At 59.7% G+C, this 113060-nt stretch carries 117 protein-coding genes, 1 other RNA gene, 4 pseudogenes and 1 CRISPR repeat array (2 of these 123 only partly in view); of the genes and pseudogenes, 52 read left to right on the forward strand and 70 right to left on the reverse strand.

Annotation, left to right across the window (positions count from 1 at the left end):
* The 21 genes from BN2154_RS08160 to BN2154_RS08260 all read left to right on the forward strand — a co-directional run.
* Positions 1-483: the end of a CdaR family protein gene (locus BN2154_RS08160; RefSeq protein ID WP_050618345.1), read on the forward strand. It extends 774 nt beyond the left edge of the window; 483 of the gene's 1257 nt are visible here — the last part of the coding sequence; the start codon falls outside the window, past its left edge; its stop codon occupies positions 481-483.
* An 8-nt stretch (positions 484-491) separates the two neighbouring features.
* Positions 492-914, forward strand: coding sequence for a SoxR reducing system RseC family protein (locus BN2154_RS08165; RefSeq protein ID WP_050618346.1), 423 nt, complete (start codon positions 492-494; stop codon positions 912-914).
* On the forward strand, positions 914-1792 hold the full coding sequence (locus BN2154_RS08170; protein WP_050618347.1) for a DUF5685 family protein: 879 nt from the start codon (positions 914-916) through the stop codon (positions 1790-1792). Before BN2154_RS08165 ends, BN2154_RS08170 begins: the two co-directional genes overlap by 1 nt.
* Positions 1789-2391 (forward strand): J domain-containing protein, encoded by a 603-nt coding sequence (locus tag BN2154_RS08175; protein ID WP_050618348.1) that lies wholly within the window; start codon positions 1789-1791, stop codon positions 2389-2391. The genes BN2154_RS08170 and BN2154_RS08175 overlap by 4 nt, the downstream gene beginning before the upstream one ends.
* A gap of 1 nt (position 2392) precedes the next feature.
* Positions 2393-2923 (forward strand): hypothetical protein, encoded by a 531-nt coding sequence (locus BN2154_RS08180; protein WP_050618349.1) that lies wholly within the window; start codon positions 2393-2395, stop codon positions 2921-2923.
* 35 nt (positions 2924-2958) lie between these two features.
* A complete protein-coding gene (locus tag BN2154_RS08185; RefSeq protein ID WP_050618350.1) occupies positions 2959-3837 on the forward strand; it encodes a YicC/YloC family endoribonuclease in 879 nt (292 codons plus the stop codon).
* Between the two features lie 15 nt (positions 3838-3852).
* Positions 3853-4125, forward strand: a complete 273-nt coding sequence (remA, locus tag BN2154_RS08190; protein ID WP_050618351.1) for an extracellular matrix/biofilm regulator RemA — start codon at positions 3853-3855, stop codon at positions 4123-4125.
* On the forward strand, positions 4125-4736 hold the full coding sequence (gene gmk / locus BN2154_RS08195; RefSeq protein WP_050618352.1) for a guanylate kinase: 612 nt from the start codon (positions 4125-4127) through the stop codon (positions 4734-4736). The genes remA and gmk overlap by 1 nt, the downstream gene beginning before the upstream one ends.
* A 6-nt stretch (positions 4737-4742) precedes the next feature.
* Positions 4743-4949, forward strand: coding sequence for a DNA-directed RNA polymerase subunit omega (gene rpoZ / locus BN2154_RS08200; protein ID WP_050618353.1), 207 nt, complete (start codon positions 4743-4745; stop codon positions 4947-4949).
* A gap of 62 nt (positions 4950-5011) precedes the next feature.
* On the forward strand, positions 5012-7492 hold the full coding sequence (priA, locus tag BN2154_RS08205) for a replication restart helicase PriA (protein ID WP_242853719.1): 2481 nt from the start codon (positions 5012-5014) through the stop codon (positions 7490-7492).
* Positions 7493-7506: 14 nt separating this feature from the next.
* A complete protein-coding gene (gene def / locus BN2154_RS08210; protein WP_050618354.1) occupies positions 7507-8001 on the forward strand; it encodes a peptide deformylase in 495 nt (164 codons plus the stop codon).
* A complete protein-coding gene (fmt, locus tag BN2154_RS08215; RefSeq protein ID WP_050618355.1) occupies positions 7998-8912 on the forward strand; it encodes a methionyl-tRNA formyltransferase in 915 nt (304 codons plus the stop codon). The genes def and fmt overlap by 4 nt, the downstream gene beginning before the upstream one ends.
* Before the next feature lie 16 nt (positions 8913-8928).
* Positions 8929-9630 carry a zinc metallopeptidase gene (locus BN2154_RS08220; RefSeq protein ID WP_094762421.1) on the forward strand — a complete coding sequence of 234 codons (702 nt, stop codon included), beginning with the start codon at positions 8929-8931 and terminating at the stop codon, positions 9628-9630.
* A 10-nt stretch (positions 9631-9640) separates the two neighbouring features.
* Positions 9641-10972, forward strand: a complete 1332-nt coding sequence (rsmB, locus tag BN2154_RS08225) for a 16S rRNA (cytosine(967)-C(5))-methyltransferase RsmB (protein ID WP_094762558.1) — start codon at positions 9641-9643, stop codon at positions 10970-10972.
* Positions 10969-11991 carry a dual-specificity RNA methyltransferase RlmN gene (rlmN, locus tag BN2154_RS08230; protein ID WP_050618357.1) on the forward strand — a complete coding sequence of 341 codons (1023 nt, stop codon included), beginning with the start codon at positions 10969-10971 and terminating at the stop codon, positions 11989-11991. Before rsmB ends, rlmN begins: the two co-directional genes overlap by 4 nt.
* Positions 11992-12051: 60 nt before the next feature.
* The gene (locus BN2154_RS08235; RefSeq protein ID WP_050618358.1) at positions 12052-12780 is read left to right on the forward strand and encodes a Stp1/IreP family PP2C-type Ser/Thr phosphatase; all 729 of its coding nucleotides are present in this window, start codon (positions 12052-12054) and stop codon (positions 12778-12780) included.
* Positions 12781-12800: 20 nt separating this feature from the next.
* Positions 12801-14921 (forward strand): Stk1 family PASTA domain-containing Ser/Thr kinase, encoded by a 2121-nt coding sequence (gene pknB / locus BN2154_RS08240; RefSeq protein WP_050619582.1) that lies wholly within the window; start codon positions 12801-12803, stop codon positions 14919-14921.
* A 17-nt stretch (positions 14922-14938) separates the two neighbouring features.
* Positions 14939-15817: a ribosome small subunit-dependent GTPase A gene (rsgA, locus tag BN2154_RS08245; RefSeq protein WP_242853720.1), complete on the forward strand. Its 879-nt coding sequence runs from the start codon at positions 14939-14941 to the stop codon at positions 15815-15817.
* A 293-nt stretch (positions 15818-16110) separates the two neighbouring features.
* A complete protein-coding gene (locus BN2154_RS08250) occupies positions 16111-17643 on the forward strand; it encodes a DUF3794 and LysM peptidoglycan-binding domain-containing protein (RefSeq protein ID WP_050618360.1) in 1533 nt (510 codons plus the stop codon).
* A 15-nt stretch (positions 17644-17658) separates the two neighbouring features.
* Positions 17659-19137, forward strand: coding sequence for a stage IV sporulation protein A (gene spoIVA / locus BN2154_RS08255; RefSeq protein WP_050618361.1), 1479 nt, complete (start codon positions 17659-17661; stop codon positions 19135-19137).
* A 192-nt stretch (positions 19138-19329) separates the two neighbouring features.
* Complete coding sequence (locus tag BN2154_RS08260; protein WP_050619583.1) at positions 19330-20475, forward strand: acyl-CoA dehydrogenase family protein; 1146 nt, start codon at positions 19330-19332, stop codon at positions 20473-20475.
* 51 nt (positions 20476-20526) lie between these two features.
* Here BN2154_RS08260 and BN2154_RS08265 read toward each other — a convergent pair whose 3' ends face one another.
* The gene (locus BN2154_RS08265; RefSeq protein ID WP_050618362.1) at positions 20527-20961 is read right to left on the reverse strand and encodes a GNAT family N-acetyltransferase; all 435 of its coding nucleotides are present in this window, start codon (positions 20959-20961) and stop codon (positions 20527-20529) included.
* Positions 20962-21231: 270 nt separating this feature from the next.
* Between BN2154_RS08265 and BN2154_RS08270 the strand changes: the two genes are divergently transcribed.
* Together BN2154_RS08270 and BN2154_RS08275 are read left to right on the forward strand one after the other, a co-directional pair.
* Entirely contained in the window at positions 21232-22056 is an 825-nt protein-coding gene (locus BN2154_RS08270) for a formate/nitrite transporter family protein (RefSeq protein WP_050618363.1), read from the forward strand.
* Positions 22053-22634 (forward strand): HD domain-containing protein, encoded by a 582-nt coding sequence (locus BN2154_RS08275; RefSeq protein ID WP_050618364.1) that lies wholly within the window; start codon positions 22053-22055, stop codon positions 22632-22634. Before BN2154_RS08270 ends, BN2154_RS08275 begins: the two co-directional genes overlap by 4 nt.
* A gap of 4 nt (positions 22635-22638) precedes the next feature.
* On the opposite strand, the gene BN2154_RS08280 is transcribed toward BN2154_RS08275, so the two are convergent.
* Entirely contained in the window at positions 22639-23259 is a 621-nt protein-coding gene (locus tag BN2154_RS08280; RefSeq protein WP_050618365.1) for a Crp/Fnr family transcriptional regulator, read from the reverse strand.
* A gap of 109 nt (positions 23260-23368) precedes the next feature.
* Here BN2154_RS08280 and leuC point away from each other — a divergent pair, with 109 nt between their 5' ends.
* The 7 genes from leuC (at position 23369) to pfkA (ending at position 31039) form a co-directional block, all read left to right on the forward strand.
* A complete protein-coding gene (leuC, locus tag BN2154_RS08285) occupies positions 23369-24628 on the forward strand; it encodes a 3-isopropylmalate dehydratase large subunit (protein WP_050618366.1) in 1260 nt (419 codons plus the stop codon).
* Between the two features lie 15 nt (positions 24629-24643).
* Positions 24644-25129 carry a 3-isopropylmalate dehydratase small subunit gene (locus BN2154_RS08290; protein WP_050618367.1) on the forward strand — a complete coding sequence of 162 codons (486 nt, stop codon included), beginning with the start codon at positions 24644-24646 and terminating at the stop codon, positions 25127-25129.
* Positions 25126-26202: a 3-isopropylmalate dehydrogenase gene (gene leuB, locus BN2154_RS08295; protein ID WP_050618368.1), complete on the forward strand. Its 1077-nt coding sequence runs from the start codon at positions 25126-25128 to the stop codon at positions 26200-26202. The genes BN2154_RS08290 and leuB overlap by 4 nt, the downstream gene beginning before the upstream one ends.
* 127 nt (positions 26203-26329) lie before the next feature.
* A complete protein-coding gene (locus BN2154_RS08300) occupies positions 26330-27124 on the forward strand; it encodes a type III pantothenate kinase (RefSeq protein ID WP_242853721.1) in 795 nt (264 codons plus the stop codon).
* A 190-nt stretch (positions 27125-27314) separates the two neighbouring features.
* A complete protein-coding gene (locus BN2154_RS08305; protein WP_050618370.1) occupies positions 27315-28505 on the forward strand; it encodes a pyridoxal phosphate-dependent aminotransferase in 1191 nt (396 codons plus the stop codon).
* 85 nt (positions 28506-28590) lie between these two features.
* Complete coding sequence (purB, locus tag BN2154_RS08310) at positions 28591-30030, forward strand: adenylosuccinate lyase (RefSeq protein ID WP_050618371.1); 1440 nt, start codon at positions 28591-28593, stop codon at positions 30028-30030.
* Between the two features lie 22 nt (positions 30031-30052).
* Complete coding sequence (gene pfkA, locus BN2154_RS08315; protein WP_050618372.1) at positions 30053-31039, forward strand: 6-phosphofructokinase; 987 nt, start codon at positions 30053-30055, stop codon at positions 31037-31039.
* Positions 31040-31142: 103 nt separating this feature from the next.
* Here pfkA and BN2154_RS08320 read toward each other — a convergent pair whose 3' ends face one another.
* Positions 31143-32387, reverse strand: coding sequence for a 6-phosphofructokinase (locus BN2154_RS08320; RefSeq protein ID WP_050618373.1), 1245 nt, complete (start codon positions 32385-32387; stop codon positions 31143-31145).
* 158 nt (positions 32388-32545) lie between these two features.
* On the opposite strand from BN2154_RS08320, the gene fba reads away from it, so the two are divergent.
* Complete coding sequence (fba, locus tag BN2154_RS08325) at positions 32546-33484, forward strand: class II fructose-1,6-bisphosphate aldolase (RefSeq protein WP_050618374.1); 939 nt, start codon at positions 32546-32548, stop codon at positions 33482-33484.
* A gap of 222 nt (positions 33485-33706) precedes the next feature.
* Here the strand turns inward: fba and BN2154_RS08330 are convergent, their stop codons facing one another.
* The gene (locus BN2154_RS08330; RefSeq protein WP_050618375.1) at positions 33707-34357 is read right to left on the reverse strand and encodes an HAD family hydrolase; all 651 of its coding nucleotides are present in this window, start codon (positions 34355-34357) and stop codon (positions 33707-33709) included.
* 86 nt (positions 34358-34443) lie between these two features.
* Here BN2154_RS08330 and BN2154_RS08335 point away from each other — a divergent pair, with 86 nt between their 5' ends.
* Positions 34444-34995 (forward strand): amidase domain-containing protein, encoded by a 552-nt coding sequence (locus BN2154_RS08335; protein ID WP_050619584.1) that lies wholly within the window; start codon positions 34444-34446, stop codon positions 34993-34995.
* Positions 34996-35017: 22 nt separating this feature from the next.
* Here BN2154_RS08335 and BN2154_RS08340 read toward each other — a convergent pair whose 3' ends face one another.
* The 3 genes from BN2154_RS08340 to BN2154_RS08350 form a co-directional block, all read right to left on the reverse strand.
* The gene (locus tag BN2154_RS08340) at positions 35018-36034 is read right to left on the reverse strand and encodes a tyrosine-type recombinase/integrase (RefSeq protein ID WP_050618376.1); all 1017 of its coding nucleotides are present in this window, start codon (positions 36032-36034) and stop codon (positions 35018-35020) included.
* A gap of 247 nt (positions 36035-36281) precedes the next feature.
* Positions 36282-37655 (reverse strand): DNA repair protein RadA, encoded by a 1374-nt coding sequence (gene radA, locus BN2154_RS08345; RefSeq protein ID WP_050618377.1) that lies wholly within the window; start codon positions 37653-37655, stop codon positions 36282-36284.
* A gap of 25 nt (positions 37656-37680) precedes the next feature.
* Complete coding sequence (locus BN2154_RS08350) at positions 37681-38391, reverse strand: N-acetylmuramoyl-L-alanine amidase (protein WP_242853722.1); 711 nt, start codon at positions 38389-38391, stop codon at positions 37681-37683.
* 225 nt (positions 38392-38616) lie between these two features.
* Here BN2154_RS08350 and BN2154_RS08355 point away from each other — a divergent pair, with 225 nt between their 5' ends.
* Complete coding sequence (locus BN2154_RS08355) at positions 38617-39072, forward strand: spore coat protein CotJB (protein WP_238073343.1); 456 nt, start codon at positions 38617-38619, stop codon at positions 39070-39072.
* A pseudogene (locus BN2154_RS15250) lies at positions 39073-39267 on the forward strand (manganese catalase family protein); the annotation flags it as partial.
* On the opposite strand, the gene BN2154_RS15255 reads toward BN2154_RS15250, so the two are convergent.
* Both BN2154_RS15255 and BN2154_RS08365 read right to left on the reverse strand, forming a co-directional pair.
* The gene (locus tag BN2154_RS15255) at positions 39222-40859 is read right to left on the reverse strand and encodes a recombinase family protein (protein WP_094762424.1); all 1638 of its coding nucleotides are present in this window, start codon (positions 40857-40859) and stop codon (positions 39222-39224) included. The pseudogene BN2154_RS15250 and the gene BN2154_RS15255 overlap by 46 nt on opposite strands.
* A 74-nt stretch (positions 40860-40933) precedes the next feature.
* Positions 40934-41128: a hypothetical protein gene (locus tag BN2154_RS08365; RefSeq protein ID WP_050618379.1), complete on the reverse strand. Its 195-nt coding sequence runs from the start codon at positions 41126-41128 to the stop codon at positions 40934-40936.
* A gap of 323 nt (positions 41129-41451) precedes the next feature.
* Between BN2154_RS08365 and BN2154_RS08370 the strand changes: the two genes are divergently transcribed.
* Together BN2154_RS08370 and BN2154_RS08375 are read left to right on the forward strand one after the other, a co-directional pair.
* Complete coding sequence (locus BN2154_RS08370) at positions 41452-42405, forward strand: DUF6076 domain-containing protein (protein WP_050618380.1); 954 nt, start codon at positions 41452-41454, stop codon at positions 42403-42405.
* A gap of 89 nt (positions 42406-42494) precedes the next feature.
* The gene (locus BN2154_RS08375) at positions 42495-43631 is read left to right on the forward strand and encodes a protein kinase (protein ID WP_050618381.1); all 1137 of its coding nucleotides are present in this window, start codon (positions 42495-42497) and stop codon (positions 43629-43631) included.
* 159 nt (positions 43632-43790) lie between these two features.
* A CRISPR array of direct repeats spans positions 43791-46308; the repeat unit is 33 nt; unit sequence ATTTCAATCCACGCGCCCCTTGCGGGGCGCGAC.
* Positions 46309-46478: 170 nt separating this feature from the next.
* Here the strand turns inward: BN2154_RS08375 and cas2 are convergent.
* The 8 genes from cas2 to fic all read right to left on the reverse strand — a co-directional run bounded on the left by cas2 (position 46479) and on the right by fic (position 55036).
* Entirely contained in the window at positions 46479-46769 is a 291-nt protein-coding gene (cas2, locus tag BN2154_RS08380; protein WP_050618382.1) for a CRISPR-associated endonuclease Cas2, read from the reverse strand.
* Between the two features lie 7 nt (positions 46770-46776).
* Positions 46777-47808 (reverse strand): type I-C CRISPR-associated endonuclease Cas1c, encoded by a 1032-nt coding sequence (gene cas1c / locus BN2154_RS08385; protein ID WP_050618383.1) that lies wholly within the window; start codon positions 47806-47808, stop codon positions 46777-46779.
* On the reverse strand, positions 47805-48467 hold the full coding sequence (cas4, locus tag BN2154_RS08390; protein ID WP_050618384.1) for a CRISPR-associated protein Cas4: 663 nt from the start codon (positions 48465-48467) through the stop codon (positions 47805-47807). The genes cas1c and cas4 overlap by 4 nt, the downstream gene beginning before the upstream one ends.
* Positions 48457-49302, reverse strand: coding sequence for a type I-C CRISPR-associated protein Cas7/Csd2 (gene cas7c / locus BN2154_RS08395; protein WP_050618385.1), 846 nt, complete (start codon positions 49300-49302; stop codon positions 48457-48459). The genes cas4 and cas7c overlap by 11 nt, the downstream gene beginning before the upstream one ends.
* The gene (gene cas8c, locus BN2154_RS08400; protein ID WP_050618386.1) at positions 49299-51092 is read right to left on the reverse strand and encodes a type I-C CRISPR-associated protein Cas8c/Csd1; all 1794 of its coding nucleotides are present in this window, start codon (positions 51090-51092) and stop codon (positions 49299-49301) included. Before cas8c ends, cas7c begins: the two co-directional genes overlap by 4 nt.
* Positions 51093-51827 (reverse strand): type I-C CRISPR-associated protein Cas5c, encoded by a 735-nt coding sequence (cas5c, locus tag BN2154_RS08405; protein ID WP_050618387.1) that lies wholly within the window; start codon positions 51825-51827, stop codon positions 51093-51095. It lies immediately after the preceding gene.
* A gap of 2 nt (positions 51828-51829) precedes the next feature.
* Positions 51830-54259, reverse strand: coding sequence for a CRISPR-associated helicase Cas3' (cas3, locus tag BN2154_RS08410; protein WP_195892327.1), 2430 nt, complete (start codon positions 54257-54259; stop codon positions 51830-51832).
* Positions 54260-54430: 171 nt separating this feature from the next.
* Positions 54431-55036 carry a protein adenylyltransferase Fic gene (gene fic, locus BN2154_RS08415; RefSeq protein WP_050618389.1) on the reverse strand — a complete coding sequence of 202 codons (606 nt, stop codon included), beginning with the start codon at positions 55034-55036 and terminating at the stop codon, positions 54431-54433.
* Positions 55037-55261: 225 nt separating this feature from the next.
* On the opposite strand from fic, the pseudogene BN2154_RS08420 reads away from it, so the two are divergent.
* Positions 55262-55678, forward strand: a pseudogene (locus BN2154_RS08420) (manganese catalase family protein); the annotation flags it as partial.
* A gap of 71 nt (positions 55679-55749) precedes the next feature.
* Here BN2154_RS08420 and BN2154_RS08425 read toward each other — a convergent pair.
* The 8 genes from BN2154_RS08425 to murD form a co-directional block, all read right to left on the reverse strand.
* Positions 55750-57111 carry a radical SAM/SPASM domain-containing protein gene (locus BN2154_RS08425; RefSeq protein ID WP_050618390.1) on the reverse strand — a complete coding sequence of 454 codons (1362 nt, stop codon included), beginning with the start codon at positions 57109-57111 and terminating at the stop codon, positions 55750-55752.
* A gap of 148 nt (positions 57112-57259) precedes the next feature.
* On the reverse strand, positions 57260-59245 hold the full coding sequence (gene ligA, locus BN2154_RS08430; protein ID WP_050618391.1) for an NAD-dependent DNA ligase LigA: 1986 nt from the start codon (positions 59243-59245) through the stop codon (positions 57260-57262).
* A 464-nt stretch (positions 59246-59709) separates the two neighbouring features.
* Positions 59710-60387 (reverse strand): sporulation protein YunB, encoded by a 678-nt coding sequence (gene yunB, locus BN2154_RS08435; RefSeq protein WP_050618392.1) that lies wholly within the window; start codon positions 60385-60387, stop codon positions 59710-59712.
* A gap of 45 nt (positions 60388-60432) precedes the next feature.
* Positions 60433-61686, reverse strand: a complete 1254-nt coding sequence (locus BN2154_RS08440; RefSeq protein WP_050618393.1) for a methionine gamma-lyase family protein — start codon at positions 61684-61686, stop codon at positions 60433-60435.
* A 40-nt stretch (positions 61687-61726) separates the two neighbouring features.
* Entirely contained in the window at positions 61727-62719 is a 993-nt protein-coding gene (locus BN2154_RS08445) for a M42 family metallopeptidase (RefSeq protein ID WP_050618394.1), read from the reverse strand.
* Positions 62720-62730: 11 nt separating this feature from the next.
* Entirely contained in the window at positions 62731-63762 is a 1032-nt protein-coding gene (locus BN2154_RS08450; protein WP_050618395.1) for a M42 family metallopeptidase, read from the reverse strand.
* Entirely contained in the window at positions 63756-64796 is a 1041-nt protein-coding gene (locus BN2154_RS08455; protein WP_242853723.1) for a zinc-binding metallopeptidase family protein, read from the reverse strand. Before BN2154_RS08455 ends, BN2154_RS08450 begins: the two co-directional genes overlap by 7 nt.
* A 75-nt stretch (positions 64797-64871) precedes the next feature.
* Positions 64872-66248, reverse strand: a complete 1377-nt coding sequence (gene murD, locus BN2154_RS08460; RefSeq protein WP_050618396.1) for a UDP-N-acetylmuramoyl-L-alanine--D-glutamate ligase — start codon at positions 66246-66248, stop codon at positions 64872-64874.
* Between the two features lie 147 nt (positions 66249-66395).
* On the opposite strand from murD, the gene rnpB reads away from it, so the two are divergent.
* An RNA gene (gene rnpB / locus BN2154_RS14975) (RNase P RNA component class A) lies at positions 66396-66753 on the forward strand.
* A 119-nt stretch (positions 66754-66872) separates the two neighbouring features.
* Here the strand turns inward: rnpB and BN2154_RS08465 are convergent.
* From BN2154_RS08465 to ruvC, 11 genes are all read right to left on the reverse strand, one after another.
* A complete protein-coding gene (locus BN2154_RS08465; protein ID WP_050618397.1) occupies positions 66873-67604 on the reverse strand; it encodes a YebC/PmpR family DNA-binding transcriptional regulator in 732 nt (243 codons plus the stop codon).
* Between the two features lie 83 nt (positions 67605-67687).
* Positions 67688-68488, reverse strand: coding sequence for a Nif3-like dinuclear metal center hexameric protein (locus BN2154_RS08470; protein WP_050618398.1), 801 nt, complete (start codon positions 68486-68488; stop codon positions 67688-67690).
* Complete coding sequence (locus BN2154_RS08475; protein WP_242853724.1) at positions 68476-69177, reverse strand: tRNA (adenine(22)-N(1))-methyltransferase; 702 nt, start codon at positions 69175-69177, stop codon at positions 68476-68478. Before BN2154_RS08475 ends, BN2154_RS08470 begins: the two co-directional genes overlap by 13 nt.
* A gap of 8 nt (positions 69178-69185) precedes the next feature.
* Positions 69186-69362 carry a hypothetical protein gene (locus tag BN2154_RS15745; protein ID WP_154666659.1) on the reverse strand — a complete coding sequence of 59 codons (177 nt, stop codon included), beginning with the start codon at positions 69360-69362 and terminating at the stop codon, positions 69186-69188.
* A 69-nt stretch (positions 69363-69431) separates the two neighbouring features.
* Positions 69432-69638 (reverse strand): DUF1858 domain-containing protein, encoded by a 207-nt coding sequence (locus BN2154_RS08480; protein ID WP_050618400.1) that lies wholly within the window; start codon positions 69636-69638, stop codon positions 69432-69434.
* 139 nt (positions 69639-69777) lie between these two features.
* A complete protein-coding gene (locus BN2154_RS08485; protein ID WP_050618401.1) occupies positions 69778-70056 on the reverse strand; it encodes a zinc-ribbon domain containing protein in 279 nt (92 codons plus the stop codon).
* A 73-nt stretch (positions 70057-70129) separates the two neighbouring features.
* On the reverse strand, positions 70130-70765 hold the full coding sequence (locus BN2154_RS08490; protein WP_050618402.1) for a sigma-70 family RNA polymerase sigma factor: 636 nt from the start codon (positions 70763-70765) through the stop codon (positions 70130-70132).
* Positions 70766-70848: 83 nt separating this feature from the next.
* Positions 70849-72204: a phosphoglucosamine mutase gene (gene glmM, locus BN2154_RS08495; protein WP_050618403.1), complete on the reverse strand. Its 1356-nt coding sequence runs from the start codon at positions 72202-72204 to the stop codon at positions 70849-70851.
* A gap of 22 nt (positions 72205-72226) precedes the next feature.
* Entirely contained in the window at positions 72227-73276 is a 1050-nt protein-coding gene (gene ruvB, locus BN2154_RS08500; RefSeq protein ID WP_094762428.1) for a Holliday junction branch migration DNA helicase RuvB, read from the reverse strand.
* Positions 73277-73318: 42 nt separating this feature from the next.
* Positions 73319-73921 (reverse strand): Holliday junction branch migration protein RuvA, encoded by a 603-nt coding sequence (ruvA, locus tag BN2154_RS08505; RefSeq protein ID WP_050618404.1) that lies wholly within the window; start codon positions 73919-73921, stop codon positions 73319-73321.
* Between the two features lie 11 nt (positions 73922-73932).
* Entirely contained in the window at positions 73933-74466 is a 534-nt protein-coding gene (gene ruvC, locus BN2154_RS08510; RefSeq protein WP_050618405.1) for a crossover junction endodeoxyribonuclease RuvC, read from the reverse strand.
* A 217-nt stretch (positions 74467-74683) separates the two neighbouring features.
* On the opposite strand from ruvC, the gene BN2154_RS08515 reads away from it, so the two are divergent.
* Entirely contained in the window at positions 74684-75502 is an 819-nt protein-coding gene (locus BN2154_RS08515; RefSeq protein ID WP_050618406.1) for an EFR1 family ferrodoxin, read from the forward strand.
* Positions 75503-75546: 44 nt separating this feature from the next.
* Here the strand turns inward: BN2154_RS08515 and xerD are convergent, their stop codons facing one another.
* The 11 genes from xerD to BN2154_RS08565 form a co-directional block, all read right to left on the reverse strand.
* Complete coding sequence (gene xerD, locus BN2154_RS08520; RefSeq protein WP_050618407.1) at positions 75547-76425, reverse strand: site-specific tyrosine recombinase XerD; 879 nt, start codon at positions 76423-76425, stop codon at positions 75547-75549.
* 25 nt (positions 76426-76450) lie between these two features.
* Positions 76451-77080: a hypothetical protein gene (locus BN2154_RS08525; RefSeq protein WP_050618408.1), complete on the reverse strand. Its 630-nt coding sequence runs from the start codon at positions 77078-77080 to the stop codon at positions 76451-76453.
* 46 nt (positions 77081-77126) lie between these two features.
* Positions 77127-77927, reverse strand: a complete 801-nt coding sequence (gene proC / locus BN2154_RS08530; RefSeq protein WP_050618409.1) for a pyrroline-5-carboxylate reductase — start codon at positions 77925-77927, stop codon at positions 77127-77129.
* 297 nt (positions 77928-78224) lie between these two features.
* A complete protein-coding gene (gene scfB, locus BN2154_RS08535) occupies positions 78225-79583 on the reverse strand; it encodes a thioether cross-link-forming SCIFF peptide maturase (protein WP_050618410.1) in 1359 nt (452 codons plus the stop codon).
* Positions 79584-79648: 65 nt separating this feature from the next.
* Positions 79649-79792, reverse strand: coding sequence for a six-cysteine ranthipeptide SCIFF (scfA, locus tag BN2154_RS15260; RefSeq protein ID WP_094762430.1), 144 nt, complete (start codon positions 79790-79792; stop codon positions 79649-79651).
* A gap of 64 nt (positions 79793-79856) precedes the next feature.
* The gene (locus tag BN2154_RS08540; protein WP_094762431.1) at positions 79857-80273 is read right to left on the reverse strand and encodes a TIGR04086 family membrane protein; all 417 of its coding nucleotides are present in this window, start codon (positions 80271-80273) and stop codon (positions 79857-79859) included.
* 78 nt (positions 80274-80351) lie between these two features.
* Positions 80352-80633, reverse strand: coding sequence for a preprotein translocase subunit YajC (gene yajC, locus BN2154_RS08545; RefSeq protein WP_050618412.1), 282 nt, complete (start codon positions 80631-80633; stop codon positions 80352-80354).
* 127 nt (positions 80634-80760) lie between these two features.
* Positions 80761-81891, reverse strand: a complete 1131-nt coding sequence (tgt, locus tag BN2154_RS08550; protein ID WP_050618413.1) for a tRNA guanosine(34) transglycosylase Tgt — start codon at positions 81889-81891, stop codon at positions 80761-80763.
* A 22-nt stretch (positions 81892-81913) separates the two neighbouring features.
* The gene (locus tag BN2154_RS08555) at positions 81914-82168 is read right to left on the reverse strand and encodes a TfoX/Sxy family protein (protein ID WP_050618414.1); all 255 of its coding nucleotides are present in this window, start codon (positions 82166-82168) and stop codon (positions 81914-81916) included.
* 15 nt (positions 82169-82183) lie between these two features.
* Complete coding sequence (gene queA / locus BN2154_RS08560) at positions 82184-83209, reverse strand: tRNA preQ1(34) S-adenosylmethionine ribosyltransferase-isomerase QueA (RefSeq protein WP_050618415.1); 1026 nt, start codon at positions 83207-83209, stop codon at positions 82184-82186.
* 22 nt (positions 83210-83231) lie between these two features.
* Entirely contained in the window at positions 83232-84881 is a 1650-nt protein-coding gene (locus BN2154_RS08565; protein ID WP_050618416.1) for a SpoIID/LytB domain-containing protein, read from the reverse strand.
* Positions 84882-85107: 226 nt separating this feature from the next.
* Here BN2154_RS08565 and asd point away from each other — a divergent pair, with 226 nt between their 5' ends.
* The 3 genes from asd to dapB all read left to right on the forward strand — a co-directional run bounded on the left by asd (position 85108) and on the right by dapB (position 87941).
* Positions 85108-86193 (forward strand): aspartate-semialdehyde dehydrogenase, encoded by a 1086-nt coding sequence (gene asd, locus BN2154_RS08570; RefSeq protein WP_050618417.1) that lies wholly within the window; start codon positions 85108-85110, stop codon positions 86191-86193.
* 6 nt (positions 86194-86199) lie between these two features.
* Entirely contained in the window at positions 86200-87090 is an 891-nt protein-coding gene (dapA, locus tag BN2154_RS08575) for a 4-hydroxy-tetrahydrodipicolinate synthase (RefSeq protein WP_050618418.1), read from the forward strand.
* Positions 87091-87173: 83 nt separating this feature from the next.
* Positions 87174-87941, forward strand: a complete 768-nt coding sequence (gene dapB, locus BN2154_RS08580; RefSeq protein ID WP_050619588.1) for a 4-hydroxy-tetrahydrodipicolinate reductase — start codon at positions 87174-87176, stop codon at positions 87939-87941.
* A gap of 35 nt (positions 87942-87976) precedes the next feature.
* On the opposite strand, the gene BN2154_RS08585 is transcribed toward dapB, so the two are convergent.
* The 23 genes from BN2154_RS08585 to BN2154_RS08695 all read right to left on the reverse strand — a co-directional run bounded on the left by BN2154_RS08585 (position 87977) and on the right by BN2154_RS08695 (position 106977).
* Positions 87977-89092 carry an AI-2E family transporter gene (locus BN2154_RS08585; protein ID WP_242853725.1) on the reverse strand — a complete coding sequence of 372 codons (1116 nt, stop codon included), beginning with the start codon at positions 89090-89092 and terminating at the stop codon, positions 87977-87979.
* A gap of 201 nt (positions 89093-89293) precedes the next feature.
* Positions 89294-90520 carry a tyrosine--tRNA ligase gene (tyrS, locus tag BN2154_RS08590; RefSeq protein ID WP_050618420.1) on the reverse strand — a complete coding sequence of 409 codons (1227 nt, stop codon included), beginning with the start codon at positions 90518-90520 and terminating at the stop codon, positions 89294-89296.
* Positions 90521-90914: 394 nt separating this feature from the next.
* The gene (locus BN2154_RS08595) at positions 90915-91427 is read right to left on the reverse strand and encodes a YcxB family protein (protein WP_050618421.1); all 513 of its coding nucleotides are present in this window, start codon (positions 91425-91427) and stop codon (positions 90915-90917) included.
* On the reverse strand, positions 91427-93118 hold the full coding sequence (recN, locus tag BN2154_RS08600; RefSeq protein ID WP_050618422.1) for a DNA repair protein RecN: 1692 nt from the start codon (positions 93116-93118) through the stop codon (positions 91427-91429). The genes BN2154_RS08595 and recN overlap by 1 nt, the downstream gene beginning before the upstream one ends.
* Positions 93119-93143: 25 nt before the next feature.
* Positions 93144-93596: an arginine repressor gene (locus BN2154_RS08605; protein ID WP_050618423.1), complete on the reverse strand. Its 453-nt coding sequence runs from the start codon at positions 93594-93596 to the stop codon at positions 93144-93146.
* Between the two features lie 5 nt (positions 93597-93601).
* Entirely contained in the window at positions 93602-94462 is an 861-nt protein-coding gene (locus tag BN2154_RS08610; RefSeq protein WP_242853778.1) for an NAD(+)/NADH kinase, read from the reverse strand.
* 2 nt (positions 94463-94464) lie between these two features.
* Entirely contained in the window at positions 94465-95304 is an 840-nt protein-coding gene (locus BN2154_RS08615; protein WP_050618425.1) for a TlyA family RNA methyltransferase, read from the reverse strand.
* Positions 95270-97117: a 1-deoxy-D-xylulose-5-phosphate synthase gene (gene dxs, locus BN2154_RS08620; protein ID WP_050618426.1), complete on the reverse strand. Its 1848-nt coding sequence runs from the start codon at positions 97115-97117 to the stop codon at positions 95270-95272. Before dxs ends, BN2154_RS08615 begins: the two co-directional genes overlap by 35 nt.
* 103 nt (positions 97118-97220) lie before the next feature.
* Positions 97221-97694 (reverse strand): divergent PAP2 family protein, encoded by a 474-nt coding sequence (locus BN2154_RS08625; protein ID WP_094762433.1) that lies wholly within the window; start codon positions 97692-97694, stop codon positions 97221-97223.
* Between the two features lie 6 nt (positions 97695-97700).
* Positions 97701-98579, reverse strand: a complete 879-nt coding sequence (locus tag BN2154_RS08630) for a polyprenyl synthetase family protein (protein ID WP_050618427.1) — start codon at positions 98577-98579, stop codon at positions 97701-97703.
* Position 98580: 1 nt separating this feature from the next.
* Positions 98581-98817: an exodeoxyribonuclease VII small subunit gene (gene xseB / locus BN2154_RS08635; protein ID WP_050618428.1), complete on the reverse strand. Its 237-nt coding sequence runs from the start codon at positions 98815-98817 to the stop codon at positions 98581-98583.
* Entirely contained in the window at positions 98792-100033 is a 1242-nt protein-coding gene (xseA, locus tag BN2154_RS08640) for an exodeoxyribonuclease VII large subunit (RefSeq protein WP_050618429.1), read from the reverse strand. The genes xseB and xseA overlap by 26 nt, the downstream gene beginning before the upstream one ends.
* The gene (locus BN2154_RS08645) at positions 100030-100965 is read right to left on the reverse strand and encodes a Kae1-like domain-containing protein (RefSeq protein WP_050618430.1); all 936 of its coding nucleotides are present in this window, start codon (positions 100963-100965) and stop codon (positions 100030-100032) included. Before BN2154_RS08645 ends, xseA begins: the two co-directional genes overlap by 4 nt.
* Positions 100966-100968: 3 nt before the next feature.
* Positions 100969-101460, reverse strand: coding sequence for a transcription antitermination factor NusB (gene nusB, locus BN2154_RS08650; RefSeq protein ID WP_050618431.1), 492 nt, complete (start codon positions 101458-101460; stop codon positions 100969-100971).
* A 194-nt stretch (positions 101461-101654) separates the two neighbouring features.
* Positions 101655-102041: an Asp23/Gls24 family envelope stress response protein gene (locus BN2154_RS08655; protein WP_050618432.1), complete on the reverse strand. Its 387-nt coding sequence runs from the start codon at positions 102039-102041 to the stop codon at positions 101655-101657.
* 65 nt (positions 102042-102106) lie between these two features.
* Positions 102107-102709, reverse strand: coding sequence for a SpoIIIAH-like family protein (locus tag BN2154_RS08660; RefSeq protein WP_050618433.1), 603 nt, complete (start codon positions 102707-102709; stop codon positions 102107-102109).
* A gap of 13 nt (positions 102710-102722) precedes the next feature.
* The gene (locus BN2154_RS08665) at positions 102723-103259 is read right to left on the reverse strand and encodes a hypothetical protein (RefSeq protein WP_050618434.1); all 537 of its coding nucleotides are present in this window, start codon (positions 103257-103259) and stop codon (positions 102723-102725) included.
* Positions 103256-103753: a hypothetical protein gene (locus BN2154_RS08670; RefSeq protein ID WP_050618435.1), complete on the reverse strand. Its 498-nt coding sequence runs from the start codon at positions 103751-103753 to the stop codon at positions 103256-103258. Before BN2154_RS08670 ends, BN2154_RS08665 begins: the two co-directional genes overlap by 4 nt.
* Positions 103750-104865 carry a stage III sporulation protein AE gene (locus BN2154_RS08675; RefSeq protein WP_050618436.1) on the reverse strand — a complete coding sequence of 372 codons (1116 nt, stop codon included), beginning with the start codon at positions 104863-104865 and terminating at the stop codon, positions 103750-103752. The genes BN2154_RS08670 and BN2154_RS08675 overlap by 4 nt, the downstream gene beginning before the upstream one ends.
* A 15-nt stretch (positions 104866-104880) precedes the next feature.
* A complete protein-coding gene (locus BN2154_RS08680) occupies positions 104881-105258 on the reverse strand; it encodes a stage III sporulation AC/AD family protein (RefSeq protein ID WP_238074461.1) in 378 nt (125 codons plus the stop codon).
* 15 nt (positions 105259-105273) lie between these two features.
* Complete coding sequence (gene spoIIIAC, locus BN2154_RS08685) at positions 105274-105468, reverse strand: stage III sporulation protein AC (RefSeq protein ID WP_033116648.1); 195 nt, start codon at positions 105466-105468, stop codon at positions 105274-105276.
* 52 nt (positions 105469-105520) lie between these two features.
* Positions 105521-106036 (reverse strand): stage III sporulation protein AB, encoded by a 516-nt coding sequence (locus BN2154_RS08690; protein WP_050618438.1) that lies wholly within the window; start codon positions 106034-106036, stop codon positions 105521-105523.
* Positions 106030-106977, reverse strand: coding sequence for a stage III sporulation protein AB (locus BN2154_RS08695; RefSeq protein WP_050618439.1), 948 nt, complete (start codon positions 106975-106977; stop codon positions 106030-106032). The genes BN2154_RS08690 and BN2154_RS08695 overlap by 7 nt, the downstream gene beginning before the upstream one ends.
* A gap of 264 nt (positions 106978-107241) precedes the next feature.
* On the opposite strand from BN2154_RS08695, the pseudogene BN2154_RS08700 reads away from it, so the two are divergent.
* The 10 genes and pseudogenes from BN2154_RS08700 to BN2154_RS08735 form a co-directional block, all read left to right on the forward strand.
* Positions 107242-107624, forward strand: a pseudogene (locus BN2154_RS08700) (transposase); the annotation flags it as partial.
* A 248-nt stretch (positions 107625-107872) separates the two neighbouring features.
* Positions 107873-108250: pseudogene (locus tag BN2154_RS08705) on the forward strand (VirB4-like conjugal transfer ATPase, CD1110 family); the annotation flags it as partial.
* Positions 108251-108394: 144 nt separating this feature from the next.
* Positions 108395-108541, forward strand: coding sequence for a hypothetical protein (locus BN2154_RS16040; RefSeq protein WP_006573143.1), 147 nt, complete (start codon positions 108395-108397; stop codon positions 108539-108541).
* Positions 108542-108633: 92 nt separating this feature from the next.
* Positions 108634-108957 carry a recombinase family protein gene (locus tag BN2154_RS08710; protein ID WP_050618441.1) on the forward strand — a complete coding sequence of 108 codons (324 nt, stop codon included), beginning with the start codon at positions 108634-108636 and terminating at the stop codon, positions 108955-108957.
* 93 nt (positions 108958-109050) lie between these two features.
* Positions 109051-109359 (forward strand): DUF6050 family protein, encoded by a 309-nt coding sequence (locus BN2154_RS08715; protein WP_050618442.1) that lies wholly within the window; start codon positions 109051-109053, stop codon positions 109357-109359.
* A gap of 126 nt (positions 109360-109485) precedes the next feature.
* On the forward strand, positions 109486-109734 hold the full coding sequence (locus tag BN2154_RS15265) for a hypothetical protein (RefSeq protein WP_040650084.1): 249 nt from the start codon (positions 109486-109488) through the stop codon (positions 109732-109734).
* Entirely contained in the window at positions 109727-110488 is a 762-nt protein-coding gene (locus tag BN2154_RS08720; RefSeq protein ID WP_050618443.1) for a phage antirepressor KilAC domain-containing protein, read from the forward strand. Before BN2154_RS15265 ends, BN2154_RS08720 begins: the two co-directional genes overlap by 8 nt.
* A complete protein-coding gene (locus tag BN2154_RS08725) occupies positions 110485-111390 on the forward strand; it encodes a DUF6017 domain-containing protein (RefSeq protein WP_050618444.1) in 906 nt (301 codons plus the stop codon). The genes BN2154_RS08720 and BN2154_RS08725 overlap by 4 nt, the downstream gene beginning before the upstream one ends.
* Positions 111391-111520: 130 nt before the next feature.
* Complete coding sequence (locus tag BN2154_RS08730; RefSeq protein ID WP_005934796.1) at positions 111521-112012, forward strand: PcfB family protein; 492 nt, start codon at positions 111521-111523, stop codon at positions 112010-112012.
* Positions 112009-113060, forward strand: partial view of a VirD4-like conjugal transfer protein, CD1115 family gene (locus tag BN2154_RS08735; protein ID WP_050618445.1) — the 5' portion only. It continues 718 nt past the right edge of the window; the window shows 1052 of its 1770 coding nt (coding positions 1-1052); its start codon is at positions 112009-112011; the stop codon falls past the right edge of the window. The genes BN2154_RS08730 and BN2154_RS08735 overlap by 4 nt, the downstream gene beginning before the upstream one ends.

Below are 113060 nucleotides of genomic sequence, written 5' to 3' on the forward strand. Positions count from 1 at the left end.
TACGAGCTCTCCCCGGACAGCATTTCCATCTCCGGCGCGGCCGAGGACATCCAGCCCCTGGAGGGCAGCACCAAGATTGTGGGCGAGATTGATCTGTCTGAGTTGAAGGACACCTATGAGTTCAACCTGGTCCTGGACCCGGCGCTGACCAACGACAGCGGTATGACCAAGGTCACCGTCAAGGTGAAGGTCAGCGGACTGGAGACCCGGACGCTGGAGACCAACGACATCGAGATCATCAATAAGCCTGCGGGCGTGGATGTGGAAAAGGTCACCCAGTCCCTACAGGTACAGGTGCGCGGCCCGGCGGAGCTGCTGGATTCGGTGGAGGCCTATCAGCTCCGGGTGGTGGCAGACCTTCAGGACGCCGCACAGATGCCCGGGCAGTTCAATCAAAAAGTCAAGATCTATCTGGACGGCGACGGCAAGTGCGGCGTCGTTGGCGAGTATTCCATCGTCATCAAGGTGACGGCGGCATCGTAGGAGGCACCATGACACAAGTAGCGCAAGTAAAAGAAATTTATTCCAACGGACAGGCCAGGGTGGCGGTGGTTCGGAAAGGGGCTTGCAGCCACGACTGCTCCAAGTGCGGCGGCTGCACCCCCACGGCGGCTCTTCCCACCGTGATGGCCGATGCGGATAACCGGGTGGGCGCCCATGTGGGGGACACCGTACTGGTAGAAAGCGACAGCGCCCCGGTCATTGGCCTGGCGGCGATCATGTACCTGCTGCCCATGGTCCTGCTGGTGCTCGGTTATGTAATGGGGCAGCTCCTGCACCTGTCCGAACTGGGCTCCATCGGCACGGCCGCCCTGGCCTTTGCTCTGAGCGTCGGCATCCTCATTCTGGTGGACCGGCGCCTCAAGCGCAGCCGGTCTATGACCTTCCGCATCATTCAGATCAAAGGGGCCTGATGTTCGGATATGTACGCCCGCGGAAGGATGAGTTGAAGGTCCGCGACTGGGAGGCCTATCAGGCGGTCTACTGCGGCCTGTGCCACACCCTGGGGCGGCGGTACGGGCTCCTTCCCCGGATGTTCCTCAATTATGATTTTGTATTCCTGGTGATGGTGCTGGACGGCGGGAAAGCACCACCGGTCATCCACAGACGACGGTGTATGGCCTGTCCGCTCCGGGGCAAGCCGTCCTGCCAGGGCGGACAGGCGCTGGAACGCGCGGCGGACGAGAGCGTTATCCTGACCTATTGGAAGCTGCGGGACAGCGTGGCGGACCGCTCTTTTTGGAAGGGAATTTTCGCACGGCTCCTGTCGCTGCTGCTCCGCCCGTCCTATCGGAAGGCCGCCGCCCGGGTCCCGGACTTTGACCGACAGGTGGTGGCCTGCTTGGAGGAGCTTCAGGCGCTGGAGCGGGCGGGCTCACCGTCCCTGGACCGGACGGCGGACACCTTTGCACGCATCCTGCAGGGCGCGGCCCCGGCGGCTGGGCCGCCGGACCGGGACCGGGCGGTGGCGCAGATGCTCTACCATGTGGGCCGCTGGATCTACCTGACGGACGCCTGGGACGATCTGCAGGAGGATCGGGAGAGCGGAGCCTACAATCCAGCGGCGGCCCGCTGGCCCGATGGGCCGGAGAACCACGGAGACGAGCTGCGGACCACGCTGCGGCACTCGCTGAATTTGGCTGCCTCGGCATACAGCCTGGCGGACTTTGGATGTTGGAGCGATATATTGGCAAATATCCTGTATCTGGGCCTCCCCATGGTGGAGGAGGCGGTCTTTACCGGACGTTGGAGACGTCTGAAGAATCGATTAGGTGGGAGACACGAGACATGAACGATCCATACAGCGTGTTGGGCGTCAGCTCGAATGCCAGTGACGAAGAGATTAAGCGCGCTTACCGGGAGCTGGCCCGGAAGTACCATCCCGATAACTACCAGAACAATCCCCTGGCTGATCTGGCGGAAGAGAAGATGAAGGAGATCAATGAGGCGTACGACGCCATCACCAAGATGCGCAGCGGCGGCTCGGCCGGAGCATATCAAACTCAGGGCTCCTATCAGGGCGGATACCAGCAGCAGAGCGCCTCCTATTCCGGCGGCAGCGTGTACGCCAGAGTCCGCCAGGCCATCAATCTGGGCAATCTGGGGCAGGCGGAACAGCTCTTGAACACAGTGACCCGCCAAGACGGCGAGTGGCATTTCCTGATGGGGAGCATCGCCTATCGGAAGGGCTGGCTGGACGAGGCCATGCAGCAATTTCAAATCGCCTGCAACATGGAACCGGGCAACCCGGAGTACCGCCAGGCATACAACATGATGCAGCAGGGGGGACAGGCCTACCGGCCCGCCGGCTACGGCATGGGAATGGATAGCTGCGACTGCTGCACCACCATGCTGTGTATGAACTGCCTGTGCGGCGGCTGTGGGCACTGACATGAGGGGGAGCCGTGGCGTATACCGGGTGGCGCTGACCGCCGTTCTGGCCGCTGTGTCCCTGATTCTGCTCTATCTGTCCGCGCTCCTGCCCACGGGACGGATGGGTATTGTGGCTCTGGCAGGACTGACCCCGGCGGCGGCTGTGGTGTCCAGCGGGGTGGGCGCCGGAGTGCTGTGTTATGCGGGCACGGGTATTTTGGCCCTGATCCTGCTGCCGGACAAGGGCGGCGCTTTGCTGTACCTGCTCTTTTTCGGACTCTATCCCATCGTCAAGTATGCCGTTGAGCGCCTGCGTAGACTGCCGCTGGAGCTGCTTTTGAAGCTGGTCTTTTTCAACGGAGTGCTCACCGTTTTTTGGTTTGGCCTGCGGGCCGTCCTGCTCTCAGCGCTGCCGGCGGCGGGTCAGGCCCTGTGGCTGGTTTACGCGGGCGGAAATGTGGTGTTTCTGCTCTATGATTTTGGGTTTTCACAGGTCATCTCCTTCTACGGCCGGCGGATCGACCGGGTCCTGCGGAAGGGACGCTTATAACATACGATGGAAGAAAGAGAAAGGGGGGACCGCATATGGTCAAAAGTATGACCGGTTATGGCAGAGGAGAGGCGGTCCTGCATGAGCGCACCATCACGGTGGAGGTTCGCTCGGTCAATAACCGCTATCTGGACTGCTCCATTAAAATGCCCCGGCTGTATGTCTTTGCCGAGGACGCCATCAAGACCCGGGTCCAGACCAGCATCTCCCGTGGCAAGGTAGACGTATTCGTCAGCATCGACAGCTCCAAGGCGGACAGCGTTTCCGTCTCGGTGAATCGTCCGGTGGCAGACGGCTACTATGCGGCGCTGACGGAGCTGCGCGACGCCTACGGCCTGCGGGACGATCTCTCGGTATCCCTGCTGTCCCGGTTCCAGGACGTGCTCCTGGTGGAAAAGGCGCAGGAGGACGTGGAGACCGTGGCGGCGGATATCTGTCAGGTGCTGGATCTGGCCCTGGCCGACTTCAGCGCCATGCGGGAGCGTGAGGGGCAGAAGCTGCGGGAGGATATCCTCTCCCGGGCAGAGACCATTGGCCGCCTCACCTCCTTCGTGGAGGAGCAGTCGCCCAAAACGGTTTCGGAATACCGGGCCCGCTTGGAGGCTAAAATGAGGGATGTGCTCCAAAATACTCAGATTGACGAAAGCCGCATCCTCACGGAGGCCGCCATTTTTGCCGATAAGGTGGCCGTGGATGAAGAGACGGTGCGTCTGCGCAGCCATCTGTCCCAGCTTCGGGAGATGCTGGAGCTGGACGTACCGGTGGGCCGAAAGCTGGACTTCCTCATTCAGGAATTCAACCGCGAGGCCAACACCATCGGCTCAAAATGCAATGATATTGAGACCTCCAAAAAGGTGATCGACATCAAAGCGGAGATTGAAAAGATCCGTGAGCAGATTCAGAACCTGGAGTAAAGAGGGGCGGAGCACATGAAGCTGATCAATATTGGATTTGGCAACATGGTATCGGCCGGGCGGCTGATTGCCATTGTCAGTCCGGAGTCTGCGCCCATTAAGCGCATGATCCAGGAGGCCCGGGACCGCGGCGTCCTGATCGACGCCACCTATGGGCGGCGGACCCGCGCCGTTCTGGTCATGGACAGTGACCACATCGTCCTCTCGGCCATCCAGCCGGAGACCGTGGCCGGGCGCTTGGGCGCCCGTGAGGCCGCAGAGGCCGCGGAAGAGGAGGGGGAGGACTGATGCCATTTCGGAAAAAGGCGCGGGGACAGTTGATTGTTCTCTCCGGCCCCTCCGGCGTGGGAAAGAGCACCGTCATCTCAGAGCTGTTGGGCCAGCGGCAGGACATCCACTTCTCCGTCTCCTTCACCACCCGACAGCCCCGGGTGGGAGAGGCCAACGGCGTTAACTACAATTTTGTGGATCGGCCGGAGTTTGAGCGGATGATCGCCGACGGCGAGCTGCTGGAGCACGCGGAGTATGTAGGCAATTACTACGGCACTTCTCTGAAGGTCATCGAGGAGAAGCTGGCCGCCGGGATCGACGTATTGCTGGACATTGAGGTGCAGGGCGCCGCCAAGGTCCGCGCCAAGTGTCCGGAGGCAGTTCTCATTTTCATCATTCCGCCCTCCTTTGAGGAGCTCTCCCGCCGTCTCCACGGCCGCCACACCGATGGTGAGGACGTGATCGCCGGGCGGCTCCAGAAGGCGAGGGAGGAATATAAGGAAATTCCCCACTACGATTATCTGGTGGTCAATGACAAGGTATCCGAAGCGGCTGCGGAGATCATCTCCATCCTGGTCGCAGAGGGCTGCCGAACCAGAAACCGCATTCATCTTGTAGAAGGAGTGTAATGACTTATGATGCTCTATCCCGCAATGAACGATCTGCTCAAACAGGTGCCCAGCCGGTATCAGCTGGTGAACGTGGTGGCCCACCGAGCCCGCGAAATTGCCGCCGAGGCCGAGGATGAGGGCTATCCGCTGGAGGACAAGCCGGTATCCATCGCTATCCGTGAAGTGGCCGACGGCAAGGTGACCGGCGAGACGGTGCCGCAGGCGCAATGAAAGGAAAGGCAAGTGCCGGACAGACACGGCGCTTGCCTTTTGTGGAGACAGGGGGGAAGCGCGTGACAGAACCGGCACGCATTGCACGGGTGGCGCTCTCCGCCGTGACCTACGCCATCGACAAGCCCTATGATTATCGGATTCCTCCCGAACTGGAAGAAGGCGCCTGTCCGGGCGTCCGGGTCATCGTACCCTTTGGAGCCGGAAACCGGCGGACGGAGGGGATCATACTGACCACGGGTCAGGCCTCCGCCACGGAGAAGAGGCTCAAGTCCCTGGTGTCGCTGCTGGACGAGGCCCCGGTACTGGACCGGGAGGGAATCCGGCTAGCCCTGTGGATGCGGGAGCGCTTTTTCTGCACGGTCTATGAGGCGGTCCGGGCCATGCTCCCGGCGGGGCTGTGGTTCTCTCTGCACGACAGCTATCGCATTGCGGAAGGGATCGACAGGGAGAAATCCTACCAGGCCGTGGGCCGCTCCGAGCCCGCTCGGCGGCTGTTGGATATGCTCTGGGCCTGCGGGGGTTCCGCCGAGCGCACGGATATCCGTGCGGCCTTTGAGGGCAAGGACCTCAATCCGACTCTACGCCAGCTTGTGGAGCGAGGCATTCTGACGCTGGAGACCAGCGCCGCCCGAGGCGTGGGTGATAAGACCGAGCAGGTGGCCGCGCTGGCCATGCCCGCCGAGGAGGCACTATCGCTGGTAACGCCAAAGCGGAAATCCGCACCTCTCCGCTATGCGGTGGTGGAGCTCCTGTGCGGCATCGGCTGCGCGTCCTCCAAGGAGATCTGTTACTTTACCGGCGCATCCAGCGCGACTCTGCGCTCTCTGGCCAAAAGCGGCATTCTGACGTTGCAAAAGAGAGAGGTCTTCCGCCGCGCGGTGCCGGAAGAGTCCGAGCCCGCCGCTCCCCCGGTCCTCAATGACCAGCAGCAAGCGGCCTTTGCGGCGCTGGACACCCTGGCCCGTAGCAAGCAGGCCGCCGTGGCTCTGCTTTATGGTGTGACGGGCAGCGGCAAGACTCAGGTTTATATCCAGCTCATCCGCGCCGCGCTGAAGCGGGGACAGACCGCCCTGGTGCTGGTGCCGGAGATCGCGCTGACACCACAGCTCCTGCATATTTTTTCCTCCCACTTTGGCCCGGACGTGGCGGTGCTCCACAGCTCCCTGCGGGCGGGGGAGCGGTACGACGAGTGGAAGCGGGTTCGGTCCGGAGCGGCCCGGGTGGTGCTGGGCACCCGTTCTGCGGTGTTTGCGCCGCTGCGGAATCTGGGCCTCATTATTTTGGACGAGGAACAGGAGGCCAGCTACAAATCGGAGAATACCCCCCGATACCACGCCCGGGACGTGGCAAAATACCGCTGTGCCAAGGGCGGGGGCCTACTGGTGCTGGGCTCGGCCACCCCGTCGGTGGAAACGATGTACCTGGCCAAAACCGGGGTCTACCATATGGTGTCTCTGACCCGGCGCTACAACGAACGGGCACTGCCCCGGGTCTATATCACCGATCTGAAGGATGAGCTGCGCCGCGGCAACGGGGGCCCCATCAGCGCCTTGCTCCACCGGGAGCTGATGGCCAACCTGGAGCGGGGGGAACAGAGCATCCTGTTCCTCAACCGGCGGGGGGCCAGCCGGATGGTGTCCTGCGGGGAGTGCGGTGCGGCGCCCACCTGCCCCCGGTGCTCGGCCTACCTCACCTACCACTCCGCCAATGGCCGCCTGATGTGCCACCACTGCGGCCATTCAGAAAAGCTGCCTCCGGCCTGCCCGGCGTGCGGCGGCGGCCTCAACTTCATCGGCATCGGCACCCAGCGGGTCCAGGAGGAGCTCCAGGAGCGGTTCCCCGGCGTGGAAGTCCTCCGCATGGACACCGATACCGTCACCGCCACCCAATCCCACGAGGCCATGCTCTCCCGGTTTGAGCGGGAAAAGATTCCCATCCTGGTGGGGACCCAGATGGTCGCCAAGGGGCTGGATTTTGAGAACGTCACCCTGGTGGGCGTGATCGCAGCAGATCTGGCCCTCTATGTGGACTCCTTCCGGGCGGGGGAGCGGACCTTCTCCCTGCTGACCCAGGTGGTAGGCCGGGCGGGTCGGGGTGAAAAGGCGGGCCGGGCGGTCATCCAGACTTATACCCCCGACAACGAGGTCATCCGGTTTGCCGCCGCCCAGGATTACGACAGCTTCTATGAGCAGGAGATCGGCTTTCGGAAGCTCATGGGGCGCCCACCCTTTCAGGACCTGTTCGTCCTCACCGCTTCCGGGGTGGACGAGGCGGCGGTGCTCCGGACCTGCATGCGTCTGCGCCTGGGGCTGGAGGACTGGCTGCGCCGGCCGGAGCTGGCGGCGCTGGGCCCCAGACTGCTGGGACCGGCCCCGGCATCGGTGGCCAAGGTGAACAACCGCTACCGCTACCGGCTTACCCTGTGCTGCAAAAATACCAGACAGGTGCGCGCGCTGCTGTCCCATCTGCTGTACGCAGCCCACAGCGACAGGGAAAACAAAGGCGTCTCCGTGTTTGCGGACGTCAATCCATACGATTAACGGAGGATAGAAACATGGCTTTGAGAAAGATTTTGACGGATAAGGACCCGGTTCTCCGCAAAAAGTCCCGGCCCGTCACCGGCTTTGACGGACGCCTTCATGACCTGCTGGACGATCTGAAGGAAACTTTGGAGCAGGCGGGCGGCGCGGGATTGGCGGCGCCCCAGGTGGGCATTCTCCGCCGCTGCGTCATCGTAGTGGATGGCAAGGGGGAGATGCTGGAGCTGGTAAACCCGGAGATCATCTCCCGCTCCGAAACGGTCCAGGACGGCCTGGAGGGCTGCCTCAGCGTCCCCGGGATGTGGGGCATGGTGGAGCGGCCCATGCAGGTCCGGGTCCGGGCGCAGGACCGCAGCGGTCAGACCTTTGAGGCGGAGGGAGAGGGCATCGTGGCCCGCTGCTTCTGCCACGAGATCGACCATCTGGACGGGCATCTGTTCACCGAGCTGGCAGACCGGCTCTATACCCAGGAGGAGCTGGATGAGATGCTGGAGGAGGAGGGCCAGTGAAGATCCTCTTTATGGGCACGCCGGAATTTGCGGTGCCCTCTCTGAATGCCCTTCTGGGAGCGGGGCATACTGTCTGTGGCGTCTTTACCCAGCCGGACAAACCCAAGAACAGGGGAATGAAGCTGCTGCCAAGTCCTGTAAAGGTATGTGCCCTTTCCCATGAAATCCCCGTGTTCCAGCCCGCAAAGATGCGGGATGGGGAGGCACTGGGGTATCTCCGGGAGCTGGACCCGGAGCTCATCGTGGTGGCGGCCTACGGTAAGATCCTGCCCTCTGAGATTTTGGACTATCCCGTCAAGGGCTGCATCAACGTCCACTCGTCCCTGCTGCCCAAATACCGGGGGGCCGCCCCCATCAACTGGGCCATTCTCAACGGCGAGGCCGTCACCGGCGTCACCATCATGCATATGGCCCCCGCGCTGGACGCAGGCGACATCATTGCCCAGGCGTCCACTCCCATCGGCGCGGACGAGACGGCCCCGACGCTCACAGCCCGACTGGCGGAGTTGGGTGCAGAGCTGCTGGTCTCCGCCGTGGAGGCAATCGGGGCGGGGACCGCCGCCCGGACGCCCCAGGACGAGGCGGACTCCACCTATGCTCCCATGCTGTCCCGCGAGCTGTCTCCCATGGACTGGAGCAAACCGGCCCGGACGCTCCACGACCAGGTCCGGGGCCTGTTGCCCTGGCCCGCTGCGGTGGCGGAGTTCGGCGGCATCCGCTGTAAAGTCTTTTCCACTGACCTTCCCCTCCAAACCACCGATGCGGCCCCCGGCACCATCCTGGAGGCGGGGAAGCGGGGGATCGACATTGCCTGCGGCGGTGGCACGGTGCTCCACATCGACGAGCTCCAGGCTGATGGCGGAAAACGGATGAAGGCGGCGGATTATCTGCGGGGCCACCCGCTGAACTGACAAGGAGGCGTTTGCCTTGCCCTACTTTTTCTATGGCTACGATCCCTACTACTGGATGATCCTGGTCCCCGCCATGCTGATCGCCCTGTTCGCCCAGCTCAAGGTTTCCTCTACCTTTAACCGCTATGACCGGGTGCGCAGCGCAAGGGGCTATACCGGCGCCCAGGCGGCCGAGGCGGTGCTGCGGCAACACGGCGTCACCGATGTGCGCATTGAGCGGGTCAGAGGAAGGCTGACCGATCACTACGACCCGCGGAGCAATGTGATCCGCTTGTCCGACGCGGTCTACGCCTCCAACAGCGTGGCCGCCATGGGCGTAGCCGCCCATGAGGCGGGCCACGCGGTGCAGTACGCCGTGGGCTACGGACCCATCCGGCTTCGAAACGCCATCATACCCGTATGCAATTTCGGCTCTCAGCTCTCCATCCTCCTCATCCTCATCGGCCTGTTTTTATACTCCCAGCCCCTGTTTGGCCTGGGGGTCATCCTCTTTGGCGTGGCGGTGCTGGGCCAGGTGGTGACCCTCCCTGTGGAGTTCAACGCCTCTAGGCGGGCAGTGGAGAGTCTGGAGGGCGGCTACCTGCTGGACGATGAGGAGCTGCGAGGCGCCAGAAAGGTACTCAGCGCGGCCGCCATGACCTATGTGGCGGCGCTGTTGGTGTCCCTGGCTCAGCTCCTGCGGTTTGTACTGGCATTCAACGGAAGGCGGCGAGACTGATATGGCAGGTGTGCCGAGCGCCCGTGAAGTGGCCCTGGTGACCCTGTCCGCCTGCGAAAAGCAGGGGGCCTGGTCCGACCTGGCCCTGAAAAAGAACATCCGAGAGGCGGGACTGGACAGCCGGGATGCGGCGCTGGCCACCCGGCTCTGTTTCGGCGTGCTTCAGAACAAGCTGCTCTGTGACTTCTATATCGGGAAATTCTCCACGGTAAAGGTGGAACGGCTGGAAAACCGGGTGCTCAACGCGCTGCGCCTGGGCATCTATCAGATGGCCTTTCTGACCAAGATTCCTGCCAGCGCCGCAGTGAACGAGTCGGTGGAGCTGGCCCGGAAATACAGCAAGAATCCCCGCAGCCCAGGTCTGGTCAACGGTATCCTGCGGACGGCGGCCCGTAATCTGGAACGGCTGCCCCTCATCGACCGGGAGGACCAGGCCCAATATCTGTCCATCCGGTACAGCCATCCTCTCTGGCTGGTACGCACATTTCAGTCCATGCTGGGGTCGGAGGAAACCGAGCGTCTTCTGGCGGCGGACAATGGGGAGCCGGCCACGGTGGCTCAGATCAATACGGTTCGGACGACGTCCGAGCAGGTGCTGGAGACCCTGGAAGCCGCAGGGCTGCGGGCCGAGCCCCATCCATGGCTGCCCAACTGCATCACCCTCACCGGAGGCGGGGATCTGGAGCGGTTGGCCGCCTTTCAGGAGGGGCGGTTTTATATCCAGGACGCCGGCGCGCGGCTGGCGGTGCTGGCGGCCGGCCCGGAGCCCGGTACGCGGGTCCTGGACGCCTGTGCGGCGCCGGGCGGCAAGTCCTTTGCTGCCGCCATCGCGATGGAAGACAGGGGCGAGGTCTTCTCCTGCGACATCCACCCGCATAAGAAAAAATTGATTGAGGCGGGGGCGAAACGCCTGGGCCTCACCTGTGTGCAGGCCGGCGTGCTGGATGCCAGGAGCCGGAAGCCGGGCTATGAGAACGCCTTTGATCTGGTGATGGCCGACGTGCCCTGCTCCGGGTTGGGCATCATCCGTAAGAAGCCGGACATCCGCTATAAGGACCCCGCTCCGCTGGAGGGACTGCCGGCTGTACAGCGGGCGATTCTGGACAATGTATCCGCCTATGTCCGGCCGGGCGGCGTCCTCCTGTATTGCACCTGTACGCTGCTGCCCCGGGAAAACGGGGAGGTGGTGGACGCCTTCCTGGACGCCCACCCCGATTTTCAGCCGGAAGCCTTTTCTCTTCCCGCCCCCATTGGGCCGGTAGAGGGAGGGCGGTTGACCCTGTGGCCGCATATCCATGGCACAGACGGCTTTTACATCGCCAAATTACGGAGGCGCCTATGATTGATTTGAAATCCATGACCCTGGAGGAGATGGGCGCCTATCTCAAGACAGGGGGAGAGCCCGCCTTCCGGGCCAAGCAGATCTTCACCTGGCTCCACAGGGGCGCGGGCAGCTTCGATGAGATGACCAACCTCTCCAAGGCCCTGCGGGAGAAGCTGGCGGCCGAATGCCTTATCACCCGGCCTCAAGTCGCCCGGAAGCAGGTCTCCGCCCTGGACGGTACCATCAAATATTTATGGCGTCTGGAGGACGGAAACTGCATTGAAACGGTTTTGATGCGTTATCATCATGGGAATACTGTATGCATATCCTCTCAGGTAGGCTGCCGGATGGGCTGTGCCTTCTGCGCCTCTACGCTTGGCGGCAAGGTAAGAGACTTGACACCGGCTGAAATGCTGGACCAGGTGCTCTTTACCGGACTGGATTCCGGCGTACCCATTTCCAACATCGTGCTGATGGGCATTGGGGAGCCGCTGGACAATCTTGACACGGTACTGCGGTTTCTGGAACTGGTCAACCACCCGGAGGGGCTCAACATCGGCATGCGTCACATCTCGCTGTCTACCTGCGGTCTGGCCGATCAAATTGACAAACTGGCCGATTATAAGCTACAATTGACTTTATCGGTGTCCCTCCACGCACCGGACGATGAGACCCGGTCTCGCATCATGCCGGTAAACCGGGCGGTGGGGGTGGAGCGGCTCTTTGCCGCCTGCCGCCGCTATTTTGAGACGACGGGCCGGCGCATCTCTTATGAGTACGCCATGATCGACGGTGTGAACGACAGCGATTGGCAGGCCGACCTGCTGGCCAGGCATCTGAAGGGCACGCCGGGGCATGTGAATCTGATCCCTCTCAACGAGGTGAAGGAGAGCCCGCTGAAGCCCAGCCGCCGGGTAGCGGCATTTCAGAAACGGCTGGAATGGCACGGCATCACCGTCACCGTCCGGCGGAAGCTGGGCGGCGACATCGACGCCTCCTGCGGACAACTGCGTCGCAAGGCCATGCAGGAGGGCTGACTTCCGACATACGTCCATTCATTGAAAGGCCGGCCGGACCGGCGAAAGGAATGGTTAACCATGAACATATGGGGCGTCACCGATAAGGGTGTGGTCCGACAGCAAAATCAGGATGATTTCCACATAGAGCTTACCCAGCCCGACGTGGCTCTGGGCATCGTGTGCGACGGTATGGGGGGCGCCAGAGCAGGCAATGTAGCCAGCCGCCTGGCGGTGGACACCTTTCTGGACACGGCGCGGGAGCGCAGCGTGGATCAGTGGCGGGCCGACCCCGAGGCTCTGCTCAACTTTGGGGCGGAACAGGCCAACCAGGCAGTCCACTTCCGCGCGGGTATCGACGCGGAGTGCCGGGGAATGGGGACCACCATGGTGGCCGTGCTGGTCATCGGGGAAATGGCCTATCTCCTTAACATCGGAGACAGCCGGGCCTATCTGGTCAACGCGGGGGGGATCCAACGGCTGACCCGGGACCATTCGGTGGTAGAGGACCTGGTGGCCAAGGGCCGGATCACGCCTGAAGAGGCCAGACAGCATCCGCAGAAGAATCTCATTACCCGGGCGCTGGGCTCCGAGTCCCAGCTCCGGGCCGACCTTTACCGGCAGCCCCTCAAAGAGGGGGATTGGCTGCTGCTGTGCTCCGACGGACTGAGTAATGTAGTGACGGAACAGGAAATCCTCTATGAGGTGCTCCACGGCGGCGCGGCCGGGGACTGCTGCCAGCGTCTGCTGGAGATTGCACTCTCCCGGGGGGCGCCGGACAACGTGACTGCGGTCCTGCTTCAAATGTGACCAAGGGGGATACCTGTATCATGGATCAGTACATAGGGAAAATGCTGGACAACCGGTACGAAATATTGGAGGTCATCGGCACCGGCGGCATGGCAGTGGTCTATAAGGCCCGCTGCCACCGCCTCAACCGCCTGGTGGCCATCAAAATTCTCCGGGACGATCTGGCCCAGGACGCCGAATTCCGGCGCCGGTTCCACGACGAATCACAGGCCGTGGCGATGCTCTCCCACCCCAATATCATGGCGGTATATGACGTGAGCAAATCCTCCGATCTGGAATATATCGTCATGGAGCTGCTGGACGGCATCACACTCAAGCAGTATATGCAGAAAAAGGGGGAGCCTCTGAGCTGGAAGGAGGCCCTGCACTTCATCACCCAGATCATGAAGGCGCTGTCCCATGCCCACGGCAGAGGCATCATCCATCGGGACATCAAGCCCCAGAACATTATGGTGCTCCGGGACGGCAGCATCAAGGTGGCGGACTTCGGCATTGCCCGGCTGGCCTCCGCCGCGCAGTCTACCCTGACTCAGGAGGCGCTGGGCTCGGTCCACTATATCTCGCCGGAACAGGCCAGAGGCAGCCGCATCGACGCCCGCAGCGATATCTACTCCGCCGGCGTGGTGCTCTATGAGATGCTGACCGGCCGCCTGCCCTACGAGGGGGACTCGCCGGTCTCCGTGGCCATCCAGCACATCAACTCCATCCCTCTGGCCCCCCGGGAGCTGAATCCCGACATTCCCGAGGCCCTGGAGGCCATCACCATGAAGGCCATGGCCTCCAATGTGGAGCAGCGCTATCTCTCCGCCGACGCCATGCTGGCCGATTTGGAGGAGTTCCGCAAAAACCCCAACATCAATTTTGAATATACCCCCGCCGACCTGTTCACAGGGGACGCCGGAGATGAACCCACCCAGGTCATCGAGACCACAGGCCGCCAGCGTATCTACCACACCCCGCCGCCGGCCCATAGCCGTCCGGTCGGTCCTCGGGAGGACGAGCCAGAGGAGGACGATGACGACTTCCGGGGCCGCAGGCGGGGGCGCAGCCGTGATCACGGCTCTTCACTGGCCGCCCCCATGGCGGTGGCCGCGATTCTGATCTTCATCGTCGGCATCGGCGTCTTCCTCTGGATGACCTTTTTCAGCGACATCTTTAATCCGGCCGTTCAGGAGCACAAAGTGCCCGACCTGCGGGGCAAGACGCTGGAGGAGATTGCAAAGCTGCCCGAGGTGGAGTCCGGAGTCTTTTCCATTGTGGAAGGGGATACCATCCTCAGCGACGAGTATCCGGCGGGCCAGGTGGTCAAGCAGTCTCCGGAGGCGGAAAAAACGGTAAAAGGCAACAGCTTTACCATTACCGTAAATATCAGTGCCGGCGAGGATTCCATCCTTATGCCGGGCGTGGTGAACAAGGAGCTCCGGGAAGCGCTGGCCATACTCAAAAATGAGGGCATAGGCTGGGCGGACCCGGAATATGCGTCCAGCACTGTGACCCGCAACTACGTGATCTCCACGGACCCGGTGGAGGGTATCGAGCTGGCACCCGGCCAGAAGGTCCGCCTGGTGGTGAGCCTGGGCCCCAAGCCTGAGACGGTTACCATGATCCCTCTGATCGGCCAGTATGTGGAGGATGCCGAGACCATGCTGAATGAATTGGGTCTTAAATTGGGGCAGGCCCTGCCGGTCACAAGCGAAGAAGAGGCGGGCAGAATCGTCTGGCAGAGCATTGAATCCTATCAGGATGTGGAGGTGGGCACCACCGTCAACGTCCAGTACAGCAAGGGCACGGTCACCGAACCCACCCAGCCCCCCGCATCCTCCACGCCGCCGGAGGAGTCGCCGACTGCACCGGGAGGGGAGAGTTCGCCCCCCAGCGGCGAGCCGGACGTACCGGCCAATGGGTCTGGCGGCACGGAGCCCACCGTCAGCAGTCAGAGCATACCCATCACACTGCCGGAGGGCGATCCGGACGACACGCTTACCGTGCGGATTGATGTGGGCGGAACCAAGATGTACGAAAACAGTGTCCCCCGCCACATGAGCCCGATCAGCCCCTCAGTGCCGGGCAGCGGCACACAGCGGGTGGACATCTATATCAACGGCTCTCTCTATGAGAGCAGGACGGTGACCTTCTCCTGATGGGTACGGACAGCGGAATGATTCTGAGGGCTCTCAGCGGCTTTTACTACGTCTACACCGGGACGGAGACGGTCACCTGCCGGGCCAGGGGCAAATTTCGCCACCAGCGGGTCACGCCCCTGGTGGGGGACCGGGTGCGGTTCACCGATTTGGGTGACGGTACCGGCGCGCTGGACAAGATCCTGCCCAGGGTCAATCAGTTCCAGCGGCCGGCGGTGGCCAACATCGACCAGCTCGTCATCATTGCCTCCGGGGCCATCCCGGTTACCGATCCCTTCCTCATCGACCGGATGACCGCCATCGCTGACGGGAAAGAGGGCTGCGGCTGCGTCATCTGCATCAACAAGTGCGATCTGGACGCAGGGGATGGTCTTTATGACACCTATACCGCCGCCGGATTCCCCACCCTGCGGGTAAGTGCGGAGACGGGCGAGGGGATGGACCGGCTGGCGGAACTCATCGCCGGAAAGGTATCTGCCTTCACCGGGAACTCGGGAGTGGGCAAGTCCAGTATTCTGAACTGCCTGGAGCCCGGCTTCCGGCTTCAGGTGGGAGCGGTCAGCGATAAGCTGGGCCGTGGGCGGCATACCACCCGCCATGTGGAGCTCTACCAGCTCTCCAGCGGAGCCATCGTGGCCGATACCCCCGGCTTCTCCTCCTTTGACACCGAGCGCATGGAGCTTGTGCGGAAAGAGGACCTGGAGCACGCGTTCCGGGAGTTTCAGCCTTACCTGGGCCAGTGCCGGTTCACCGGCTGCGCCCATGTAAAGGAGAAGGGCTGCGCCGTACGTGCCGCCCTGGCGGAAGGACGAATCCCGGCCAGCCGCCATGAGAGCTATGTCCGGCTGTACGAGCAGGCCAAAGAGCACAAAGCGTGGGAATTGCCCCAGACATAGGTTTTTCGCCGGCGGACCGGCACACACAGCGCCTTCTTTCTGCGTATACTGGTAGCAGCAGACCTGCCAGTTTCCGTGGAAAGGAGGCGTTTTTGTTGAAGATCGTCGTCGTCCGCTCTCCCAAATGCCTGTGCGGCATCCTCAGGGCCCTCTTTGGACTGAAATAACACATCGGAAAAGAATCATAAGCCTGGCCCCTTCTACATATGCTTCTCCTAGAATCAAGTGCAGGCGTGGGACGGGATGCGCCCGGCCCGTCCCGCGACCCGCAGGAGTACAAGGAGAGGAATGCTATGGAGCTGGAATTGAACACAACCCATCTCAACTGTTATGATACCGTGCTGGACACCACCCTCTTCCACGAGGAAACCTTGGAGACTATCGTCCCCGACGCCTGTCCGGACATCCTCCGCATCGTGGATTGTGAGGCCATGGTGTGCCTCAAGGGAAAAGAGGCCCAGGAGGGACGGGCAGAGATTTCCGGCTCTGTCCGTGCCGCTGTGCTCTATCTGCCCGACGGGGCGGAGGGCGTCCGCCGCATGACCGTCACAATCCCCTTTACCTGCTCTGTGGAGGCCCTGGGCATCCATGCCGGCTGTCTGGTGACGGCAATGCCGCGGGTCCACTCGGCAGACGCCCGGAGTCTTAACCCCCGCAAGGTCCTGACCCGGGTGGATCTGGCGGTGGAAGTGTCGGTCTTTGCCCGGCAGACGGAGAGCCTCTGCGACGGCGTGACCTGCCCGGCCGAGGGCGGCATCCAGCAGCTCACAGAGACCCAGAACGCCTATCTGGTCACTGCGGTGGAGGAGAAGCCCTTCTCCTTCTCCGACGATGTATCCATCTCAGGCACCAAACCCCGGGTGGAAGAGCTGCTCAAGAGCCGGGCTGATATCGAATGCAGCGAATCCAAGCTCATCGGCAATAAACTGATCTTTAAAGGGGAGGTCCACCTTCAGTTGCTCTACCGGGACCCTTCCAATACCCTGTGCCCGGCCAGCTTTGATCTGCCGTTCTCCCAGATCATGGAGGTCTCCGGCGTGGAGGAGGAGGCGGACTGTGCCCTCCAGGTCCAATTGACCGGCTGTGAATGTATCCTGAACGACGGGAATGACGGCGACAGCATGATTTCGGTAGCGCTGGCCCTGCTGGCGCAGGCCGTGGTCCGCGAAGTGCGGCCGGTCCAGCTCTTATCCGACGTATACAGCACCGTCTGCGGGCTCCATGCCGAGCGCCGGACTTATACCTTCCACCAGTTGGTGGAAAACGGCGAGCGGCGGGTCATGGTGCGCGAGATTCTGGAAACCATGACTGCGGCCAGAAGCGTGGCCGACATCTACGTCAATGTGGGCGGGGCCGGCCAGACACGGGAGGGCGAGCGAGTCACCCTCACCGCAGATACCACCGTGACGGTGGTATACATAGGAGAAGACGGCGGGCTGAGTACCATCACCCGCCCTCTGCAGGCGGCCTGTCCGGTCGATCTGCCCGGGGATTGCGCGGTGACCTGCCGCTGCCGTCTGGGCGGAGAGCGCTTTGCCACCCCGGCCGGCGGCGGCGTGGAGGTACGCTATTCCATTGACTTCCAATACCTGGCGCTGACTGCCCGCAACACCACTGGGGTCTCAGATATCCAGATGGATGAGGATTCCCCCAGAGATACCGCCAATCAGCCCTCCATTGTACTGCGTATGGTAGGGGAGGGGGAGCGGCTCTGGGATATCGCCAAGGCCTATGGCACTACCACCGGCGATATTGTCCAGGCCAATGCTCTGGAAGAGGAGAGCCTTCCCATGGGTCAGCTGCTGCTCATCCCCAAGAAGCGGTAAAAAGGAGGAATTGACGTGGAAGAGCGGAAGATTTACGAGGATATCGCCAAACGCACGGACGGCGACATCTATGTCGGCGTGGTAGGCCCGGTCCGCACGGGCAAGTCCACCTTTATCAAGCGGTTCATGGAGACCCTGGTCATCCCCAACATTGAAAACGTCTACCGCCGGGAGCGGGCCCGGGATGAGCTGCCCCAGAGCGGCTCCGGCCGGACGGTGATGACCGCTGAGCCCAAGTTCGTCCCAGAGGACGCGGTGGACATCGCCATGGAGGGCGGCGCACACCTGTCCGTCCGGCTCATCGACTGCGTGGGCTATATGGTCCCCGGGGCGGCGGGCCAGTTCGAGGACGATCTGCCCCGGATGGTTACCACCCCCTGGTACGACCACGAAATCCCCATGACGGAGGCGGCGGAGATCGGTACCCGCAAGGTGATCGCCGAGCACTCCACCATCGGCATCGTCATCACCACCGACGGCACCATCACCGACATCCCCCGTGAGGATTATCTGGAGGCGGAAGAGCGGGTCATCACCGAGCTCCAGGAGCTTGGAAAGCCCTTTTTGGTGCTGCTCAACTCGGCCTATCCCAATTCCGACCGGGCCAAGGCCATCCGGGCCGACATCTCCGCCCGGTATGACGTGACCTGCATGGCGGTCAACTGTCTGGAACTGGGGGTGGGAGACGTCACCGACATCATTAAGGCCGTTCTCTATGAGTTTCCGCTCAAGGAGCTGGATCTGAATCTGCCCCCCTGGGTAGACGCGCTGCCCTATGACCACCCCATCAAAAGCGGGCTCTACACCGCCATCCGCGAGGGCTGCACCGACCTGCGGCGCATCCGGGACGTGGACCGGGCCGTCTCCGCCATCGGAGCTTACGAGGGCGTCAGCAGCGCCCGCATCAGCAGCATCCAGCTTGGAATCGGGCTGGCGTCCGCCGACCTGGATCTGCCCCGCAGCCTGTTCTACGAGACCCTGTCCGATCAGTCCGGCTTCACCATCCGGGACGACGGGGATCTGATGGACCTGCTCACCGAACTGGCGGGAGTCAAATGCGAATACGACAAAGTGGCAACGGCTCTTCAGGAGGTGAAGGAGACGGGCTACGGCATCGTGGTCCCCACCACAGAAGAGCTCCATCTGGAGGAGCCGGAGATCGTCAAGCAGGGAGGACGCTATGGGGTGCGCCTCAAAGCGAGCGCCCCGAGCATCCATATGATACGCGCCGATATCGAGACGGAGGTCTCTCCCATCGTCGGCAACGAAAAGCAGTCGGAGGAGATGATCAACTACCTGCTCCAGGAGTTTGAAGGGGATACCACAAAAATATGGCAGTCCAACATATTTGGAAAATCCTTCCACGAGCTGGTCAGCGAGGACCTGAACGGCAAGCTCAAACGGATGCCGGACGATGCCCGCGCCAAGCTCCAGGAGACCCTGCAGCGCATCATCAACGAGGGCTCCGGCGGCCTGATCTGTATTATTTTATAACAAAAAGGACCTATTCCGTTGAAACGGAATAGGTCCTTTTGCCCTATATGCAAGCAAAATTAGTGCCAATTAAAATTGTTCTTATATAAAAATACTTGTTGACTAAAATTTTTTCCTATGTTATATTGTAGCCAAGATAAACGTCCATCGAATTGTTCATAATCAGAATAATAGAAAGGAAGAACTGAAATGATTGATTTCACTCTCTCCCCCGAGCATCAGGAACTCCAGGAGATGTACCGCAAGTTTGCCGAGGAGCGGGTCCGGCCTCTGGCACACGAAATGGATGAGAACGAAAAGTTCGACATGGGTCTGCTGAAGGAGATGCAGGAGTGCGGCTTCTTCGGGATTCCTTTTGAGGAGAAGTACGGCGGCGCCGGTTCCGACGTGCTGTCCTACGTGCTGTGCATGGAGGAGATGTCCAAGGTGGACGCCAGCACCGGCATCACTCTGTCGGTCCACACCTCTCTTTGCGCCTCCAGCATCAACGAGTTCGCCACTGAGGAGCAGAAGGAGAAGTGGCTGCGTCCGCTGGTGGACGGCAGCAAGATCGGCTGCTTCGGCCTGACCGAGCCCGGCGCCGGCTCTGATGTGGCCGCCGGCCGCACCACCGCTGTGAAGGACGGCGACGAGTACGTCATCAACGGCGAGAAGATCTTCACCACCAACTCTGGCTTCGCTGACACCTTCCTGGTGTTCGCGGTCACCGATAAGTCTGTCCCCGCCGCCAAGGGCATGTCCGCCTTCCTGGTGGACCGCAACACTCCGGGCATCACCGTCACCCCTGACATCCCCCGGATGGGCATCCGCGCCGCCTCCAACGCTGCCGTAGTATATGAGGACGTCCGTGTGCCCGCCTGCGACCTGCTGGGCGGTGAGGGCAAGGGCTTCAAGATCGCCATGAAGGCCCTGGACGGCGGCCGGATCGGGATTGCCGCGCAGTGCGTGGGCATTGCCCAGGGCGCCATCAACGAGGCCATCAAGTACGACAAGGAGCGCGTCCAGTTCGGCAAGACCATCGCCTCTTTCCAGAACACCCAGTTCAAGCTGGCCGAGATGCAGACCAAGGTGGACGCCGCCCGCCTGATGACCTACCGTGCCGCCGTCACCAAGGACCAGGGCAAGCCCTACAACGTCTACGCCGCTATGGCCAAGCTGCTGGCTTCCGACGTGGCCAACGAGGTCACCCGCGGCTGCGTACAGCTTCTGGGCGGCTACGGCTACGCCCGGGAGTACACCGTGGAGCGCTTCATGCGCGACGCCAAGATCACCGAGATCTATGAGGGCACCTCCGAGGTCATGAAGATGGTCATCTCCGGCTCCCTGAACCTGAAGTAAGCCATCGAACGTCAAAAAGGTCCGTGTATCAACTGATACACGGACCTTTTTTCAATATTCCAGCACCATGATATGCTCTTTCCCAAAGACCCTCCCGTCAAAGCGGAAGCCCAGGCTTTGATAGAGGCGGACGGATGCCTTTCCCGTCAAATCGACGCCCAGATACATCCGGTGTCGGCTCCGGTCTGCCTGTACCAGCTCCAGGAGCTTCTGAAGAGCCGCTCGTCCATAGCCGCGCCCCTGGTACGTCTCCTCCACCATGAGCCGATACAGCCACCACTCATTGTCGTCGCGGTCCACACAGTACATGGCAAAGCCCACCGGAGTATCCGCCGCATAAATGGCCAGTGGGATGCATTCCGGCTGCACATAGGCCTGGGCGATGGACTCCGCATTGGAGCACACCAGCTCACGCTGGTCTACCCCGACCTGAAGCCCCAGGATGGCGTCAAAGTTTTCCACTGTAATCGCACGTAAAGTTACCATATTTTATGCTCCTTTTCAAAAATGGGCATAAAAATGCCCGGGTGAGGTGACCTCTCCCGGGCAGTCACAGTAACTAGCCTCCCGCCTTGGGCGGGCCATGCCGGGAGCCATGTTTGCGGCGCACGTCTTGATTGCCCTCGTCATAAAACATCGCTCCCTTCGAATCAGATGTTGTTATCATAGCAGAATCCATCGCCGCTGTCAATCTTGAAAAATGTGCGGGATTCCGGTATCATAGGATTTTAAAAGAATGCTTAGGAGGTCATTCCCATGCAGCTTTTCACCCCCGCCGAGACAGCGGAAAATTACGCGGCCGCCGGAGCGGCCAAAACGCGCCAGCCGGCTTGGCGGCTTTTGCTGCTGGGCATATTGGCCGGCTTTTTCATCGCCATGGGAGCCGCCGTCACCAATACCGCCAGCCATTCCCTGGACAATGTGGGGCTGGCGCGGGTACTTTCCGGCCTGCTTTTCCCCTTCGGCCTGGCCATGGTAGTCCTGACCGGCGGGGAACTCTTCACCGGCAATACCCTGATCTCCCTGTCCGTTCTGGACCGTCAGACCACGGTGGGGAAGATGCTCCGCAACTGGCTGCTGGTCTACTTGGGCAACTTCATCGGCGCCCTGCTGACAGCCGCGGGCTGCGCCTTTTCCGGACAATTGAACGACTCCGCCGGAGGCCTGGCCCTGTTTACCATGAAGCTGGCTGCCGGAAAGTGCGGCCTCGCCTTCGGCAGCGCCTTGGTCCTGGGCGTCTTCTGCAACGTTCTGGTCACTGTAGGAGTCCTGCTCTCCCTCTCTGCCAAGGACTTGCCCGGGCGGGTCCTCGGGGCCTACCTGCCGGTGTCCTTCTTTGTCATCTGCGGCTTTGAGCACAGCGTGGCCAATTTGTTTTACATACCGGCCGGACTGTTCGCCAAGTCCATCCCCGCCTACGCCGCCCTGGCCGCCGATGCCGGGCTGGACCTCAGCGGTCTCACATGGAGCGGCTTTGCGATCGGGAACCTGCTGCCCGTCACGCTGGGCAATATCATCGGCGGGGTGCTGGTGGGCGGCCTGTTCTGGGCCTGCTGGCTACGAAAGGGGAGGGGCGCATGAGCGGTTCTCTGCCGGAAAACCTGTTGTGCTTTCTGCAAGAAGCGGAGGGACTCAAATCCGTGGAGCGCACGGCCTGGACCTCCTCCGGGCGCCGGGAGAGCACCGCTGAGCACTCCTGGCGGCTGGCTCTGCTGGCCTGTGCCCTGCTGGACCGCTATCCCAGGCTGGATCATGCCAAGGTCCTTGCGCTCTGCCTCGTCCACGACTTGGGGGAACGGGACTGCGGCGACCGCAGCGCCTCTGACCTGCCGGACCCGGCGGCCAAGCGCCGGGAGGAGCAGGCCTGCCTGCGCCGCCTGGCGGCACTGCTGCCCGCCCCCAAGGGGGAGGAACTGCTCGCCCTGTGGGAGGAGTATGACGCCGCCGCCACCCAGGAGGCCCGGCTGGTGAAGGCGCTGGATAAGGCCGAAACCATCCTGCAGCACAACCAGGGGCAAAACCCGCCGGACTTTGACTACGACTTCAATCTGGACTATGGCAAGGCCTACTTCCAGGGCGACCTCATCCTGGAGGCCCTGCGGGATGCGCTGGACCGGGGCACGCGCCTCCGGATGGAGGAACAGCAGGGAATGAGGTAAGACCTCATCCCGGCGCGTCAGCCAGCTTCTGGAGCGCGCTCCGGTCCTTCAGCCGCACCCCGCGGTAGGCCGTCTCCACCCAGCCCCGCCGGACGAAGTCCCCCAGCACCCGGCTCACGGTCACTCGGCTGACCCCCACGGAAAAGCCGATCTCCTCATGGGTGCAGGCCAGCCGCCCCCTTTCCGCTTCCTCCGGCAGGGACAGCAGATAACGGGCCACCCGCTGGTCCGCCCGCAGAAAGGACATGTCGTCCACGTGGCCGGTAACCATGCGGACGGTCCTGGCCAGATACTGCAGCATGGGAAGCGCCAGGTCCGGGTGGGCCCGGAATACGGCGTTCAGCCGTTCCCGGTCCACGGAGATCGCCTCGCTGCGTACCAGCGCCACAGCGGAAGAGACCCTGGGGCGCTCATCGAAAAAGGACGCCTCTCCCATCAGGTCCCCCGCCCGATGGACGGTCAGGACCCGTTCGCCGCCGGACTCCGAACTGATAAAGCTGCGGGCCGCCCCGCTGACCAGATAGAAAAAGGCATCCGCCTGCGTGCCCTGCAGGTAGATAAACTGCCCCGGCACATATATGCCGGGGCGCTGCCCCTCGGCCAGGGGGGCCCAAATCTGGGACATCCTTACTGCCGCCTTTCCGCTTTTTTTATTATTGTATCACGCGTTACATTCTTTTGACAAGGGCTCTGGCATACTGAGTACAACGATTTGCACAAGGAGGGACCCAACCATGGGAATGACCATGACCCAGAAGATTCTGGCCAAGCACGCGGGCCTGGACGCCGTAGAGGCAGGCCAGCTCATTGAGGCCAGGCTGGACCTGGTGCTGGGCAATGACATCACCACGCCTGTGGCCATCACCGAGTTTGAAAAGGCAGGGCTGACCCAGGTCTTTGACAAGGACAAGATCGCCATCATTCTGGACCACTATACCCCCTGCAAGGACATCAAGGCGGCCCAACTCTGCGCTCAGGCCCGGGCTTTTGCCCAGCGCTTCGACATCACCCACTTCTACGACGTGGGACAGATGGGCGTGGAACACGCCCTGGTGCCGGAAAAGGGCCTGGCAGCCCCGGGAGAGGCTATCATCGGCGCCGACTCCCACACCTGTACGTACGGTGCCCTGGGCGCCTTTTCCACCGGCGTGGGCTCTACCGACATGGCCGCCGGCATGGCCACCGGCCTGTGCTGGTTCAAGGTGCCCCCCGCCATCAAGGTGACGCTGAAGGGCAAACGGAAGCCATACGTCAGCGGCAAGGACGTGGTTCTCCATCTGATCGGTGAGATCGGTGTGGACGGCGGACTGTACCAGTCCCTGGAGTTTGCCGGGGAAGGGGTGGCTGCGCTCACAATGGACGACCGCTTCACCATCTCCAACATGGCCATTGAGGCGGGGGCCAAGAACGGCATTTTCCCCGTGGATGACAAGACCCGCGCCTATCTGGACGGACGGGTGGACCGCCCCTGGGAGGCAGTGGAGCCCGATGCCGACGCGGTCTATGACCGCGAAGTGGTCATAGACCTCAGCTCCCTGCGCCCCACGGTGGCCCTGCCCCATCTGCCCTCCAACACCAGGACCGTGGACGAGGCGGCCGGCATTCCCATCCAGCAGGTGGTCATTGGCTCCTGCACCAACGGGCGGCTCAAGGACCTTCAGGAGTCCGCCGATATCCTGAAGGGCAAAAAGGTGGCCAGAGGCGTCCGCTGCATTGTCATCCCTGCCACCCAGCAGATCTATATGGACGCCCTGGCGCAGGGGCTCATCCAGACCTTTATCGAGGCGGGCTGCGCCGTCTCCACGCCCACCTGCGGCCCCTGTCTGGGCGGTCATATGGGGGTGCTGGCCGACGGGGAGCGGGCGGTCTCCACTACCAACCGCAATTTTGTCGGCCGCATGGGCCCCGTCAGCTCGGAGATCATCCTGGCCAGCCCGGCCGTGGCCGCCGCGTCCGCCATCACCGGGTGCATTACCGACCCGGCCAAGGTGTAATGGAGGTGTCATGCTATGAACGTTTACAAATATGGAGACAACGTAGATACCGATGTCATCATCCCGGCCCGCTATCTGAACGCCCCAGACGAAAAGTCCCTGGCCTCCCACTGCATGGAGGACATCGACGCCCAGTTCTCCTCCACGGTGGAGCTGGGGGACATCATGGTGGCCGGAGCCAACTTCGGCTGCGGCTCCTCCCGTGAGCACGCCCCTCTGGCCATCAAGGCCTGCGGCGTGAAGTGCGTCATCGCCGCTTCCTTTGCCCGCATCTTCTACCGCAACGCCATCAATATCGGATTTCCCATTCTGGAGTGCCAGGAGGCCGCGGCGGCCATCCTGCCCGGTGATGCCGTGCGTGTGGATTTCAAAACCGGCGTCATCACCGACGAGACCCAGGGCAGGACCTTCCAGGCCGCTCCTTTCCCGGCCTTTATCGACGGCATCATTGAGAGCGGCGGTCTGCTCAAGTCTCTGAAAGCGAGAGGTGTGGCAAAATGAAGTATCAGATCGCTCTGATCCGGGGCGACGGCATCGGCCCGGAAGTGGTCAACGAAGCGGTAGGCGTCCTGGAGGCCGTGGGGAAAAAGTTCGGCCACACCTATGAATTTGTGGACGTGCTGCTGGGCGGCTGCGCCACGGATGCGGTGGGGAAGAGCTACCCGGACGGCACCGCAGATCAGTGCAGGGCCTGCGACGCGGTGCTTCTGGGCGCAGTGGGGGGGCCCAGGTGGGGCTCCGATAAGCCCGCTGAGCAGCGCCCCGAGACGGCACTGCTGGCCATCCGAAAAGACCTGGGCCTGTATGCCAACCTGCGTCCGGCCACCCTTCGGCCCGCTATGGCCGACGCCTGCCCGTTGAAAAAGGAGACGGCGGAAAAGGGGATCGACCTGATGATGGTCCGTGAGCTCACCGGCGGCATCTACTTTGGCCAGCGCGAGAAGTACCAGACCGCGAACCGGGGCATGGAGGCCGCCGACCGGATGGCCTACTCGGAGTATGAGATCGAGCGGATCGGCCGCCGGGCCTTCGAGCTGGCCCGCCTCCGCCGCAAAAAGGTGTCCAGCGTGGACAAGGCCAATGTGCTGGAGACCTCCCGTCTGTGGCGGTCGGTCATGCACCGGCTGGCGGAGGAGTACCCGGATGTGGCCTATGAAGATGTTCTGGTGGACAACTGCGCCATGCAGTTGGTCCGGGACCCCGGTCAGTTCGACGTGGTGGTCACCGAGAATATGTTCGGCGACATACTCTCGGACGAGGCGTCTATGGTCACCGGCTCCATCGGCCTGCTGCCCTCCGCCTCCATCGGAGATACCGCCCCCGGCCTCTATGAGCCCATCCATGGCTCCGCGCCGGATATCGCCGGCCAGGACAAGGCCAATCCCATCGCCACCATCCTGTCCGTGGCCATGATGTTCCGTTACTCCTTCCAGAAGCCCGACGAGGCCGCCGTCATCGAGCGCGCGGTGGACGCGGTCCTGGCCGAGGGCTGGCGGACCCCCGACATTGCCGGGCCCGGCGTCGTCCCCATCGGGACCAAAAAGATGGGGCAGTTGATCCGGGAGCATATCTAGACCCATTCCAGGGAACAGCGCCGGAAAAACCGGCGCTGTTCCCGCATATGGATGATGGAAAGAGGAAGGCCCGCACTTGCAAGAAGGTCGGCTTTCTGTTAAAATCAGCTTACGAGCAAGAAGGGGCGTGGCGCAATTGGTTCTGACCATTGACATTGGAAATTCCACCACAAGTATCGGTCTGTATGGTCCGGACGGCAAGCTGCGGTTTCGCTCCGACCTGGCCACCAGCCGCAATACCAGCCAGGATCAGTGCGCCATCAGCCTAATGGGGGTATTCACACTCTATCAGGCGGACATCCAGGCCGTCACAGGCGCGATTATGTCCAGCGTGGTCCCCTCGGTCACAGGCGCCATGTTTAAGGCAATCCGGATGCTCACCGGCAAGGCCCCAATGGTCATGGGCCCCGGGGTCAAGACGGGGCTTAATATCAAATCCGACATCCATACTCAGATGGGCAGCGATATCGTGGCCTGCTCCGTGGCCGCCATCGCCAAGTATCCCTCTCCGGTCATCGTCATCGACATGGGGACCGCCGTCACCATGTCCTACCTGCGGGGCAATACCTACGAGGGCTGCGTCATCATGCCGGGGATTCGGGTCTCCCTGGAAGCTCTGTCAGAGCGGGCGGCCGAGCTGCCCCATATCTCCATCGCCCAGCCGCCCTCGATCTTCGGCCACAATACGGTGGACGCCATGCGCTCCGGCGTGGTCTACGGCAATGCCAGCATGATCGACGGTATGATCCAGCGCCTGGAGGATGCCAGCGCTCCGGCTGCGGCCGTTGTCGCCACCGGCGGCAACACGCTGGCCGTCCTCAGAGAGTGCAAGCGTGACATCCTCTACGATGCCGATCTGCTTCTGGACGGGCTTCACCTCGTATACCGCAAAAACATCGAAGCCAAGCAAAAAAAATCCTGACTCTTGCATTTGGACCCCAAAGGGGCCGCTGCGGACATCTGCGGCGGCCCCTTTTTTGCATTTTGCATGAACTATACGTCAAACTGTCATTCAAAATTTTGGGCTTCAACGGGATTTGTACTTGCAATTCTGCAAGTTGCGTCATATAATGTGTCATAGTGATTTTAATCGCAAGCTGGAGGAGTTTGTTATGAAAGAGTTGTCCCAAACCGCACAGGCTGTCCGCGCATCCACAACATTGGCCATTGACGCCCTGTTCAAGCAGATGAAGGCCGACGGCATTGATGTGATCGGTTTCGGCGCCGGTGAGCCCGATTTTAATACGCCTGATAACATCAAGGAGGCCGGTATCGCCGCCATCCGTGACAACTTTACCCGCTATACCCCCGCCTCTGGCATCATGGAGCTGCGCCAAGCCATCTGCGCCCGGCTCAAGGCCGACTGTGATCTGGACTATAAGCCCGCACAAATTGTGGCCGCCAGCGGAGCCAAGCACGCCTTGTATATCGCGCTCCAGACGCTGGTGAACCCTGGGGACGAGATCATCCTGCCCGCGCCGTTCTGGGTGAGCTACTACGAGCTGATCAGAATGGTGGGCGCGGTTCCGGTGGTGCTGGATGCGACCGAAGCCAGTCACTTCAAGCTGACGGCCGAGCAGCTCTCCGCCGCCATCACGCCCAGGACCAAAGCCCTGATCCTGAACAACCCCTCCAACCCCACGGGCATGGTCTACAGCAGGGAAGAGCTTCAGGCCATCGGCCGGGTCTGCGTGGAAAAGGACATCTATGTCATTGCCGACGAGATTTATTATCATCTGATTTACGACGGAAAGACCTTTACCAGCTTCCCATCTGTGAGCGAGGAGGTCAAGGAGCGCACCGTCCTGATCAACGGCGTGTCCAAGTCCTATGCTATGACGGGCTGGCGGATCGGCTATGCTGCCGCCAACGAGCAGATCGCCAAGGTCATGTCCAACTACCTCAGTCACTCCACCGCCGCCCCCTGTTCCATCGCCCAGAAAGCCGCCGTGGAAGCTCTCATTGGTCCCCAGGACACGGTGGACACCATGACCTCCGCCTTTGAGGCCCGCCGCGACCATCTGGTGGAGCGGATGAACCGGATCCCCGGCGTGAGCTGTCTGAAGCCCGAGGGCGCCTTCTATATTATGATGAATCTGGAGCAGTTGGTGGGGAAGACCCTCCACGGGGTATTCATCCGGGATGCCGACGATTTTGCCGATGCCTTCCTGAAGCATGGGCTGGTCGCCACGGTGCCCTGTACCGGCTTTGGCGCTCCCAACTTTGTCCGCTGGTCCTATGCCACCTCCCTGCAAAACATCGACGAAGGCCTGAACCGCCTGGAAAAGTTCCTGGCGGAATAAACCCCGCTGAAAAACGGAGCGGACCTTGTGTCCGCTCCGTTTTTGTGGTATCCTGTGTTTGAATTTTTGAAGACGAGGTGGACCCATGAGTAACACCAGTACCTATGAAAGCCCGCTGTCCTCCCGGTATGCCAGCGATGAAATGCTCCGGCTGTTTTCCGCTGACAAAAAGTTTTCAACCTGGCGGCGCCTGTGGGTGGCCTTGGCCAGGGGAGAGATGGAACTGGGCCTCCCAGTCACCGCCGAACAGGTGGCCGAGCTGGAAGCCCATCTGGACGACATCAATTACGACTCCGCCGCCCAGTGGGAAAAGAAGCTCCGCCACGACGTGATGGCCCACATTCATGCCTATGGAGAGCAGTGCCCCAAGGCTATGCCCATTATCCACCTGGGCGCCACCAGTTGTTATGTCGGCGACAATACCGACCTCATCCTTATGCGGGAGGGCCTTGGACTCATCCGGGATAAGCTGGTACGTGTGCTGGCGGTTTTGGCCGATTTTTCCGACAAGTATAAATCCCTTCCGACCCTTGGTTTTACTCACTTTCAGCCTGCACAGCTTGTCACCGTGGGAAAACGGGCCACCCTCTGGATGAATGAGCTGCTGATGGATTTGGATGAGGTGGAGTACCGGATCGACCGGCTTCCGCTCCGTGGCGTAAAGGGGACCACCGGTACCCAGGCCAGCTTTCTGGAACTCTTTGAGGGCGACCATGAGAAAGTGCTGGAGCTGGACCGCAAAATTGCGAAGGAGATGGGCTTTACATCCACTGTACCCGTATGTGGTCAGACCTACTCCCGCAAGGTGGATGCCGCCGTTCTGGCCACCCTGTCCGGGATTGCCCAGTCGGCCAGTAAATTTGCCACCGATCTGCGGCTTCTGTGTCACCTGAAGGAGGTGGAGGAGCCCTTTGAGAAAAATCAGATCGGCTCCTCCGCCATGCCTTACAAGCGCAACCCCATGCGCTCGGAGCGCATCTGCTCCCTGGCCCGGTACGTGATGGTGGATGCCCTCAATCCTGCGGTCACAGCCTCCACCCAATGGTTTGAGCGCACATTGGATGACTCTGCCAACAAGCGCATCTCGGTCCCCGAGGCCTTCCTGGCGGTAGATGCCATCCTCAATATCTATGAAAACGTGGTGTCGGGTCTGGTGGTCCATGAAAAGGTCATCGAAAAGCACATCCTGGAAGAGCTGCCGTTCATGGCTTCGGAAAACATCATGATGGACGCGGTGAAGCGGGGCGGCGACCGGCAGGCCCTCCATGAGCGCATCCGGGTCCTCTCCCAGGAGGCGGGGCGGAATGTAAAGGAGCTTGGCCTGTCCAATAATCTGATCGAGCTCATCGCCGCGGACCCCATGTTTGGCATGAACAGGGAAGCGCTTACCGCCCATCTCGAGCCCTCCCGCTATATCGGCCGCTGCCCGGAGCAGGTGACGGAGTTCCTGGAGGGCAGCGTGAAGCCGGTCCTGGCGCGCCATGCGGAGGCCTTGAGCACCGGCAGTGTGGAATTAAAGGTCTAAATGAAATAAGGAGGTCAGCAGTATGGCAAGTGCAGTACGCCGTATCGGCGTGTTTACCAGCGGCGGTGACGCGCCCGGTATGAACGCCGCAATCCGTTCCGTGGTCCGCACCTCTCTGCACATGGGTATTGAGTGTATTGGTATCCGCAGGGGGTATCACGGCCTGATTACAGGAGACTTCACCCCTTTGAATTTTGAAAGCGTCAGCGGCCTGAGCCGCCGGGGCGGCACCATGCTCTACTCCGCCCGGAGTGAAGAATTCCGCGGGGAGGCCGGTCAGGAGAAAGCAGCGGCCACCTGTAAGCTGCTGGGCTTGGAGGGCCTTGTCGGCATCGGCGGCGACGGCACCTTCCGCGGTCTTCTGGAGCTCTCCCGGCTGGGAATCTCCGTGGTAGGCGTACCCGGTACCATCGACAATGACATTGCCTGCTCCACCTATACCATCGGGTTTGACACCGCTTGCAATACTGCCCTGGACTCCATCGATAAACTGCGCGACACCATGCAGTCCCATGAGCGCTGCTCGGTGGTGGAAGTAATGGGGCGCCGCGCGGGGCACCTGGCTCTCTATGTGGGCGTGGCCTGCGGGGCCACCTGCGTGCTGGTGCCGGAGCGGAAGGTGGATTTTGAGCGGGATGTCATTGAACCCATCCGTCGGGCCCGCTTGGGCGGCCGGACACACTTCATGGTCATCGTGGCCGAAGGCGTGGCCAGTGCCTACGATGTAGCCAAGCACATCACAGAGGCCACTTCTCTCGATACCCGGGTCACGGTACTGGGACACGTCCAGCGAGGCGGAGCCCCCTCGGTCCGCGACCGGGTGGTGGCCACCTATATGGGCTATGAAGCTGTTCGCCTGTTGGCGGAGGGAAAGACCAACCGCGTCGTCTGCGTTCAGGGTGAGACCTATGTGGATTACGACATCACGGAGGCCCTCAAAATGAAAAAAGATCTCAATGAGCAGACCTATACCGTTATGCGCGCCCTGACCGGCGTGGGGGCGGAATGATCAAAAGCCAAAGCCGGGTGTCCATAAAAGAGAAAAGTGCAGGGTATGGAAAAGTCATACCCTGCACTTTTGTTCGCCCATCGAACGACCGTGCCGTTTGGGATCACATCTCTGTGGTGAGAACCTTTTTCAACCTTGCAAAGCGGGGGAGGGAGTGCTCTCTGGGGCGCTCCGGTTCTCCCTGGATCAGCGGCAGTACATAGTCAATGAAGGGCTGCTCAATGCCATTGCCCGCCTCATTGATCCACTCGCGTGGCACCTTTTTTTCAAAATTGGCCACGATATCCAACGGCTGGAGCACGGTTCTGCACTCATACCGCTCTCCGGCCCGCAGGCATTCGAACGCCACCATCTTGTCGGTCACGCCGGCCACGGCGGACTCCACCGCCACCCGGCCGGCCAGCTTAGCCTCCTCCACGTCGGCCTGAGAGGCCAGGTGAGAACCGCAGCGCTGAAGCAGAGAGAGCTCAATGCCCCGGACCTTGGCGCCGGTCCGTTGCTTCACCACTTCGGCCAGCATCGTGGCCAGCCCGCCCAGTTGAGCGTGGCCAAAGCCGTCGGTCGCAGAGGTCTTGGCCTCGGACACAAACGTGCCGTCGGCGTAGTGGATGCCCTCAGATACCGCAATCATACATTTTCCGGTCCGGCGATAGATATCCTCTACATCCGCGATGAACCGCTCCATGTCGAAGTCGGTCTCGGGCAGGTAGATGAGGTCCGGCCCGAACCCGGCCCAGGTAGCCAAAGCGGCGGAGCCAGCCAGCCAGCCGGCATGGCGGCCCATGATCTCCACCACGGTAATCATGCCGGTATCATAGACATGTGCGTCCTGCCAGACCTCCATGCAGGAGGTGGAGATATACTTGGCGGCGCTAGCGAACCCCGGGCAGTGATCCGTGCCGTTCAGATCGTTGTCAATGGTCTTGGGAATCCCCATAATGCGGCATTCATAGCCCACCTTCTGCATATACTTGGAGATCTTGTTGCAGGTGTCCATGGAATCGTTGCCGCCGTTATAGAAGAAATAGCGCACATTATATTTCTGGAAAATCTCCAGAATGCGCTTGTAGTCCGTGTCGTCCACGTCGGGGTCGGCCAGCTTATACCGGCAGGAGCCCAGGGCAGAGGAGGGGGTGTTCTGCAGCAGCTCCAGTTCCGTCGGTTCCTCCTGCCCCATGTCGTACAGCCGGTCCTCCAGCACGCCCTTGATGCCATGGGCTGCGCCCAGCACGCGGGTGATGCAGTCAGCCTCCAGAGCCGCCTGGATAGCACCCTGCACACTGGCATTGATGACGGCGGTGGGGCCGCCGGACTGTCCGATGATGCACGCGCCCTTCAATTCGCTCATATGAAATCCTCCTATCGCAATTATAGTATTTTTCGTTTCCTCTCAAAATGCTTTCGCTAGAAAGTCGTTTCTGCCTAAATATAATAGCACACCCTCTTGCATTTATCAACTATTGCTGTTAAAATTGAATTACAAAATAAAAAAGGAGTTGATCTGCTATGCCACTGGTCACATCCACCGAAATGTTCAAGAAGGCCTATGAGGGCGGCTATGCCATCGGTGCTTTCAATGTCAACAATATGGAAATCGTGCAGGGCATCACCGAGGCCGCCCGGGACCTGAGCGCCCCCCTGATTCTTCAGGTCTCCAAGGGCGCCCGCGCCTATGCCAACCACACCTATCTGGTGAAGCTGGTGGAGGCCGCCGTGATCGAGTGCCCCAACATCCCCATCGTCCTGCATCTGGACCACGGTCCCGACTTCGAGACCTGCAAGAGCTGCATCGACGGAGGCTTTACCTCTGTCATGATTGACGCCTCTTCCAAGCCCTTTGCCGAAAACATTGAAATCACCAAAAAGGTGGTGGAATACGCCCACGACCACGGCGTGGTGGTGGAGGCGGAGCTGGGTACCCTGGCCGGCATCGAGGATGACGTGAAGGTCTCTGCTGAAGATTCCTCCTATACGCACCCCGAAGAGGTGGAGGAGTTCGTCACCAAGACCGGCTGTGACTCCCTGGCCATTGCCATCGGCACCAGCCACGGCGCCTATAAGTTTAAGCCCGGCACCAAGCCCCAGCTCCGTTTCGATGTGCTGGAGGAGGTATCCAAGCGCCTGCCCGGCTTCCCCATCGTGCTCCACGGCTCTTCCTCCGTGCCCCAGGAGTATGTGAAGATGATCAACGAGAATGGCGGCAATATGCCTGGCGCCATTGGCGTGCCGGAGGACCAGCTCCGCCAGGCCGCCCGCATGTCCGTATGCAAGATCAATATCGACTCTGATTTGCGCCTGGCCATGACGGGCACCATCCGACAGTTCTTCAACGAGCATCCTGACAAATTTGATCCCCGCGAATACCTCAAGCCCGCCCGCGCAAACATCAAGGAGCTGGTGGCTCATAAGATCGTGGACGTCCTGGGCTGCGATCACAAAGCGTAAAACCTGCCAAACAGCCGCCCCGGTGCAGAATGACACTGGGGCGGCTGTTTGATACCTCCTGAGCAGCCGGCTTCGCTCCGTCGCAGGCATCGTCCGACGCAAGAGGGCGTTCAGCCGGGCCAGGGGGCCCTGGAGCCAGGAGAGGGGGAGGCGGCGTCAGCCTTTCCCCTGCATCCGCCGTGCCGGTCAATTACGGCCAGTATCCCTGCAGCGCCTCCGCACTCAAAGCAAGAGCCGGAGCAGCTCCTCCGGCGTGTCCACGATGCTTTCAGCGCCCTGTTCCTGGAGAAATGCCCTGTCTCGAAATCCCCAGGATACGGATAGGCAGGGGAGATGGGCATTGTGAGCCGTCTGGAGATCGACCTCGGAATCGCCCACATAGACGGCCCGTGTGGGTTCCGCCTTCAGTTCCCGGAGCGCCTGAAGTACCAGGTCCGGAGCCGGCTTTTTCCGCAGTCCCGGACGTTCTCCGAGGGCCAGCGGCACCAGCGGCCCAAACGAATGGTCGCACAGCGTCTTGACCGCGTCATCGAGTTTGTTGGATACCACCGCCATGCGGAATCCATCTGCCTGAAGCCGTTCCAGCAGGGCTGGGACGCCGGGGTAGGGCCCGGTCTTATCCCGCATGTGAAGTCGGTAATGGCCCTTAAACGTCTCCAGGCATTTTGCCTCCAGCTCCGGCGAAACCCGCGCCGGTAAAGCCAGATGGATCAGCCGCGCCACGCCGTTTCCCACGAACTGCCGCACCTCCGCCAGACTGCGGGTGGGAAACCCGTTCTCACGCAGGGCATAGTTGGTGCTGTCCGCCAGGTCCTCCAGCGTGTCCAGGAGTGTGCCGTCTAAATCAAAGATCACGGTATCGAATCGTCTCATTTTTCTCTCCATTCCCTCCAAACAAAATTATGGCCCCAAAGTGCTTTCCCCGCATAGGATAAAGCAGAACCTTGGAAAGGAGGGAGCTGCCCTTGGCATTGCCCATCATTCCATACGACAGAAAAGCGGCCGTGCGCTATGCGCATCAGTGGGCCTTCAGCCGCAACCCCGCCTTTTACGATTATGAGGAGCTGGGCGGCGACTGCACCAATTTCGCCTCCCAGTGCCTTTATGCCGGTACCGGCGTCATGAATTTTACGCCCACTTACGGCTGGTACTACATTGATGCCAACAACAAAGCCCCTGCCTGGACCGGTGTGGCCTATTTTTATAATTTTATCACCCGGAACGAGATCAGTCCAGGCCCCTTTGGTGTTGAGACCACCTTAGACCACCTGGAGCCTGGCGATTTCATCCAGTTCCGATTCAACAAAGAGGCCTTTGGCCACACGCCGATCATTGTGGCCATGGGAGAACCTCCCACACTGGACAATACGCTGGTCGCCGCCCACTCCTATGATGCCGACTGGCGGCCGGTTAGCAGTTACTTCTTTCAGGAAATCCGCTTCCTCCACATTTTAGGGGCCTATGCACCCCAGCCCTGGCCGCAGATGCCGGGACCACGGCCGCCCGTCTGAGGGGGTGGCCGTGGTCCCTTTTTTACGGCTTCTCGGGTTTTACAGATCTTTTTTTAACCGTTCCCAGTGGATTGGCCCGGGCCGCCAGACGCAAATCATCACGGTCCACATGGGTGTAAATCTGGGTGGTATTCAAATGCTCATGGCCCAGTAATTCCTGAAGGGTCCGTACATCCACGCCGTTTTGGAGCATCAGCGTGGCGGCCGTATGGCGCAGCTTGTGGCTGGAATACTGGCTGCTGTCCAGCCCCGCCTTTTTCAGCCGCTGTTTAACCATGTAGTGGACTGCGTCCGTAGTCATGCGGGTATGCTTACGGGTCAGAAATAGGGCGTTCTTATCCGCTGCAGCCAAATGGCTGCGGACCGCCAGCCAGTCCTCAATCGCCCCCTGACAGGCGTCGTTCAAATAGAGCATCCGCTCTTTATTGCCTTTGCCCAGCACTCTGAGCTGTTCTCCTCGAACATCCGTTAGATTCAGGCCGACTAACTCGGAGATCCGAAGTCCACAGTTCAAAAAGAGGGTCAAAATGCAGTAGTCCCGCTCCTTGTTTGGCGCATCCACACTTTCCAGAAGCTGGATACTCTCGTGGAGATCCAGATAGCGCGGAAGGGTTTTTTTCAGTCTGGGAGAGTCCAGATCCTGCATGGGATTTTCCGCGATTAATTTTGCCTTGTTGGTGAGATACTTATAAAACGAGCGGATGGCGGCAATCTTTCGGGCGCGGGCGGCCGGAGCAAGCCCATAACCGGCGCCCGGGCTGTTGGCGTGCCTGACGCGGTCGCGGCTGAGGTAGTTCATGTAGGAGTAGACATCGGTCAAGGTTACCGAGCGGACCAAATCCAGATCCACATCATCAATCGCGATCTCATCCAGTTCCGCGGACCGGGATGCTTTTCCTTTTTCAATTTTCATAAATCGGAAGAAGTTCCGCAGATCCAGGTAATACTCATCGACTGTTTTTCTGGAGTGGCCCTGGATCGTCTCGTGATAGACCAAAAAGTCACGAATGATGGCAGGCGCTTCGGTACGATAGTCCATGGCAGACTTCAGCCCCCTCTCTACTCAACAAAATTTTTATTTTGTTGAGTTCGTTCCAGAAGCTGTTTTGCCTCCCTTCTGATCTGATTGGAGTGGATCTTGTATGAGTCTCATTGCCTGCACCAGTGCGTGCGTACACCAACGAGACGGATATTGCTCACTGGCGCGCGCCGACTCCGCCGGACTGCCCTGCGCCCATGACCCCTGCGTGAATTTTCTGCCCAGGCCCGCCGCAGGTTCCCGGCCGCTACAGCACTGCACGGAGCGCCTCCCGAATATTTCGGACTCGGATGAGCTGTAGGCCATCCGGCTCGGCCAGCTTAGCGTTGTTTCTGGCCGGAATCAGGCACTGGGTGAAGCCCAGACGCCGCACCTCAGACAGCCGCTGGCTCAAGGCGCTGACCGAGCGCAGCTCTCCGGTCAGCCCCACCTCGCCGATTGCGGCCAGGCTGCCGGGCACAGGCTTGTCTCTGAAACTGGAAGCCATTGCGATCACAGCTGCCAGATCGGCAGCCGGCTCGTCCAAATAGAGCCCGCCAATGACATTCAAATAGGCGTCGCAGCCGCTGACCATCAGGCCTCCCCGCTTCTCCAGGACCGCCAGCAGAAGCATGGCGCGGTTATAATCAAATCCATTGCTGGTCCTCCGTGCGTTTCCATATCCGCTGGGCGCCAAAAGGGCCTGCACCTCAGCCAAAACAGGCCGGACACCCTCCATAACGCAGGTCACGCAGGTTCCCGGCGCATCTTTCGGCCTGCCGGACAGCAGCATTTCAGAGGGATTGGGGACCGCCGCCAAGCCGCTGTCCCCCATTTCAAACACGCCGATCTCATTGGTAGCACCAAACCGATTTTTCGCTGCCCGGAGAATGCGGTAGGACATGTGGGGTTCCCCCTCAAAGTACAGTACACAGTCCACCATATGCTCCAGTACCTTGGGGCCCGCGATGGAGCCCTCTTTGTTCACATGGCCGATCACGAACACGGTAACGCCCTGTCCCTTCGCCAACTGCATCAGCGCCATGGTACAGTCCTTGACCTGTCCGACGCTACCCGGCGAGGCCTGCAGCTCCCCATTGTACATGGTTTGGATCGAGTCCACGATGAGAACGTCCGGTTTCTGCTCCTGCACCGCCTCCAGGATGTCCTCCAGGCTGGTCTCCGCCAGCAGATAGAGGCCCTCGCCGCGGATATGGAGGCGCTCCGCCCGCAGCTTGATCTGGCGCTCCGACTCCTCACCCGATACATACAGGACCCTGGAAAAGCGGCAGAGGTTGTCGCAGATCTGCAGCATCAGGGTGGACTTTCCAATACCGGGCGCACCGCCCACCAGCACCAGTGAGCCCTGCACCGCCCCACCGCCCAGGACGCGGTCCAGTTCGGAAAGTCCGGTCTCAAACCGCAGCTCGTCGGTGGTCTCCACCTCCGCCATCGGCTTGGGGCGGTTCAGCAGCCCCCCGCGGATACCGCCCCCCTGCTGTCCGACCGACGCCTTTTTCCTGGGTTCAGCGGGCTGCTCCACAATGGTATTCCAGCTTCCGCAGGCCGGACATTTCCCCGCCCATTTCGGCGTCTCATTTCCACATTGCGTACAGTAAAAAATCGTCTTGGCTTTTGGCATAGGGGTCTTCCCTTCCCTAGGGCCTTCAGGCCCCTTCGCTTATATCGGCCGTCTCTTCTGGGTCAAATCCCAAATAGGCCCCCGCCAATGCGGCAGCGATCTTTGTCTGGTAACCGCTGGTCTGCAGCAGGGCGTCCTCCGAGGGATTGGATAAAAAGCCGCACTCCACAAGAATCGCCCGGCAGGAGATATGGCTCATCAGATAAACGGAATCCGGGATTTTTGTGGCCTGACGGCTGTTTTCCGGGTCCAGCGCCCGGCGCAGGACCTCCTGCGTATACTGGGCCAGCGGCAGGCTCAAAGCTCCATTGGCGTAAAATACCTGCGCACCATGGTATCTGGAGCTGCCATCATAGGTATTCTGGTGGATGCTGATCAGCGTTGCATGCGGCGTAGCCTCGATTCGCGCCACCCGATTGTGCAGATCAGACACCTTTTTTTCCCGCAGCGTGGAGGCGCTGTCATCGTGGAGAGAGACATCCTCCGTGCGTAGCATCACGACATTGGCCCCAAACAGGCCCAAAATATGGTCCAAGCGGGTGGCGATTGCCAGATTCACATGGCTCTCCACGTTCCCCGCCTTGGAGACCGCTCCTCCGTCCTCGCCGCCATGGCCTGCGTCAATGACCACCGTCTCCGTCCCAAAGCGCCCCGGATGGGCCATCGTCTCTACGGTCCGTCCAGGCCATAGGAACAGGTAATAGCTGGTGCTGACGGCCAGCGCGAATACGAGCAAGATTGCCAAGCCTCTCTGCATGCTGTCTTTTTTCAACGCAGACACCCCCTCTCAGCACTTTATGAGGCTGTCCCCGTCAATATGTTATTGGAATGATTATAACATACATTTGTACGATTGAAAAGGGCGTTCCACTTCGTTGCCTGTCGCATATGATAGAACGGAGGGGATTCCCGCCGCGGTACGGCGGGCTCTCGCTCAATACCTTCGAAGGAGGAACATCACTTGAATCCGGAAAACGGAACTATGCCCGCCTGCGGCGACAACTACGGTACCTTGCCGGAGTGCGCGCCTCTGGCTGTTCCCTATGTGCCCTTTCAGCAGTCCAACCCCAAGCGTTACTCACAGAGCGACGCGCTCAACAACGGTACACTTTACCCGGGTCTGAATCTGCCTTTCCACATCAAAGCTACCGCCACCAGCGTGCCCGTGACGCCGCTGACGGAGCTTCAGGCCCTGGAGTTCGTGAACCAGGAGCTGGCGCTCTATCTGGATACTCATCCCAACGATGCGGAAGCCTTTGAACTCTTCCGTCAGTACACTGCTATGGAACAGGAAGCCAGAGCCGCCTACGTGGCCAACCACGGCCCTGTACTCCGCAGTGAAACCGCTGAGAGCAAAACCTACACCTGGCTCAATGACCCTTGGCCCTGGAACTTCCAGGAAGGAGGTACGAAATAAATGTTTGCCTATGAAAAAAAACTCCAGTATCCGGTAAAGATCAAAACTCCCAACCCAAAGCTGGCGTCTGTAATTATTTCCCAGTACGGCGGCCCAGACGGAGAATTGGGCGCATCCCTGCGCTATCTGAGTCAGCGGTACGCCATGCCCTATCCGGAGCTGAAGGGGCTACTGACCGACATCGGCACAGAAGAAGCACTATGCGCCCCTATTTTTGCTCGGTATTTTTCCAGTCCGTCCAGCACATATGTCCATTTGGCGGGCAGTAAATTCAGAGCCACCTCTACCCTGCCGTCCTGATACACAGTCATCTGTTGGAGCAAATGCCCATAAAAGGCATCATTTTCCGTGCGTCCGCTGACAATGCCGGTGATGGCGGAACGGATGTCCGGTTTTAAGGTCTGTGTATCAGTGTTCAACGCCTGTCTCTGCTTGATAGCGGTGATTTTCTCCTGCACCCGATTTATTTCGCCTTCACAGCGAGCTTTGGCCCGCTGAAAGTCGGCCTTGGAGATACTCTCGTCGAAAAAGCGGTCATGGATCGTGTCATTACGGGCTTGCAGCTTTTCAAGCTCAATCTCCAGCCGCCGCAGCTCCTGTTCGCCGCTGTCCTCACCGGACGCCAGAACGCTCTCCACGATGCGGGTAAGGTTCGATATGATGGCTTTCTTATCCAGCGTCACAGCGTTCACGGAGCGCCGCAGAATGTCCATGGCTATGTCATCCCGTATCTGCCGTCCCACGCTGCACCCCATCGGGTTTCCTGCCCCGTCGGTGCGCCGTAGGCCCTCGTTGGTGGCGGTGAAACAGCACCAGCGTTTATAGCTGCTGCCATCCTTGCGCTTTTTCGTGCGGCTGACGAAGCTCTTGCCGCACTCACCACATCGTATTTTGCCGGACAGCGGGTAACGATTGCCGTGTCCCCCGCTGCCCTTTGCCGTGTTGCGGCGGTACAGTTCCCGCTGTACCGCCTGCCACGTTTCACGGTCAATAATGGGTTCATGGTGGTCTTTCAGTTCTACCAGCGGCTCATCTCCATGATTATATTTCTTTTCATGGGTCAGCACATCCGGAGTATATGTCTTTTTCTGAATCAGATCGCCACAGTATTTCTCGTTTTTCAGAATTTTTGTCACCGTGGCCGACGACCATAAACAGTTGCCCTTGCTGCTGAGAATGCCGGCCTCCCGCAGTTCCTTTGCGATGGTGCTGCACCCCTTGCGCTCTTGCAGATACTTATGGAAGATGAGCCGAACAATTTCCGCTCCCTCTGGATTGATGCTCATTTTACCGCCTACCACATCGTATCCCAGCAGAGAACCGCCAAAGACGACGCCTTGCTCCATACTTCGCATTTGTCCCCACTTGGAGCGTTTTGAAGTCTTTCGGCTTTCTTCCTCCGCGAATGTACTCATCATCGCCAGCCGAAGGTTTATGTCGTCGTCTCTCGTGTCGATGTTGTCACTAAGAAACAGAACGCCGACCTTCCTTTTCAGCAAATCACGGGTGATCTGAAGCGCGTCTACCGTATTGCGGGCAAATCGGCTGACCTCCTTGGTTACGATCAAATCGATTTGCCCCATTTCCGCCGCGTGCAGCATTTTATTGAACTCCACACGCTTTCGAGTAGATGTGCCGGAGATGCCCTCGTCGGCATAGATGCCTTGCAGTTCCCAATCCGGCTGGCGCTCGATATAGTCATGGAAATAGCGCTGCTGGGCTTCAAATGAGTTCGCCTGATCCTCTTTATCAGTGGATACGCGGCAGTACGCCGCTACCTGTAACATAGAACCGCCTCCTTTGTGGGTATCATACGGCTCAAATCATGCCTTTGCAAATGTGCGAATACTGAAAGGTATTATTACTTTACAGAATTTGATTTGTTTGTTGTTCTTACCTGCTGCCCTAATTTTTGTACGCAGTCTTTGAACTGCGTTTCGTTGAGGATACCTTGCTGCTGCAAGGAGAGCAGGACGGCTCGCTGATATGCGAGAAGAAAGTCCTGCCCGATCTCATCTGCCGCTTGGTACTGTAACAGCTCCGGCTTGCTTGCCATCCTGCCCCCTCCCTTCTTTTGAGATTATGCGGAGAGGTCAGTGAACTTGTTTGCCGTTTTCCCAGAAGCGGTTTCCAGCCTGACGGAAACTCGATTTCTCATTCTTGGCACGCTCGCATTATTTACGGTCATGGCCTGCTTCCCCGAAAAAGAAATGCTCCGGCGGTCATTCAATTTTGTGAAAGATTGTTTCTGTTGAATTTCAACCTCCACAAAAATGATAGCAAGCGTTGACGGAGATTTCAATATGTGGTAAACTATTTACATTACAAATGATATACCACACGCCATGCGGAGTTGTGGTAACGAATGGAGGAAAAGCCTTGAGAGCTTTGTATTGCTTGAGTTTTGGCCGCAAAAAGGAATATGTAGAAACAGACCTCAAGCCCGTGGAATATCAGCTCGGAACCGCTCTCATCACCTTTTTGTCCACAGATTTTGACCGTTTGCGTGCCAAATTGCGGGAACGGCAAACGCCTATGATGGAAAATGCGGCAATTACTGAAGTCAAAAATGAACTGATTGCAGCACACCCTTTCTTGGAGCGATTTGTGCAGTCCTTATTTTTTGAAGAAAACCTATCTGATGCATTTGATGAACGGCTGTCAGGCTTTGAGAAACTGCAAAAAGAGTTTTCTGCTTTTGTTGATACCGTGCTTCTGTTAGATCGTTCTGACTTGAACGCCAAGCAGCGGTTGGCACTCTATATGAGCCGCGATTTCCAAATCGCCACAAAGATCGCCGGTCTAAACCAGAAAATGCGCGCAGAACGAAAGATGTATGTGGATGAACGCAATTATGATCCGGTCTTAATTGCAGACCGTATTACAGAGCCGCCGAAGTCCGTCCGTTTTGCCCGCATTGAGGGATCGGATGATTTAGGCGCAATGCTGCTGACGGAACTGTTGGAAATGGTCGAGCAAGGGATCGAATTGAAAAAGTGTGAATATTGTCATCGTTACTTTATCCCCTTTTCATCCAAGGCTCTTTACTGTGATCGGTTGGTCGGCAATACTGGAAAAAGCTGCAAAGAGCTTGCCATAAAGGAAAAACATGAAAAGAAAATTGCTGCCGATAATGGCTTAAAGCTCATTCGACAGCGAATTAAAACCTATGATATGCGCGTGCGCCGTACTCCGGCAATTTATACGGATGCTGAGTTTCAAACTTGGAAAGCACAGGCCGAGGATGCGCGAGATTGCTATGTGAACGGTGAATTGACCTATGAGGAACTGGATACACTCACGCAGCTCCCTAAGAAGAAAGGCGAAAAATAGACGAAAGAAATACGAAATTTTCATGTTTTCAACATAGCTCTTATGTGGTATGATAACAAAAATAATGACAGCTTTGAGGAGGATTTATCATGGACTATATTCTAAAGCAGTTCGATGAACCGCTTGTTAAATTCTCCGCGACAACGGATACCAGCGAACCGGAGATTCAAATTCTTTGGACAAATGAAGAAAAAGCGGCATTTCTGCCGCTTGATTTGACGCTTACGCCGGACGGAATGAGCCGTTGGCTTCGCCGCCGCACGATCCCGAAGAATCGTGCCTATGTTCATAATCTTTTGGCGAAATGCGGCTTAAACCTCAACCGTCCGCTTAGTATTATAAGTGTTTGTAAAGGGCTATCGCTTAACGATTGCTATTGGGTTGTTGAAGATGGCGATGCTATTCCTTTTGATAAAGTCAACCTCTATGACAACCCGTTCAGCAATGTTTTAGCCGAGCTAGCCTTTACGGGTTATGGCAGCAGTATTCGTCCCTCCCGGTTCTCCAGCCCGGAGTTTACCACCAACGGAATGCTCCGCAAATGCTGGCGTCGCGTCGGCGGCAAGGTTTATCTATACAAGGGCGGCACAGAGGGTGCGGCCAATACAGGCAACGAACCATATTCTGAGTTTTACGCCGCTCAAATCGCCGCCGCGATGGGCCTTCATGCAATTCCCTACGGCTTATCCCGTTGGAAAGGCGTTCTCTGCTCCACCTGCGAGCTTTTCACTAGCAAAGAGTATGCCTACCTTCCTGTCGGCCATCTCGTTTCTAAGGGCGGCATGGAGGCCGTTAAAGCATATTACGAAAAGCTGGGAACTGAGTTTGTCCATGCGCTGAACGAAATGCTGGTGTTTGACGCGGTGATCTGTAATGTAGACCGCCATTTTGGAAACTTTGGCGTGATGGTCGGTAATCGAACGAATACCATCGTCTCCCCTGCTCCCCTGTTTGACCACGGCAATTCCCTCTTTAACTTTGCGGGTGGGGACGCATGGACGGACGAGGCCGCGCTGGAGGAATATATCAAAACGCTGTACCCCAGCGTGTACGATGATTTTCTCGGCACAGCAGCAAGCGTCCTGACACCGGAGCTGCACGAAAAACTGCGGCATCTTCTGACATTCAAATTCAAGAAGCATTCCAGATATAATCTGCCTGAAAAGCGCCTGCGGATGATTGAGAAGCAGGTGCAGAAACGAGTTAAATTGCTGTTAACCATATGAAATGAAAGCAAGGCTGTTGGCTCATTTACCAACAGCCTTGCTCTTTTCTCATATACTACATTCCTACTATAAATGTGCTTGACCATGCCCTTAATAAGGCATCGTCGCGCCCCTTGCGGGGCGCGACAGTCTGACCATTCTGAGGGCGGCATCACGTTTATTTCAACCCATGCGCCCTTTGCAGGGCGCGACTCAGAGGCGATGACGGCGGCACAGACGCTTGAGCGATTTCAACCCAAGCGCCCCTTGCGGGGCGCGACGTTACCAAGTTACCGCCTAAAAGGTAACCTTCTTATTTCAATCCACGCGCCCCTTGCGGGGCGCGACATACATATCAGATAATTGGGACTCGCTTTACGACATTTCAATCCACGCGCCCCTTGCGGGGCGCGACGCCGGGGCCAGTATCATCATTAACCCCGCTTACTGATTTCAATCCACGCGCCCCTTGCGGGGCGCGACCGATAGGAAACTGCGTATCGCATATCAATTTATCAAATTTCAATCCACGCGCCCCTTGCGGGGCGCGACGTGACGATGGCGATGCGCTCTATGTCCGCTAAGATTTCAATCCACGCGCCCCTTGCGGGGCGCGACGGTAGTGGCCTTGCCCCTCGCCGGATCGTGGGAATTTCAATCCACGCGCCCCTTGCGGGGCGCGACCGTCAACTGGGCTCCCCGTTCCGGCGGCTACGACATTTCAATCCACGCGCCCCTTGCGGGGCGCGACCGGCGGATGCAGTAGCTTTGATACTCATGCGGGATATTTCAATCCACGCGCCCCTTGCGGGGCGCGACCCGCCAGACCTCCCCCGCCGCCGCGTCTCCCGTATTTCAATCCACGCGCCCCTTGCGGGGCGCGACCTCTCTGATATACCGCGTGATGGGCACGATTAGGATTTCAATCCACGCGCCCCTTGCGGGGCGCGACGCCATGTGGTCTGGTGCGGCGGAAGAGGCCGGCATATTTCAATCCACGCGCCCCTTGCGGGGCGCGACTTAGCACACATGCATTATTGCCGTTCCAAATACATTTCAATCCACGCGCCCCTTGCGGGGCGCGACGAGTACCAGCGGCAGTACTATGAGGCCAACCGGGAATTTCAATCCACGCGCCCCTTGCGGGGCGCGACGGCCTACCAGCGGCCTGTGGAGACGGGGCGGATTATTTCAATCCACGCGCCCCTTGCGGGGCGCGACGCAAGCCATATCGCCTTCGATGGACGCAACTCGCATTTCAATCCACGCGCCCCTTGCGGGGCGCGACACAGGGCGTATTCCCCTCCGCGCTCCACTGCACATTTCAATCCACGCGCCCCTTGCGGGGCGCGACGCAGCCCAAGCAGCGGGTATTTATGGGACGCGGCATTTCAATCCACGCGCCCCTTGCGGGGCGCGACCGTCCCCCTTCCGCCCCAGGTCCAGGTACTTCTTATTTCAATCCACGCGCCCCTTGCGGGGCGCGACCCCGGTACCGCGCATCGTTCTCCGATGCAAACAATTTCAATCCACGCGCCCCTTGCGGGGCGCGACGGGATTGCCATAGCAGGTACGCTGCCAGAAAAGACATTTCAATCCACGCGCCCCTTGCGGGGCGCGACTACCCCCCTTCCCTCTCCCCCTTCCTCCCTGAGCATTTCAATCCACGCGCCCCTTGCGGGGCGCGACCTTAGCATCCATGGCGTCCCCGCCCAGCCTATCGATTTCAATCCACGCGCCCCTTGCGGGGCGCGACTTTTACTCTATCGGAGGTGTTACCATTGTACTATATTTCAATCCACGCGCCCCTTGCGGGGCGCGACGCAGTCTGATGCTCCGGGCAGGAGCGGCGGGCCGAATTTCAATCCACGCGCCCCTTGCGGGGCGCGACGAGCTGTGGGTCCTTGCAGATGGCCACGTATCCATTTCAATCCACGCGCCCCTTGCGGGGCGCGACAACGACACTGGCCACGGCCATCACCGATCGGATGCTATTTCAATCCACGCGCCCCTTGCGGGGCGCGACACCAGATATAGGAGGGAAAAGCAATGGAGTATATCCATTTCAATCCACGCGCCCCTTGCGGGGCGCGACCCGACTGCGGCGGAGGGATTGTTCCGGCCATGGAATTTCAATCCACGCGCCCCTTGCGGGGCGCGACGTTTGAGGACTCCTATATCATCGACAAGGAGTCGATTTCAATCCACGCGCCCCTTGCGGGGCGCGACACCCATTCATCTGAGTTGGGCACCCATGGCTTTTATTTCAATCCACGCGCCCCTTGCGGGGCGCGACCCTCCGTCACCGCCTCCGACAACGGCAAGGTCCTATTTCAATCCACGCGCCCCTTGCGGGGCGCGACGCGGAGGGCGGAGAGGTCTAACGCGAGCTCGGTAATTTCAATCCACGCGCCCCTTGCGGGGCGCGACCAGTCTTGCTTAATATCTGCCCCGCCGTGCCCCCGATTTCAATCCACGCGCCCCTTGCGGGGCGCGACCGCTGCTCTGGTATGGTCCGGTTGTCCGTAATGGTATTTCAATCCACGCGCCCCTTGCGGGGCGCGACCAAACCATCCGATAAGCCCCCCGATGATACAGATTTCAATCCACGCGCCCCTTGCGGGGCGCGACGGGATGCGCACATCCTTTTCGTTCATGATTTGCAATTTCAATCCACGCGCCCCTTGCGGGGCGCGACAGCAAAAGTGTACAAATTGCTTTGCACATTTTTGCGATAACAGACAAGTTTTGAGCAAATTTGCGCAGAATGCCGCCTGTCAGGGCATTCTAATCCCTTTTCCATTCAGAAAATCATTGCAGATTTGGGTGCGAACCGCCCGGGCAATTTCTGCGCGCTTGCGCTTCGCACTATAAGATCATCGGTTCCTCGGGCAGATACGTCTGCTTGCAGCCGAAGTGTTCGATCTTGTTCTCGTACTTCTTTCCCAAGTAGTAAAACCTCAGGCTGTCTTTTTCCGGATCAATGATCTTACAAAGCTCATTCTGCAGCTTCCGGTACTGCGCCGTGTCCAGCAGGCACTCGAACACCGAGTTCTGTACGCGCTGACCGTAGTTGACGCACTGTTTTGCGATCCTGCGCAGCCGTCCGCGACCGGCGGCGTCGCTCGTGTTCACATCGTAGGTGATCAAAACCAGCATAGGCGCCTCATTTCCACAAAAACGGCGGATAGTCCTCCAAATCGCCCCGCAGATACCGCGCCAGCAGCAGGCTTTGTACATACGGCACCAGCCCCCACGGCATCTTTTCTTCTAAAAACGGATGTGTAATGGTCTCCTTTTTCCGCTCCTGCCACTTTTGCAGAAACGTCCTGCGTCCCGCGTCCGTCAGCAGCACCGCGCCGCTCTCGCGGAAGTCAAAATCGCTTGCTTTGAGAACGCGGTTGTTGATGAGCGTGAGCACAAAGCGGTCGGCAAAGCACGGGCGCAGCTCCTCCATCAAATCGAGCGCCAGTGACTCTCGCCCCGGCCGGTCGCGGTGGAGATATCCGACGTAGGCGTCCAGCCCCACGCCTTCGAGCGCCGAGGCGCAGTCGTGTGCGAGCAGACTGTAAGCAAACGAAAGCAGCGCATTGAGCGCATCGAGCGGCGGGCGGCGGCTGCGCTCACGGAAGAAAAACGTCTCTTTTCCTTGCAAAATCATGTCATCCAGTACGCTAAAATACGCCGCGGCACCGACGCCCTCGAGGCCGCGCAGACTGTCGAGTGATGTCTCTGATGCGATCTGCGGCAAAAGTCCTTGTAACTGTTCGGATACAGCGGAAAAGCGTGCTTCGTCGATGCGCATGGCATGGTCGCGGCGTGTGCGCTCCACGCTCCACTTCGCGTTGTAGACCTTGCCGAAGACCATCATTCTGGCGACGCGGCAACTCTGTGACGGGTTGTCCGCTACGCGGTACTGCATCCGCCGCAGCAGGACGTTCCCCTGTGCCTGCCCCGCCATGCGCGCGAGGAATTTCCCGCGCGGTGAGCAGAACGCAAGTCCGATCTCCCGCTGCGCGCACGCGCCCATCAGGGCGGGCGATGCGCCTGCGTAGGAAAACGAGACGATGCTCTGCAGCGTGTGCAGCGGGTAGCGGGCGACCGCTTCTCCGCCGCGGTTCGCCACGATGTTTTCACCGTCCAGCGAGAGGTAAATGTCCTCCGATGTGACAAAAAGCGTGTTCAAAAGCTGTCTCATCGCTCTCCCCCCATCGCGCCACGCAGATACGCGGAAACGGACTTATTCCGCATCAGCTTTGGCAGACACAATTCTTTCAGTGAGCAGGCGTTGCAGCCCTTTGTCGGCTTCACTTTCGGTGTGCTGCCGCGCGCATAGAGCGCGTGCATCTCTTCAACGAGAGCGCGCACCTCCTGCCGCAGCTCGGGGATGAAATCAACTTCCGTGCGCCGTCGCGGCTCACCGTAATAGAGCGCGCCGCGTGGGATCTCGCAGCAGAGCATTTCTTCGAGGCACATCGCCTGACCGCAGAGCTGAAGCGCGTCCTCCGTGCCCTCTTTCGGCTTTCCGCGCTTATACTCCACCGGATATGGCTGCCACAGGCCCTCGCGATCCTTGAGTGGGATTCCCCTCTCATCCCGGCGAAATTCAAGCACGTCGCACGCGCCCGACACACCGAGCGTGCGGGAGAAAATGCGCATATCCCGCGTGATGAGAAAGTTTCCCCGGCTTTCGGTGAACGCGCCGTTGTGCGCGTTTTCGTGCAGGATCGCGCCATCCGTCGTGCGGTAGTTTTCCGCCCATTGGTTTTCGATGTGGATGAGCGCCCATTGCCGGCGACAGAATTTGAAGTGTTGCAAGCCGGAAAGCTGGAGAAAGTCCTCGTCGTTAAAGTCCATCGATTACTTCCGGTTCCAATCCGGGTAACGCTTCTACGCTGATGACATAGTCATCTACAGAAAGAGGAGTATAATCCGGATCTTTCAAAGTGACTTTTACCGAACGGTGCACCTTGGCAGAAGAATACTGCCCGTCCTTGCAGTTATGCTGCCACCAGAAAAGCTTGACCACCTCCATGGAGCCATCTGGGCGGGCGGAGGATGCGTCGTTGACAAACAGCGTCCGCAGACACTCCTTTACCACCTGTGCGTCTTCCTCCGTAAAGCCAGTCTTCTCCGCCAGCTGCACATTGATGGAGCCTTTCAGCAAATAGAGCCCGAACTGCACAAAGTGCTTATTGCCCATGGTGTCCGAAGAACGCTTTTCCCCCGGTTCGCCGTTGGCGCTTTTGGTAATCTGAAGGGTCTGTACTTCAACAGGGGAAACGCTCACCGCCTGGTGGATGGAAACAGGCCCCCGCACCCCTACAGAGACGCCGCCGGCGTCCTTGCCTTTAAAGGCGAACAGTTGTCCGAAGGTACGCACGTCCAGCCAAGTCTCGCAGGCCTTTTGGGTATACTCCTCACGGTTCTTGATGCCCTTCAGCACTGCAGACGCCCGCTCACTCAGGCTTCCGCAGCCGTCATCGCACCGGTCCTCGGACTGCACAAAGATCGGATAGCCCTGATCCTGCATCCGGTTGCGAATCTTCCGCTTGATGCACACATCGGAGATTTCGCCATAGTTGTTGTAATCCGTCCGGGGCCGATTGCCATTTAAGGGATCGCCGTTGGCATTTGCCATGCTGACCGAAACCAGCGCCACAAAGTCAATCTTATTCTGTAATGTACTCATTGCTTGCTGTCCTCCTCATTCTGCTCGTTTTCTTTTTTCTGATACAGTGCGCTGCGCTGGAGATAGTACCCCATCAGGTAGCTGGGTTCCAGAGGCCGGTTCTGCTGATTCTCCGGGAATTTGTCGATCTCTTCCATGATCTGACCGATCATGTTTTTGTAAAACACCCTGCTCCCCGGGTTAAGTTTCGGTAAATAAGCCTGTTCCAGCTGCTTTTCAAGATTGGCCGTTACATACATGGGCCGCCGACAGAAAACAGACATCTGCCGGATCGCGTTGGGTTCCCGATTTTCGTTGGTTCCGTAAGTGTCCCGCTCCGCCTTTTCCATCACGGCCAGCAGCCGGCCGAACTGATAGCTGCGATCCTGTTTGCCGGGATCCAGTGCCATGTTCCATTCCTCCCCGTTTCTGTCAAAGTCATATTTTTTCAAAACAGCACACGCTATAAACAACACTTCCCGCCAGATATTCCTATTCTGTTCAAAGGATTGCGGATTGGAAGCCCGCCGCGCCAGCGTGTCCTTGATGTCGGAGGGCAGCCTGGCCCGATCCACGCGGCAGAACACCAGCCGCTGGATCTGCTGCTTTAACACCCGATTGTCCGTTTTCATCTGGCCATTCTGGACCGTTCCAAAGGTGCAGTTCACAATCTGGTATAGGGACGGCGCCCAGATGGCCCCTTGCCAGTTGGGCCAGCAGCAGGTGGCATCCCAGTCGTGGAGTCTTTGCAGGAAATCCGACCCCATCAGTTCATTGTAGTAGGTCAGGGACAAGCGGCCTGTGGTGGCGGCGTCGAAGGCCGCAATCACAACCCCGGCAGAATCCGGCAGTACAGCCCGGTAGCCCAGAAGGGTCTTTCGCAGGTCCTCCTTGTACTCCGTCGGGTTTGTGATGGCAGTGGTGTCTTTCCGGAAGGCGTCTGTCACATTGCGGACGGGCTTTCCCTGGGGGTTCCAGCATAAGAATACCCTGCCGCCGATCTGGGTGCCCTGATTCGCGGCCAGCCAGCGCAGGGCGCTGTGGGCCTTTTGGGAAGCCCCATAGCTGACGGTGGCGGCCTGCCAATCCTCCGCGAACCGGCCTCGGTAGGTAAAGCCGCTACTGTCGTTGGAGGAAATAAGTTTGGCATTGCCGCCGCACACCGGGGCAATTCCCTTGGGGTGCTGGACAGCTGGCCGGGACAGCGTTCCGCTGATCATGCACAGCTTCTGCCCCTGGTCTTCCGTTTTAGCCCGGTAGTAATCGATAAAGGCGCGAAGCAAACTTTGATCCGCCCAGCACGCCTCCTTTTCGCCGTCATCCAAGCCAACCACCCGCCAGCGCACCATGGCGTCCTCTTCCCTGGGCCTGCCTTTTTCGTCCGAGTGGATCACACCGCATCTCTCCAGATCCCGGAGGATGGTACCGCCCTTCACATAATGCAAAATAGGATGGAGTTTGGGGTGCCCATAGGGCGACTGTGCCCATTGCGTTAGCTGCGCCACATACCCTTCGTATTTCTTGGCGTCGTATCCCGCCAGGTACTTCAGCTGGTCGCAGAGGGGGTGTGGCTTGGGATTAGTTCCGCTGCGCCCGCCAGATTCCTCCGTTACCGGAATCACAATTTTCGGTTCACTTTTGTCCACCGCTCTGGCGTTCTGAAATTGCCCATCTTGATCCACGGTAATCTCAATCTGCGCGGAGGTGAGAATGTGGGAGACAGGGGCCAGCGTTTCCTTTTCAGCCTGAGGCAGGCCCACAAGGCTGACATGGCAGTCGTAGGTTTCGCAGGCCTTTTGCAGCAGTCCCATTCAGTTCACCTCCCCAAATTCCCGCAGACCAGTAAAGTTTTCCAGCGATGTTTCAAAGGGCTTTATCTCCATATTCCCCAGAGTTTTGTGTATCGGACAGTCTTCCGGCTTCGGAAAAGTGATGACGCCCTTTCGCATCACCGCGTTCCAGAAATTTGCCGTCATCTTCCCTACCGTGTCCGGGGAATAGGCTTCGTCGGCATAGGTAATCCCGTGATACATTAGTCCGAAACTCAGTTCAGGGATCTCATCATAGCTGCTGCTTCCCTCGCCGAACACACAGGGCTCCACATAGCCCTGGCATTCCCGGGTTCCCAGAAAAATGTCTCGTCTGCCGCCCTTTCGGATCATCCGTTTGGCGATTTCATGGTGCTTGTTCTCATCCCGGTCCTGGGCCAGCTCCGGCCGGTTTTCGTTCCACTCAAAATGGGCCCGCACTTGGTAGCGGCAATGCTTCAAATAGGTGTAGTAAGCCAGGTCATTGCCGCCGTGGTACTTGATAGGCCGCATTCCCTTTACCTCCGTCTGGATGGGGTTCATCACCCGGACGGCGTCGATGTACCAAAGAATAGTGGGCTTCCAGTAAATTGAGGACAGGATTCCTTTCAGCGCTTCATAGGTAGGCACCTGATAGGTGCATTTCTCCCCGCCCAGGCGGAGAATGGGATCAGAAAAGAGCGCGTAATCTCCGGTAACTTGGAATTCCACGATATTGGGGTATTGCGTATTTTTCACGGTTACACCTCCAAAAATTGCATGGATGTTTCCTCTATGGATAACCCAATCTCTTTCTTGTAAAAGCCTTCTGAAAGCGCCCATGTGCTGGTATCACCGTCTCTGACCGGCCAAAGGCCGTGCTTCTCTTCCAGCCGCCGCCGCTGGTAGTCGTACAGGGAAATGGTATAGGGCTTGGCCTTTTCCAGCCATGCTTTCCGGTATTCCAGGTTTCTTTTCGCCTGTTCAGAGCCCAGCGCGGCAATCACCTCTTTGCCCGATTCATAGGGAACAATCACATCCAGATGGTCGTCATCATACACCTGAAACAGTCTGCCGGCCAGGCGGAATGCCTGGTTCAAGAAGTAGCTTCCAAAGCTTTCGGCCCGTTCATCCGCAAAGCAGCTGTTGTCAGCCAGCAGGCTGAAAATAGAATAGGGTTTTCCCCGAACCGGGTCATCCTGAAAGCCCTCCGGCATCTCCCGATAAAGGGTCTGGTAGTAAGCGTCGATGGCCGCCTTGGAGGAAAGATCCTCCTGAAAGTCTGCCGGACGGCGGCTATACCGGGCCATCAGGCTTTCGGTTGCGTCCTTTCCACGCTGAATGTCCGTCAGTTTCGCCAGGTTCTCATCCTGGCACTGCACCAGATACACCGGCGCGGGGCTGCCGGATTCGCCATTGCGGTTGCAGCGGCCTGCAGACTGCACAACGCTGTCCATCCCCGCCGAAAGCCGGATCACCCGCTGGAAGGAGAGATCCACCCCCGCTTCCATCACCTGCGTGGATACGCAGAGGATTTTCTCTCTTGATTCCTGCGGCGCAGACTTCAAATTTTCCAGCGCCGCTTCCAGTTCTTTCAGCACTTTCCTGCGGTGGGCCATGCACATGGCGGCGGAGAGATGATAGCAGCGGAAATCACTGCCGGACAGCTTCTCGTATAGTTCCGCTGCCTCGTCTTTCTTGTTGCAAACAATCAGCAGACTCTCCGCCTGTTCCAAAACGCCCATGGCAAAGGCAGGAATCTCCGCCAGCCGCATTCTGCCGGCGGGCTGAATCCGCGTCCTGCGGAACACCTGCCACACCGCCGGGTCATAGGGCACCATCTCCGCCAGGTCGGAAACCAGCGGGTGCGCCGTCTTTTTCAGGCAGGGCTGGGTGGCGGAGCAGAGAATCACCGTTGCCCCGCAGACCTCCGACAGGAAATTCACCGCCAGGTTGAAAAGCGTCAGCATTTTGGCGGGCACGGTCTGTACCTCGTCCAGAATGATTACGCTGTTGGAAAGGGCCTGAAACCGGCGGATGGAGGAGGTTTTTCCATCCAGCAGGGTATTCAGCATCTGCGCCAGAGTGGTGATGATAACGGGAGCACTCCAGTCCTCCATTAGCAGTTCCTGCACATTCAGTTCTTCCGTTTCCTCCCGGGGGCGGACAAGGTTGGAGTGGTGTTCCAGAATGATGCTGTTATCTCCCACATACTCCTTAATTACTTCTGCGTTCTGATCCAGAATGGTCAGCAGCGGGGCGGTGAAAATAATCCGGGATTTGTTCCACCGGGCAGCATGGGCCAGGGCATAGCGCAGAGAACTCAGGGTCTTCCCCGCGCCGGTGGGCACATTCAGCTGATAAATGCCGCCCGGCCGCTCCGCAAATTGACGGCACTGATGGGAAATTTCCTGTCTGGCTCTTTGAATCTCCATACTGCCTTTCCCTGGCGCATGGGAGAGTTTTTCCAGTTCTCCTTCCAGGTGCTGCAGGCAGGTATTCCAGAGTTCCCGCTTGTCTTTCAAATCCTCCGGCCTGGGGCTCCCCGTCTGAAATTCCGCCGTGTCCCGCCGGTCCCCCTGAATCACCGCCGACAGCAGCAGCCGGGCCGTCAATCCCACATAGAAATAGTGGGCGGTGGATTCCGCAGGTTCCGAAGATATTAACTTCCCAATTCTCTCAAAAACCGGCTCCAGTTCGGCGCAGGCCTCCTGAACCAGTCCGTCCAGTTCCGCCTGCCCGGCACAGTGGGCGAGAAAATTCTCCATGGATTCCCGGTACTCATTATCGTGGGTGGAAAGTCGGTGGCAGAATCCGGAGGCGTGGTTTTCATCCACGCAGTCAAACAGCCCGTGGTGGGCGCCCACGGCAAAGGCCAGCAGTTCACAGGCAATGTCATCAAAAGAAAGGGGCGCGGTACCGTGATACTGTTCCAAAAGGAACCTGACCCCAGCAAAGGTGTGCACCACGGAGCCCCGCCGAACCGGTTCTCCCCGCGCGGCGCTTTCCAGATACGCCTGAAACAGCGATGAGAATTTTCCCGCGTCGTGGAGCAACCCCGCCAGATACGCCGCTTTGGAAAGGTCCATGCCGGACAGGCATTCTGCTGCGTAGTGGGCAGTTGCCCTGCAATGCTCCGTGACGGTTTGGCGGCGCAGACCATCGTCTGAAATGTGGGCATAATACTCCAATCCAACACCTCCCAAAAAGCAAAAATCAGCTCTGCGCGATCACAGAGCTGACTGCCGGGGCCGAAGTTTAGCCCTGAATCTTGTCTATACAATACACAAAATGGAAAAGAAAGTCAACGACAATAGGTTTAGACATACAAATTTATCTAATGTCCAACCGCCGCACTCCGTTTACAATTCTTCCGCCTTGAACGTGGTATATCCCTCGTAGTAATAGCTATGATCGATGCCCTTCATGAACACCTCGCGGCTATTCACATCGTCCGTCAGGGCCGCTTTCAGCAGCACCTTGATCTCCACATCCTTGATGGGGCTGCGCTCCATCGCCAGCAGGTAGTCCTCTTTATCGACACGGCTCCAGTCCACCACCTGCCCGATGCAAGCCTTCAGCATTTGGTCGAGCCACAGGCGGGTGCTGCGGCCGTTGCCCTCCCGGAACGGGTGAGCAATATTCATCTCTACATACTTTTCGATGATCTCGTCATAGGTGGACTGCGGCATCTTGTCAATGTTGGCCAGAGCTGCCTCCAGATACATCAACGGTACAAAACGGAAGTTTCCTTTCGCTAAATTCACCGTGCGGAGCTTTCCGGCGAAGTCATAAATGTCCTCGAAAAGCGCCTTATGAATGGCTTGCAGCGAAGTGAATTTGCCGCGCTCCAACTTGTCCAAAGCGCCGCGCTCGAACAGTTCCACGGCTTTCTTCTTGCTGATACGCTCCTCCTCTCGGGCAAGCTCGGCGGAGTTGGTGATGCCAAGTTTATTTTCCAGTGCCATTGTGGGCCTCCCTGATTCTTGTTGATGTCGTACCGTATTGATCCATCTGCCTATAATCTCACAAAATTATTATACCATAAAACGCCATATCCACAAGCAGAAAAGGAGACATCAAAGGAATGGAGCCAACCGGCATTTTGCACATTCGCGTTTTTGTCCTCTTTTTCGGCCTGTAACCCTTGCGGCGCAAGGCTTTTTTGCGGTCGTGGCCCTTTTGCCTCCACAGTCGGCACAGAAGAGCTGGGCCATTTGGAGATGATCGGTGCGCTGGTTCATCAGCTCACCCGAAACCTGAATGACAACGACGTACGGATCGCCGAATTCGCTCCTTATTTCGTGGACCATACCACCGGCGTATACCCCACGGCGGCCTCTGGCTTCCCCTGGAGCGCAGCCTCCATCGCAGTCAAAGGCGATGTGATCGGGGACCTGACAGAAGACATGGCAGCCGAGCAAAAAGCGCGTATTACCTACGACAATATCCTGCGTCTTTCCGATGACCCCGATGTCAACGACGTCATCCGCTTCCTCCGTGAACGGGAGGTCGTCCACTTCCAGCGCTTTGGCGAGGCGGTGCGCCTGGCTAAGGAGAAGATGGATCAGAAAAACGTCTATTTTGTCAATCCTGCCTTCGATAAGTAAGTCCTTTCTGCGCATGAATGCAGCCCAGGACCTGTGGTCCTGGGCTGCATGTCCGCTATGTAAAGTTTCTATCACTGCCCGCCGCAGCCGGTGCAGCCGTGGGAGGATGCCCACAGTTGATCCGCCGTGATCTTCCATTGCTCCGATGCTTCCTTGCACTTATCGCACAAGTCGTGGACGTCCTCCGGGTGGACCATGTCGGTAGAATGGGCCCCGCTCTGATCCACCATGTCTGCCAGCCGGCCGTAGTTATCCAACAGCGGGCAGGGGCGCAGGTAGTTTTTGCTAAAGGGCTGATTCTGCCGATAAGCCATAAACAGCGGGGATCGGTAGGCCTCCAGCAGGGTCTTATTGTGGATGTTGGAGTCCGAGTAGTGGATGAAGGCACAGGGCTCAATGTCTCCGTTGGCGTTGATGTGGCAATAGTGCCGGCCACCGGCAATACAGCCTGACACGTACTCCCCGTCGTTCCAAAAGTCCAGAGTAAAAATCGGCTTGGTTTCGCGGAACTTGCGGATCTGGTGGTACATGAACGCGCGCTGTTCAGCCGTGACCATCAGCTCCGGTACTGCATCGGTGCCCACCGGCATATAGGTGAAGAACCAGGCGAACTTGACGCCCCATTCCACCATCTGATCAAAGTATTCCTCGCTGCCGATGACATCGGTATTGGCCCTGGTGTAGCAGCAGGAGACGCCGAAGGGCAGCTTCTTCCGCTTGAGGATCTCCATCGCCCGTCTAACAGCCTGGAACGTACCCTGCCCACGGCGGGAATCGGTGGCCTGCTCAAACCCTTCCACGCTGATGGCGGGAACAAAGTTCTTTACCCGCAGCATCTCGTCGGCGAAGGCCTCGTCGATAAGCGTGGCATTGGTGAAGGACAAAAACACGCAGTCCGGGTGGCGCTCACACAGCGTAATGAGGTCCTTCTTCCGCACCAGAGGTTCTCCCCCGGTGTAAAGGTACATATAAGTGCCCAACTCCGTACCCTGCTTTACGATGGAATCCAGCGTCTCCAGGTCCATGTTCATTCGATTGCCGTACTCCGCCGCCCAGCAGCCGGTACAGTGGAGGTTGCAAGCGGAGGTCGGGTCCATCAGGATGGCCCACGGGATATTGCAGCCGTACTTCTCGCTGTTCTGGATCTGCTTGGGATAGCCCAGCAGACTGGCATTCACGATGAAGTTCTCAAACAGGGTCCTGCGTACTCCATCGTCAATGTCCGTCCAGAGGCTCTTGATCAACTGATACCAATTGCTCTCAGGGTCTTCAATCACCTTGCGAAACTGTTTCCGCGCGGGCCCGTAGACATTTTTCGTGTCCAACTGGTCCGCCCAATCAATCAGTTTGGGAAGATTGCGGTCCGGGTCCTGATCCAGGTAGCCATACACCATGGACATGCCCGCCTTTTTGAGTTGATCCATCCAACCCATACAGCCATCACTCCTTCTCTCTCAACGCGGAAACTCTCTTTATCTGTATGGTACTAAAGTCAGTATAGCACCTTCCGCCGCACCGGGCCATGGACAAAAAAGAAAAAATGTCACAAGCGGGCTCCAAATGGCTCAATAAATTGTATTTTCAGTCTGTTCCGTCAGATAACATCTGCAAAAATTCCGCCTCAGACAGAACAGTAATCCCCAGCGCATTGGCCTTGTCCAGCTTGGAGCCGGCCTCCTCCCCCGCCACCACATAGCTGGTTTTCCTGGATACGGATGAGGACACCTTGCCCCCCAGGGCCTCGATTCGGGCCCCTGCTTCCGCGCGGCTGAAGTGCTCCAGCGTGCCGGTGAGGACAAAGGTTTTCCCCGCCAGACGGTCGTCCACCGGCTGGGCCTGACTGGCCATGTTGACCCCCGCCCCCTTCAGTGAGGCGATCAGGTGCTCGGCCTGATCGCTGTGGAGCCACTCCGCCAGACTGCGGGCCGTAATCTCCCCGATATCGTCCACCGCCGTGAGTTCCTCCACTGTGGCCTGGCTCAGGCGGTCCAGCGTCCCAAAGCGGGCAGCCAACACCTTGGCCGCCTTTTGCCCCACCTGACGGATACCGAAGGCGAACAGCAGCCGGGACAGGTCCCTGGACTTGGACTTCTCAATGGCGGCTATCAGATTCTCCGCCGACTTCTGCCCCATACGCTCCAATTGAGCCACCGACTGGGCCTCCAGCCGGTAGAGGTCGCCCGGAGTGCGGACCAGCCCGGCCTTGACCAGCCCCTCTACTACCGCAGGTCCCAGACCCTCAATGTCCATGGCGTCCCGGGACGCAAAATGGGTCAGGTTGCGGAGAAGCTGGGCCGGGCACTCGGCCCCGGTGCATCGGATGGCGGCGCCGTCTTCGTCCCGCGCCACATGTGCGCCGCATACCGGACAGCGCTCCGGCAGACGATAGGGCTGCGTCCCCTCCGGCCGCTTCTCTCTTACAACGCCGACCACCTCCGGGATAATCTCTCCCGCCTTTTGGACCAGCACGGTGTCGCCAACGCGGATGTCCTTCTCCGCGATATAGTCCTGGTTGTGCAGGCTGGCGCTCTGGACCGTAGTACCTGCCAGGCGTACCGGCTCCAGCACAGCTCTGGGGGTTAGCACACCGGTCCGCCCCACCTGTACCACGATATCCAGCACCCTGGAGGGCTTTTGCTCCGGGGGATATTTATAGGCTGCAGCCCAACGCGGAAATTTCGCGGTGCTTCCCAGCAAAGAACGCTCTTGTAAGGAATTTACCTTTACAACAGCCCCATCGATATCATAGGGATAGGCAGTGCGGTTTTCCCCGATGGACCTGATACTCGCTCCTGCCTGCTCAATGGTGCTGCAGGTATCATGGGGGATCACCTTAAACCGCATGCGCTCCAGCCAGTCCAGGCTTTCCGTATGTGTTGTAAAGGAAATTCCCTCCACATACTGCACGTTGAATACGATAATGGACAACTGCCGCGCCGCCGCGATCCTGGGGTCCAACTGCCGGAGGGACCCCGCAGCGGCATTGCGCGGATTGGCAAAAAGGGCCTCTCCGTTCTGCTCCCGGTCCTCATTCAGCCGGGCAAACACCGTGCGGGGCATAAATACCTCCCCGCGGACAATCAGGTGCGGGACCGGCTCGGGCAGCTTCAGCGGAATGGCGCGGATCGTCTTGAGGTTAGCCGTCACGTCCTCCCCCACCCGTCCGTCCCCGCGGGTGGCGCCCCGGACAAAGGCGCCGTCTACATACTCCAGCGCTACCGACAGCCCGTCTACCTTAGGCTCCACGTCATATTCCGCCTCCGGCACCGCGCCCCGGACCCGCTGGTCAAACTCGGACAGCTCCCCCAGATCAAACACATCCTGGAGACTCTCCAGCGGAACCTGGTGGGTGACTGGCTGAAAGCCCTCCTGCACCTGTCCTCCGACTCGCTGTGTGGGAGAATCCGGAGTCACAAGCTCGGGATGCGCGGCCTCCAGCTCCTCCAGCCGGCGGAGCTGATGGTCATAGTCATAATCGCTCATGGTGGGGTTGTCCATCACATAATACTCATAGCCGGCCTGATTCAGCACTGTACGCAGCCGTTCGATCTCAGATTTTGCATCCATTCAGGAATCCTCCTATTTTGGCATCGAAATCGGGCGGTAAAGCGCGGGCCAATCGCCGCAGAAGCAGGAAAGCCCAGTAACCGCACAGTGCGCCCAAACGATTCAGGATAAGGTCGTTGATATCGCTGTTCCGCCCCACTCAAAGCGGTGTGATCTCCACAAAAAGGGAGCTGCACACGCCGGTCAGCAGAGCCTTCCTCCAGCCGGGCCCGTCCCATAGCAGGGCGGGGAAAAACCCCAGTGGAGCGAACATACTCAGGTTGCCCAAAAGCATAAAAGAAAACCCAGGGACCACTGGTCAGCCCCAGAGCGGCCAGGCGCCTTCTGCGCTAGGGCCGCAGACAGAAAAATACCGCCGCGGCCGCAAGGGCACTGGGCAACATCTGGAGTCCATAGTCCCAGATGTTGCCCAGATACCACAGCATCTTTTGGATCGGATTCATGGTTCCTCGTTCCCTTCTCTCTCAGGCCCCTCCCCACTGCAGGACGGTATCCGGCACCGCCCCTACGATCACCGTTTCGGCCACCGGGATCTGAGCGCCGATTTCGGTGTTCAGCGTGCTGCCCGGCAGGAGAATCTCCACCGCTACGGTCACATCCAGCAGGATCTGATGCCGGGTCTGGTTGATCCCGGCATCGGAGAGGCTGCTTTCAAACTCCGCATGTGCCGTACCCACCGCAACCACCTCTACCGGCAGTTCCACGCCCTTGCCGGACAGCAGGTTGATGCCGGTCAGGTTCCCCGCCGGTATGGCCAGCTCCGCCCGGTCCAGGCTGTCCACCGCTTCAACGGCGATGCCCAATATCCTGGTCCTCAACGCGTTAAGGGCGGCCATATCGCTGACCAAAGCGGTAATGCGCCCATTCTCGTCCGTTTCCATCCGGATCAAATCCCGATAGCCCAGCCCCAGCTCGGCCACATAGTCGGAGATGGCCCCGTCCAGCGTGCGGGTGACCACATTGGAGACCTTGGCCCTGGCTGCGGCCTCCAAAATGGGGCGCAGCCGCAGATCCACCGCCCAGATGAACAGCAGCGCCAGCCCGATCCCCAGGATGGCACTCCACAGGAGGCCTTTTCGCTTTCCGCTCCTCCGGGGCCGCCGCCGGGAAAGCCGCCGTACCCAAGCGTACCTCAGATGCATCAGAGGTCACCCCCTTATGCAAGCCTATGCGGCAGGCCGCTTGACCTATTCCCCCTTCAGCAGCTCCTCCACCGCCAGGAGCACGCCCGCCTTTCCCGACTCATAGGTGAGTCCGCCCTGAAGGTAGACCGTGTAGGGCTCCCGCATGGGGGCGTCGGCGGAGAGTTCGATGGAAGCTCCCTGAATAAAGGCCCCCGCAGCCATAATGACTTGACAGTCATAGCCGGGCATGTCCCAGGGCTCCGGGGTCACATAGGAGTCCACGGGGGCTCCCTTCTGTATCCCGCGGCAGAAGCGCTTCACCTTCTCCGGCTCGCCAAAGTGGATCATCTGAATGATATCGTGTCGGACCGCATCCGACGCCGGGTCGGCACGACAGCCCAGAAGTTCCATCAGCTTGGCGCCAAATACAGCGGTCTTCACCGCCTGGGCCACTGTATGAGGGGCAAGGAAAAGCCCTTGATAGAGCAGGCGGTTATTGCCCAGCGTAGAGCCGCACTCCCTGCCGATGCCTGGCGTGGTCAGCCGCATGGCGGCAGCTTCCACCAAGTCCCGGCGCCCCGCGATGTAACCGCCGGTGGGGGCCAGACCTCCGCCGGGGTTCTTGATGAGAGACCCCACCACCAAGTCCGCCCCCACATGGGTGGGCTCCCGGGTCTCTACAAACTCACCGTAGCAGTTGTCAACCAGGATATGGACCTCCGGCCGGACCTGGCGGACAGCCGTGCACAGGGCCTTAATCTCCTCCACAGAGAGGGAAGCCCGGGTAGCGTAGCCTCTGGAGCGCTGGATCAGCACTGCCTTGACACCGGGCTCGGCCACGGCCGCTCGAATGCCCTCCACGTCCGGCTGGCCGTCGGCGGTCACATCCACCTGGCGGTAGCCGATCCCATATTCCCTCAGAGAGCCGGGCCCCTTGTCCGACACGCCGATTACCCCCAAAAGGGTGTCATAGGGCGCTCCCACCGCCGATACCAGGGTGTCACCTGGCTTCAAAGCCCCGAACAGGGCGCAGGAGATGGCATGGGTCCCATTGACGAAGCCGATGCGGACCAGCGCGTCCTCGGTGCCAAACAAATCGGCATAGATGGCATCCAACTGGTCCCGGCCCATGTCGTCGTATCCATAGCCGGTGGTTCCGGCAAAGTAGCTCTCTGCCACGCGGTGTTTTTGAAATGCGGCCAGGACCCGCTCCGTGTTTTCCGCCGCAATGGCGTCGATGCGGGAGAACTGCTCCGTCAGGCCCCGCTCCGCCTGGGCTCCAAGCGCCCGGACACGCTCGCTCAACTGTAAAGTCATATGACTTGCTTCACTCTGCTTTCTCTATGGTTTCTTCAGCTCAAAGCCGGGCCTCGGCAAAAGCGGCTGCCAACCGGGCGCAGGCTTCCACATCCCCACGGTCCACCATCTCCACCGGGGAATGGACGTAGCGGCAGGGGATGGAAATTCCGCCGGTGAGCACGCCCATGCGTGTGGTATGGATGGACCCGGCATCGGTGCCGCCGCTCTTGATGACATCCATCTGCGCGGGAATGACCCGCTCCCTTGCCAGTTCGGAGAGCTTCTGCACCATTTCGGGATGGCAGATGACTGAGCTGTCCATCACCTTGATGGCGGCTCCGCCGCCCTGGATGCTGCTGCCCCGGTGTTTGGTACCCAGCTCGTCTCCGCTGAGGGTGACGTCCACGGCTATGCCGTAGTCCGGGTCCACGGCATAGGCCACCGTTTTGGCCCCCCGCAGCCCCAGCTCCTCCTGAGTGGTGAAGACGAAATAGAGATCGTTTTCGCTCGTTTGGAGCTGCTCCATCGCCAGCAGCAGGACGACGCAGGAGATGCGGTTGTCCATATAGGGAGAGACCAACCGGTCTCCGGCGGCAAAGGTGGGGGTATTGTAGACTGCGGTATCTCCGATCTGTACCATAGCCTTGGCCTCATCGGCGTCATGGGCACCGATGTCAATATAGAGATCATCCAGGGTCATGTCCTTGGGCTCCACCCCCTCATCCAGGGAGATCACTCCCTGTACGCCACTTTTAAACCGGACAGGGGTATGCAGGATGCTGTGGGGATGCAGGCCGCCCACCTTGCCAAAACGGAGAAAGCCCTCCTTCTCGATGTGGGTTACGATACAGCCGATGGAGTCCATATGGGCGCAGAACAGCACGCGGGAGCCAGGTCCCTTTTTATGGCAGATCAAATTCCCCATCACGTCGGTGCTGCACGCGTCCACATAGGGGGCGGCCAGTTTCTGGATGGCGTCGGCGATCTCCCGTTCGTCGCCGGAGGGACCGTGACAGGCATTGAGGGTCTGAAGCGTGTGCAGAATATCCATGATACTTCCTCCTACTGGTTGGACGAGGCGGCAATGGCCTCGATAAATTTCCGGGTCAGGGTATACATGTGGCCGAAATCGCGGATCGAGGCTACACTGGACGGGGTATGGAGGTAGCGGACCGGCGCCGATACAGCCGCCACCCGAACGCCCGCCTTGGTGCGCTGGATAGCAGAGGCGTCATTTCCGCCGGAGATATAGTCTTTGGTCTGCCAGGGAATGCCGTTCTCCTGAGCCAGACGGCGAAGCAGCTCAAAGAGCTCCCGGTCATAGGCCGTACCGCCGTCCATAAAGGAGAGCACCGGCCCTTTGCCCGGCGTAGCCACCCGTTTATGTGCCGCCGTACCGGGCAGATCGGCCGCCGTGGTGCCCTCCAGCACAAGTGCGATCTCCGGTGTGACCGAGAAGGCCGCACCGAATGCGCCGCGGGTCCCCACCTCCTCTTGCGCGGAGAATACAAAGAGGCAGTCCATGGGCAGGTCCTGCTGGATCAGCCGGAGCATGACGGCGCAGCCCACCCGGTCATCGATGGCCTTGGCCTTCAGCATCCCGTCGCCAAACTCCACCGCATCGCTTTCAAAAGCAGCCAGATCGCCCAGAGCCACCAGCGCTTCCGCCGCTTCCCGATCCTTGGCCCCGATGTCGATATACATGTCGTCCAGCTTGGGAACGGTCTTTTCCTCCTCGGCGGTCACCAGGTGATACGCCTTAAGGCCCACTACGCCGGGCACCTTCTTGTCCCCGATCCGGACCTTTTTCCCGATGACCACCCGCCGGTCGAGCCCGCCCACCGCGGCAAACTTCAGATAGCCGTCGTCCGTGATGTCGTTAATAATGAAGCCCACCTCGTCCATATGGGCGGTGAGCATCAGCTTGTGGCCGGTGGCCCGCTCCCCTTTCTTGAAGACGATCAGGTTGCCCATCACGTCGGTCCGGGTCCAGTCGGCGTAGGGCTCCGCCTTGGCGCGGATGAACTCCCGGACCGCGTCCTCAGCGCTGGAGACGCCGTCGAGGCAGCACAGCTCCTTGATGAGACTCAGCACAGCTTCCCCACCTCCTTGCCCAGATTTTCCGTAAAGGCGGCCAGCAGGGCCGCCACATGCTCGATGTCTTGGATATCCAGCACCTCGATGGGACTGTGCATATACTTCAGGGGCAGGGAGACCACCGAGGTGGCCACCCCCTCCCGCGTGACCTGCATGCCCCAGCCGTTGGTGCCGGTGTGGCCCTCCATGACCTCCGGCTGATAGGGGATGGCATTGGCCTTGGCCTTCTCGATCATGCGCTGAGTCATCCAGCGGGTCATATTGGGGCCGATGCCGATCTGCGGCCCACCCCCAATGGAGCTGCGGCGGTGGAGGTTGGCGTCCGGCGTCTTGCCGTGGGTCACGTCCACCGCTACACAGAAGTCCGGGTTGATGCCATAGGTGCCCACCTTGGCACCCGCGCCACTGACCTCCTCCCGGGTGCTGCCCATGATATAGAGGTCCACATCCAGAGGCTTGTCCTTCAGCAGCTCGGCCGCCCGTAGCAGGGTGACGAAGCAGGAGCGGTCGTCCATGGACTTGCCGCAGAGCTTGTCCCCGTCCAAGGCGAAGCTGCCGCCGCGAAAGACCATCGGGGTGCCGATTGGGATGGCCGCCTCCGCCTGCTCCTGGCTCATGCCGACATCGACGCGCAGGTCGTCAATGGGGATGGACTTTTTCATATCCTCCGCCTGGAGCACATGGGGCGGCAGGCAGGCCACAACGCCCAGGATGGGGGGCTGCGTCATTACCGTGAGCTCCCGGTCGGGCAGCATCCTGGGGTCTACCCCGCCGATGGTGCGGAAGCGGAGAAAGCCCTCCTCGATGCCGGTGACCATGAGGCCGATCTCGTCCAGATGGGCGTCCAGCAGCAGCTTCTTCGCGCCCGGTCTGCCGCACAGGCGCACGCCGATGGCATTGCCGAAGCGGTCTACCGCCGCCTCATCCACATAGGGACGCATCAGCTCCACGGCCTGCTCGGCCACCGCCCGCTCAAAGCCGGAGGGGCCCGCCATGGAACATAGAGTATCCAGTGTCTTGCGAATGTCCAATGAATTCACTCCTTGCCGTGACGTTTGCGGGGCCGCCCCCGGATGGAGACGGCCTCTGGACGCCACTTATTCTCTTTACAGCTCGTAGATGATCTTCTTGAATGCCTCGCCCCGCTGAGCAAAGTTCTTAAACTGGTCAAAGGAAGCGCAGGCCGGCGAGAGAATCACCACATCCCCCGGCTTGGCCATGCTGTGGGCCGCCAGGACCGCCTCGGTAAAACCGTCGTACTTGGTGATGGGCGGCTGCCCGTGATACTCCGGGCACCCGCGGACCGCGGCGCTGATCTTGTCCGCCGTCGCGCCGGTGAGAATCAGGTGCTTGACGTGAGCCACCACCTCCGGTCCCAGCACGTCAAAGGGAATGTGCTTGTCGTAGCCGCCGGCGATCAGGATGACCTTTTCCGCAAAGGAGCGCAGCCCGGCCATGGTCCGCGACGGGCTGGAGGCGATGGAGTCGTTGTAGTAGCGCACGCCGTCCAGCGTCCGCACCAGCTCGATACGGTGCTCCACGCCGCCAAACCGGGCGGCAAAGCCCCGAATGACCTCGTCCGGTACCAGTCCGTCCACGGCGGCGATGGCCGCCATGTAGTTCTCCACGTTGTGGTCGCCGGGCAGGAGGATGTCTTTCAGCGGAAGCACCGGGCGGGCACGCACCTCGTTGGCCACCCAGATGGCCCCGTCCTTGAGGTAGACGCCCCGCTCCAGCTCCTCCCGGCGGCTGAATTCCATCACCCGGCCGGGAGCCGTCTCCGCAAAGCCGTGGGTAATGGCGTTGTCCCGGTTGAACACAGCCTTTTCGTCATCGTTTTGGTGAATAAAGATATTTTCCTTGGCGGCCACATACTCGCTCATGGACTTGTGGACATCCAGATGGTTGGGGGCCAGGTTGGTGACCACCGCGATCTCCGGGCTCAGGTCCATGGTCATGAGCTGGAAGGAGGACAGCTCCAGTACCGCCCAGTCCTGGGGCTCCATACCGTAGACGTCGGCCAGCAAAGGTTTTCCGATGTTGCCGCCGAGGTAGGTGTTGTGCCCGGCGGCTTTGAGCAGAGAGGCGATGATGGTGGTGGTGGTGGTCTTGCCGTCGCTGCCCGTCACACCGATGGTGTGGCAGGGGCAGACCTGAAAAAACACCTCCATCTCTGAGGTGACGACGCTTCCCCGGGCCTGTGCCTCCAGCAGCGACGGCACGTCCGGGCGCATTCCCGGCGTACGGAAGATCACCTCCTGATCCAGTCCCTCCAGATAGCGTTCCCCTAACTGCAGGCAAGCGCCAAGGCTCTCCAGCTCCTCGCAGAGCCCCCCAAACTCCTCCCGCTTATTCTTGTCACAGGCTGTCACGGAAATACCCTCTCGAAGGAGCATTTTGATCAGCGGCGTGTTGGATACGCCGATCCCGATGACAGCCACTCGTTTTCCCTTGAGACCGGCCAGATACTCCCTGATGTCCATACTGCCGTCCCCCTTTGCTTCTAAAATCAACTGGAATCACTCGATGAATGCAATTATTATACTGTATCCAGCCAAATATTTCAATCGAATCCGCACCGGTTACAGAGTGTTTGACTTTCCCTCCTGGATGAGGTACAATAAGATCCGCAAGTAAGCTGGACAGTCGCGTGAGCAGGCCGAAAGGCCGCGCATGAGGAAAGTCCGGGCTCCACAGGGCAAGGATAACGGGTAACGCCCGCCGGAGGCAACTCCAGGAAAAGTGCAACAGAGAGATACCGCCTTGCCCCTCACGGGGAACGAGGTAAGGGTGGAAAGGCGAGGTAAGAGCTCACCCGATGGCTGGAAACTGCCCATCGCTGTAAACTCTATCCGGAGCAACACCGTGGAGGGACACAAAGGCCGGCCCGGCCGTCCCGAGGAGGTGGCTGGAACGCGCCGGCGACGGCGCGTCTAGATAGATGACTGTCTTCAATGACAGAACCCGGCTTACAGGTTTGCTTGCAAATATGGGGTCCGAAGGCTGATCGCCTCCGGACCCCTGTTTTATGCCCGGGTCAGGCTCCCATCCGGTCAAAGCGGCGGGCGGTCCATGACCGTCCGCCGCATATGGATCGGATCTGTTGCTTATTCCTGCTCCCAGTTATGGTACACGTTCTGGACATCCTCGTTCTCTTCCAGAAGGTCGATGAGCTTCTCCATGTTTTTGATATCCTCTTCGCTCTCCAGCTTGACATAGTTCTGAGGGACCATCTCCACTTTAGCGGAAACGAAGCTGTATCCCTTCTCCTCCAGCGCCGCCAGCACGGTGCCGAAGCCGTCAGGGGTGGTGGTGATTTCAAAGCACTCGTCGTCGGAGGCATCCATGTCGTCGGCCCCGGCATCCAGCGCGTCCATCATAACGGTGTCCTCGTCCAGATCTTCCTTTTCGATGACGATGACGCCCTTCTGATCAAAGGACCAGGAGACACAGCCGGTGGCGCCCAGCCCCTTGCCGTACTTATCCAGCAGATGGCGCACCTCGGGAGCGGTGCGGTTGCGGTTATCGGTGAGTGCCTCCACGATGACGGCCACACCGGAGGGACCATAGCCCTCATACACCACGCTCTCGTAGCTGTCGGCATTGCCGGAGCCCAGAGCCTTGTCGATGGTGCGCTTGATGTTGTCGTTGGGCATATTGGCGGCCTTGGCCTTGGCCACGACGGTGGCCAGCCGGGAGTTGTTGTTGGGGTCGCCGCTGCCGCCCTGCTTGACCGCCACGATCATCTCGCGGGCGATTTTGGTGAAAATCTGAGAGCGCTTGGCGTCCGCCGCGCCCTTGGTTTTCTGAATATTGTGCCACTTGGAGTGTCCAGACATAATATCGATCCCTTCTCGAAAATTGGCAAAAGCATTTTATCACAAGCCTTTGCAGATGGCAACCCCCCACGGCCCCACAGCGCTTATAAATAGGAAAAAACCTCGCCATGGACGGCTGAAATCCGCACTTCAAGGCCCGGAAAGGCCCGTTTCAGACGCTCCGCCAGCACCGGGCAAATCACGTTTTCCGTTGGAAAATGTCCCGCGTCGATCAGGTTGAGCCCCAGCGCCCTGGCATCCAGGAAGCCGTTATATTTTACATCCGAGGTGATAAAGGTATCGCATCCCTGGGCGAGGGCGTCCCCCATCAGATCGCCGCAGGCACCGCCGCCCACCGCCACCCGGCGGATCGGCCGTCCGGCGTCCACGTAGCGCACGCCGTTAGCCTGCAAAGCCGTTTTCACCTGGGCGGCATAGTCTGCCAGCGTGACAACTGTCTTTCCTTTCAGCACCCCTACCCTGCCGATCCCATAGGGGGCGCCGTTCTCATCCACGCCGCTGGTCTGAAGCATTTCAATTTCCGTCAGGCCTACGGCCCGGGCCAAGGCGTCGTTGACACCCCCGGCCACGGCATCCAGGTTGGTGTGGGCGCAGACGGCGGCGATGCCGCCCTCGGCCAGAGCCAGCAGAATGCGTCCCGTGGGGTCCTGATCGGTCACCGAGCGGGCGGGATGAAAAATAACGGGATGGTGAGAGACGATGAGCTCCGCCTTCCACTCCGACGCCTCCCGCACCACCTCTTCCGTGATGTCCAGAGAAACTAGAATGCGCGTTACCTGCCGCCCTCCCCTGCCCACCAGAAAGCCTGCGTTGTCAAACGACATCTGATAGGAAAACGGAGCCAGTTGATCCACAAATGCATAGATTTCATTTACCGTTGCCATTTGTCCCACTCCTCTTTCATCCGTGCCAGATCGGCGTACCGCTCGGTGAGTTCCTCCAGCCTCCCCGCGTCTCCCGGCTTGGTGGAGCGGCGCAGCCCCTCCAGGGCGCGGCTGGTACGGTTGAGCAGCAGAGTCAAATACTCTGTCCTCCAGGGGCTGTCCATACCCCGGTATTGCCGTCCGGCCCAGGCTTCGCCCGGACTCAGCGCCGACATCGGGCCGGGGCGCGCCTGCATGGTATGGTACAGGGTCTCCCCCTCCCGGATCAGTTCCTCCCGCTGGATGGAAAAGCCGTGCCCCGCCAGCCAGAGCCGCAGGTCCGGCACAGAGGTCATCGGCTGAAGCAGGAAGGTATGTTCCCCCTCCCGGGTCCAAGCCGCGGTCTCCAGGATAGAGGCGATGGTCTCCCCGCCCATCCCGGCAACGGCAATCACATCCGCCTCTTCCGGCCGTACCGGCGCAAGGCCGTCTCCCAGCCGGAAGGAGATCCGCTCCGTCAGGCCGTGCCGGGCAGCCGTCTGGCGCGCCCGCTGCAAGGGCCCCTCCCGCAGATCGGTGGCAATCGCCTGCTCAATTACACCCTGCTCCAGCAGCCAGACCGGGAGCCGGGCGTGGTCGGTCCCCACGTCGGCAAAGCGTGCGCCCCGGGGCACCTGACGGGACAGGGCCAGCAGCCGCGGCGTCAGCATAATCGGTCTCACTTGGTTCGCCTCACCTTCTGTCCGCGCATTTCACAGCACATGGTAATCGGGACAGATATCCTCCGAAATCCGCCGGGGATGACGCCCAACGGCTGAAAGCCCAGCCGCTTCCCCTGAAGCAGGCAGTCCAAGACCGGGTCCCGGTCACCATAGGCTCTTACGTATACGCTCATTTCTGCTGGTCCCTCTTTTCTGCACAAGAAAAAGCGGAGCGGCGACGCCGCTCCGCTTTCCTCTGGTTTTTACTTCACAGCCGCCAGCACGGAATTGACCTTTTCCAGCAGAGCGTTCACGTCCACGCCGTGGACCATGCAGGCCTGCTCCACGGTCTCGCCGCGGGAGGAGGGGCAGCCCAGGCAGTGCATGCCGATGGACAGGAAAATGGGAGCCGTCTCGGGGGCGATATCCAGAATGTCGCCGATGATGGTATCTTTGGTGATCTGAGCCATTGAAAACTACCTCCAAATGAGTAGGAATTAGGGTATGCTTTAGTATACCCCATAATCCCGCATATTTCAATAGTCAATTCTCTCCCTGGACAGAAAAAGAGGACGCCGCAATGCGGCGCCCTCTTTTTGCGTTCCTGGATTAGCCCTGCTCACGCATACGAGCAAAGCACTCGCTGCAGTAGACAGGCCGATCGGACTTGGGCTCGAAGGGAACCTTGGCCTCGCCGCCGCAGGCAGCGCAGGTCGCAGTGAAATACTCGCGGGGGCCGCGGGCGGCCTGCTTGCGGGCATCACGGCAGGACTTGCAGCGCTGGGGCTCGTTCTGGAAGCCGCGCTCGGCATAGAACTCCTGCTCACCAGCGGTGAACACGAACTCCTGGCCACATTCCTTGCACACTAAAGTCTTGTCTTCGTACATGATTTTTCCCTCTCTTTGACTCGTTTGCCCAGGTCCGGAATAAACCGACAGTGCTGGGTCTGTAATATTGCGTTCAGCCTTGGCTGAAATCGCCAGATGAAAGGTGCTGCGCCACCTTGCGCCGAATGCGCTGCACAGCGTTGTCCACCGCTTTCGGGGACCGGTCGACCTCTGACGCGATCTCCACATAGGATAGACCGCGCAGGTAGAGGTCCAGAATTTGTGCTTCGAAGCCGGATAACTGCCCCTTGAGCGTCCCCAGCCGTTCCCGTCGCTCTTCCCTGCTGATCAACATATCCTCAGGGTTCTGCTGAGGCTGCCGGGATGCGCTGAGTGGATAACTGTCGGTGTTCCCATCTAAAAGAGGGGTTTCGTAAGAGACATAGTGATTGAGCGGGGTATGCTTATCTCTGGCTGCCGCCCGAATGGCGGAGAGAATGCGATTTCGAATGCAGGTTTCGGCATAGGTGCGAAAGGAGCTTCCCTTACCAGGGTCGTACTCCCGAATCGCGTTGAGCAGTCCCACCATGCCCTCCTGGATGAGGTCCTCGCTGTCGCCCCCGGCCAGAAAATAGGGCCGGGCACAAACACGCACCAGGCGGTTGTAACGCATCACAAGGGCTTCCTCTGCGATGCGGTCGCCTGATGCGGCCAACGAACACAGCGCCTCGTCTGCAGTTGGATTCTGGGTGGTGTAAACTGATTTCATGCCTGAACTCCTTGAGTATTATAGGGCGAAATAGGGTGCAATGTCAAGCGTTTATGCAGATTATTTTATGAAATTAAAAAATTTCACAGCCTTTTTATGACATTTGCCAAGAGTTCCGCCGACGTTTGGGCCGTTTCCTCGCTCTGGGCCTCCACCATAACGCGTATGAGTGCCTCCGTGCCGGAGGGACGCACCAGTACACGGCCATTCTCCCCCAACACCGCCTCCTGCTCCGCCACGGCCGCCCGCAACGCTTCGGACGCCATAATGGACCTCTTCTGGGCGTTATCGGTCACCGCCACATTGACCAGCACCTGGGGATACTGCCTGCAGTCGGCCACCAAGCGGGAGGCGGGCACTCCCGCGCTGTGGAGCAGGCTGAGAAATTGCAGAGCCGTCAGTTCTCCATCGCCGGTGGTGGCGTGCTCCAGGAAGATCATATGGCCGGACTGTTCGCCTCCCAGCCGATATCCGTTGGCAACCATGCACTCCAGTACGTTGCGGTCCCCTACGTCGGTACAGACCACCTGCATCCCGTTTTCACGGACAAAGCGGTGCAGACCGATGTTGGACATGACCGTGGCCACCACGGTACCGCCCGTGAGCTTCCCCTGCTCCTGCAGCCAGCGGCCGCAGACCGCCATGATCTGGTCGCCGTCAATGGTCTCGCCCCGCTCACTGACCAGCAGGCAACGGTCTGCGTCGCCATCGAAAGCCACGCCCAGATCATAGCCTCCTGCCTGGACCATGGCGGCCAGGCCCTCCAGATGGGTGGAGCCGCACCCGGCGTTGATGTTCACGCCGTCCGGGTCGGCATTGATGACGTCCGTATGCAGATCGGAGAAACGGTCAAACAGCCGGGCGGCTGTAGCCGAGGCCGCGCCGTTGGCGCAGTCCACCAGGATGCGCAGGCCGGCCAGATCCGAGTCCACCGTGGACACCAGGTGGTCGATATAATCCTCCGACGCCTTGGGGGCCACATAATGGACTCGTCCGATCTCCCCGTGGGTCTTGCGGGGGACCTTGTTGGTGCCGTTCAGGATGATATCCTCAATTTTTTCCTCCAGCTCGTCGGAGAGCTTGAAGCCCTGCCCGTTAAAGATCTTAATGCCATTGTGCTCAAAGGGGTTGTGCGAAGCGGAGATGACGATGCCGGCGTCGGCCTTCTCATCCAGCGTCACCCAGGCCACTGCCGGGGTAGGGATGGTTCCCAGATCCAGCACGTCGGCCCCGGCGGAGCACAGCCCCCCAATCAGCGCCCCTTTCAGCAGGTCGCAGGAGATGCGCGTATCCTTGCCGATGGTGAACAGCGGCCTTCCGTCCTTCTTCTCTTCTGAGAGGACCTGCGCGGCGGCGAGGCCCACTTTATAGGCCAGCTCGGCGTCCAGGCCGGCGTTGACCACGCCGCGGATACCGTCTGTGCCAAACAGTCTACCCATTCTACATCAGCTCCCGACTATGTCATGATAGCTCCATCTGCTCCTGGCCAAAATAGGCCAGGCCCAGATGTCCGTATGCTTTTTTGGTGACACACCGCCCTCTGGGGGTGCGGGTGAGGAAGCCCATCTGCATCAAATACGGCTCGTAGACATCCTCCAGAGTGACGGCCTCCTCGTTGATGGTGGCGGCCAGGGTCTCCAGGCCTACGGGGCCACCTCCGTAGTGCTCAATGATGCTGCGGAGCATCCGGCGGTCGATGGTGTCCAGCCCCAGGTGGTCCACCTCCAGGGCGGTCAGGGCCTGGTCGGCCACGGAGCGGGTAATGACGCCGCCGGCCTTGACCTGGGCAAAATCCCGCACCCGCCGGAGCATCCGGTTGGCGATCCGGGGCGTGCCTCGGCTGCGTTTGGCGATCTCCATGGCCCCCTCGTCCTCGATGGGGACACCCAGGATACCGGCGGAGCGGGTGACGATGAGGCAAAGCTCCTCCGGGGTGTAGAGCTCCAGACGCAGGGTGACGCCGAACCGGTCCCGGAGCGGCGCGGAGAGCTGGCCCGCCCGGGTGGTAGCCCCGATCAGGGTGAATTTTGGCAGGTCCAGACGGATGGAGTTGGCCGAAGGCCCCTTGCCGATGATGATGTCGATGGCGTAGTCCTCCATGGCCGGGTAGAGAATCTCCTCCACCGAGCGGTTAAGCCGGTGGATCTCGTCCACAAAGAGGATGTCGTTTTCGTTCAGGTTGGTCAGCAGGGCCGCCAGGTCGCCGGGCTTTTCGATGGCAGGCCCGGAGGTAATGCGAATATTGACCCCCATCTCGTTGGCAATGATACCGCTGAGGGTGGTCTTGCCCAGCCCCGGGGGTCCGTGCAGCAGCACATGGTCCAGGGGCTCATGGCGCATTTTGGCCGCCTGGATAAAGATCTCCAGGTTTCCCTTGGCCTTCTTCTGGCCAATGTATTCGCTCAGGGTCTTGGGGCGGAGGGAGTATTCCCCCTCGTCCTCCCGCAGCAGCGAGGTGGTTACCAGAGGCTGCTCCGTCTCAAAGCCCTCGCTGGAAAAGTCGATGCTCAAACACCCCGCCCCCTCTTGATTCGATATCGTTCCGCCCGCATGCTATTTCACCATCTTTTTCAGGGCCTGCTTGATGACGTCCTCCAGCTTGAGATTCTCCACGTCAATGCCCTTCAGGGCCACGGAGACCTCCTGGGTGCTGTAGCCCAGCACCGCCAGGGCGGCGGCGGCCTCAGTGGATTTGTTCTCCGGAATGATGGTCACGCCGGTACCGCCGTAGGGCTCCCCGCCCGCCGTCATCTGCCCCTTGGCCAGCTTGTCCTTCAGCTCCAATATGATGCGCTGTGCAATCTTCTTTCCGATGCCCGGCGCCACGGTGAGGGCTTTTTCATCCCCGGTGATGATGCTCATCGCCAACCCCTCCGGCGAGGTGGAGGACAGGATGGACAGGGCCGCCTTGGGACCCACGCCGGACACACCGATGAGTTCCAGGAAGCAGTTCTTCTCCTCCTCCGTGGCGAAGCCGTAAAGCTCGAAGATCTCCTCCCGCACATAGAGGTGGGTGTAGAGCTTGGCGCTCTCCCCCACCTTGAGCCGGGCCAGGGTATTGTGGGTGGTGCGGCAGGCGTAGCCCACCCCGCCGCAGTCCACAACCGCCAGATAGGGGGCCATATGGGCCACCGTCCCCTTCAAATAATAAAACATGGTGGATGCTCCTATTTCTTTCGTACTTCATAGCGCCCGCTGCCCGGCCGGGCAGCTTCGGGGCTTTGCAGGCGGGAGGTACGGGAGCGGGCGTGGCACAGGGCGATGGCCACTGCGTCCGCCGCGTCGTCCGGCCGCGGAACGGCGCGGAGTGCCAGAAGCCGCCTGGTCATCTCCATAACCTGCCGCTTTTCCGCTTTTCCATAACCCGCCACCGCGAGCTTGACTTCCGACGGGCTGTACTCAAAGATCGGCACGGCCTGCCGCTCCGCCTCGGTCAGAATGACGCCCCGCGCCTGGGCCACGCTGATGCCGGTGGTCACGTTGTTGTTGAAATAGAGCTCCTCCACCGCCATGGCATCCGGCTGGAACACCGTCAGCAATTCGCTCATATCGTTGGATATTTGCAGCAGTCGGGCTGGCAGAGGCTGTCCGGCGGGGGTGGTGATGGTCCCGCACCGGATCAGGCGCGTAGTCCCCCGCTCTGCCTCCAAAACCCCGAATCCCACAATGGCAAAGCCGGGGTCAATCCCTAAAATGACCATGGATACCTCCCAGTGTTCATACAAGGGATATTGTACCACGGCCGGCGGGCCGACGCAACCAAAAAACCCGGAACAAGATGCTCCGATCTGCGGCCGCATTTCCTTCCGGCCTCAGGAAGGCGAAAAGCCTCTCCCCAGTCTATGCATTCCGATTGCTTTATACGACAGGTTCTGCTATAATATGTTTCAATAATGGAACCATTCAGGAGGTTTTGAGATGGAACGCCAGGTCCACGCCATGTACTTCAGCGCCACCGGCACCACCGAAAAAGTCGTAACCGCCATCGCCGACCATATCGCCCGCACGTGGAACGGCACGGCTGCCCTGCGCTTCGACTTCACGCTGCCCGCCGCCCGTCAGGCTGTCAAGGCCTTTGGAGACGGGGATCTCGTCATTTTCGGCGTACCGGTCTATGCCGGTCGGGTCCCCAACGTACTGCTCAACTACCTGCGCACGGTGGAGGGCGGCGGCGCACTGGCCGTCCCCGTGGTCTGCTATGGCAACCGCAATTTCGACGACAGCCTGGTAGAGCTCCGGGACCTGCTGGAGGCGGATGGCTTCCGCACGGTGGCAGCCGGAGCATTCATCGGGGAGCACTCCTTTTCCACCACCCTGGCGGCCGGCCGCCCCGACCAGGCCGACCTGGAACGGGCCGCCCGCTTTGCCGACGGCATCCTGGAAAAGCTGTCAAAGCCCCTGGGGGAGTACATACCCATCCCGGTAGAGGGACAAATCCCCTACCGACCCTACTATGTGCCCAAGGACCGCAACGGAAACCCGGTCAATATCCTGAAGGACAAGCCCAAGGTACACGACACGTGCAATGACTGCGGCCTCTGCGCCAAGGTCTGCCCTATGGGCTCCATCAGCCCTGAAAACGTACGGGAGTATACCGGCATCTGCATCAAGTGCGGCGCCTGCGTCAAAAAGTGCCCGGTCCACGCCCGGTACTATGACAGCTACAACTATCTCTACCACAAAGAAGAGCTGGAACTGGGTTTTGCCCGGCGGGCCGAGCCCGCACTGTTCTTCTGAGCATCCGACGGTCAAAAAGGCAGACGCCGCAGCGTCTGCCTTTTTCATGCCCTGGGGTGGGCCTTGATGTATACGTCCTTCAGCTTCTGTTTGACCAGTTGGGCATAAATCTGGGTGGATGAGATGTCTGCATGTCCCAACATCTCCTGGATGGAACGCAGGTCCGCCCCGTTTTCCAGCAGATGGGCGGCAAAGGAATGGCGCAGGGTATGCGGGGTAATGTCCTTTTTGATGCCGGCCTTCTCCTGATAGTGCTTGATGATCTTCCAAAAGCCCTGCCGGGACATACGCCTGCCGTTCATATTGAGGAACAGGGCGGTCTCCTCCGGGTCCTCCACCAGTTGCGGGCGCACGTCGCGGAGATAGTCGTTCAGGGCCCGGACCGCCGCCGGATACAGGGGGATGATCCGTTCCTTCCCCCTCCCCTCACAGCGGAGAAACCCGCCGGACAGGTTGAGATTGTCCACATTCAGGTCGATGAGCTCGGTGACCCGGATGCCCGTGGCATAGAGGAGCTCCAGCATGGCATGGTCCCGATAGCCCTTGGCGTCAATGCACTCCGGCTGGTCCAGGAAAAGCTCCACTTCCTTGCTGGTCAGGATCTGGGGCAGCTTACGCTGCACCTTGTCCGGGACCACGCTTCGGGCCGGATTGACCGAAAGCCGGCCCGCATGGACCATATAGGCGTAAAACGACTTCAGGGAGGCCACTGCGCGGGTGACGGTGGAGACCGACTTGCCCTTGCTGACGAGGTACTTGACGTAGCGCTCCACATCGCTCTGCGTTACGTCGTCCAGCGCACGTTCCTCCCGCTCCAGGTAGGCCGCAAACTGCCGAACGTCCCTCAGATAAGAGCTCAGGGTATTGGCAGAAGCCTTTTTTTCGGTTGTAAGAAATACCTCATAGTCCTTCAGAACGTCCAAGCCAATACCTTCTCTACTCCAGGATTCAAAACAGCGGGGACACCAGCCGGACCAGCGCGGGCACTGCCGCATACTCCAGCAGCGCACACAGACACAGCGCGGCGCTGCACAGGCCGCACCGCACCCAATACGCCCGGCCAAAGGGCAAACTCCGCTTGCCGTCTCCCAAAAATCGCCCGGCCAGCAGCCGGGCCGCCGCCAAGCTCTGCACCCCCAGCACAAACAGGACGGGAATGGCCACCAGCCCCGTAACGCCAAAGGTGAGGAAGGCCAGCACCCCGCCCACGCCGCCGAACATGCGCACAAAGGAGGTGATGGCGAAGGATAGCAGAAAGCCCCGTATGGAAAACAGCACTGGGATGCCCAGCAGCCCCAGCCCCGTAAAGCCCATCAAAACAGCAAAGACCGGCCAGCGTATGGTGCTCCAGACCACGGATAACATATGAGGCGGCACCGCCTCACCGGCCCGGGCGGCGGTCAGATACCCCGTTACATAGGCGCGCAGCATATCGCCTCCGCCGCCGCCTACCTGAGCGGCCAGCCCGCAGCCCAGTACACCGCCCAAAGCAAAGGCGGCGGACACGACCACCAAAGCGGGCAATATGCCGCCTGCCGGTACATCCCATATCCTCACGATACGCTTTCTCACTCCCATGGCCGTCACCTCTCTCTGACAGCCTATGAGACAAGCGTTGGGATTATTACCGGCCCAGCTCCCTGGATCGCTGGGTGCAGCGGCGCATGGCCTCCAGCATGAGACCCTCGTAGTTCAGCTCATCGAAGGCCGAAAGAGAGGCCAGCGTCGTTCCGCCGGGCGAGCAGACCTGTCTGCGCAGCTCTCCCGGAGTTTTTCCGCTCTCCTGTAGCAGCTTGGCGCACCCCTCCATGGTCTTGGCCGTCAACCGCAGGGCAGTACCGGCGTCGATCCCCACCGAGACCGCCCGCTGGACCATGACCTCGGCCATGCGGAAAAACCAGGCGGGAGAAGAGCCGTTCACGTTGATGATATCGTCCATCTGCCCCTCGGGGATCACCGCCACCTCGCCAGCCGCGGAAAAGAGCTTCAGCACCGTCTGAAAAAGCGCAGGCGGTACGTCCGGCGCTTCCGCCACCGCCGTGGCGCCCACCCCCACCATCAGCGGCGTGTTGGGCATTGCACGCACCACGTGGGCGCCGGGCAGCATTTCCCGCAGGTAGGCGGTGGAAACGCCCGCCGCGATGGATACCACACACCTGCCAGCCGTCACACAGCCCAGTCTGGGAAGCACATCCCCAAACATTTGGGGCTTGATGCCCAGCACGATCACGCTGGCCTGCTCCGCCACCCGGCGGTTGTCGGTGGTCGTATGGACGCCCCGTTCCCGAAAAGAGGCCAGCTTGCCTTCACTGCGATTGGAGAGCCAGACCTGTCCGGGCGCGACCAGGCCCTGGGACAGCACCCCGTTCAATATGGCGGAATTCATATTTCCAGCCCCGATAAAGCCCAAAATCAGCTCATCCATGGCAAGTATTCCTCTTTCTTTTTCTCAAATGGTGTAAATACTATAATCGAAGCTACTGCAATATGCAATGGCTTCCAGGGGATTTTATCATTTTTGTGTATTATGTCAATGCATTATGTATACTGAATTATGTAAATCGCAAGGATAAGGAGCTGGGCGGTGTATCGCGCACCGCCCAGCTCCTTATCTAAATATAGTGCTTTCAGCATTTGCAACCGCAAGATTTTGCTATTTCCCGCAGGATAGCCGCCGCGGGCCATGGTATACTCTCTGTATAATTACATTTTGTATAAGCTATCAGCCCATACCGGCTGCCAGGGCCTTTAACGCAATGGCGCACTCCAGCCGTTTGCGCTCCATCTCGCACCCCACATGGTTGGGCTTTTTTATGTCTCCATTTACGAGCAGATTAGAGGCGCTGCATCCGCCGCTGCAATAGAAGCGGGCCCAGCAGTCCCGGCACTCCTCCCTGGTGTAGATGTTCAGGCAGGAGAACCGATGGGACAGCTCCATATCGAAGCTGCCGTCGGACAGGCTTCCAATTTTGTACGCGGGATTGCCCACAAACTGGTGGCAGGGGTAGATGTCCCCTTCCGGCGTGACGGCCACATACTCGCAGCCCGCCCCACAGCCCCGCAGCCGTTTGATGACGCAGGGGCCCTGGGCCAGGTCCACATTGAAGTGGAAGAAGTTCACGTCGGTCCGGTCCTTCAGCTTCTCCGCCAGCTTCTCATACTGCTCCAGAACCACCGGCAGATCCTCATCCTTCAGCGCATAGCCGCAGGTCTCCTTCCCCACTACCGGCTCCACAGAGACGTTGCGGAAGCCCAGGTCCGCCATATGCATGACATCCTCGGCAAAGTCCAGATTATAGTGGGTAAAGGTGCCCCGCAGGTAGTAGTCCTTAGTCCCGCGGCCCGCCACCAGCTTTTGGAACTTGGGAACAATAACCTCATAGCTCCCCTTCCCGTTGACCGTCTTGCGCATGCGGTCGTTGACCTGGGGCCGCCCGTCCAGTGAAAGGACGGCGTTGGACATCTCCCGGTTGATGTAGTCGATGTTCTCATCGTCCAGCAGGACTCCGTTGGTGGTAATCGTAAAGCGGAAACACTTACCGGCCTTTTTCTCGATGGAGCGTGCATAGGCTACTGTGGCCTTGACGGTATCCATCGCCATCAGCGGCTCGCCGCCGAAGAAGTCCACCTCAATATTCCGGCGGCTGCCGGAGCGCTGGATGACAAAATCAATGGCCCGTTTTGCGGTCTCAATGTCCATGATCTTCCGACCGGTACCGAAGTCGCCGGTGGACGCAAAACAATACTGGCAGCGCAGGTTGCAGTCGTGGGAGACGTGGAGGCAAAGGGCCTTGATGGGGGCGGACTGCTGCAGGGCGGTGGCCGCCGCGGGGTCCACATAGTCATCCTCCACAAAGAGCAGCCCGTTCCCGGCCAGCTCCCGCAGGTCCTGCCATCCCTCCTCCACCGCCTCTGTGCGGTATTCGGGTAGCCGAGCCAGGAGCTCCGGCGGACAGTGCTCTGCCATGGGGGGCTCCACCAGGGGCAGCAGGCGGTAGGTCAGGTCGTCCAGTACATGGACGGCCCCGCTGTTTACGTCCACGGCGAGTTTGACGCCGAGGGCTTCAAATGTATGTACCATCTTTCTTTCCTTTCGGGCATGGAAAAAGGGTGGGGACCCCCACCCTTTCCAATCGTCTCAGAATCTTACTGGTTGTTCTCGCACTTCTGGTTGGCAACGGTGCAGGAGGTCTTGCAGGCAGACTGACAAGAGGTCTGGCACTCGCCGCAGCCGCCGTGGGCAGCGCTCTGCTTCAGCGTGGCGCCGTTGAGCGTTTTGATATGGGTCATGGTATCTCCCCCCTATATGTAGCATTTGGGTGAATTATAGCACAGCATCCCATGTTTTTCAATCTTATTTTTTTCTCCGCTTCTTTTTTGGCTTGGAGCCCATCAGTCCGGCCGCCGCGCCGCCGCACAATCCCCCGCACAGCAGACCCAGTCCGCCCGCCTCCAAGGACATGCTCTCAAACAGCAGGACGCCCACGGTGAGCAGCAGCAGGAAGAACACCGCTCCGACCGCCAGGCCCACGATCAGGGCCCGGGAGCCCCAGCGCCGCACCGCTGTCATCGCACCGGCAAAGCCGCCGATCACGCAGCTCACCACCGCCATCTGGTACATCAGCCCCTCCTGAAGCCAGCCGCCTGAGATTCCGATCGAGCACAGGAACAGGAACATGAGGCAGACCGCCAGCGCGACGACGCCGCCCAGCAGAATATTGGTCATGGCCCGGACCAGCCGCGTCCCCTGATCCTCTTCCGTCTTGCGCATAAAACACCCTCCTCGCAACAGCTTTGTACAGCCTATGCGGGGAGGGTGCTTGTCATGCTATTTTGTTCGAAAGGAATGTTACTTCGTCTCTTCGGTGGTCTGGGCGCCCTTGGTGGAAATGGCCCACTTGGCGAACTCCATCCGTACACGGTCCGCGCCGGTCTCGATGACGATGCTCTCATCCTTTACGGCGCAGATCGTGCCGAGGATGCCGCCGATGGTGGTGATTTCATCCCCTACCTTCAGGGAGTTTCGCATCTCGTTGAGCTGTTTTTTCTTCTTGTTCTCCGGGCGAATGAGCATGAAGTAGAAGATGACCAGCATCACTACAATCATACCAATGGTTCCGAACTGCTCCAAAGTAATTCCCTCCAGTGATTTTAGCGTGTCGTTTGTGCCGGCCGGTACACGGCATTGCAGTATATTATACAGGTTGCGGTCATAATTGACAAGCCTTTTTCAAAATTTTGCGTCTTTTGACCCCGTTTCAAATCCGTCCATCCAGTTTCTGGGAGTACATGTGCCGAAACGCCTGGAAGCACCCCTGATCCAGCGCCTGACGGATGCGGGCGGTCAGCTCGTTGTAGAACCAGAGGTTATGCAGGACGGCCAGGCGCATGGCCAGCATCTCTCCTGCCACGAACAGGTGGCGGAGATAGGCCCGGGAGAAAGAGCGGCAGGCGGGACAGCCGCAGTTGGGGTCGATGGGCCGCTCATCCAGCTTGTACTTCTCATTTTTGATGTTCATGGCCCCCTCCCAGGTGAAGAGCTTGGCGTGCCTGGCGTTGCGGGCCGGCATCACGCAGTCGAAGAAATCCACCCCTCGGGCCACGCCCTCAATGATGTTGGAGGGCGTGCCCACCCCCATCAGATAGCGGGGCTTGTCCGCCGGCATGTGGGGCTCCACCGCGTCGATGATGTCGTACATCACCTGGGTCTCCTCCCCCACCGCCAGACCGCCGATGGCGTAGCCGTCGCAGTCCAGCTTGGCGATCGCGTCCATATGCCACACGCGCAGGTCGGGGTAAGTCCCCCCCTGGTTGATGCCGAACAGCATCTGATGCGGATTGACCGCGCCGGGCTGGGCGTTGAGCCTCTCGTGCTCCTCCTTACAGCGCACCAGCCAGCGGTAAGTCCGCTCACAGGAGGGCTTGACATACTCATAGGTAGACGGGTTGGCCACACATTCGTCAAAGGCCATGGCCACATCGGAGCCCAGATGGGACTGGATGCGCATGGACTCCTCCGGCCCCATGAAGATGCGCCGCCCGTCGATGTGAGAGGCGAAGGTGACCCCCTCCTCGGTGATCTTCCGCAGGCCGGAGAGGGAGAACACCTGAAACCCACCGCTGTCGGTCAGGATCGGCCCCTTCCAGTCCATGAATCTGTGGAGCCCCCCCAGGTCCCGCACCACCTCGTCTCCCGGCCTGAGGTGGAGGTGATAGGTATTGGACAATTCGATCTGGCAGCCGATCTCCGCCAGATCATGGGCGGAGACCGCCCCCTTGATGGCCCCCTGAGTCCCTACGTTCATAAACACCGGGGTCTGCGCCGTGCCATGAGCACAGGTAAAAACGCCCCGCCGGGCGCGGCCTTCGGTTTTGATGACTTCAAACATGCACGTTTACTCCTACATTTCTCTATAAAGTCTGGAAGAAGGCCCTCAGCTCTTCCCTTTTCTCTGCGGCCAGTTCCTTTTTGGGGATGCCCTCTATAGCCCCCTCCAGCGCTTGAAGCTGGTTCAGACAGGCGCCGGGGTCCACCTGGACCCGGATGCGGCGCAAAGCCTCCATGCTCCCCAGCTTACGGAGCTGTTCCGGCGTCTCCACGCCGATCTTCCGCAGATTGGCCGCAAGCACAGGGCCGATGTTGGGCAGGTCCGTCAATCGGTTCATGGATTTCTCCTCCCTCTAGTAAATGAACATCGCATCGCCAAAACTAAAGAAACGGTAGCGCTCCCGCACCGCCTCCTCATAGGCCGCCAGAATGTGCTCCCGGCCCGCCAGCGCCGAGACCAGCATGACCAGCGTGGACTCCGGCAGATGAAAATTGGTGACCAGCGCGTCCAGCACCTTGAACCGATAGCCCGGATAGATGAAAATATCGGTCCAGCCCGCGGAGGCCTTCAGGGTGCCGTCCTCACCGGCCCAGGACTCGATGGTCCGGCAGGAGGTGGTCCCCACGCAGACGACCCGCCCGCCGGTTTGCTTGGTCCGGTTGATAATGTCCGCCGTCTCCTGCGGGATCATGCAGTACTCCGCGTGCATCTCATGGTCGGTGATCTCGTCCTCCTTCACCGGCCGGAAGGTCCCCAGGCCCACGTGCAGCGTCACGTAGCACAGGCTGACTCCCATGGCCTGGATCTGATCCAGGAGCTCTCTGGTGAAGTGGAGCCCGGCCGTGGGAGCGGCGGCGGAGCCCACCTGTCTGGAATACACCGTCTGGTAGCGCTCCGGGTCGTTGAGCTCTTTCTTGATGTAGGGGGGCAGCGGCATTTTTCCCAGCCGCTCCAGGGTCTCTAGGAAGATCCCCTCATAGTCGAAGCGAATCAGCCGATTGCCTCCCTCCAGGGCCTCCAGGACCTCGGCCGTCAGCGCACCTTCCCCAAAGGAGAGCCGCGTCCCCGGCTTCACCTTCCGCCCGGGCCGGACCAGGCACTCCCACACCTGATCGCCCCGATCCACCAGCAGCAGCACCTCTGCCGCCCCGCCGGTGGGCTCCCGGCGTCCCAGCAGCCGGGCGGGCAGCACCCGGGAGTCGTTCATCACCAGGCAGTCCCCCGGCCGCAGCAGCCGGGGCAGATCGTAAAAATGTCCGTGGCCGGTCTCCCCGGTGCGCTTGTCCAGCGTCAGCAGGCGGGAACCATCCCGCCGCTCCAGCGGCGTCTGCGCGATGAGCTCCGGCGGCAAATCATAGTAAAAATCGGATGTCTTCATAAAGATTATGTCACTGCTTTCCTTACCGGACCTCAACGCCGGTAAAATAAAATTTGAGGATTTCCTCATAGGTATGGCCCCGCCTGGCCATGGCATTCGCCCCCCACTGGCTCATCCCCACGTTGTGGCCCCAGCCGTAGGTGGTGACGGTGAAGGTGTTCCCCGACGCGGCTTCTCCCTCCATCCGGGCGATTCCGTCGCGGGTGACCACATAGGGCATAGAGCCGGAGGGCACCTGGCTTACGTTTCCGCTGCCGTTTACCGCGTAGACGCCGCTCATGGAGGGCAAAACGCCATCCTTATTCACATAGTAGCCAGCCCCGCTGCCAGAGATGGTGTAGCGCTGGGACCGCAGCCCGAAAAAGGTGCGGGCCTTTTCCTTGGAAAAGGACCAGCTCTTCCCCGCCGCGTCGAACACCGTTACGGTAAGCACATTGCCGGTGGGCGTCGTCTCGGTGACCCGAAAATCCACCACGTCGGCACACATGTAATTTTTGGAGTGAAGCAGCTCCTTCAGTTCCCGTTTGGTAAACGTGACAGTGGAGGTGTATTTTTCGATTTGGCTGGCCACATCGGCCTCGTAGGGGTCCACGACTCCCTTCAGATAGGGCATGTCCACATCTGACCGCCAGACGTTGCCCACGCTCTCGGTGGCGCCGCCGTCGCAGGAAAAGTAAAAGGTCTGTGCCATGCGGCCGCCGTACCAGACGTGCTTTCCCGCCGTCTCCTCCGCCGCCCGGGCGGTGTTCGTTCCCGTCCAGGCCGTACCAAAATAGACCTGACAGTCGGTACTCCCGCAGACATCGAAGCCGTTGGAGCTGTGCTTGTTCCGATTCATGGCGGCATAGGTGCGCGCGCATACCGCCTGCGCCTTCAGCGCCTCCAGCGGCCAGGAGTTGCTCATCTCCCGGGAGATCACGCAGTTGACATAGTCCTCCATGGGCACGAAGTTGACCACCGTGAGGTTTCCTCCGGAGCGGCGCTGGTATTGGAAGTCCCCATAATAGCGGTAGCCCCGGAAGTGGGTGACGGTTTTGACACCGTCCTCCAGGCCGGGACGGACCGCCAGCGAGACGCCTGCGCCTCCGTCGAACTGGAAGAGGACCCGGCTGGTGCCGGTCCGGACCACCGAGACACCGCTGCTGCTGGTGCCAACCGCCTCAGCTCCCGCCGCGCCCAGGGCGGCTGCCGCGGCGTTGGCCTCGCCACTGGTGAGATAGGCCCCCACCCGCACATAGTATGTCCCTTCTATCCAGGCCGGAAACCCGCCGGACACCGACACGGCCGCCTCCTGCGCCGCCTCAAAGGTGCCGTATGCCGTCGGGAGCTGGACGTGCCAGCAGCCCACCGCAATGTCGGAGGTGATGGTGTCATAATACCCGGCCCAGTCCCCCACCTTGCCGTAATAGACGTTTTGGGTCTTGACCACGGAGATGGCGCTCTCCCCCGTGCTGCCCACCGGGCAGAACCGCGCGTCCCCGTCCAAATAGCCGAAACGATAGCCCGTACCCACATCGTTGAGCAGGTTGGCGCCGGGCAGGGCGCTGCTTCCGTAAAACAGCCCCACCCGTATCACATCCTGCTCCGCCGCGTCCGCTGCTGAGACTACACCGGACAGACATATGACCGCAGCAAAAAGAATCGCCGCAAATTGTATGATTTTTTTGCCCATGTGGCCGCTCCATTTCTCTGAATCGCCGGTTTACAGTAGTAAAGAATTGTGTTAGGATATACCAAATATACAAACTCACCGACAAAATCTTCGCGGGAAATATCCAGTTTTGTCATTATACTACAGGTTCTGTCCCTCTTTCAACTGCTGTTTTCTCCGAGGGAGGGGAAACTCTGACCTGCTTCCGGTATAGAATGGTAATAACGAGACAATGGAGGTCTGCAGCATGGAAAAGTACAAGGTTGGCGTGATCGGCGGCACCGGCATGGTGGGACAGCGCTTTGTGACTTTGATGGAAAACCATCCCTGGTTTGAACTGAAGGTCATCGCGGCCAGCCCCCGCTCTGCGGGCAAAACCTATGAAGAGGCCGTGGGCGGCCGCTGGGCTATGGATACCCCCATCCCCGAGCAGGCCAAAAACTTGGTGGTGATGAACGCTGAGGCCGACGTAGCCGCCATTGCCGCCCAGGTGGATTTCGTTTTTTCCGCTGTGGACATGAAAAAAGAGGAAATCAAGGCGCTGGAGGAGCAGTATGCCCAGCAGGAGTGCCCGGTGGTCTCGAATAACAGCGCCCACCGCTGGACGCCCGACGTGCCCATGGTGATTCCGGAATTGAACCCCGAGCATATTAAAGTGGTGGAGGCACAGCGAAAGCGACTGGGGATGCGGCGCGGGTTCATCGCAGTCAAGTCCAACTGCTCCATCCAGAGCTATGTGCCCGCTCTTCATCCCCTGCGCGGTTTCGGTCTGGAGAAGATCCTGGTCTGCACATACCAGGCGATCTCCGGCGCCGGTAAGACGTTCCAGACGTGGCCGGAGATGGCGGATAATCTGATCCCCTACATCGGCGGCGAAGAGGAGAAGTCTGAGCAGGAGCCCATGAAGGTCTGGGGCCATGTGGAAAACGGCGTCATCGTCAACGCCGTGAAGCCGGCCATTACGGCTCAATGCCTCCGCGTTCCCGTCTCCAACGGGCACACTGCTGCAGTTTTTGTGGATTTTGCGAAAAAGCCCCCGATGGACGAAATGAAGGCCATCTGGGCGGAATTCAAGGGCCGCCCCCAGGAGCTTCAACTCCCCATGGCCCCGAAGCAGTTCCTGCACTATTTTGAGGAGCCCGACCGCCCCCAGTCCAGGTTGGACCGGGACCTGGAGCGCGGCATGGCCGTGTCCATCGGGCGGCTCCGCCCCGATACGCAGTACGACTATAAGTTTGTCTGTTTGTCCCACAACACACTCCGCGGCGCAGCAGGCGGCGCGGTCGAGCTTGCCGAGCTGCTCTGCGCCGAGGGGTATATTACAAGGAGGTAATCCCCCATGAGAAACCCCGTATTTACCGGCGCCTGTCCTGCCATCGTCACCCCCTTCGACGCCAGCGGTGCCGTCAACTATACCGCGCTGGAAAAGCTGATCGACCATGTGATCGAGGCCGGAGTGGACGCCATCTGTGTCTGCGGCACTACCGGCGAATGTTCTACTCTCAGCCTTCGCGAGCACATCGCGGTGGTGGAGCACAGCGTCAAGTACATCAACCACCGGGTCAAAGTCATCGCTGGCGCGGGCAGCAACGATACTTCCGCCGCCGTCTACCTCTCCCAGCACGCGCAGGACTCCGGTGCCGACGCCCTGCTCCATGTCACCCCTTACTATAACAAGTGCTCCCAGGCCGGCCTTATCCGGCACTATGAGTACATCGCCGACCGGGTGGAGCTGCCCATCATCCTCTACAACGTTCCCTCCCGTACCGGCGTCTCCTTTACCGCCGAGACCTATCAGGTCCTGTCGCAGAACCCCCGAATCAACGGTGTCAAAGAGGCCTCCGGCAACTTCTCCCTGCTGGCTCACACCCGCCACCTGTGCGGCGATGATTTCTACGTCTGGTCGGGCAACGACGACCAAACCGTGCCTATGATGGCCCTGGGCGCCAAGGGTGTCATCTCTGTTGTGGCCAATGTGGCGCCCAAGCTGATGGTAGATATGACCCACCTCTGCCTGGCCGGAGATTATGCGTCCGCCTCCAAGCTGCAAATCGAAAACATGGATTTCATCGACTCCCTCTTCCTGGAGGTCAATCCCATTCCCGTCAAGGCTGCCATGAATCTGATCGGCATGGAGGCCGGAGGACTGCGTCTGCCTCTGTGCGACATGTCGGAGAGCAATCTGGAAAAGATGAAGGCTGCCATGGCCCGCATCGGCCTGCTTCGCTGAACCTTGGAAAAACGCCCGGTGGGGCGGCCCGCTGCGGGCCGCCCCACCGCCATATGGACCGCAGAAAGGACTGTGAAAATTATATGCTCAAGCTTATTATTTCCGGCTGCAACGGCCACATGGGCCGCGTCGTCTCCTCCCTCTGCGAGGCCGATCCGGACCTTGCCGTTGCCGCCGGCTTCGATCTTCTGGGAACTGCCGACCGGGAATTCCCCGTATTCTCCTCCCCCGCTGAATTTTCCGGCGAGGCCGACGTGGTCGTGGACTTCTCCAGTACCGCCGCCCTCACCCCCCTGCTGGCCTTCTGCACGGCCAGGAGGCTCCCCCTCGTGCTGTGCACCACCGGCTTCAGCGAGACTCAACTGGTTGAGATTGAATCGGCGGCCACAGCCATCCCCATCTTCCGCTCCGCCAATATGTCCCTGGGCGTCAGCGTCCTCCAAGCCCTGGTCAAAAAAGCCGCCGCCGTCCTGGAGGGCTATGACATTGAGATTGTAGAGCGCCACCACAACCGCAAGGTGGACGCCCCCAGCGGTACGGCCCTCATGCTGGCCGGCGCCGCAGCCTCCGCGCGGTCTCAGCCGTCGCAATATATCTATGACCGCCACAGTGTCCGTCAGCCCAGAGGCTGCGATGAGATCGGGATCTCCTCGGTGCGGGGCGGAACCATCGTAGGAGAGCACGAGGTCATCTTTGCGGGGCGGGACGAAGTCATCGAACTGCGCCATTCCGCCCAATCCCGTGAGATTTTCGCCAGCGGCGCGCTCCGGGCGGCGCGTTTTTTGGCGGCTCCCGGCCAGCGCCCTGGACTCTACAGCATGTCGGATTTGGTTGCCTCTGTCGCAGAGTAAAAAAGAGCTCCGGCCCCGCGGGGCCGGAGCTCTTTTCAGCTCTCTTCTTCTGTTCCCCTGCTTGTGGGCAACGGATTTCCGTCTCCGTCGATGCCCTTGCTCTCCAGCCTGGCGTTGGTCCACTCCCGCACCAGGGAGTAGAGCACCGCAAAGGTTGGGACGCCCAACAGCATCCCCGGGAAACCGAACAGCCCGCCGCCGACCACGATGGCTACCAGCACCCAGATGGCGGACAGCCCCGTGCTGTCTCCCAAAATCTTGGGACCCAGGATATTGCCGTCAAACTGCTGCAGTGCAATGACCAGGATGCCGAAGCGCACTGCGGCCCACGGGTCCACGATGAGCAGAATCATAACACAGGGCACCGCCCCGATGATGGGACCAAAGAACGGGATGATGTTGGTGACGCCCACAACCACGCTGACCAGGACGGGATAGGGGATACGAAAAATCATCGTCAGGATGAAGCAGAGCACCCCGATGATCGCAGAGTCAATAAGCTTACCGTTGATAAAGCCCACGAATACCCCGTTCGCTCTGGAACAGACACTGAGGAAGCGCTCGGCGCTGGTCTTTGGCGCGATGGCGTAGGTGAGCTTTTTCAACTGCGGCACCAGCCGGCCCTTTCCTGCCAGCATATAGATGGAGGAGATGAGCGCAGTGATCGCCGTGACCACACCGCTGCCCACCGCCACGCCGAAATTCAGGATTTTTGGCATGGCGTCGGAGGCCAGACGGGTGATCTTATTCATCAGCTCCTGATAGGAGATCACCAGGTCGGTGATTCCCTCTCCCTCCAGGTGGAATCGGGCTATGAGGGACTGCACCAGAGTGTTGAGCTGCTCCAGATAGGTCTGCATGTTGACCATCAGGTCTGTGATGCTCTGCACGACCTGGGGTATGATCAGATTGAGCAGGATGGACAGAATGGCCACACCCAGCAGGTAAACTGTAACGATGGACAGTCCACGCCGATAACGGAGGTTCCGGTAAAGGGTGCGCTCAAAAAAGCACATGGGCGAATTGAGCAGATAGGCGATGGCAAACCCTGTGATAAAGGGCATAAACACCCCCATCACCATGCTGATCTTTGCCCGCACCTCGTCGAAACGGTAGAGGGCAAAAAAGAAGGTAATGCCCAGCAGCACCACAATCAGGTTGGATAAGGTCTTGGAGTCCAGAGGCCAGGGCTTCTTTTTGATGGCAATCCATCCCCTTTCCGGGTGTTCATTGGAACTGTGCCCATTGTACCATGTCTGTCGGATAAAGTCTAACGCATCTTTTTATAAATATGTTTAATCTTTTATGAAGATCATAGCGGCCCGGAGCCGACGCTCCGGGCCGTTATGATCCTATTCCGCCACCGCCCGGTGGAATACCTTTTTGCCCTTTTTCAGCATGAGGCCGTCCCCACTAAACTGCTCCACGGCAAAGACGGCGGAGGGGTCGGAGACCTTTTCCCCATTGACGGTCAGACCGCCCTGCTGGACCAAGCGGCGGGCCTCGCCCTTGGAGGCTGCCAGGCCGCACTTGACCATCAGGTCCAGCGCGCCGATCCCGCCTTCGGTAAAGTCTCCGGCGGTCAGCGTGGTCGTCGGCATGTGCGCCTTGTCCCCGCCGTCGGCAAACAGGGCACGGGCCGCGTCCTGTGCTTTCTGTGCCTCCGCCTCGCTGTGGACCAGCTTGGTCAGCTCAAAGGCCAGAATTTCCTTGGCGCGGTTGAGCTGCTCGCCCTGCCAGTGATCCATCTCGTCGATCTGCTCCAGAGGCAGGAAGGTCAGCATGCGGAGACACTTGAGCACGTCGGCGTCGCCCACATTGCGCCAGTATTGGTAGAAATCATAGGGGGTGGTCTTTTCCGGGTCCAGCCACACGGCGCCGGACTGGGTCTTTCCCATCTTCTTGCCCTCGGAGGTGAGGAGCAGGGTGATGGTCATAGCGTAGGCATCCTTGCCCAGCTTGCGCCGGATGAGCTCCGTACCGCCCAGCATGTTGGACCACTGGTCGTCGCCGCCGCACTGCATGTTACATCCCACCGTCTGGAACATGTGGTAGAAATCGTAGCTCTGCATAATCATATAGTTGAATTCCAGGAACGAAAGCCCCTTCTCCATGCGCTGCTTGTAGCACTCGGCCCGCAGCATGTTGTTGACGGAGAAACAGGCCCCCACCTCCCGGAGCAGCTCCACATAATTGAGCTTCATCAGCCAGTCGGCATTATTGAGCATCAGGGCCTTGCCCTCAGAGAAGTCAATAAACTTGCTCATCTGCTTTTTGAAGCAGTCACAGTTGTGCTGAATGGTCTCGGGTGTCATCATGGTACGCATATCGGTGCGTCCGGAGGGATCTCCGATCATACCCGTTCCGCCACCCACCAAAGCGATGGGACGATTGCCCGCCTGCTGGAGCCGTTTCATCAGGCACAGCGCCATAAAATGCCCCACATGGAGGGAATCCGCTGTGGGATCAAAGCCGATATAAAAAGTGGCCTTTCCGTTGTTGATGAGCTCCTTGATCTCTTCTTCGTCGGTCACCTGTGCAATGAGCCCACGGGCCTTTAATTCGTCGTAAATGGTCATTGTTCATACTCCTTACGTTCCTTTTTGTGGACTGTCCAGACGGCCTCCACCGCCCGGGCTGCTTGTCTGGGAGGAATTCCGCCATCCTCCCAATACGCAAAAACACCCCCTGTCCCTTCGGACAGAGGGCGTCAAAAACGCGGTACCACCTCTGGTTCGCTCCCCCCCTCGCGGACGGGGCCTCACGCCGTGCCATCACACGGCAGCGCTGTAACGGGCGCTTCCCGACTCACCCTACTGCTCTCGGTTCAGGCGGCCGCTCCGAGGGGTATTCACGGCCGGCCCCTCTCCCCCTTCCACCAAGCCGGGGGCTCTCTGGGCAGACAGCCATGCCGCTACTCTTCCTCATCCTCGCGTTGTTGTGACGGCATTCTAGCACATGCCGCCTCAATTGTCAACCAAAATTCCTCCATGCCACCCCGGGATTGGCCACCAGTACCAGCCGTTCAAACTGTTTTTCCTCCTCTGCGGAACCAAACGCCCATCTAGGCAGAAGGATATAGCTCTCCTTCCCCTCAAAGAGGAAATAAAAGTCTCTGTTCCGCCAGACCTTCGATACCCGCCAGTCCAGCAGCACGGCGACCTCGCCGTCCTGCCGGGCGATGTCCTCCCCGTTAAAGCGGAACCGGACCTCCCGGTGCAGCATCGGGTCTCGGTCGAAGATGCGGCCGGGCTTGAGTAGGTATTGATACAGGCTGTAGACCGCCAGCATCACCGCCAGCACGAAGAGCATTGTGCACAGGACACTCACCCGTTCCATCACCCGTGCCATCACCACCGCGAGAGCCAGCGCCACGGCGATGGTCAGAAGCTGTATCCAGCTCACCAGATGGCGTTTGCGCAGACAAAACCGCAGCGCCCGGACATACTCGCTCCGGGAGAGCTGGAAGGCAACCTCGATTTCCATTATACCCCTCTTTTGTACGCCTGGGCCGCCGCCAGCAGCTCTCCGGCCCCGGCCAGCATGGCGGGCGTGATGCGGGCCCCGCCTGTGAGGCGCGCCAATTCCTCCCGCCGCCGTTCCGGCGTGAGCCGCTCCACCGCCGTATAGGTCCTGCCGTCCCGCTCTCCCTTCTCCACGGAGAAGTGGGTGTCCGCCATGGCGGCAATCTGAGGCAGATGAGTGACGCACAGCACCTGTTTGGTCCGGGCCACGTCGGCCATCTTCTCAGCCACCTTCTGCGCGGCCCGACCGCTGACTCCGGTGTCCACCTCGTCAAAGACCAGCGTAGTTACATCATCGTTTTCCGCCAATACATTTTTCAGCGCCAGCATGATGCGGGCCAGCTCGCCGCCGGAGGCGATCTTCTGGATGGGCTTAAGCGCCTCCCCCACGTTGGCCGACATCAAGAATTGCACCTCGTCCATTCCGGTGGCGTCCATGCCGTGCTCCCCGGCCTTGGGCGCAAAATCCACTTGAAACTGGACCTTTGGCATATCCAACTGCCGCAGCTCTCTCTGGATGCGCTCCTCCAGAGCCCGGGCCGCCTCCTGCCTGGACGTGGAAAGCAGTTTCCCTTTCTCCCTCGCTGTTTTCAGAGAACTGGACAGCTTTTTCTCCAGGCGAGCCAGGGTATCGCTGGAAAACCGCATCTCATCCAGCTCCCTGCGGCAATGCTCCAGGTAAGAGAGCATGTCGGACACCGTATCTCCGTATTTCTTCCGCAGCCGGTAGATTACGTCCAGGCGGCCTTCCACCTGGTCCAGCTCGCCGGGCGCGACATCAAAGCGGTCCCGCAGGTCCCGGACCAGCTCGGCCAGATCGTCGGCGGCATAGCGCAGCTCAGCCGCCTTTCCCCGCAGATCCGCCACCTCCTCGCTGATGGCCGACGCAGAGGCCAGCGATTGCTCCGCTTCCATGATGAGGGCCACGGCTCCCTCCCGTTCATCGTCGCCGGTCAGAGCCTGGCAGGCCCCCTCCACCGCTTCGATGAGCCTGCCCGCGTTGCGCAGTACGTTCCGCCTGGCGTTCAGGGTCTCATCCTCGCCCTCCTTCAAATCGGCCCGCTCCAACTCGCCGATCTGGTATTGGAGGCTGTCAATCCGGCGGGATTTCTCCGCCTCATCCATCTGAAGGGCCGTCATCTCCCGCTGGATAGCGTTCACAGCGTCATAGGCCGCCCGAAACGCCGCCAGAGCCGGCTCCAGTCCCCCAAAGCGGTCCAGATAGTCCAGATGACAGGCCGGGTCCAAAAGCTGCTGTCCATCGTGCTGACCATGGATGTTCAAAAGCTGTCGGCCCAGCTCCCGGAGCTGGGAGACCGTCAGCGGGCGCCCGTTCAGGCGGCAAAGGTTCTTCCCGTCCGCCTGGATCTCCCGCTGGAGGAGCAGGACGCCCTCCGCGTCCGGCCCGGCTCCGTTTTCCCGAAACCAAGCCAGGTCAGGCAGGCCGGTAAACTCCGCGCTGACAAAAGCCGACCTAGCTCCGGTGCGGATCAGATCCCGGGAGGTCCGCTCGCCGATGATGGCGCCAATGGCATCCACCACGATGGACTTGCCGGCGCCCGTCTCACCCGTCAGGGCGTTGAAACCAGAGCCGAACGGAATGTCTGCCGACTCGATCACCGCAATATTCTCAATGTGGAGCAGGGAAAGCACGCCGCCACCCCCCTTTTCACGGACTTCAATTCAGCATGGTGTGGATCTCTTCGCAGAAGGACGCCGCTTTTTCGTTGTCCCGCATGATCAGCAAGGCGGTATCGTCTCCCGCCAGACTGCCCACCAGACCGCTGATCTCCATGCCGTCAATGGCCGCGCAGGCTGCGGAGGCCAAGCCGGGCATCGTCTTGAGAACCACGATATTCTGCGCGCGGTCAAAGGAGGTGACTCCCTCCTTGAAAATGGTCCGCAGCCGTCCGGCAAAATTCAACGAGGTCTTGCGGCCGGACACCACATACTTGTAGGTGCCGTAGCTGGTGAGCTCCTTGATCAGATGCAGTTCCTTGATGTCCCGGGAAATGGTGGCCTGGGTCGAGCTTACCCCTCTTGCCTTGAGTTCCGCGAGAAGCTGGTCCTGCGTCTCCACGTCCACTTCCTCTATGATGCGCAAAATCTCCGCCTGCCGTTTGGATTTCACGCGCCTCAGCCCCTTCCCAATTTCTGATTGATGATTTCATAAAAGCTCCTCTGCGTCAGCCGCACTACCTGTGTGACGCATTTGGAGCGCCGGACCTCCACCACATCACTGCTGCACAGCTTAAACGCCCTGCCGCCGTCCACCGACAGATGGGCGCTTTTGCGGGACAGCCGGCCGATTTTCACGCGCACCACCCGGCTCCGGTCCAGCACCAGGGATTTGGCGTGGAGGGCGTGGGCGCAGATGGGCGTGACGATGATATTTTCCGCCGTGGGCTCCACGATGGGACCGCCCGCCGACATGGAATACGCCGTAGAGCCGGTAGGCGTGGACAAAATCACACCGTCGCCGGAAAAATCGTAGATGGGCACGCCGTCGCCCGAAACGTCCAGATCGATCACCCGGGCCACCGCTCCCTTCGTGATGACCGCGTCGTTGAGCGCCAGGTCCCGGCAGACGATATCCTTTCCCCGGCGGATCACCACGTCCAGCATCATACGGGGCTCCAGCGTATACTTTTTCTCCGCGACACGGCTCAGCAGATCAAGCTCGCTGTGCTCCAGCTCCGCCATGAACCCCACGCTGCCCATGTTCACGCCCAGCACGGGGACCTTATGGGCGATGGCGTCCCGGGCCGCGTGGAGGATCGTGCCGTCCCCCCCAAAACAAATCAGCATATCGGCGTTCTTCAGCTCTGCCTGCATCGCCCGGAATTCCTGCTGGCTGGGCAGCTCCACCCGGCTGCCGCTGTCCAGTGAAAAGGGCAGGCACATACTGGTCTCGATTCCACCCTGCTCCAGGATGGCGCTGGCGCGGAGCGCCGCCTTCAACCCCCGGTCCCGGTACGGGTTGGGGCTCAATACCACCTTCAAGCGTGCTTCCCCCCCTCGAGCGTGCTGTGGGACTCTGCCACCAGGGCCGCCAGGTCGCCGCAGCAGGCTTCTCCTGCCCCCGTGGACAGGTAGCCCAGGTATTCGATGTTGCCCTCCGGTCCTCGGATTGGTGAAAAGGTCAATCCCTTTACAGAAAAGTCTGCCTCTGCCGCGTGGAGCAAAAACCGCTCCAGCACCTCGAGATGGACGCCCGGCTCCCGCACCACGCCCTTTTTTCCCACCTTTTCACGGCCTGCCTCAAACTGCGGCTTTACCAGACACACCACATGTCCCCCCGGCTTGAGCAATCCCCGGAGAGCGGGTAAAATCAGCCGCAGCGAAATAAAGGACACGTCCACACTGGCGAAGTCCAACGCATCCGGCACCTGCTCATGGGTCAGATAGCGGGCGTTGGTCCGTTCCAGGCAGACCACCCGCGGATCGCTGCGGAGCTTCCAGGCCAACTGCCCATAGCCCACGTCCACGGCGTAAACCTTCTCCGCCCCGTTTTGGAGCATGCAGTCGGTAAACCCTCCGGTTGAAGCGCCGATGTCGCCGCACACCGCCCCCTGAAGCCGGATGGGAAACGTCTTCATCGCCTTTTCCAGCTTGAGCCCTCCGCGGCTCACATAGGTCAGCTCCTGTCCCCGGATCCGGAGCTCCGCCGACTCGTCCACCGCCATGCCCGCCTTATCCATCCGCTGGTCGCCCATAAAAACCAGGCCGGACATGATGAGCGCCTGGGCCCGCTGGCGGCTCTCCACCATACCCCGTTCACACAGCAACACGTCCAGACGTTTTTTACCCACGCCGCAAGACCTCCAATGCCCTCTCATACAGCGAGCTGACATCCAGCCCACAGAGCTTTTTCTGTTCCGCCACCGTCCCCTGCGGGATAAAATGCGCTCCGGTGTTACACAGTGCCATGGCTCGGGGCGCCAGGCCCGCCATGGCCAACCCGGCGGCAATTCGCTCTCCCACACAGCCCATGGCGGCGCACTCCTCAGCGACCAAAAGGCGGCCCGTACGGGTGACCGAGGCCAGCACCGGCTTCCAATCCAACGGGTGGATCTGGTTGAGCTTAATGACCTCCGGGGAGTATCCATCCTGCCTCAGCCGCTCCGCCGCCGCCAGAACCTCGCCGGTCAGCGTCCCATATGTGACAAGTGTAATTCCTTGTCCGGCCTCCAATATCACTGTCTTTTCGCCCCAGTGGTCCGAATGATAGGCGGACTCGCCTCCCCGGGGGTAGCGCAGGGCCACCGGCCCCTTCTCTTCCCGGACCGCATGGAACAGCATAGAGCGCAACTCGGCAAAGCTGGCGGGGGCCAGCACCGTCATCCCGGGTACCGTGGCCAAATAGGCCACGTCAAACAGGCCGTGGTGGGTCTCACCGTCCTCTCCCACCAGGCCAGCGCGGTCAACGCCAAACACTACATGCAGGCCCTGAATGCCCACATCGTGGAGCAGCATGTCATACCCTCTCTGCAGGAAGGAAGAATAGACCGCCAGCACCGGCACCGCCCCCTCCTTGGCCATCCCGGCGGCCATTGCGACAGCATGCCCCTCTGCAATCCCTACATCAAAATACCGGTCCGGATGGCAGCGTGAAAATTCCTTCAGCCCGGTTCCGTCCCGCATGGCGGCTGTGATGGCGCACAGGCGGCTTTCTTGCTCTGCCAGAGCGCACATAGCGGCTCCGAAGGCACCTGAGAAGCTGGGCTTGGAGGGCTGAAGGGCCTCTCCGGTCTGGATGCAGAACCTGGATACCCCATGAAACGCATCGGGATTCTTTTCAGCAGGTGGATAGTCTTTCCCCTTTACCGTTCTGACGTGGAGCAGGACCGGCGTTTCCAAATCCCGCGCGTAGCTCAAAAGGCGGGTCAGGCCGCGCACATCGTGTCCGTCCACCGGCCCTAGATAGGTAAAGCCCATGTCCTCAAACATGCTGCAGGGCAGCAGAGTCTCCTTAATCGCCTTTTTGATCTGATGCGTCACATTATAAATATGCTTGCCCCCCGGCAGGATTGCCATGGCCCGCCGGTAGCCCTTCTTGAACCGCAGGTACTGCGGCTTCAGCCGCTGATGGGCCAGATGCTCCGCCACGCCGCCCACATTTTTCGTGATGGACATTCCGTTGTCGTTGAGAATGACCAGAATGGGCTCGCCGCTCTCGCCGGCATTGGACAGCCCCTCATAGGCCAGGCCGCCGGTCAGCGCGCCGTCGCCGAGCAGGGCAGCCACATGGTAATTCTCCCCTTTCAGCGTTCTCGCCCGGGCCATACCCAGGGCTACAGACACCGAATTGGAGGCATGCCCGGCGATAAAGGCATCGTGGACGCTTTCCTGCGGCTTCGGATAGCCGGACAGCCCTCCAAAAGTCCGCAGGGTATCCATCAGCCCGTCCCGGCCGGTCAAGATTTTATGGCAGTAGCACTGATGTCCCACGTCGAACACCAGCCGGTCCCGGCCAGTGTCAAAGACCCGGTGAAAGGCCACCGTCAGTTCCACCGCCCCCAAATTGGAGGCCAAATGCCCTCCGGTGCGGGATACCACATCCAGCAGCCGGGCCCTCAGGCGGGCGCAGAGGGCTTCCGCTTCCGCATCGCTGATGTGATGCAGGTCAGGAATCTCATCGAATTCTATCAAGGCGCACCTCCCGGCGCGGCGGGATACTCCCCATAGCCGCTCTTGCCGGTCCCTATGTTCTCATAAATAGTATAGCATATTGAATAAAAAACCGCAAATGTACTTATACGCCTACGACCAGCCAGGCCCCCAGCAGACCGATCCCCGTACCCAGCAGGCCGCCCGCCAAGACTTGGATCGGCGTATGCCCCAGCAGCTCTTTGAGCTCCTTGCTGAACAGGGCGGGCTTCATCTCCATCCAGTGGTCCATCATGTAGTTGAGGATCTTAGCCTGTTCGCCGGCCGCCCGGCGGACATTGGAGGCGTCGTACATCACAACGATGGCCACCACGGCGGCAATGGCAAACAGCGGCGAGGACCAGCCGTAGAGCATCCCTGTGGTGCTGGCGCAGGCGCAGACAAAGGCAGAATGGGAGCTTGGCATCCCGCCGCTGGCCCAGATGTACCGCCAGTCCAGCCGCCGTCTGGTGATCAGCACCACCACAACCTTCAGCACCTGAGCGGAAGCCCACGCAATGGCAGAGAGCACCAGGATCAGATTTCCCATATGGTAGTTGGGCAGATTATATTCAGGCATCTCACATCACTTCTCCCGTCCCGCCAATTGATCCGCCAACCAGCACAAAAAGCCGCGTTCCTCAAATGTGGACAGCGCCTCTTCCGCTTCCCGGGTCAGCGTTTCCACCAGCTCCCGGCAGGCATCCAGGCCCTTAAGGGTGTAGAATGTGGTCTTCTCATTGGCGCTGTCGGAGCCAATGCTCTTGCCCAGTGTCTGCTCGTCCCCCACCACGTCCAGCATATCGTCCCGGATCTGGAAGGCCAAGCCCAGCTTCTGAGCATAGCGGCGCACCGCCGCCCGCTCCAGCTCGTCTCCGCCCGCCGCGATGCAGCCCATCTCTGCGGCGGCTGCGATCAGCGCTCCGGTCTTGAGGGCTTGAAGCCGCTCCAGCTCCTGCTGGCGCAGGCTGCGTCCCTCCGCCGCCATGTCCAGCGCCTGGCCGCCTACCATGCCCCGGGCTCCGGCGGCCCTCGCCAGGCAGGCACACGCCGCCGTCACCCGCTCCGCAGGCAGGCATTCGCCCCCCTCCAGCGCAGTTTCAAAGGCGGCGGTCAGCAGGCCGTCTCCCGCCAGGACCGCCATAGCCTCCCCAAATACCTTGTGGTTGGTGGGGCGGCCCCGCCGGAGGTCGTCGTCATCCATGCAGGGCAGATCGTCATGGATCAGAGAATAGGTATGGATCATCTCTGCCGCACAGGCAAAGGGCAGAGCTTGGACCGGGTCCCCGCCGCACATACGGCAGACCTCCAGAGTCAGAACGGGCCGCACCCGCTTACCGCCTGCCAAAAGGCTGTACTCCATGGCGTCATACAAACCGGCCATGGGCTCGCACGCCCGAAAACGCTCCTTGAGGCGGGCCTCGATCAGGGCGACATCTTCATCTAGCTGCTTTCGATAGTCCATATCATCCCTCCCCGGGCAGAAAAGGCTCTTCCGCCGGCTTCCCGCCGGGCCCCGCCGAGAGCTTGACCACCTTCTGCTCAGCCTTATCCAGCAGGCCGGAGCACTGCTTCATCAGCGAGGTACCCTCCTCAAACAGCTTGAGGGATTCCTCCAAAGGGGCCTCCCCCTTTTCCAACTGGGTCACGATCTCCTCCAGGCGGGCCATGCTCTCCTCAAAGGACCTCTTTTTTTCCGCCATCGTTCTCTCCTCCTTGCTTGGCCTCCACCCGACAGCGGAGGGCTCCGTCCGCCAGGCGCACCGTCACATTGTCTCCCGGCTCCACGCCGGACACGGATGCAAGTACCCGCCCCGCCCCGTCGGTGGTCAGAGCATAGCCCCGGCCCAGCACCTTCAGGGGGCTGAGCGCATCCAGCGCCGCGGCCAGCCGGGCAAAGCGTTCCCGCTCCACCGCCAGCGTGCCGCGGAGCCCGTGGACCAGGCGGCGGCTCTGGTAGTCCAGCAGCATCCTCCGGTCCTGGATGTAGTACAGCGGGTCCTGCAGGGCCCGGGCCCTGCCCAGACGCTCCAGCTCCCGCCGGTTACGCTCCAGCCTGCTCCCCATGGCCTGTTCCAGCCGCGCTTCGTATTGGAACAGCGCCGCGAACAGCTCGTTCTGATCGGGCACCGCCAGTTCCGCCGCGTTGGAAGGTGTAGCCGCCCGCAGATCAGCCACGAAATCCGCAATGGTCACGTCGGGCTCGTGCCCCACCGCGGAGATAACGGGAGTCTCACAGTCGTAGATGGCCTGTGCCACGCCTTCGTCGTTGAACGCCCACAGGTCCTCCATGGAGCCGCCGCCCCGGCCGGTGATGATGAGGTCGGCCACCCGGTGCTGATCGGCATACCGAAGGGCCGAGGCGATCTCGCCCGGCGCTTCCACCCCCTGGACCCGTACCGGCAGCAGCACGATCCGAGCCAGGGGCCAGCGTGCCCCCAGAATGCGCAGCATATCCCGCACTGCCGCCCCCGCGGGTGAGGTAATCAGGGCGATCCTTTGGGGATACCGGGGAATCGGCCGCTTATGGCCCTGGTCGAAAAGTCCCTCCCGAAAGAGCTTTTCCTTCAACTGTTCAAAGGCCACATGCAGGTCTCCGACGCCATCCGGAGAGAGCTCCTGGCAGTAAAGCTGGTACTGTCCGTCCCGCGGAAAGACAGCCACCCGGCCAAAGGCCACCACCTTCATCCCGTTTTCCGGCCGAAACCGAAGCCGGGACGCCTCCCGGCGGAACATGACGCACCGGATGGCGCCCCCCTCGTCCTTCATGGAAAAGTAGTGGTGCCCAGAGGGGTACATCTTATAGTTGGAGATCTCCCCGCGGACAAAGAGGCCGGACAGAAGTCCGTCCCGGTCCAGCAGGTCTTTGATATAGCCATTGACCTGGGATACGCTGTAAACACGCCCCTGGATGCTCATGTGCTCGCCTCCTGTTTCAGGGCCCGACCGGCCAGGATGGCCACGCCCAGGGCGTTGTCGGTGGAATACTGCGGCGGGGCAAACACCGCGTCCGTCATCCGCCCCCGGAGCAGTCCATTGGAGGCCACGCCCCCGGAGCAGAGCACCGGCAGGCCGGGGTAACGCTCCAGCGCCGCCCGGGTGGTACGGACCACCGCTCCGGCGACCGTCTCCAGGACAAACCGCGCGATCCGGGCCGGATCGGTCCCGTTTTCTGCCTGTGCCTTAACCTGGTTCTCCACCCCGGACAGCGAAAATGTTAAGTCCTTTACCTTGACGGGAAACCCCTGGACCTCCTCCGCACCGCGGGCCAGTGCATCCACAGCCTTCCCGGCGGGAAAGGTCAGCTTCAGCAGCTTACCCGCGCGGTCAATGAGCTGGCCGGCAGAGATGTCGCTGGTGCCCCCGATGCAGGTACACTCCACCGTGGCCCCGGCGGGCTCCACCAGCACCAGCTCCGTAGTGCCGCCGGAAAGATGCCATGCCAGATGGGGACGGTCCAGCAGCTCCGCACGCCCCGCCGACCAAGCCGCAGCGGCGATGTGTCCCTGCTGGTGAGCGCAGGGATAAAACGGGACATGGAGCAGATCCGCCAGGCTCCGCCCCTGAGATTCCCCCGCCAAAAAGCAGGGCATATAGGAGCCCTCCACCCATCGCGGCTTGACGCTGGCCCCCACGGCGGAGATCGGGGCGTCCAGTTTCCCCTCCGTCCGGAGCTGATGAATCAGCAAGGGCAACCGCTTTACATGCTGGAACAGCGCGTCGCTCTGCCGCAGGCCCAAAGCCCCCTCGGGCACCTCCAGCAGCCGTCCCAGATTATAGCCTCTCATCCCGTCGAACAGGGCCACTGAGGTGGTGTAGTTACTGGTGTCGATTCCCAGACAGACCGGCATACCCTATTCCCCGTCCGCAGCAGGGGCGGCGGGCTGGTTGGCCCGCTCCGGAGGCAGCTCGCCCCGCATGAAGGCGCCCAAAATGCCATTGATAAAGGAGACCGTCTCCGGCGCCTCATAGTGCTTGGCAATCTCCACCGCATCGTTAATGGCGGCGGCGGCGGGGATATCCGGCATGTATAAAATCTCATACATGGCCACCCGCATCACGGCTGCCGCCATGCGGGAAATCCGGGAAAAGGCCCAGCCGATGGCATATTTGGAAATATAGCTGTCCAGCTCGGGCCCGTGACTGCAGACTCCCTTCACCAGCGCAGATATGTACTGGCGCTGTTTTTCGTTGGGGAATTCTGCATAGAGAGGCTCCTCCTCCCGAAGCGTCTCGAAGTGCTCCCTGGTCAGGGAGCGGTCCAGCAGCTCCTCAGCGCTCAGGTTGGAAAAGCCCAGCTCGAAGGACAGATGGACGGCGATCTCCCGGGCAATGCTTCTGGTCATGGCGGTTCCTCCCACAAAACGTTCTTTTATATCCAATCCTCTTTCAACGGCGGCGCGCTCCGCCTCTCCGGACGGATGCCGCTATTCACACAGCATAGATTATATACATTTTCCCCTCAAAAATAAACACCAAATTACCACAAAAAAGCATTGGGCGACCACTCGCCCAATGCTTTTTTCGTGCGGTCAGGAAATTACTGGGGCTTGCGGGTCTCTTTGTCAAAAATGACCCCGCCCACATTGACGTTCACAGCCTCGACCGTCAGACCGCTGGTCGCCTCGATGCTGCTCATCACGGCCTCCTGCACAGCCCGGCCCACCTCTGGAATGGTGTGCCCGTATTTGACCAGGATATTGACATCCACGGTAACGTTCTCTTCGGCCACCTCCAGGCGGATGCCCCGGCTGAGCGTCTTTTTGCCCAGCAGCTCGGCCAAATCGGTGCCCAGGTTGGCGGCCAGTCCCCCGACGCCCTCTACTTCCAGCGCGGCGGCGGCGGCAATCACCGCCAGGACCTCTTCCGATATATGGATATTGCCCAGTTCATCCGACCGGGAAACATACTCCTTGCCCTCGCCCATGAGAATCACGCTCCTTGTTGTAGTAGTAGCATTATACCACAAAACGAGCGAATTACAATGACTTTTTAGCTGGCCTGGATGATCTTGATCTGGCTGGCCTTCAGTCCGGTCTCTCCCATGACGATTTCGCTGATCCGGGCGGTGTCGGTGTCGGTCAGGCCGTTCTCGCTGGCCGAAACGACCACGCTGATGCCGTTATCGCTGAGGAAGGCCACGCAGTCGCCATAGCCCTTGGCGGTGACCAGATTCTCGATCTGGGCCTCGGCCAGGGTGTTGGCGGCCATGGTCTGGATGGCCTGGTTGGCCTGGTCCACGGACGCCTGATCCGCCTTCTCTTCGCCGGCGGCCTGCTGCAGCAGGGACAAGGCGCTGTCCCGGGCCTGCTGGCGGTTGAGGCGGGCGCTGGCAAAGTAGCCGCTGCTCGTCTGAGGCGCCTGGGTCTCCGTGCCATCTGAGGCGCTCGGGGTGGGAGATGCCCCTCCTTTATTCCCGAACAGTGCGTCGGTGTCCGCGCCGGAGCCACCTACCAGGGCGGCCTCGCCCAACACCTTTCCCGTCCCCGCAGAGGCCCCGTTCCCCTCCTGGCTGTAAGACCAGTTGAGGTAGACCGCCGCGCATACGAACAGGACGATCACCGCCACTACCGCGTTCCGTTTCCATAGCTTCATTGTCTGTTCCTCCTTATTTTCCCTTGCAGATACTGATTTTATCGGAACCCAGCCCTGTCAGAGCGGAGACCGCTTCCACCATCGCCAGCCGGATACCGGGGTCGTCCGCCCCCTCGCACACCACCAGAGCCCCCTGAAACTGGGGGTAGATCTGCTGGAGCGGCACCGTCTCTTCCCGTCCCGAACCCCGAGAGACCACCACTGTACTGCGGCTTTCCTCGGTCTCCCCCTCTTTTTGCGAGGTGGAGGCGTCTTGAGCCAGCACCTGGCGGGTGCTGGTCTTTACTGTCAGCGCCACGGAGACCTTTCCCGCTCCCTCGACCCGGGAGAGGGTATCGGCCAGCTTGCGCTCCAGCCCCTCCAGATCGAAGGCCAGGCCGTCAGACTCCATCGCAGCCGCCTGTTCCCGTGCCGTCGCGCTCCCGCCCAGATCCGGCAGGGTGAGCAGGACGATGCCCGTCAGGATCACCAGCAGAACGAATTTATACTTTTCCAGAAGGACCAGGAGCTTTTGCCCGCTCCGGACTACACCTTCCGCACTTTTCTTCATTCCAAGTCACCGCTTTCGTATGTTTGGCGGTCGGCTGGGATGGCCAGATCCGCCTCGATCTGCCGTGTCAGGGTCCGGCGTTGGGCCTCGTCCAATGTGCCGGTGATGACCACCGCCGCAGGATAGGGCATATCGCCCGTTCCGACCCGGCAGGTCACTGTCACCCGCTCCAAATGAGCCCCGAAAGCCTCCGCCTTGTCCAGAATATATGCGCCGGTACGCTCGGCTATGATGGTTTTCATCAGGTCCAGGTTAGTTTCTTCCAGCTCCAAGTCATAGGCGCCAAAAGCGGCCTGATAATCGGTCGCCGCGATGGCCATGGCGCTGTAGTCAAAGGTGAGGACGGGCTGCAGTACAGCCAGCAGCAAAACCAGCCCTCCTACCAGCTTTCCCACCTTCCGCACCGTGCCGGATGGGGTAAGGCTGTCCGCCAGCGCGATGATCATGGCGGCACAGGTGACCCCCACCAGCCACCGTCTCAACAGCTCCATCATGCCGTCACCACCGAGATGGCCGAGATCATGGAGACCAGCAGCAGCAGGGCGCAGGCTCCCGTCATGCCCAGCACCAGACCGAAGGCCCCGCCGATGTTGTCGATGAGCCCGGCCACCCGGCCCTCCGCCACCGTGGCGGACAAGGCCGCCGTCAGCTTATAGGCCAGATAGTGGACCCCAAGCTGCAAAAATGGGATCACGCACATGGACAGCACTGCCAGCATCCCAAACACCCCCACGCTGTTTTTCAAAAGCTCGGCGCCGGCCAGCACCGTCTCCGCCGCATCGGACAGGATGCCGCCCACCACCGGCACCATGCCGGAGACGGCGAACTTAGCCGCCTTTATCGCCACCGCATCGGCGGAGCCGGCAATCACCCCGCTGACTGTAAGATAACCCACAAAGGCCAGCATGATGGTGGTGAGGGCCGAGGTCACCCCCCATTTGAGCAGTCCGGCCACTCGTTTGAGCCCCTCGTTTCCCACGGCCGCATGGGCCACGCAGGCGGCGATATAGGCGTACACCAGCGGGAGCAGCAGCCGGTCGATCAGCGTCAGGAGGACATCGGCAAAAAAGACCGTGGCTACCTGCCGGGCGACCGCCCCCGCCGGTGACCCTCCCGCCGCCGTCGCTGCCGCCAGGGTGGGCAGCAGCACCTTGGAGAAGGAGTCCATGCTATCCAGCGCCTGCCGCCCCATGCCGATGAGGGAGCTGACGTCAGTCACCGCCACGGCTGTGATGGCCAGCGCCCCCACAATGGGCACGATTTCCAGGCTTGTCCCGAAGCCCGTTCCGGAGTAGGCCCCATCCCCCAGGGCACAGAGCAGCACCACCGTCAGCAGCAGGATGCCGCTGCGCACCGCCTTGCGCACCACGCCCCACAGGGCGCCGCTCCCAGTATCCAGAATGGACTGAAGGCCCTCGTTCAGATCCACCTGCGCCCCCGCGTCGCCGGGGGCGTACTCTCCCGCCGCCTCGGTCAGCTTGTCCAGCTCCAGGGCCTCGCCTTGCCGGACCAGCACATCGCTCTCCGCCGCCTGGGCCGGGCGGGCCAGCAGCACTGCCAGCGCCAAAACCAGCAGTGGGATCATGGCCTTGCTTGCATATCTCATACATTCACACCTTGCCTACAGCAGTCCTGTCACCATACTGAGCACTGTGCGCAGCAGAGGCAGGGCCACAAACAGGGCGGAGGCCGCCCCGGCCGTCTCCACAAAGGCGGCGATACCGTTCTCCTTGGCATCCCGGCACAGTTCCGCCGCAATTCGGGTCAGAATGGCGATGCCCACCGTCTTGAGCACGGGGGCCAGAATGGCCGGTGACAGCCCGGCAGTATCGCCCAGGGTGTCCATCAGCTCCCGGACGCCTTCCAACGCACCCAAGGAAAGCCCCAGGATGACCGTCCCGGCCGCCAGGGCCAGGACCAGCCCCAATTCGGAGGCATTTTTCTTCACTACCACCGCGCACAGAGCGGCGGCCACGGCCACAGCCGCGATCTTTACCATATCCGGCATGGCACATCACAGCCCAAACAGGTTTTTTACCAGGTTGAACAGATCGCTGATCTCCTGAACCACCATCATTAGCACCACCACCAACCCCGCCAGGGTGGTCATGGTGGCCTGCTCGTCCCGCCCCGAGCGGGTCAGCACCTGATTGAGCACGGAAACCAAGATGCCGATGGCCGCTATTTTGAAAATCAGATCTACATTCATGCTTTCTCCACTTCCCCCGCAGCCGCTCCCCGGCGGTCTGTTCGAAATCGGTTTACAGCAGGAGAATGACCGTCAGCGCACCGGCCCCCATGCCCAGCACACCGTACATCCGGCCCAGCCGGTTCCGATCTTCCTCCGCCCGTTCCAGGCAGCGGGCCAGCTCGGCTAGGGCAGACTCCAGCGCCTCCCTCTGTCCATCTCCGTCATAACGGCCCAGCACCTCCCCCAGCCCCGCCAGGACCAGAGTTTCCTCTCCCGAGAACAGCAGGTCGGGCTCAGCGTCCAGGGCCTCCCGCCACAGCTCGCCCAGGCTCTTCTCCCCCAGCCGGTCCAGGCTGTCCCGGCACCGGGCGAAGAAATAGCAGGCCGGGGCCTGTGCCCGTTTTGCTACGACGGCCAGCAAGTCCGGCATAGGGGTCAGCCGAAAAGAGAGCTCCCGCTCCATCAGTTCCAGCCCGCCGATCAGCGCGCGCAGACTGGTCACCCGTGCCCGGAGCTGGGCTGCGGCTCCAAACCCGATGCTGGAAGCTCCCGCCATCAGGATCAAAGCGCCGGCCAGTTTCAGCACAGCCACTTCCCCCTTTCCGGCTCTGTCACCTCATAGTGCCGCCCGGCCTCACCCGCACGAATCAGGACGACCCGCCGGAACAGTCCGGCGTCCATCAGCCGCCGGTAGAGCGGCCGGGTCCACAGGTCCCGCAGGGACCCACCATGAGCGGTGCACAACAGCGCCACACCGCAGCCCGCCGCCTGTTCCAGAGCCTCGATGTCCTCTGCCGCGGTAATCTCATCGGCCGCCAACACCTGAGGATTCATCCCCCGCAGCAGCATGGCCAGCGCAGCCCCCTTGGGGCAGCCGTCCATCACATCGGTGCGCTCACCCACGTCTACCTGGGGGACCCCCTCGTACATGGCGGCCACCTCACCCCGCTCATCGGCCAGCCCTACGCGCAGGGCCTCCATCCCCACCCCGTCAGAAATGCAGCGGACCAGGTCCCGCAGCAGCGTGGTCTTGCCTCCTCCGGGCGGCGAGAGCAGCAAGGTGCTGTGCAGTTTCCCGCCCTCCAGAAGTTTGGGCAGCACCCCCGCCGCCGCTCCGGGCACCTCATGCGCAATCCGGATGGCCAGCGAGGACATCTGCCGCAGATTATGTATCTCCCCGTCTCGAACCACCGCGCTGCCGCAGATGCCTACCCGGTGACCGCCCCGGACGGTGACGAATCCGCATTTCACCCGGTCCAGCACCGTGTGCGCCGAGGCCCGGCTGGCCACCTCCAGCACCAAACCCAGATCCTCCGGGCGGACCGGGCCTGGGCAGTGCGGAATCTCCCGCTCCCCCGCCGGTCCCGCCACCATGGGCGGCCTGCCGGCCCGCAGCCGGAATTCTTCCGCTCTGGCCTTGTCCCTCTCCGGCATTTTACATGCCGCCTGCCGCAAATCATAGGGAAGAAGGGCCGCCGCCTGCTCAAACCGAGCTGCCTCCGTCCGCACCCTTATCGCCGTCTCCATGGGTTATTTTCCCCCTTGTCCTGTGTTGATGCTCCATTCTATGTATGGTTGTCCATGTCTATGACTGGACCGTTCAAAAGTTTTCTGATGCAAAGGTCGGAGGGATTGCGATGTGGACATAGCCAGGTGCTCAGGGGGAAAAATAAAGGAGCAGCTCTGCGCTGCCCCCTGAAACAAATTATGTTAAAGGTCTTCCCTCACCGCACAGAACAAAGGGGGGCAATATGAGCGGAAATGTGGTAAAGTGATTTCATGGATCAGCAGATGACCCTGTCAGCATTCAGCGACGCTCTGGCGAATGTACGGACGAAGAAAAAAGAATTTCTATCGCAGATAGATCGCATTGTTCCGTGGGGAGAATGGGTGTCGAAAATCAAGCCGTGCGATTACAAGGGGAGCGCGGGAATAAGCCCTACGATTTGGAACGGATGCTGCGGATCTATATGCTTCAAAATCTGTATGACCTGTCGGACATGGGAACCGTAGCAGAGGTCATAGACAGCCGCGCGTTTTCCGCATTTTGTGGCGTTGATTCCAGCAACCAGGTGCCGGACGGAGACACGCTGGGACGCTTCCGCCATATTCTTGAGGAGAACGGGATTCAGCAGAAACTGTTCGCCCAGGTGGTCCGGCGGCTCATGGAAAAAATAATAAAATGACTTGTGCGTAGCTTTTCAGCACCGTAAAACTTGAAAGGAAGCACATAGTTACTTCTATTCTCCCGCAAAGCATCGATTAGCGCATTTAGGACTATGGGCTCTCTTTGTTCTGGTGGTCTATTTTCCAACTCATGCTTAAGCTTGGCTGTGCGTGCTTCACCAAATAAGCTTCGCAAATGTTCATCAAACTTGGTGTTACTACTTAAAGCCATGTTAATGCGGTTGTAATTAAAGAAATCCTGCTGCTGGACGAACTCACCGCCAGCTACTTTGTGGCCGTGTGGAAGATGCTCCGCAAAAATGGCTGCGTCCCCAGCGCCCTCACGCAGAATGTGAAAGACCTGCTGGCAAGCCCGGCCATCTCCAACATTCTGGACAACACGGATTTTCTGATCCTGTTGTCGCAGGCCCAAAGTGACCGGGCGATCCTCGCCAAGCAGCTGGGCATTTCCGAGCACCAGCTCTCCTACATCACCCACTCCAATTCCGGCGAGGGGCTGCTGTTCTATGGAAATGTGACCATCCCGTTTGTGGATCGGTTCCCCAAGGGAGAGATCTATAACCTGCTGACCACCCGCCCGGAGGATATGGCCCATGAACGAAAAGACGAATAAGGCCGGGGCCACTTCGGGACAAAAAGGGTCCGTTGACAAAATAGCAACTTAACCGCGGGAGAGAAATTGTGCGCAAGAAAAAAGACGCCGGATGGCGTCAGTTCATGGCCCAAATCATTCTTATTGCTCTGGAAGGAGGCCTACATGGAAGATCCCGTACCCGTCAAGGAGGAATACACCTATCAAGTCGGCAAAATCCAATTCATTGTCACGCCCGTCTACAAGGACAAAGGCGAGTCCATGCGTGACATCCTGTTGAAGCTGATGCTGGCCGATCTGGAGCCAGCCTAACTGTTCCATCGACATCCTTAACACGGGCAGTCGGCAGAGGTATAATATACATAGATAAGAACCTCTTGCTTGATTGCAGGAAGGAGGATATTTTGAAACAGTCAAACAAGAAAATCTCTACCGGCACAGCCGCTCTCTACTGCCGACTGAGCCGTGATGATAATATGGACAGCGAGTCTAACAGCATCCAGAACCAAAAGAAGATTCTCCAAAAGGCCGCCAAGGACAAAGGCTATACGGACACCATCTTTTTCGTGGACGACGGTATCACAGGCACCACCATGAAACGCCCTGGATTTCAGAAAATGATCGCCGCAATCGAGGCCGGGTACATCTCGGCAGTGTTTGTGAAAGATTATTGTGCGATAATAGGACTAAATCAGAAAGACCTTGAAAATCAAGGCATTCTGGCTTAGTCCCTTCTTTTTTTGACCGAAAACAAAGGACTTTCACAATAATCAAGCAAGCCGGAGGGTGCTGCTGCACACTTCCGGCAGAAGGAGGATATAGTGGGTGCTATCAAAGTCTTCTTGAAGGAGGTTCTGCTTCCAATCGCGCTTGCGTTCTGCCTCGCGTCATTTCTCAAGCCGATCTATATGCCTGACGGCGTATGTGACTACTTCCTTATGTGGATCTGCGTCGGCTTGCCATTCGGCATCCGGAAGATGTGCCTCTGGCTCGTTCCCAGCGGCTACGGTATCTCCGGCTCAGTCGGCATCTTCGCATTGAACTTAATCATAGGCGGTCTTATCGGAGGACTTGCCTTCTTCATCGGGCTGCTGCTCGGTGTCATTCATACCATCCGAGAAATCATCTGAACTACATCGTAAACGAAGAGGGTTTGTTTCTTCTCCAATTTGGAGTAAGAAGCAAACCCTCTTTTTTTGTTGCCCAAAAGCCGGAATATTTGCTGGCGATGCGGCGAAGGAAAGGAGTTTTTAAGCATGAAACGCATGACAGCCGGTGATCTGCAAGCACTGGAATTGCTGATGCAGACCACACCCGGCTTTGAGCATTATGACAGCGGTGTGGATGGCATTCTCCCTGAGTGCCGAAGCTGCCGCTTTCATCGTCCCTTCTGGAAATATCAGTCCTGCGTGTTTGCGGAGTGTCCCTACTGCTGCAATCCCGTTTCAACCCTCAAAAATCAAAGTGGCACATCTGATGCCGGAAAGGAAGCCAGTCATGGATAACAAAATCGAAATCTTCAAGAATGAACAGTTTGGTGAGGTAAGAACGATCCTCGAAGGAGAAAAAGTTCTGTTCTGTGCGGCAGATGTTGCAAAGGCACTCGGTTACACCAACCCGAACAAGGCGGTCAACGACCATTGCAGGGCTATAACGAAATGTTCTACCCCTATCAGCGGGAAAGTTCAGAGTATCAACTTCATCCCGGAAGGAGACGTTTATCGGCTAATTATTCGCAGCAAACTTCCTGCGGCTGAAAAGTTTGAACTGTGGGTATTTGATGAGGTCATTCCTACCATTCGCAAGACCGGCGGCTACATGACGGACTCCCTTCTGGAACGCATTCAGAAGGAACCTGCGGTCATTGTGGAGTTTGCTCAGGCGTTGATTTTGGAAAAGAATCGCGTAAAGGCTCTTGAGTGTGAGCTGATCACGGCAAAGCCCAAAGCCGATTACTACGACGCCTTCATCAATCCGGATGACTGCACCAATATCCGAACGACGGCGAAGGAACTGAAAATCCCGGAGCGCAAGTTCGTCCAGTTCCTTCTCAAAGAAAAGTACCTGTTCCGCTCTCCTTCCGGGCAGCTTCTTCCCTACAACAAGGACAGCAATGCCGGACTGTTCATCGTCCGCGATTTTGTGACGTTCTGCTACACCGGTTCTCAGACCTACTTCACGCCGAAGGGCAAGGAGGTCATCCGAATGAAGTTCCAGAAAAAGTGCGGCGAAGAACTGCTTTCCAAGATGGCAAGGTGATTTTCGTGGCAGTCTATCGCGTAAATAAAAATCGTGGCTATACCGTCATGGCGAACTTCCACCTCCGAGACAAGAGCCTGTCACTCAAGGCGGTCGGTCTTCTCTCAAAGATGCTCTCGTTCAATGATGGCTGGAAGTTCTCAACCAAGGGACTTTCTGCAATCTGCAAGGAAGGTCCGGATGCCATTCTCTCCGCGCTCCGTGAGCTTGAAAAGCACGGCTACCTTGTCCGGCACCGGCAGAGAGACGGTAAAGGCAGGATGAGCAGCACAATCTTTGAGATATACGAAGAGCCGCAGGAGTCCGCGCCAGAACGGGAAATACCACACACGGAAAATCCATGTGTGGAGAAGCCAGATGTGGATAATCCACGCGGGGATAGGTCCGCACAAATAAATACTGATCAAGTAATTACCCAAGAAAGAAATACTCTCTCAAAGAACTATCAATCCATCAATCTTGATGGGATGGACAGGATGGATGAGCGAAGCGAGTATGAAGAGATTATCAAAGAGAATCTTGACTACGACATTCTCTGTCAGGATCCGAAGTTCGATAAAGACCGCTTCCGGGAGATCATGGACATCATGCTGGATGCCGTCTGTTCCACTGCGCCGACCATCCGCATCAATGGCGAGGATATGCCGCAGCAAGTAGTCAAATCCCGCTTTCTCAAGCTGAATAGCAGCCACATTGAGTACGTTCTGGAAGCAATGAACAAGAACCCGTCAGACATCCGTAATATCCGGGCGTACCTGTTGACCGCTCTGTATAACGCCTCTCTGACGATAGACAATTACTACTCCGCCCTCGTCAATCATGATTTCTACGGGCAGGACAGATCGGCAGGGTCAAAGAAGCCGAAGACCTACGATTATAGCCTTTGTGAAGACACTCTTTAATGAATACCATCGTGAGCAATGCTCGGAAAGGAGGACAGTGTAAATGAAAAGCATCTATCGCCGGATTGTGCCGCCTTAGCTTCGGCAGCAGTCCCCATAATCATTCCAATGAAAGGAGGTAAACGCCGCAATGCAGGATGAAGTCAACACCAAAGTTGTTGCAATCATGATCAAGGGCGGCAAAATCTCAGCCGAGGTGCTGAAAAAGGCACTGGACAAGTTCGTGCAGGAGATCGAGAAAGCGCAGAAGCAGATGCAGCAGCCCAAAACCTATCGCGGCAAACAGTCAATCAAGCATCTGATGAGCCAGAACGCCGCCATCTCCAACATCGAAGTGACGGATGGCAATATCAAATCCTTTGAGCGGACTGCCAGCAAATACGGTCTGGACTTTGCGCTCAAGAAGGACGTTTCCGTAGAACCGCCCAGCTATCTTGTCTTCTTCAAGGGACGGGACGTTGATGTCATGACCGCCGCCTTCAAGGAGTTCTCTGCCAAGACTGTCAAGCAGAAGGAACAGCCGTCCATCCGGCACAAGCTGGATCAGGAGAAAGCCCAGAGCAAGGCGCAGCACAAGGAGAAAGTCAAGGTCAAGACCAAGGATCGGGGTGTGGAGCTGTGAGCAAACCCGATGTGAAGAAGCTCATTCTTCTGAACCTTCCGTATGTCTTCGCCTTCTACTTTGCGGATAAGATCGCCGCCGTGTTTCGTCTCGCTCCCGGCACGGAGTTCATCGACAAGCTGACAAACGGCTTTGCCGTGTTCGGCACTGCCTTCGCAAATCCGCTGCCCAGCTTTCATCCCGTTGATCTGCTCATCGGTGTGATTGCCGGTGCGCTGCTCAAGCTGGCGGTCTATGTCAAGGGTAAGAACCGCAAGAAGTTCCGGCAGGGCGAAGAGTACGGCTCTGCCCGATGGGGCAAGCCGGAGGACATCAAGCCGTACACGGATCCGGAGTTCTCGAACAACGTCATCTTGACGCAAACGGAGTTCCTGACCATGAACAGCCGCCCGAAGCAGCCGAAATACGCCCGCAACAAAAATATCCTTGTCATCGGCGGTTCTGGCTCAGGCAAGACGCGCTTTTTCGTGAAGCCAAATCTGATGCAGATGCACAGCAGCTACGTTGTCACCGACCCAAAGGGTACGGTGCTGGTGGAGTGCGGCAAAATGCTTGAAAAGGGCGGCTATGTCATCAAGTCGCTGAACACCATCAATTTCCGGAAATCCATGCACTACAACCCGTTCAGCTACATCCGCAGCGAGAAGGACATCCTCAAGCTGGTCAATACGATCATCGTCAACACGAAGGGAGATGGCGATAAGTCCGGCGAAGATTTTTGGGTGAAGGCGGAGAAGCTGTACTATACAGCCCTCATCGGTTACATCTGGTACGAGGCACCCGACCACGAGAAAAACTTTACTACCCTGCTCGAAATGATCAATGCCTCGGAAGCCAGAGAGGACGATGAGACCTTCAAGAACCCAGTGGATGTCATGTTCGACGAGCTGGAAGCCCGCGACCCTGACCACTTTGCGGTCAAGCAATACCGCAAATACAAGTTGGCGGCGGGCAAAACCGCGAAGTCGATTTTGATTTCCTGCGGTGCAAGGCTTGCGCCCTTCGACATCGCAGAGCTGCGGGAGCTGATGAGCTACGATGAGATGGA

Origin of the sequence: Intestinimonas massiliensis (ex Afouda et al. 2020), assembly GCF_001244995.1 — a bacterium.
Lineage (GTDB): Bacteria > Bacillota > Clostridia > Oscillospirales > Oscillospiraceae > Intestinimonas > Intestinimonas massiliensis.

Excerpts from the sequence above, each read along its gene's own strand:
- rpoZ (WP_050618353.1), top strand. The coding sequence starts at position 4,743 with ATGATGCTCTATCCCGCAATGAACGATCTGCTCAAACAGGTGCCCAGC.
- BN2154_RS08540 (WP_094762431.1), bottom strand. The coding sequence starts at position 80,273 with ATGCGCAAGACGGAAGAGGATCAGGGGACGCGGCTGGTCCGGGCCATG.
- cas1c (WP_050618383.1), bottom strand. The coding sequence starts at position 47,808 with ATGAGACAGCTTTTGAACACGCTTTTTGTCACATCGGAGGACATTTAC.
- cas8c (WP_050618386.1), bottom strand. The coding sequence starts at position 51,092 with ATGGGACTGCTGCAAAAGGCCTGCGAAACCTACGACTGCCATGTCAGC.
- BN2154_RS08465 (WP_050618397.1), bottom strand. The coding sequence starts at position 67,604 with ATGTCTGGACACTCCAAGTGGCACAATATTCAGAAAACCAAGGGCGCG.
- BN2154_RS08525 (WP_050618408.1), bottom strand. The coding sequence starts at position 77,080 with ATGGGAGTGAGAAAGCGTATCGTGAGGATATGGGATGTACCGGCAGGC.
- BN2154_RS08475 (WP_242853724.1), bottom strand. The coding sequence starts at position 69,177 with ATGCTGACGCCGCGGCTGCTGGCCCTGTCCCGTCAGGTGCCCCGGGGC.
- BN2154_RS08695 (WP_050618439.1), bottom strand. The coding sequence starts at position 106,977 with ATGGAGACGGCGATAAGGGTGCGGACGGAGGCAGCTCGGTTTGAGCAG.
- tyrS (WP_050618420.1), bottom strand. The coding sequence starts at position 90,520 with ATGACCATTTACGACGAATTAAAGGCCCGTGGGCTCATTGCACAGGTG.
- ruvA (WP_050618404.1), bottom strand. The coding sequence starts at position 73,921 with ATGTTTTATTATTTGAAGGGGACGGTGGCCCATATGGCCCCCTATCTG.
- BN2154_RS08175 (WP_050618348.1), top strand. The coding sequence starts at position 1,789 with ATGAACGATCCATACAGCGTGTTGGGCGTCAGCTCGAATGCCAGTGAC.
- BN2154_RS08665 (WP_050618434.1), bottom strand. The coding sequence starts at position 103,259 with ATGAAGAAAAGTGCGGAAGGTGTAGTCCGGAGCGGGCAAAAGCTCCTG.
- BN2154_RS08670 (WP_050618435.1), bottom strand. The coding sequence starts at position 103,753 with ATGATGGAGCTGTTGAGACGGTGGCTGGTGGGGGTCACCTGTGCCGCC.
- pknB (WP_050619582.1), top strand. The coding sequence starts at position 12,801 with ATGGATCAGTACATAGGGAAAATGCTGGACAACCGGTACGAAATATTG.
- BN2154_RS08340 (WP_050618376.1), bottom strand. The coding sequence starts at position 36,034 with ATGGACTATCGTACCGAAGCGCCTGCCATCATTCGTGACTTTTTGGTC.
- pfkA (WP_050618372.1), top strand. The coding sequence starts at position 30,053 with ATGGCAAGTGCAGTACGCCGTATCGGCGTGTTTACCAGCGGCGGTGAC.
- BN2154_RS08235 (WP_050618358.1), top strand. The coding sequence starts at position 12,052 with ATGAACATATGGGGCGTCACCGATAAGGGTGTGGTCCGACAGCAAAAT.
- leuB (WP_050618368.1), top strand. The coding sequence starts at position 25,126 with ATGAAGTATCAGATCGCTCTGATCCGGGGCGACGGCATCGGCCCGGAA.
- gmk (WP_050618352.1), top strand. The coding sequence starts at position 4,125 with ATGCCATTTCGGAAAAAGGCGCGGGGACAGTTGATTGTTCTCTCCGGC.
- BN2154_RS08375 (WP_050618381.1), top strand. The coding sequence starts at position 42,495 with ATGGACTATATTCTAAAGCAGTTCGATGAACCGCTTGTTAAATTCTCC.
- ligA (WP_050618391.1), bottom strand. The coding sequence starts at position 59,245 with ATGGATGCAAAATCTGAGATCGAACGGCTGCGTACAGTGCTGAATCAG.
- fba (WP_050618374.1), top strand. The coding sequence starts at position 32,546 with ATGCCACTGGTCACATCCACCGAAATGTTCAAGAAGGCCTATGAGGGC.
- BN2154_RS08280 (WP_050618365.1), bottom strand. The coding sequence starts at position 23,259 with ATGTCCCAGATTTGGGCCCCCCTGGCCGAGGGGCAGCGCCCCGGCATA.
- BN2154_RS08270 (WP_050618363.1), top strand. The coding sequence starts at position 21,232 with ATGCAGCTTTTCACCCCCGCCGAGACAGCGGAAAATTACGCGGCCGCC.
- BN2154_RS08555 (WP_050618414.1), bottom strand. The coding sequence starts at position 82,168 with ATGAACCGATTGACGGACCTGCCCAACATCGGCCCTGTGCTTGCGGCC.
- BN2154_RS08440 (WP_050618393.1), bottom strand. The coding sequence starts at position 61,686 with ATGACTTTACAGTTGAGCGAGCGTGTCCGGGCGCTTGGAGCCCAGGCG.
- tgt (WP_050618413.1), bottom strand. The coding sequence starts at position 81,891 with ATGTTTGAAGTCATCAAAACCGAAGGCCGCGCCCGGCGGGGCGTTTTT.
- rlmN (WP_050618357.1), top strand. The coding sequence starts at position 10,969 with ATGATTGATTTGAAATCCATGACCCTGGAGGAGATGGGCGCCTATCTC.
- BN2154_RS08615 (WP_050618425.1), bottom strand. The coding sequence starts at position 95,304 with ATGAGAGGGCATTGGAGGTCTTGCGGCGTGGGTAAAAAACGTCTGGAC.
- BN2154_RS08630 (WP_050618427.1), bottom strand. The coding sequence starts at position 98,579 with ATGGACTATCGAAAGCAGCTAGATGAAGATGTCGCCCTGATCGAGGCC.
- BN2154_RS08660 (WP_050618433.1), bottom strand. The coding sequence starts at position 102,709 with ATGAAGCTATGGAAACGGAACGCGGTAGTGGCGGTGATCGTCCTGTTC.
- BN2154_RS08445 (WP_050618394.1), bottom strand. The coding sequence starts at position 62,719 with ATGGATATTCTGCACACGCTTCAGACCCTCAATGCCTGTCACGGTCCC.
- dapB (WP_050619588.1), top strand. The coding sequence starts at position 87,174 with ATGCTCAAGCTTATTATTTCCGGCTGCAACGGCCACATGGGCCGCGTC.
- BN2154_RS16040 (WP_006573143.1), top strand. The coding sequence starts at position 108,395 with ATGGAAGATCCCGTACCCGTCAAGGAGGAATACACCTATCAAGTCGGC.
- fic (WP_050618389.1), bottom strand. The coding sequence starts at position 55,036 with ATGGCACTGGAAAATAAACTTGGCATCACCAACTCCGCCGAGCTTGCC.
- BN2154_RS08290 (WP_050618367.1), top strand. The coding sequence starts at position 24,644 with ATGAACGTTTACAAATATGGAGACAACGTAGATACCGATGTCATCATC.
- BN2154_RS08470 (WP_050618398.1), bottom strand. The coding sequence starts at position 68,488 with ATGGCAACGGTAAATGAAATCTATGCATTTGTGGATCAACTGGCTCCG.
- BN2154_RS08185 (WP_050618350.1), top strand. The coding sequence starts at position 2,959 with ATGGTCAAAAGTATGACCGGTTATGGCAGAGGAGAGGCGGTCCTGCAT.
- BN2154_RS08595 (WP_050618421.1), bottom strand. The coding sequence starts at position 91,427 with ATGGAAATCGAGGTTGCCTTCCAGCTCTCCCGGAGCGAGTATGTCCGG.
- BN2154_RS08515 (WP_050618406.1), top strand. The coding sequence starts at position 74,684 with ATGGAACGCCAGGTCCACGCCATGTACTTCAGCGCCACCGGCACCACC.
- cas4 (WP_050618384.1), bottom strand. The coding sequence starts at position 48,467 with ATGGACTTTAACGACGAGGACTTTCTCCAGCTTTCCGGCTTGCAACAC.
- ruvC (WP_050618405.1), bottom strand. The coding sequence starts at position 74,466 with ATGGTCATTTTAGGGATTGACCCCGGCTTTGCCATTGTGGGATTCGGG.
- BN2154_RS08485 (WP_050618401.1), bottom strand. The coding sequence starts at position 70,056 with ATGTACGAAGACAAGACTTTAGTGTGCAAGGAATGTGGCCAGGAGTTC.
- xseB (WP_050618428.1), bottom strand. The coding sequence starts at position 98,817 with ATGGCGGAAAAAAAGAGGTCCTTTGAGGAGAGCATGGCCCGCCTGGAG.
- scfA (WP_094762430.1), bottom strand. The coding sequence starts at position 79,792 with ATGACCCATATCAAAACGCTCAACGGCGCCACGCTGAAGCAGAGCGCT.
- BN2154_RS08265 (WP_050618362.1), bottom strand. The coding sequence starts at position 20,961 with ATGGTAACTTTACGTGCGATTACAGTGGAAAACTTTGACGCCATCCTG.
- BN2154_RS08165 (WP_050618346.1), top strand. The coding sequence starts at position 492 with ATGACACAAGTAGCGCAAGTAAAAGAAATTTATTCCAACGGACAGGCC.
- BN2154_RS08330 (WP_050618375.1), bottom strand. The coding sequence starts at position 34,357 with ATGAGACGATTCGATACCGTGATCTTTGATTTAGACGGCACACTCCTG.
- BN2154_RS08565 (WP_050618416.1), bottom strand. The coding sequence starts at position 84,881 with ATGGGCAAAAAAATCATACAATTTGCGGCGATTCTTTTTGCTGCGGTC.
- BN2154_RS08170 (WP_050618347.1), top strand. The coding sequence starts at position 914 with ATGTTCGGATATGTACGCCCGCGGAAGGATGAGTTGAAGGTCCGCGAC.
- BN2154_RS08365 (WP_050618379.1), bottom strand. The coding sequence starts at position 41,128 with ATGGCAAGCAAGCCGGAGCTGTTACAGTACCAAGCGGCAGATGAGATC.
- BN2154_RS08720 (WP_050618443.1), top strand. The coding sequence starts at position 109,727 with ATGGATAACAAAATCGAAATCTTCAAGAATGAACAGTTTGGTGAGGTA.
- scfB (WP_050618410.1), bottom strand. The coding sequence starts at position 79,583 with ATGGTACATACATTTGAAGCCCTCGGCGTCAAACTCGCCGTGGACGTA.
- spoIIIAC (WP_033116648.1), bottom strand. The coding sequence starts at position 105,468 with ATGAATGTAGATCTGATTTTCAAAATAGCGGCCATCGGCATCTTGGTT.
- BN2154_RS08180 (WP_050618349.1), top strand. The coding sequence starts at position 2,393 with ATGAGGGGGAGCCGTGGCGTATACCGGGTGGCGCTGACCGCCGTTCTG.
- cas2 (WP_050618382.1), bottom strand. The coding sequence starts at position 46,769 with ATGCTGGTTTTGATCACCTACGATGTGAACACGAGCGACGCCGCCGGT.
- BN2154_RS08320 (WP_050618373.1), bottom strand. The coding sequence starts at position 32,387 with ATGAGCGAATTGAAGGGCGCGTGCATCATCGGACAGTCCGGCGGCCCC.
- BN2154_RS08490 (WP_050618402.1), bottom strand. The coding sequence starts at position 70,765 with ATGAAATCAGTTTACACCACCCAGAATCCAACTGCAGACGAGGCGCTG.
- BN2154_RS08625 (WP_094762433.1), bottom strand. The coding sequence starts at position 97,694 with ATGCCTGAATATAATCTGCCCAACTACCATATGGGAAATCTGATCCTG.
- BN2154_RS08480 (WP_050618400.1), bottom strand. The coding sequence starts at position 69,638 with ATGGCTCAGATCACCAAAGATACCATCATCGGCGACATTCTGGATATC.
- BN2154_RS08305 (WP_050618370.1), top strand. The coding sequence starts at position 27,315 with ATGAAAGAGTTGTCCCAAACCGCACAGGCTGTCCGCGCATCCACAACA.
- nusB (WP_050618431.1), bottom strand. The coding sequence starts at position 101,460 with ATGACCAGAAGCATTGCCCGGGAGATCGCCGTCCATCTGTCCTTCGAG.
- remA (WP_050618351.1), top strand. The coding sequence starts at position 3,853 with ATGAAGCTGATCAATATTGGATTTGGCAACATGGTATCGGCCGGGCGG.
- BN2154_RS15255 (WP_094762424.1), bottom strand. The coding sequence starts at position 40,859 with ATGTTACAGGTAGCGGCGTACTGCCGCGTATCCACTGATAAAGAGGAT.
- BN2154_RS08645 (WP_050618430.1), bottom strand. The coding sequence starts at position 100,965 with ATGCCGGTCTGTCTGGGAATCGACACCAGTAACTACACCACCTCAGTG.
- BN2154_RS08250 (WP_050618360.1), top strand. The coding sequence starts at position 16,111 with ATGGAGCTGGAATTGAACACAACCCATCTCAACTGTTATGATACCGTG.
- radA (WP_050618377.1), bottom strand. The coding sequence starts at position 37,655 with ATGCCAAAAGCCAAGACGATTTTTTACTGTACGCAATGTGGAAATGAG.
- dapA (WP_050618418.1), top strand. The coding sequence starts at position 86,200 with ATGAGAAACCCCGTATTTACCGGCGCCTGTCCTGCCATCGTCACCCCC.
- proC (WP_050618409.1), bottom strand. The coding sequence starts at position 77,927 with ATGGATGAGCTGATTTTGGGCTTTATCGGGGCTGGAAATATGAATTCC.
- BN2154_RS15745 (WP_154666659.1), bottom strand. The coding sequence starts at position 69,362 with ATGAGCGTATACGTAAGAGCCTATGGTGACCGGGACCCGGTCTTGGAC.
- cas7c (WP_050618385.1), bottom strand. The coding sequence starts at position 49,302 with ATGAGTACATTACAGAATAAGATTGACTTTGTGGCGCTGGTTTCGGTC.
- asd (WP_050618417.1), top strand. The coding sequence starts at position 85,108 with ATGGAAAAGTACAAGGTTGGCGTGATCGGCGGCACCGGCATGGTGGGA.
- BN2154_RS08655 (WP_050618432.1), bottom strand. The coding sequence starts at position 102,041 with ATGGGCGAGGGCAAGGAGTATGTTTCCCGGTCGGATGAACTGGGCAAT.
- rsgA (WP_242853720.1), top strand. The coding sequence starts at position 14,939 with ATGATTCTGAGGGCTCTCAGCGGCTTTTACTACGTCTACACCGGGACG.
- BN2154_RS08425 (WP_050618390.1), bottom strand. The coding sequence starts at position 57,111 with ATGGGTTGGATGGATCAACTCAAAAAGGCGGGCATGTCCATGGTGTAT.
- BN2154_RS08680 (WP_238074461.1), bottom strand. The coding sequence starts at position 105,258 with ATGGTAAAGATCGCGGCTGTGGCCGTGGCCGCCGCTCTGTGCGCGGTG.
- xseA (WP_050618429.1), bottom strand. The coding sequence starts at position 100,033 with ATGAGCATCCAGGGGCGTGTTTACAGCGTATCCCAGGTCAATGGCTAT.
- murD (WP_050618396.1), bottom strand. The coding sequence starts at position 66,248 with ATGGACATCAGGGAGTATCTGGCCGGTCTCAAGGGAAAACGAGTGGCT.
- BN2154_RS08730 (WP_005934796.1), top strand. The coding sequence starts at position 111,521 with ATGCAGGATGAAGTCAACACCAAAGTTGTTGCAATCATGATCAAGGGC.
- glmM (WP_050618403.1), bottom strand. The coding sequence starts at position 72,204 with ATGGGTAGACTGTTTGGCACAGACGGTATCCGCGGCGTGGTCAACGCC.
- leuC (WP_050618366.1), top strand. The coding sequence starts at position 23,369 with ATGGGAATGACCATGACCCAGAAGATTCTGGCCAAGCACGCGGGCCTG.
- BN2154_RS15265 (WP_040650084.1), top strand. The coding sequence starts at position 109,486 with ATGAAACGCATGACAGCCGGTGATCTGCAAGCACTGGAATTGCTGATG.
- def (WP_050618354.1), top strand. The coding sequence starts at position 7,507 with ATGGCTTTGAGAAAGATTTTGACGGATAAGGACCCGGTTCTCCGCAAA.
- BN2154_RS08275 (WP_050618364.1), top strand. The coding sequence starts at position 22,053 with ATGAGCGGTTCTCTGCCGGAAAACCTGTTGTGCTTTCTGCAAGAAGCG.
- yunB (WP_050618392.1), bottom strand. The coding sequence starts at position 60,387 with ATGCATCTGAGGTACGCTTGGGTACGGCGGCTTTCCCGGCGGCGGCCC.
- queA (WP_050618415.1), bottom strand. The coding sequence starts at position 83,209 with ATGAAGACATCCGATTTTTACTATGATTTGCCGCCGGAGCTCATCGCG.
- purB (WP_050618371.1), top strand. The coding sequence starts at position 28,591 with ATGAGTAACACCAGTACCTATGAAAGCCCGCTGTCCTCCCGGTATGCC.
- BN2154_RS08675 (WP_050618436.1), bottom strand. The coding sequence starts at position 104,865 with ATGAGATATGCAAGCAAGGCCATGATCCCACTGCTGGTTTTGGCGCTG.